The organism is Neobacillus cucumis (assembly GCF_023715505.1).
The window spans coordinates 115,343-230,685 of sequence record NZ_JAMBOH010000005.1; the positions used below are offsets into that span (position 1 = coordinate 115,343).

Genomic DNA, 115,343 nt, shown 5'->3' on the forward strand with positions numbered 1-115,343 from the left:
TTTGCATTTGTATGATCATTATTGGTTCGGAAACCTGCCTGTGCCCCTGTTAAAGCTGTAGCGTTGATTCCGCTCTCTAATAGCATATTTGTAAAGACAATGCTCGAAATAGCCTCTCCACAGGATAGAAGGAGATCATGCTCCCGTTTGGAGATTTTGCTAAGATTACCGCCGATTAAAGATAATAACGTATCTGTTGCATAAGGGTCTCCTTTTCTGCCCATAGCAGAAACCACTACAACCACTTTATAGCCATCACTTAATGCTTTTTCAATATGGCGTTCGGCATGCTTTCTGCTCTCTTCATCTCTCACAGATGTCCCGCCAAATTTTTGAACAATAATTTTCATGTGACACCAAACCCTGCCTTTATGATGTATCCTTATTTAACTAGACCTAGTTCTACTAGCCTTTCAGCAATTTGAACGGAATTCCAAGCTGCTCCTTTAAGTAAGTTATCTGAAACAACCCACATATGGAAACCGCGGTCTTCATCAATGTCTTTTCTAATGCGTCCTACAAATACATCATTCTTTCCTACGCAATTTGCAGGCATCGGATAGACTTGATTTTCTGGATCATCCTGTAAAACAACTCCAGGAGCTTCCTTTAATAATGCCTTGATTTCTTGCGCACTGACGCCTTCTTTTTCCACTTCAAAATAAACTGATTCTGAATGTCCCACAGCAACAGGCAATCTTACACAAGTTGCAGAAACTTGTAAATCCGGTAAATGCATGATTTTTTTGGTTTCATTAATCATTTTCATTTCTTCATAGGTATAGCCGTTTTCTTGAAATTTATCAATTTGCGGGATTGCATTAAAAGCAATTTGATAGTGATTTTTGTCAGCTTTTACTGGTAAAATTTTAGGTTCAACTGTTTCGCCCGCTAAAATAGATTTTGTTTGGTCCATTAATTCTTCAACAGCAGTGGCACCTGCACCGGAAACTGCTTGATACGTAGATACAATGATCTTTTTCAAGCCGAATTTTTGACGGATGGGTTCTAGTGCTACAACCATTTGAATCGTAGAGCAGTTTGGATTGGCAATGATGCCATTGTGCTCCTGCAAATCTGCTTCGTTTACTTCCGGTACAACTAATGGCTTATCAGCATCCATTCTGAATGCACTAGTGTTGTCCACGACGATTGCACCACGTTTAACAGCTTCTGGAGCGAGTTCCTTAGACACATCGCCACCGGCACTAAATAACGCGATTTGGACTCCTTCAAAGCTTTCTGGCTTAGCTTCTTGAATCGTAATTTCCTGACCATTTACATCTACTACTTTCCCAGCCGAACGGGCTGATGATAGTAGAGTGAGTTTGCTAATCGGAAAGTTCTCTTTTAACAAAGTTTGAATCATTTGTTGTCCAACCGCTCCTGTTGCTCCTACCACTGCAACGTGAAAACCTTTTTGCTGACTCATATTCTAGTTCCCCTTTCAAACCTGCACTGTAACATTAGTGGTTATTCTTAAATTCACATCAGAAGGGGGTTGACCCTTCTGATGAAAGATTAATTTATTTTAACATATTCTTATTAAGAAATAACCTTTTTTAGCGAAAGTGGGGGAAATTTAGTCGGAATCCTTATATCTCTCCACTAAAACAGGCTGGAGTTGTTTCCCTTCAAGAGCAGCTTCTACTGTTTGCGTTAGCAGTGTCATTCTCGCAACCATTGAATTTGGCTTTTTCATTGGGTCGTCCTGACCATATGGAATAAAATAAATATTTTTGGTTGCCATCAGCCTCATTAGATTAACTCCATTTAAACCTAAGGCATCATTCGTTGAAATTCCAAGGACAACAGGCTTTAAATTTCTTAACGTTGCCTTGGCAGCCATTAATACTGGGCTATCATTCATAGCATTCGCAAACTTACTCAGCGAAACACCCGTTAAAGGTGCAATGACCATGCAATCAAGAGGGATTTTGGGACCTAATGGCTCTGCTTTGACAATAGAGTCAATAACCTTATTTCCAGTCAAGTCTTCAATTCTTTGAATCCAATCTTCTCCCTTTCCAAAACGGGTATCCGTATTTTGAACGGTAAAGGTTACAATTGGCATTACCTCTGCACCGGCTTGAACTAGTTTTTCTATTTCCGGGAATACAGCATCATACGTACAATGTGAGCCCGTTAGACCAAAGCCAATTCTTTTACCTTTTAAACTCATTTCTCTTTCCCCTTTCGCGTTCTTAAATCTTCCTGAAGCAGTTGGGCTAGGACATTGGCTAGAATTTGGCCTGCCGTTTTTGGAGCTACTATTCCTGGTAATCCGGGAGCAAGCAGTGCTTTTATACCCCTTTTTTCTGCATACCTGAAGTCAGTCCCGCCAGGCTTTGAGGCCAAGTCTATGATCAGAGTATGGGCAGGCAGTTTTGAAATGACCATGGCTGTGACAATTAGATGTGGCGCTGTATTAATTAAAATATCGGTATCTTTAACTTCGTTAACCAAATTACTTAAGTGAAAGGGAGTTATACCCATTTCCGTGATCCTGGCCAAGTGCTCACTTTTTCTTGCCCCAACCTTTACCTTTGCTCCAAGTGCCGCAAAAGTTCTCGCTACACTCATACCAACCCTTCCTAAACCTAGTACGGTTACATTGGAACCATGAATGGTAAAGTCTGTATGTTGAATGGCCATCATAATCGTGCCTTCGACGGTTGGGATGGAATTATAAATGGCAACATCATCCCTTTCAAATAATTGAATCAGGGTTCGTTTTGCCTCTTTTGTTATCCCGTTTAAATAAGAGTTCGTAATACCTGAGTAAATTGAACAATGTTCGGGGGTTTTGCTTAAGATATCACTTGTTAAAATGACCTTTTCGTTTGAAAAGATGGTTTCTACCTGGCCTTCTAAATTTGTTCCGGGCACAGGCAAAATGATGGCATCCATATTGGAAAAATCAACTTCATCGAGCTTTTCTTTGACCGCACCGGTAAAAGCGTGATCCAGCTGTTCAAAGCCAATAAGCGATAATCTCGCATCTAATTCGGTTAACCTACGGATGATTTCCAGCTGTCTGGCATCACCGCCTATTACGGCTATCTGCATCCCTGTCAGCATGAAAACTTTCACCTTCTTTTTTTTATAAATCCAACTTGGAATTCCATTTTCTGTTATCACTTCAACATCTTATGTAAGATTGCTTGATTAGGTGAGTTTTCCATGACAGGAAATAAAAAAAGCCCAAGCAAGTGTAATCTTGCCTAGGCTTTTTTCCTAATCACCAGTATGTTCGGGGACATCAATAATAATCATATCGGAACCGATTTTTTTTATGTGCTGCCATGGCACCCTAATTTCTTCTCCTTGTTTTCGAAAACCAAACCATTTTAGTGAAGGAATCAGCAGTGCTTGAATTTGTCCTGTGTATTCATTTATGTCTAAATCCGTTTGTCCTAATACACCAAGACGCTCAGCCTTTTTCACATCGACAATCTCTTTCCCGCTTAATTCACTTAACCTCATTGCCAACTACCCCCTATGACACACTTTTCTATTAGTTTATATGGGGAGGACAAATTTTAGAATAATAAAGAAGAGGTATTCGCAATAATGTGAATACCTCTTTCGATTATGACATTTTATTTGGGAATTCACCACTCGGACTTATTAGGGTTACTGAATATTTGTCATTAAATATAGCTCTTCCCATTTCATCCACACGGTTTTTCGTAACAGCATCGATCTGCTCGATAATTTCATCAAGTGAACGATGGCGTTTTAAAAGCAGCTCATTTTTCCCATTTCGGCTCATCCGGCTATTGGTACTCTCTAAACTCAACATCAAACTGCCTTTTAATTGTTCTTTACTATTTGTCAGTTCCTTTTCGGTAATTCCATCTTGTTTTAACTTATCTAATGTTTCCTGTATGGTCTCATATAAAAGATCGAGCTGTTTTGCCCCGGTTCCTCCGTAGACTGTCAAAATTCCGCTATCTAAGTAGGCTGAATGATATGAGAAAACGGAATAGGCCAAGCCTCTTTGTTCGCGTACTTCTTGAAATAATCTGGAGCTCATGCTGCCGCCTAAAATATTGTTGAGGGTAATTAAACTATAAACATCCTCATGGCCCACTTTCAAACCTTCAAAACCGATACAAAGGTGAGCTTGTTCTGTTTCTTTCTTTCTGGAAATTCGATTTGAATGAAAAACAGGGATGTTTTCAGGGACTTCTTTTGAATTCCCCTGATAAGAACCAAAATAATTTTCAACTTCTTTAATAAAACTCTCGGATACATTTCCCGCAATTGAAATGACCACATTTTCAGGTGTATACCGTTGATGTATATAATCCTTTAATGAATCACCTGTAAACGTATTTAAAGTATCTTCTGTTCCGAGAATCGGATACCCAAGCGGGTGATCTTCAAATACTGCCCTGCTTAACAAATCATGGACAATATCATCTGGTGTATCCTCATACATTTTGATTTCTTCCAAGACCACATTGCGTTCCTTGTTTAATTCCTCTTCTACAAACGTAGAGTTAAAGAACATGTCGGCTAACACATCTAAAGCAAACTTAGAATGTGTATCAAGTACTTTTGCATAGTAACAAGTATACTCCTTCGATGTAAAAGCATTCACTTGACCGCCAATACTATCAAAAGATTCAGCAATTTCCTTTGCTGATCTAGTGGTTGTCCCTTTGAAAAACATATGCTCAAGGAAATGGGAAACACCATTTGTCTTTGGATCCTCATTCCTAGAACCCGTTCCAATCCATACACCTATCGCAACTGATCGAACGGTAGGGATATTCTCTAGAACAATTCTTACTCCATTTTGGCAAGTATACTTATTAATCATTGACTTCCTCCTGTCTATACAGCGAAACTTCAAAAAGCAAGTGGATACCCCACTCTCAACTAATCGGACTTATACAGGCAGCTGCCCCCCGCCTATAGCATACTTTCCTCTAAGTTTTAAAAAGCTGTTGTCTTCTTGCTTTTGTTTAGTAGGATTAAATTGCAGACGCTACTACTCCAATTATTTATTATACTTTCTTACATGTATTTTCTCCAAATTTCTGAGATAGGTTACCTTTATTATTTTATTATTCTTTCCTCATCCATTAATTCACTAACCGTCCCTATTTGCAAATTCTTTTTTTCAATTAACGTAATTAACCGGTCTAAAGATTTAGCTGTGGATTCAGTTGGGTGCATGAGAACTATTGAGCCTTTGTCTATTTTAGAAATAACTCGATTAATTAAAATCTCTGGAGATGGCTTACGCCAATCAACTGTGTCAACCGTCCACATCACCGTTTTCATGTTTAATTCATCCGCTATTTTGACCGTTTCATCACGGTAGCTCCCACTTGGCGGTGCAAACCATACACATTTTTCACCTGTGGCGGCTTCAATAATTTCATTTGTTTTGATCATTTGTTCTCTTGTCTTTACGGCCGTCAGCTTGCTCATATCTGGATGAGAATAAGAATGATTTCCTACCTCATGACCAGCACTAACAATCATTTTGGCCAGCTCCGGGTTCTTCTTTGTCCAGTTCCCTTCAAGAAAAAAGGTTGCAGACACGTTATGTTTTTTTAATGTTGCAAGCATTTCGGATAAATATTCATTTCCCCAAGCTACATTTATTATGAAGGAAACCATCGGTTTATCCGGATGGCCCTTATAAATCGGAGTGGGCGGCAGGTTTTCAAGATGTACTTGTGGTTTTGTCTGGACGAACACAAGCTTTTGCTCATCAAATTCTCCCTTTTTCTTCATCTTTTTATAGGATGCAGCTATATCAACTTTAAGGCCATTATATCCTGGAATGGCCTTCCAAACAGAATCAATCTTTGCATTGGAAGGCGGAACTTCATATGTATGTGCATTTTTCACTATTTTTTGATACAGAGGATCTGTCTGCTTCACCACCGGAAGTGCAGATTCTGTTAACGATGCTATATAGTTTTCAACAATGGGATTGTTGACGGAAAACCAAGCAGCAAAACAAATGACAATTATAATACCAGCATTCTTCATCTACCATTCCCCCTTACTTATAGATTATGTTTAAGAGGGACAAGGTAGAACTTAAGAAAAGCGCAAGGCGCCCGCCTATCGGCGACAAGCACAAGACGAGCCGGCCGAAAGGTTGTTCTTTAACCTTTTGGACGGATTGGCTTGTGACCTCGAGCCGATGGCGCCTGGAGCTAGACAATTCTCAAAGTTAAAAACTTTTATACTTTCTTATCTCACTTGAAAAACGGTGGTTCAAAATAACTCTGCAAAATGTTTTGCATAGAAAAAGCCAGGGAATTCCCTGGCTTTTTCCCGTAATAAAATTCACTCAATATTACTGTTTCTCTTCTGCCTTCTCACGCTGTTCTTTTAAGACTGCTTTACGTGACAAGTTCACCCGGCCTTGCTTATCAATTTCCGTTACCTTCACTAAAATTTCATCGCCAATTTTCAAGACATCTTCAACTTTTCCTACTCGCTCTTCCGCAAGTTCTGAAATGTGGACAAGTCCGTCTTTTCCAGCAAAGATTTCAACAAAGGCGCCAAACTTTTCAATCCGCTTAACTTTACCAAGATACAGTTCGCCTACTTGAACCTCACGAACGATATCTTCAATGATTTTCTTAGCCTTTTGGTTCATTTCTTGATTAGTTGAGGCAATAAAGACAGTACCATCCTGCTCGATATCAATCTTAACACCAGTTTCTTCAATAATCTTATTGATTTGTTTACCACTAGGTCCAATAACATCACGAATTTTGTCCGGATTAATGCTCATCGTTAAGATTTTTGGTGCGAATTGAGAAAGCTCTGTTCTCGGTTCTGTAATCGTAGCTAGCATGGAATCTAAAATATGCATTCTTCCCACTTTCGCTTGCTGCAGGGCTTCCTCTAAAATTTCACGGGAAAGACCTTCAATCTTAATATCCATTTGAAGAGCTGTTACCCCTTTAGCTGTTCCGGCAACTTTGAAATCCATGTCACCAAGGTGATCTTCCATGCCTTGAATATCAGATAATACTGTATAATGCTCACCTGATTTAACAAGTCCCATTGCAATCCCCGCAACAGGGGCTTTAATTGGAACACCCGCATCCATCATCGCTAATGTACTTGCACAAATACTAGCTTGGGATGTGGAACCATTGGATTCAAGTACCTCAGAAACAAGGCGAATTGTATACGGGAAATCTTTTTCAGATGGAATAACTGGTTCAAGTGCACGCTCACCAAGTGCACCATGTCCAATTTCACGACGGCCTGGACCACGAATTGGACCTGTTTCCCCTACACTAAAGGAAGGGAAGTTATAGTGATGCATAAATCGTTTTTCTTCTTCAATTCCTAAACCATCAAGGATTTGGACATCTCCCATTGCCCCAAGTGTACATATGCTTAAAGCTTGAGTCTGTCCGCGAGTAAATAAGCCGGAACCATGTGTACGAGGCAAAATGCCTACCTGAGATGACAATGGACGAATTTCATCAATTTTACGGCCATCTGGGCGAATCTTTTCAACCGTGATTAAACGGCGGACCTCACCTTTAACAATCTTGTCCAAGATTTGTTTAACCTGCTTCAATTGATCCTCTGTAGCTTCGAGTTCCTCATATCTTGCCATTACTTGGTTTTTAACCTCTTTAATGGCATCCTCACGTGCATGTTTTTCTTGAACCTGAATAGCCTTTACCATGTCAGATTCACAAATTCCTCTAACTTCAGCTTCGAGTTCTTGATCAATTTCATATAAGTTAACTTCTCTTTTTTCTTTACCAATTTCCGCAACAATTTTTTCTTGAAACTCAATTAAACGTTTGATCTCATCATGACCGAACATGATAGCTTCAAGCATGGTTTCTTCCGGTACTTCCAAAGCCCCAGCCTCTACCATGTTAATAGCATCCTTTGTCCCAGCAACAGTTAAGTGGATATCACTTTTTTCCGCCTGTTCAACGTTTGGATTAATAACAAACTCGTTATTAACACGTCCAACTACTACACCAGCAATTGGACCCTCAAATGGAATATCAGAAGTACTCAATGCCAACGAAGAACCAAACATCGCAGCCATTTCTGTTGAACAATCTTGGTCCACACTCATGACAATGCTGATAACTTGTACATCATTTCGGAAACCATCAGCAAAAAGTGGACGAATTGGACGGTCGATCAACCGGCTGGCTAAAATAGCCTTTTCACTTGGTCGTCCTTCACGTTTAATAAAGCCGCCAGGAATTTTACCAACCGCATATAAACGCTCTTCGTAGTTAACGGTTAATGGAAAAAAATCGAGGTTTTTTGGTTCTTTTGATGCAGTAGCCGTACTTAAAACAGCTGTATCTCCATAACGGACTAAAACTGCACCGTTCGCTTGTTTCGCTAATTGGCCAATTTCAACCGTTAATTTTCGGCCGGCCCAATCCATAGAATATTCATGTTTTATTTGTTCCATATTATTACCCCTCTCTAACTAAATCCTTAGAAGGATGATACGAAAGAAAGCCTCTCGGTTAATCACCAACTAATTCTCACTCATATAAAAAAAGCCCTTAAAGCTTATTGTTTAAACCAAATTATTAATAGTATGCACAGAAAAGCTTAGACTTAAAATTATGTATAAAAAAATGTTTTTTTGCTAACAAAAAAGCGGGAAAAATCCCGCTTCTGTGACTAACGACGTAGACCAAGCTTATTGATTAACACACGGTAACGTTGAACATCTTTATTACGTAAGAAAGTTAAAAGATTACGACGTTTACCTACCATTTTCAAAAGACCGCGACGTGAGTGGTGATCTTTCTTGTGTGTACGTAAGTGCTCGTTCAAATTATTGATTGATTCTGTAAGGACAGCGATTTGAACTTCAGCAGATCCAGTGTCGCTTTCATGAGTTTTGTACTCATTGATAAGTTCATTTTTACGTTCTTGAGTGATTGCCATCCGGTTCACCTCCTAAAGTTTTCATATCCCCTGTTACCGAGCAAGCGTCGGAGACTCGACTTGCCAAGTAAAGGTTTGTTTTAATACGTATTTAAGAATACATGGTTTTACGGCAAATTGCAAGTTAAAACCTGAATATATTGTAAGAAATGCTTCTTTATAGCAGCATGCCTAAGAAGATTGTCGATTCTTTTCAAAGTAAGAGAGTGCATTTTGTTTATCTTTTTCAATCTGTGTAACAAGTTCAACAATACCAGCAAATTTTTGCTCTTTACGAAGATAAAGATGCCATTCAATGACAACCTCGCTGCCATAGATGTCCTCATGAAAATCAAACAAGTGAACCTCTACAGAAACCTTTAGTGATTCTTTATTAAATGTAGGCTTATAGCCAACATTACAGACTCCATCAAACCACCTATTATCAACCTTTAATCTAACAGCATAAACACCAGTTGGCGGGATAATATAATCATCAAATAAATCGACATTTGCTGTCGGAAAACCGATAGTTCGCCCTCGTTTATCCCCGTGGACTACAATACCCGATGTAGTATAGAAACGTCCAAGCAGTACGGGAAGCTCTATGGTCTCACCTGCATTAAGCAGGCGGCGGATTCTTGTAGAACTTACCTTTTCATCCGTTTGCACATATTTCGGAACAACCGTATAACTAAATTGATTTCGTGAATGAAATGGCAGGGTTTCCATTGTTCCTTTCCCCATCCGGCCATATGTGAAATCAAATCCGGCCACAACGTGTTGTACATTTAATCCAATAATATATTGATCAATAAATTCTTGTGGCAAAAGATAGGCAAATTCTGCGGTAAACTCGATAATAAATAAATAATCAATCCCTAATTCTTCAATTATCTTCACTTTATCCGATAATGGGGTAATATAGTGAACATGTTGTGTGTTCTTCCCTAACACAACAGATGGATGCGGGTCAAATGTCATAACGGCACTGGATAATGCTTTTTCGTCCGCCTGCCTTTTTGCCTCCAGTATTACTTGTTGATGACCGCAGTGGACCCCGTCAAAATAACCAAGAGCTATTGCTAAGGGAGGAAACTCTGTATTAATTACATTAATTGGGTAACTAAGCCGTATTACTTCCAATGAAACTCACCTTTTCTATTCCGTACCTTTTTATTAAATCTCGTTACGTAATACCTTAACGGGTTTGAGGAGATTCGGCTTGCTGGGGTGCTTAGCATAAATAGCGAGAGCCGTTCCATCATCCGTTTCAGCGATTATTGGTCCGTTAATTATTTTTAAATAATCTGGTGTTTCTAACAGTGCACCATTTTTCACTTTCTCTGCTACTTTATCATTAATACGAAATTTCGGCAAATGAGAAAGTGCAGTTTCTAACGGTCTTAAAACATTTGAAATCGTCCCCTCTTCCATATGCCTTTCAATATCCTCAAAAGTTAAACAATCCTCCAAAGTAAAGCTAGCCGATTGGATTCTTTGCAAATACGACATATGGGCAGGAAAACCAAGAATCTCCCCAATCATCACGGCTAAGGTACGGATATAGGTTCCTTTGCTGCAGGTAACCCTAAAACGAAATGAAATCGTTTCTCCTTCAAATTGCTCCCTTTCATCAAGTAATTCAATGGAGTAAATCGATACCACCCTGGTTGGCCGTTCTACTTCAATCCCTTTTCGGGCATATTCATATAGACGAACACCTCCTACCTTCACGGCAGAATACATTGGAGGAGTTTGTTCAATATCCCCTGTCAATGTTTGTAACACTTGCAGAATTTCGTTCCTTGCAATCACGTGATTAACAGCTTTACGTTCAACTACTTCACCTGAGGCATCTTCGGTAGTTGTTGAGAATCCGATTGTGACTTCCCCTAGGTAGGCTTTTCCTGCATCTGTTATGTATTCCGCTACCTTTGTGGCTTTACCAATACAAATGGGAAGGACGCCAGTGACGTCTGGATCAAGTGTGCCAGTATGACCCACCTTTTTAGTTTTTAATATTTTCCTCAGTCTAAAAACACAATCGTGTGAAGTTAGTCCTGCAGGCTTATATAATGGTAAAATCCCTTCCATTTCGCAGCTCCTTTCATTCATCGTGACGAACCATTATTTTTCACATTAAAAAAAGGGATAGACATAAGTCTATCCTCTATTCTTCCTCATGCTTTTCATACGGTTTATCATCGTCCGTATGCAATTGATGAAGCAGGGTCTCAATTCGATTTCCGTAATCGATTGATTCATCCCATTCAAAAATAATTTCAGGTGTTTTTCGCAGGCGGATACGGTGGCCTATTTCGGTTCTAATAAACCCTTTTGCTTTAGCTAGGCCTTTTAAAGTATTCTCCTTTTGCTCTTCATCACCTAAAACCGATATAAAAACTTTAGCTTGTTGAAGATCTCCAGAAACTTGAACATCGGTTACGGTCACAAAACCGATCCGGGGATCTTTAATTTTACGGCCGATAATGTCACTTAGTTCTTTTTTCATTTGTTCTCCAACACGATTTGCTCTGTGGCTCATTGCATTCACCTCTTAACTTAAAGCCATTCTATCTCGGTGATCGTTCTTTCTATTTCTGGAAATGAGTCGATTAGTTTTAACGCTTTTTGTAATTCCTGCTCCGTGGCTGTCCGAGTGGAGGTAACGACTGCTATGGCTATTTTTGTTCTTTGCCAGACATCTTGAAAATCCACTTCAGCAACGGAAACATTAAATCTCTGTTTTAAGCGCATAAGGATACGTTGCAGCACTGCCCGTTTATCTTTTAAAGAATGGGCATCGTAAATCATGCATTCACATTCGGCTATGCCGACAATCATTTACGCTCGACTTCTTCCATTACATACGCCTCAATGATGTCTCCTTCTTTAACATCATTAAAGTTCTTAATGGTGATTCCACATTCGTATCCTTGTGCAACCTCTTTAGCATCGTCTTTAAATCGTTTCAAAGCATCGATTTGTCCTTCAAAGATCACAACACCATTACGAATTAGGCGGATTCCACTGTCACGAGTAATTTTACCATCGGTTACATACGAACCTGCGATAGTACCAACCTTTGATACCTTAAAGGTTTGACGAATTTCTGCCTGCCCAATAATTTTTTCTTGGAATTCAGGGTCAAGCATTCCTTTCATCGCTGCTTCAATTTCTTCGATAACTTTATAAATAATCCGGTGCAGACGGACATCCACTTTTTCAGCTTCAGCCGCGCGTTTGGCATTCACATCCGGACGAACGTTAAAACCAATAACGATAGCATTTGATGCTGCGGCAAGGGTAATATCGGATTCATTAATAGCACCAACACCATTATGAATGATTTTAATATTAACACCTTCTACATCAATTTTCTGTAAGGAAGCTGCCACAGCTTCTGCGGAACCTTGAACATCCGCTTTTAAGATAATGTTTAGATCCTTCATCTCGCCTTGCTTCAACTGCTCAAATAGATTATCCAAGCTGACAATTGATTTTTCACCACGATGGGCAACTAGTGCTACTTGGGCACGTGCTTCTCCAATTTGACGAGCTGTTTTTTCGTCCTCAAATACGACGAAACGATCGCCTGCTTGCGGTACATCATTCAAGCCTGTGATTTCAACAGGAGTAGATGGTCCAGCTTCTTTCACACGGCGGCCTTTATCATTAACCATCGCACGGACACGGCCATAGGTATTCCCTACAACGATTGGGTCACCTATTTTTAGTGTGCCATTTTGGACTAATAATGTTGCAACAGAACCGCGTCCTTTATCCAATTGAGCTTCGATAACTGTTCCAACTGCATTTCTGTTAGGATTTGCTTTGTATTCTTCTACCTCACTAACGAGGAGAATCATTTCAAGCAGGTTATCGATACCTTCTCCTGTTTTTGCGGATAGTGGTACAAAAATAGTATCCCCACCCCAGGCTTCTGATACTAATCCATGTTCAGTTAATTCCTGCATAACACGATCAGCATTGGCTGCTTCTTTATCCATTTTATTAACAGCGACAATAATTGGCACTTCTGCCGCTTTTGCATGGTTAATCGCTTCAACCGTTTGTGGCATAACGCCATCATCAGCTGCAACAACTAAAATTGTGATGTCGGTAATTTTAGCACCACGGGCACGCATGGTCGTAAAGGCCGCGTGTCCAGGAGTATCTAGGAAGGTAATCTTCTTACCATTTTCAACAACTTGGTATGCTCCAATATGCTGAGTAATCCCTCCTGCTTCGCCTTCGGTCACTTTTGTATTCCGAATCGAATCAAGTAAGGTTGTTTTACCATGGTCAACGTGTCCCATAATGGTTACAACTGAAGGTCTTTCCACTAATTCCTCTGGAGCATCTTCTGTAAAATACACTTCAAGATCAGTGGTATCGATTTTGATTTCTTCTTCTACTTCAACACCATACTCACCGGCAATTAATTCAATAGCATCTTTATCAAGCACCTGATTGATGGTAGCCATAACGCCTAGTAAAAAGAGCTTTTTAATGATTTCTGATGGTTCGCGATAGATCTTTTTCGCTAATTCTCCAACAGTTAAAGATTCACTAAAGGTAATTTTAGCTGGAAGCTCTTTTTCCTTTTTCTTTACAGGTTGAGATTGTTGAACTGGCGTGTGAGCCTTCTTCTTTTTATTATTGTTATTATTGTTATGATTACGATTTTGGTTATTATTATAAGGTCTTGCCTTAGCTTTATCAGCATTATTAAAGACTTTATTTTCTTTTGATTGCGATTCTTGGTTTTGCTTTTTGCCTTCCACCTTTTTTGGTGGTGAGACAACTTTTACCTTGCTAGGAGCTGTATTATTATCAGCAGCTTCCTCAAATGCTTTAGGTGACTTCGCCTGTACTTGAGGTTTTTGACCACCTTGAGCAGGTCTTTGATTTTGGCGATTGTGCGCCCCCGCTGGACGGGAATTGGTACGATTTTGCTGCCCATTGTTGTTTTGTTTGGGCTGTGAACTAGAACCTGCTGCCTGTTTGTTATAAGTGGCATCCAGTTTTTTTACATCTGCATCTTCTATAGTTGCCATATGATTAGAGACCTCGATATTCATTTCTTTTAGTTTATTAATTATTTCTTTACTTGAAATATTGTGTTTTTTTGCGTATTCATAAACACGGATTTTACTCATTTGTTTCACCCCCGCTAGATTTAATCGAGCAACGTTATCAATTTCTTTGCAAATCCATCATCCATAACAGCTACAACAACGCGGGCTTCTTTGCCAATTGCCTGACCAAGAAGATAACGATCTTCCACCATTCTTAAAGGCACATGATAAGAATTACATTTATCTGTAATTTTTTTAGTTGTATTTGCAGATGCATCTGCGGCTAATAAAACGAGTTTTGCCTTATTGTTTCGAATTTCCTTAACGGCAAGCTCCTCACCTGATATGATTCTACGCGCTCGATTGGCTAAGCCAAGCAATGACATCCATTGATTGTCCTTCATTTGGATAGTCAGTTCTCCTTCTCTATTAACTCAAGCAGTTCTTCATAGATGGAATCATTTATTGATACTTCTAAATGGTTAGATAGGGTGTTCTTTTTCTTGGCCAAAAGAACAGCTTCTTTGTTCTTTGAAAGGTATGCACCTCTGCCCGATTTCTTTCCAGTCAAATCGATCGAAACTTCCCCTTCTTTTGAACGAACGATGCGAACGAGTTCTTTTTTCGGTTTCATTTCACCGGTTGCTACACATTTTCGCATAGGAACTTTTTTCTTAGTGTTCACTCGCCATCCACCTCACCTAGTCATCTAACTCTTCTTCAAAATCCATATCAGTATCGACGTGATCGTCAAATAGTCTGATTGTTTCTTCACGTGGATATATTCCTAGCTCACGTGCTTCTGTTTCGGATTTGATATCAATTTTCCAGCCAGTTAATTTCGCGGCAAGACGGGCATTTTGTCCCCGTTTACCAATGGCCAATGAAAGCTGATAGTCAGGTACAACAACTGTTGTTGCTTTATCCGCTTCCTTCACCATAACATCAAGCACCTTAGATGGGCTTAGTGAATTGGCGACAAACACAACTGGGTCATCTGACCACTTTACAATATCAATTTTTTCACCCTTCAATTCGTTCACTACAGCCTGAACGCGAGTTCCTTTTGGACCAACGCAGGATCCAACAGGATCAACTTCTATGTTATCCGAATGCACAGAAATCTTTGAGCGGTCGCCTGCTTCACGAGCGACTGATTTAATCTCCACTGTACCATCATAAATTTCCGGAACTTCAATTTCAAATAATCGTTTTAATAGTCCTGGGTGTGTACGAGATACAAAGATTTGTGGACCTTTTGTCGTTTTTTCTACCTTTGTAATAAACACCTTGATACGATCATGTGGCTTGTATCGTTCATTTGGCATTTGTTCATTTGCAGGTAGTAATGCTTCAATTTTACCAAGGCTGACGTAAATAAATTTGGAGTCCAGTCTTTGGACAATCCCAGTCATGATATCTTCTTCACGGTCGATAAATTCAGAATAAATAATTCCACGTTCCGCTTCTCTTACACGCTGTGTGACCACTTGTTTTGCGGTTTGTGCTGCAATCCTGCCAAAGTCTTTTGGCGTAACTTCCATTTCGACAACATCTTCAACTTGATAATTTGGGTTGATTCGCTGGGCATCTTCTAGCGATATTTCCAGACGTGGATCAAAAACTTGATCAACTACCTCTTTACGTGCAAAAACACGCATAGAACCAGTTCCTAAATTTAAATCGATGCGGACATTTTGAGCTTGATTGAAATTTCGGCGATATGCTGAAATTAGAGCTGCTTCAATGGCGTCAATTAATATCTCCCTGGAAATCCCTTTCTCTCTTTCCAGTATTGTAAGAGCATCTAATAATTCGCTGCTCATTTGCTTGTATCCCCCTAATCCTTAATAAATTTTCTATTTTACGAAAAAGTAACTGCGAGTCGTGCACTTGCTACTTTTTCAAATGGAATTTCAATCGATTTTTTACGAGTTTTAAACTTAACCTCAACGGTAACCTTATCTCCATCAAAGCCCACTAATTTACCCTCAAACTTATTTTCCCCATCGATTGGCTCGTAGGTCTTGATAAAAACATTTTTACCTACAGCTCTTTCAAAGTCTTTTGCCTTCTTTAATGGCCTCTCTGCACCGGGGGATGATACCTCAAGAAAATAGTTATGTGGAATGGGATCCAATTCATCGAGTTTCTCACTCAGCCGTTCGCTCACCAAGCCGCAATCTTCGATATCAACTCCGCTCTCTTTATCGATATATACGCGAAGATACCAGCTTTTTCCTTCTTTCACATACTCAATTTCCACTAATTCTAATCCAAGATCCTGAAAAATTGGTGCAGCCAGCTCTTCAACAACTTCCGTCACTTTGCTCATGCTTTACCTCCTTTTCTTTATTATTTCACCCAAATTCTATGTAGTTCACGGATAGTTTTATCAAGTAACGCTAAAAAAACAAATAGTAAACAAAACCAAGATGCATTTAAAGCAGCTTGGTTACATAACGAAAGAGTGGGTTTCCCCACTCTTGAACTCGAGAGTATTTCTTAGTATTTCCAATAAAACTATACCATAACCGTAGTTTATATGCAAACCCCAAAAGCGGAAGCACCTTGCTCATGGGCGACCAGCATAAGACGAGCTGGTAATAAGGTTGCTTTTTAACCTTATTGCCAGATTGGCTTATGACCCCGAGCCCCTAGGCGCTGCAGCTGGATGCAAACAAAAGCGGAAGCGCCTTGCTCATGGGCTGATGTAATCTGGACTCTGCTAGAACAGCGAAAGCTGGTTTTGTTCAGGCAGTGCTGCAAGACAACCTTGTTTGTCTAAATATTCCAGTATAGTCTTGGATACTTTACCGCGCTGCTGTAAATCTTCTTTCGATAGGAACTCTCCATCTTCCCTCGCCTTAACAATATTAAAAGCCGCATTTGTTCCTAATCCAGGAATGGAATTGAATGGAGGAATTAACGTATTTCCTTCAATAATAAATTCTGAAGCATCTGATTTATATAAATCATAGTTTTGGAAGCTGAAACCTCTTTCCGTCATCTCAAGAGCAAGTTCTAGGACGGTTAATAAGTTTTTCTCTTTATTTGATGCTTCAAGCCCTTTGGCATTAATTTCTCCAAGTTTAGCCCGAATCGCTTCAGAACCCCTTGACATTGCTTCAATATCAAAGTCCTCCGCACGAACTGTGAAGTAGGCAGCATAATAAAGAAGTGGAAGATGAACCTTGAAATAAGCAATCCGAACAGCCATTAATACATAAGCGGCAGCGTGTGCTTTAGGAAACATATACTTTATTTTTTTGCATGAATCAATGTACCATTCCGGTACTTCATTCTTGCGCATTTCTGCTTCCATCTCTTCGGATAACCCTTTCCCTTTACGAACAGACTCCATAATCTTAAAAGCAAACGATGGTTCAAGCCCCTGATAGATCAAATACACCATGATATCATCACGACAACCAATAACTTCACTCAAATTACAGGTTTTATTATGAATTAATTCCTGCGCATTTCCGAGCCATACGTCCGTTCCATGCGATAAGCCGGAAATCTGAACGAGTTCCGAAAAGGTCGTCGGCTTCGTATCTTCAAGCATTTGCCGAACAAATCTGGTACCAAATTCCGGAATACCCAATGTACCGGTTTTACACATGATTTGCTGTTCTGTTACACCTAAAGATTCAGTGCTGCTAAAAATTTTCATAACTTCTGGGTCATCGGTCGGAATCGTTTTTGGATCGATACCACTCAGATCCTGAAGCATCCGGATGACGGTTGGATCATCGTGCCCAAGTATATCGAGCTTTAAGACGTTATCATGAATGGAATGGAAATCAAAATGGGTTGTTTTCCACTCAGAATTTCGGTCATCGGCCGGAAATTGAATCGGTGTAAAGTCATAGACATCCATATAGTCAGGAATAACAATAATACCACCTGGATGCTGACCTGTTGTCCTTTTTACACCCGTACAGCCTGAAGCCAGCCGTTCAATCTCAGCTCCACGGATTTGCATATTATTATCCTGCTGATAGGCTTTTACATAACCAAATGCCGTTTTATCAGCAACCGTACCAATTGTTCCCGCACGATATACATACTCTTCACCGAATAGTACCTTTGTATAGTTGTGTGCACGGGGCTGATATTCTCCGGAAAAGTTCAAATCGATATCGGGTACTTTGTCACCTTTAAAACCAAGGAATGTTTCGAAAGGAATATCATGACCGTCTTTGCGGTATTTGCTCCCGCAATTTGGACAGTCTTTATCAGGCAAGTCAAACCCGGAACCAACGGAACCGTCATTAAAGAACTCAGAATGTTTACAGCTTGGACACACATAGTGTGGCGGCAGTGGATTTACTTCCGTAATCTCTGTCATGGTAGCAACTAAAGATGAACCGACGGATCCACGCGAACCAACGAGATAACCATCATCAAGTGATTTTTTAACAAGTTTATGTGAAATCAAATAAATAACGGCAAATCCATGTCCGATAATACTTTTTAATTCTTTTTCCAGCCTTGCTTCCACTATTTCTGGAAGCGGATCACCATAAATACTGCGTGCCATTGAGTAACTCATCTCACGCATCTCTTCATCTGCACCTTCAATACGAGGTGTATATAAATCATCTTTAATCGGCTTAATGACATCGATCATATCTGCAACTTTATTCGTATTGGTAACAACAATTTCTTTAGCCTTCTCTGCCCCTAAAAACGAGAAGGCATCGAGCATTTCGTTTGTCGTTCTAAAGTGAACATCCGGTAATTCGTGCCTGTTCAATGGGTTTGCTCCGCCTTGTGAGTTAACTAATATTTTTCGGTATATTTTGTCATTCTCATTTAAGTAATGGACATTTCCTGTCGCGACGACTGGAATACCCAACTTATCACCAAGGGCTACAATTTTACTAATGATGTCTTCCATTGCTTTCTCATCACGCACCAATTCCATTTCGATCAGCGGTGCATTCACTTCTTTTGGCATTACTTCAAGATAGTCATAAAAGCCGGCATGTGACTCAACTTCATCAGGAGATTTTTGCATCATCCCTTCAAAAACTTCACCCTTATTACAACCAGATCCTACTAAAATTCCCTCCCGATATTTTTGCAAAACTGATCTTGGAAGTCTTGGTACTCTATAAAAGTACTCAATATGGGAAATGGAAATTAGTTTGAAAAGGTTTTTTAAGCCTGCTTCTGTCTGAGCTAAAAGGGTGCAATGATAAGGACGGGCCCGTTGGTAAGCATTACCTTTCCCCATGTTATTGTTGAATTCATCATGATACTCAATTCCTTTTTCTAGAGCGTCCTTTAGCATTTTCAAGAGCAGATAGCCAGTTGCTTCAGCATCATAAATGGCCCGGTGGTGCTGGGTTAATTCAATATCAAATTTTTTGGTCAATGTATTTAGACGATGATTTTTCATTTCAGGATACAAAAAACGTCCCAATTCTAATGTGTCAATAACAGGATTTTTTGCTTTTTCTAAGCCAATATTTTTATAGCCGACATTTAAAAAGCCCATATCAAAGGAGGCATTATGGGCAACAAGGACGGCGTCTCCGACCCAGTCGTGGAATCTTTGGATTACTTCCCCAACATCTGGGGCGTTTTGAACCATATCATCTGTAATTCCAGTTAAATTAATGGTTGTTGCCGAAAGTCGATGATGCGGGTTTGCAAATGATTCGAACCGGTCGATAATCTCCCCATCCTTCACTTTTACAGCTGCAAGCTCAATGATGGTATCATATACAGCAGAAAGCCCTGTTGTCTCAACGTCAAATACAACAAATGTATCTTCCGAAAGCAGGCGATGGGCATCATTATAGGCAATCGGCACCCCGTCATCGACAAGGTTAACCTCTACACCATATAGGATTTTAATATCATTTTTCTTTCCTGCACCATAGGCTTCAGGGAATGACTGGGCAACAGCATGGTCTGTAACAGCAATCGCTTTATGCCCCCACTTTTTTGCTTGTGCAATAAGCGCACTTACTGGAGTAACGGCATCCATTTGACTCATTGGTGTATGAAGATGCAGTTCAACTCGTTTTTCATCCTCAGGAGCAGTATCTTTTCGTCCAGCAGGTTTTATTTCATTGATATCATTACAAATCATGACTAGATCACGGACAAAGGTATCGTTTTGAACGCTTCCCCGAACCTTTACCCATAAGCCTTTTTTAACCAGCTGAAATAGGGCAGCATCTTCTTTATCACGAGAAAACATTTTTACTATGATCGAACTTGTATAATCTGTAATTTTAAAAGTTAATAGGGAACGTCCGCTGCGTAGCTCTCTTATTTCAGCATCAAAGATATACCCTTGGACTACAACTCGTCTTTCCTCATCAACGATATCAATCAAGCTGCGAAGCTCGCTGTCATCCTTAATAGTTAACCCAATAGAAAGCGGACCTGAAGGGACCTCTCCTCCAGCTTGACCCTTATCAGCTTCTTTCTTTTGCATCTCTACTACGGCCATATGGGCTCGTTCTTGATCTTCTTTCTGTTTAGCCAGTAAGAACTGCTGATATTCATCATTTTTTTCTTCACTTTTTAATTCGGTATCAATCGCTAGCATTGGAAAACCAAATTCCTGATAAATATTTCCAATTACAGGACCATATTTCCGCTTTAAGGCAAGTCCCTCTGCTTCATTTCTAACTGCAACAGTTAGCTTATTCCCACTAACTACAGGGATTTGTTCATTTAGAAGTTTTACAAGCGGTGGAGAAATACCATCAATTTGCTGAATGCAATAATTCCAGTATTCTAATAATAAATCAGGTGTAACAGCTTGATTAGTTACTTGGATATTGTAGGAAATGGCTGCGATATTGGAAAATGTTCGTTCAAGCTGTGTTGTAAACTTGAGATAAACATTAAACGGAAGAATTTTTTCAAATAAAAATTGAAAGTGCCACTTCCTCTCCTTCTTTTCAACAAGAAGCCTTTCAATCTGTGCATTTTCGAAATGTACTACTACAGCATCTTCTACCAATTGCAGCTGCTGGAGCAAGAGTTTGAATCGCTCTTTATTGCCTAAGGCATGTTCGCTCATCGTCTCTCTCCCATCTATAAAAACTATTATTTATCTATATCAAAATTAAATTATACCATATGATAACCTATGATTCGGCTTATTTCGACAGAAAACTTCATCCAAAAAAGGAAAGCTTCAGCGCCATGACCAGGGAAAAAAGTAGTTCATTTTTTCCTTGGGGCTTAAGCTGGACCATTCTGGAAAGTTCAGTTTTTATACTTTTATCACAAAAAATCAGGACCGCATTGGCAATCCTGATTAAGTGACATCTTTATAAAATTTAAAGGAAGAATCGCTGGATATCATTCCAGGTAACCACGAGCATGAGCAGCATAAGGAGAGCAAAGCCGATAAAATGGACCATCCCTTCCTTTTGTCTGTCAATTGGTTTCCCTCTTACCGCTTCAACTGCAAAGAACATTAATCTTCCACCGTCAAGAGCAGGAATAGGTAATAAGTTCATAATCCCCAAGTTAATGCTTAATATGCCAGCCCACTTCATTAGATAATATATTCCTGATTTTGCGACCTCATCTGTGGATTTATAAATTCCAACAGGACCTGATAGGGCATCAATTGAAAATTGTCCCGTAACCAACTTACCAAGCATCACAAATATTTGCTTGGTCCAAAAATAAGTTTCAGTAAATCCTGATTTCACAGCTTGAACTGGTGATTTTTCTACCGGGCTATAAACACCAATAATCCCCATTTTGTCGCCATCCACGGTTTTTTCAAGAGGGGTTACTTGGATTTCTTTCTCTTTACCATTACGAACGATGGAGAAATCAAGTTTTTGATTCGGATTTTTCCGAATTATTTCGACTACGTCTGTCCAACTTGATATTTCTGATCCATTTATACTTTGTACAAGATCCCCTTTTTGGAGTCCCGCCGATTTAGCCGCTCCGTCGGGGGTAATCACACCCAATTTAGGATCATTTGATGGCACACCTTGTAATAAAGCAATAATAATAAACACTACAAATGCTAAAACAAAGTTCATCATCGGACCTGCGAAGATGGCCATAAATCTTTGCGGTAAGGTTTTCGATCCAAATTGACGGTCGATCGGAGCAATTTGTGATTCAATACCATTTTCAACGATAACTGCTTTTGGATCAATGGAGAACGTCTGTAAGCTTTCGTTTTCGTCTTCCGCGTATCCTTTTATGATTAGTTCCTTTTCAATATCAGCAAACTCGACTTCAACAATTCTTGCTTTAGGATATTTCTCTTTATTATTTAAAATAATTTTATTTACCTTTTCTTGCTTATCAAACATAAGACCAATTCGGTAACCAGGCTTAATTTCGACCATTTCCGGATCTTCACCGGCCATTCGGACAAAGCCTCCGATCGGTAAAAGACGAATGGTATAAGTAGTTTCTCCTTTTTTATGAGTAAACACCTTTGGTCCCATCCCAATCGCAAATTCACGGCAGAGAATACCAGCTCTTTTCGCAAAAACAAAATGACCTAATTCATGAAAGAAGACCAGTGCGCCAAAAATTACAATGAAGGCAATAACTGTGCTCAATGATAAAACCACCTTTTATAGAGGATAGGGAAGTATCTTTCCTATAGTAGTGAGTGTACAAATTGTCGAGTCTCTTTGTCAACTTCTTCTATCGTAGCTAGACTTGGATTATCGATGACTTGATGTTTACTTAATGCTTGCTCAATTAATTCCTCTATTTGCAAGAAACGAATTTTGCCTTTTAAAAATGCAGCCACTGCCGCTTCATTGGCAGCATTTAACACTGTTGGCATGGTTCCACCTTTATTACCCGCATGATAGGCAAAATCTAGGCAGCGGAAACGTTGTAAATCCATTTTCTGAAAATGCAACTTACCAACTTCGGCTAAATTCAACCTTTTAGCTGATTTAAGTGGAAGCCGGTCTGGATATGTAAGCGCAAATTGGATTGGCACCCTCATATCTGGTGTTCCCAATTGGGCAATAATGCTGGAGTCATGAAACTCTACCATGGAATGAATAATACTTTCCTTGTGGAGCAATACGTCTATTTTTTCAAACGGAACGTCAAACAACCAGTGAGCTTCAATAACCTCTAATCCTTTATTCATCATTGTCGCTGAATCAATCGTAATTTTTGCACCCATAGACCAGTTTGGATGGTGTAAAGCCTGTTCTACGGTGACATCCTTCAGATCCGCACGGGTTCGATCACGGAAACTGCCACCAGAAGCCGTTAATATTAATCTTTCAATATTTTTATCCATTTCTCCTTGCAACGCTTGGAAAATGGCCGAATGTTCGCTGTCAACAGGGAGGAGCGGTACATTATTTCTTTTAGCCGCTTCTATTACTAAATGACCTGCAGTCACTAACGTTTCTTTATTCGCTATGGCAATTACCTTCCCGCATTCAATTGCTTGTAAAGTGGGATGCAGCCCTACACTGCCAAGGACAGCATTCACAAGGATATCTGATTTTTCGAAAACAGCAACCTCAATTAATCCTTCATTGCCAAAAGTAAACTTCGTCTTGGGGAACTCTGCTCTAAATAGCGTACAATCACTAGATTCCTGTACAGAGACAAGCTTCGGTTTAAATTCAATAATCAATTTACGGGCTAATTCAATATTTTTTCCAACTGAAAATGCAGCAAGTTGAAATTCAGAAGGATGCTCACGGATAATATCAATCGTTTGAATTCCGACTGAACCCGTAGCACCTAATAAACTAATTGTTTTCAAAAGTGTTCAACTCCTAAAAATAGAGCACAGCCATTATGTCCAAAGATGGAAAAGGTTTAATAATGGCAATACAAATAATAAGCTATCAAACCGGTCCAGAATCCCGCCATGTCCTGGCAGAATGTTACCTGAATCCTTTACATTAAAATGACGTTTAAAAGCTGATTGGACAAGGTCGCCAATTTGTCCAAAAACGGAAAGAACAACGGTTATTCCCATTAACGTGACTAGACTGACTGGGATTGACGAGGAAAATAGGGAAAATAATATTCCCACGATTACAGCACAAACGACACCGCCTAATGAACCTTCTACTGTTTTATTGGGACTAATTTCGGGCCAGAGTTTGTTCTTTCCCATCGCTTTGCCGAAAAAATATGCCCCGGAGTCTGTTGCCCAAATAATAAATAGGGAATAAAAAACATAAACAAGTCCTGCCTCACGAGTTTCAATAAAAAAGTAAAATCCAATACCGACATATATCGCCGAAAGAATTGAAAAAGAGACATCTTCAAAGGTAAAACGATTTTTTGTGACCACCGTATAGGCTAATAACAACAAAATAAAAATAATCGCTATCTCCATTTTCGAATAGTAAAAACCCGAGATAACCTGATTATATTGATTAGGAAAAATAATCACCCAAAGAAATAAAAGCGATATTAGTCCGTGAACAGAAAAGATACTTATGTTTTTCATTTTTAAAAGTTCATATAATCCTACTGTAGCAAGAATGTACGTTAACAGAACAAAAGGAAGGCCACCATAAAATACAATTGGTAAAAATAATGCTGCTGCTATCACTGCTGTAATAATTCTTTGCTTCATCGACTAGTTCAACACCTTTTATGTTCTTAAAGAGAGGTATACTTAGATCCCGCCAAACCTGCGCTGGCGTTTTTGATAGGCCTCTATCGCTTCAAGGAAATATTCCTCATTAAAATCAGGCCATAAAACTTCTGTAAACCAGAATTCTGAGTAAGCTAATTGCCAAAGCATAAAGTTACTTAAGCGAATTTCGCCACTTGTTCGAATTAGCAGGTCAGGATCTTGAAAATCAGAACTCATTAAATACGAGGAAAAGACTTTTTCGGTAAGTTCCGTCTCCTTCAGTATTCCTTTTTTGTTATCATTTATAATTTGTTTTACAGCATCGAGTATTTCCGCCCTGCTTCCATAATTCAAGGCAAAATTCAAGACTAATCCAGTATTAGTTTTTGTTTCTTCGACCGCTCTCTCGATAGCATGGAGTGTATGTAGTGGCAGTTGATTTTTATACCCCATCATTTTCACTTGAACATTATTCTCAATTAGTTCAGGAAGAAAAGTACCTAAAAATTCTTCCGGAAGCTTCATAATATATTCCACTTCATTTTTAGGGCGTTTCCAGTTCTCAGTAGAAAAGGCATATAAGGTTAAGGCCTTGATTCCGAGATTATTAGCCAGCATGGTTGTCTTACGAACGACCTTCATGCCTTCGTGATGACCTGCAATACGCGGTAGGGCTCTTTTTTTAGCCCAACGGCCATTACCGTCCATAATAATGGCAACATGTTCAGGAACAGGCGATTCTTTTATTTCTTCTATTTTATCTCGGAGTGTGGAAGAGTTAGCTGGCTTCTTCCAAAGCCCAAATTTATTAAACATAACATTGCTCCTCAATTAATTAATCATTTCCTCCGAAAATAAATCATGGATTCATATATCCAAATATGTAAAAGGATTTTTCAGTTAGATGATACTATCATACCAAAAAACCTAAAAGATATCTCTAATATTAACCTATGTAAAATAACAGGAATTAAGAATAATGTTCAGCAAATATTAAGGGACAATCAAACCACACCAAAAATAGTGAAAAAACCCCCTAATAAAGAGGGTCTTGGTAGAAAAGCGGAAGCACCTTGGCTATCCCCGATAAACGCATCTTGTTCTGAAGGTGAAGCTGTTCTTTGACTTCATTGACAGAATCGAAACGAACTAGGGGTGCTAGGCGCCCTGAGCTAGACATCTGGTTACACTTCTAAAATTTCTTTTTCTTTATCTTTTGTGATTTGATCAATTTTTTGAATGAACTCATCGGTAAGCTTTTGGATATCCTCAGAATAGCCGCGTAGCGCATCTTCTGTAATTTCACCATTTTTCTCGAGCTTTTTCAAATCATCGTTTCCATCACGACGAATATTACGGATCGCTACTTTGGCTTCTTCTGACTCTTTTTTTACTAACTTAACAAGTTCTTTCCGTCGCTCTTCCGTCAATTGTGGAATCGCTATACGAATAACGGTACCATCATTCGTCGGATTCAAACCCAAATCAGATTTCAAGATAGCCTTTTCAATATCACCAAGAATAGATTTGTCATATGGCTGAATCACTAGTAAACGTGCTTCTGGTGTGGTAATCCCCGCCATTTGATTCACTGGAGTTGGCGCCCCATAATAGTCAATCGTAATACGATCTAACAAGGATGCACTTGCGCGGCCGGCACGAATGCTCGCTAGCTCACGAGTATAAGCTTGAATAGCTTTTGTCATACGATCTTTTGTTGAAGCAATGACTTGTTTTGGCATTAGTTTTTCCCCCTAACGATTGTTCCGATTTTTTCACCCATAACGGCTTTTTTGATATTGCCTTGTTCCATAATTGAGAACACAATCAATGGAATATCATTATCCATACATAATGAAGAAGCAGTTGAGTCCATCACTGCTAGGCCTTCCTTAATGACATCCAAGAATGTGAGATCTTCATACTTAGTGGCAGCAGGATCAATTCGAGGGTCTGCAGAATAAACTCCATCAACATTATTTTTAGCCATTAAGATCACTTCCGCATCAATCTCCGCTGCTCTTAATGCTGCAGTTGTATCTGTTGAGAAGTAAGGATTACCTGTACCTGCTGCAAAGATTACAACCCTATTTTTTTCTAGGTGTCTCATCGCCTTGCGTCTGATATATGGTTCAGCAACCTGACGCATTTCAATGGATGTTTGAACACGTGATTGAATTCCTAATTGCTCTAAACTATCCTGAAGTGCCAAAGAATTCATCACGGTTGCAAGCATTCCCATATAATCTGCTGTTGCTCTGTCCATCCCCATCTCACTGCCGATCTTACCGCGCCAAATATTCCCTCCGCCAACAACAACGGCAACTTCGACGCCTAGTTCTGCTACTTCCTTTACCTGTTCGGCAATAGATTTAATTACAGAAGGTTTAATTCCAAAACTGGACTCACCAGCAAGTGCTTCCCCACTCAATTTTAAAACCACTCGTTTGTACTTAGGACCGCTCATATAAACCTCCGTATGTATTATTTTAAAGCGCAAGCGCCTTGAATAGGGGCGATATAGGGCGATTTTGCACTGATAAGTGCTTAGTCGCCCTTAATGCGTACATAAAGCGTTAGCTTTTTGTAGCCTAGCACAAGACGAGCCGTCCAAAAGGCTGTTCTTTACCTTTTGGACGGATTGGCTTGTGACCTCGCGCCCCTAGGCGCTGGAGCTAAATATTATTATATAATTCCCTTTAAAAATAGGGAACACACCGTGTCCCCTTTTTAAAAACTATAATAGTAACATTCCCTTAAAGCATTTGTTTTTAAGCAAGAGAATATTTGACTTATTTTTTATTTACTTGGTTCATAACTTCTTCAGCGAAGTTGTCTTCTTTCTTTTCAATACCTTCGCCTACTTCGTAACGTACAAATTCACGAACAGTTCCGCCTTTAGACTCAACAAACTGGCGAACTTTTTGATCAGGATTTTTAACGAAAGTTTGATCAAGAAGACATACATCTTCAAAGTATTTGCCAAGACGGCCTTCTACCATTTTTGCCACGATGTTTTCTGGCTTGCCTTCGTTTAGTGCTTGTTGTGTTAAAACTTGACGCTCATGCTCAACTTCTTCTGCAGATACTTGGTCACGAGATACAAATTTTGGTCTTAATGCAGCGATATGCATAGAAACATCTTTTGCTGCACTATCATCAGTAGTGCCTTCAAGCACTGTTAAAACGCTGATACGGCCGCCCATGTGAAGGTAAGCACCAAAAGCATCGTTGTCAGTCTTAGAAAGAAGCGCAAAACGGCGAAGTGAAAGCTTTTCTCCAATCTTTGCGATAGCAGCGTTGATGTGGTCAGCAACAGTTGCTCCATTTTCCATTGTTTGAGCAGATGCTTCTTCAACAGTAGCTGGTTTGTTTTTAAGTAAGTGTGCAGCAAGTTCTTGTACTAGAGCTTGGAATGCTTCATTTTTTGCAACGAAATCTGTTTCAGAGTTAACTTCAAGGATAACAGCCTGGTTTCCTTCTGTTACAACTGAAGTCAAACCTTCAGCAGCAATACGGTCTGCTTTATTAGCAGCTTTAGCAATACCTTTTTCACGTAAGAAATCGATTGCTTTTTCCATATCACCATCTGTTGCTGTAAGTGCTTTTTTACAGTCCATCATGCCTGCGCCTGTTTTTTCACGAAGTTCTTTTACCATTTGTGCAGTAACTGCCATTTTAAATTTCCTCCTTTTAATCTATGTACTATTTCCTATCTTTAGCCATTCAAACTAAAGATAAACATTTCTTAAAAAAAGGTGATAAAGGGTCTCCCTTATCACCTTTTTAATAAAGTCACTATCTTAAGCTTCTTGTGCTACTTCTTCGCCTTGTTTCGCTTCAAGAATCGCATCCGCCATTTTACCAGTTAATAGTTTAACAGCACGAATTGCATCATCGTTAGCTGGGATAACAACATCGATTTCATCTGGATCACAGTTAGTATCAACAATACCTACGATAGGAATGTTTAACTTTTTAGCTTCTGCAACTGCGATACGCTCTTTACGAGGGTCGATGATGAAAAGTGCATCAGGAAGTTGTTTCATGTCTTTAATTCCGCCTAGGAATTTTTCAAGACGTTCTTGTTCTTTCTTAAGTTGAACAACTTCTTTCTTAGGTAATACTTCAAAAGTACCGTCTTCTGACATTCTTTCAATATCTTTTAAGCGGCCAATACGCTTTTGAATTGTTTCAAAGTTTGTTAATGTACCACCTAACCAACGTTGGTTAACATAATACATACCAGAACGAGCTGCTTCTTCTTTAACAGAATCTTGAGCTTGTTTCTTTGTACCAACAAAAAGAATAGTTCCACCGTTACCAGCAAGATCTTTTACCCAGTTATAAGCTTCTTCAACCTTTTTAACTGTTTTTTGAAGATCGATGATGTAGATACCGTTACGCTCAGTGAAGATATATTTCTTCATCTTAGGGTTCCAACGGCGAGTTTGGTGTCCGAAATGTACACCAGCTTCAAGCAATTGTTTCATTGAAATAACTGACATGTGTTTTTTCCTCCTAGTGGTTTGTTTTCCTCCGCTCGTCTCATTTTTAAATAGAAACTGATATATTCAGCACCATCTATTTAAATCAACTAGCGTGTGTATTAACACCATGAAATAATATAGCATAAGTAAATATAACAATCAAGAACTACTTTTAAAAAATTAAAAATCCCCAATTCTTGCAAACTGGGGATTGATACTTTTAGTTTGATCTTAATTTATCAAGTTCCACAAGAAACTTGTCATTTAGGACCTTAATATACGTACCTTTCATACCTAGTGAACGCGATTCAATTACCCCTGCACTTTCAAGTTTTCTTAGTGCATTTACAATTACTGAACGTGTAATTCCAACCCGGTCTGCAATTTTTGAAGCAACCAACAAGCCTTCATGGCCATTTAGCTCCTCAAAAATATGTTCAATCGCTTCTAGTTCACTATAAGACAATGAACTAATTGCCATTTGAACAACAGCTTTACTTCTTGCTTCTTCTTCAATTTCTTCAGACTTTTCACGTAAAATCTCCATACCTACAACTGTTGCCCCATATTCAGCTAGAATTAAGTCATCATCATGGAATTTTTCTTGTAGTCTTGCAAGAATTAATGTACCAAGTCGTTCCCCGCCGCCAATAATCGGAACAATTGTTGTTAAACCTTCTTTAAATAAGTCTCTGTTTTCAACTGGAAAGGCGGTATATTGGCTTTCAATATCAAGGTTTGAAGAAGTTTCTTGAATATTAAACAAGCCTTTTGAGTATTCCTCAGGAAATTGACGATCCTCAAACATTTTCTTAATACGTTCATTTTCGATTTGCTGATAAATAGAAAATCCTAAAAGTTTCCCGCGGCGGCTTACAATATATACATTTGCCTCAATTGTCTCACTTAACGTTTCCGACATTTCTTTAAAATTAACAGGCTTGCCTGCTGCCTTCTGTAGTAAAACATTAATACGTCTAGTTTTTGTAAGTAAATCCATCTGTTTCTTCCTCCTAGTAGCTACAACCATTATTAAATTTTGTGTAAAACATTTCATGTATGAGTATTATTTAAGAATGGCATCTCCTGAAAAATTCAAATAGCAACATTCCTATAGAATGAATTGGCTTAGATCTTTATTCTTCGAAATAGCACCAAGCTTATCATCCACATACTGCGGCGTAATAGTAATTTTCTCCATTGTGATATCAGGAGCTTCAAAGGATAAATCCTCTAACAGCTTTTCAAGTATCGTATGAAGACGTCTAGCCCCAATATTATCGGTATTTTGATTCACTTCGAATGCTACTTCAGCGATTCTACGAATAGCATCGTCAGAAAATTCAATTTGTATACCTTCTGTTTCCAATAATGCTTGATATTGTTTAATTAAGGCATTATCTGGTTCAATCAAAATCCTAAAGAAGTCTTCCACTGTTAATTTTGTAAGTTCTACACGAATTGGAAAACGTCCTTGAAGCTCCGGAATTAGGTCAGAAGGTTTCGCAATATGGAAAGCACCAGCGGCAATAAACAATATATGGTCGGTTTTAATCGAGCCGTATTTTGTCACCACTGTGGAACCCTCAACCACTGGCAGGATATCGCGTTGAACCCCTTCCCTTGAGACATCAGCCGATGATCCGCCGGAATTTTTACTCGCAATTTTGTCAATTTCATCAATAAAGATAATGCCTGTTTGTTCTGCGCGGTAGATTGCCTCTGATGAGACTTCATCCATATCAATCAGCTTTGCAGCTTCTTCATTTGTTAATACCTTTCTTGCTTCATGAACAGTTAGTTTTCTCTTCTTGCGCTTTTTCGGCATAAAACTGCTAAGGGCATCCTGCATATTCATGCCCATTTGTTCAATCCCTGAACCCTGGAGCATATCGAACATTGAAGGTGCTTGCTCTTCTACTTCTACAGTTACGATTTCATCTTCTAATTGTCCGAGGGCAAGCTTTTCTTTGACAATCTTCCGTTTTTCCTGGACAGAAAAATCATCCTGCTGTGTGTCCGGTTCTGAAGTAGAATTTCCTCCACCGAATAACATTTCAAGTGGATTTTTATAGTTCGTTGCTTTTTTAGAGGATGGAACAAGCAAATCAACAAGCCTGCTGTTTGCATTTTCTTCAGCTCGTTCCTTCACACTTTGCATTCGCTCCTCTTTCACTAAACGAACAGAGGTTTCAGCAAGGTCGCGAACCATTGATTCTACATCGCGGCCAACATAGCCCACTTCTGTAAATTTAGTCGCTTCCACCTTAATAAACGGAGCACCGACAAGTTTTGCCATCCTTCTGGCAATTTCGGTTTTACCTACCCCTGTTGGACCTATCATCAAGATGTTTTTTGGAATGATTTCTTCACGAAACTTATCATTTAAAAGACCTCTTCTATAACGGTTTCTTAATGCCACAGCAACCGCTTTCTTTGCATCCTTTTGTCCAATAATATATTGATCAAGTCTTTCAACTATTTGGCGGGGAGTTAAATCCGTTGTTTTTACCATTTTTTTCGTCTCCTTCCCGTTACAGCTCTTCAACGATAATGTTGTGGTTGGTATATACACATATTTCCGCAGCTATTTCTAAAGAAGCCTTTGCAATTTCTTTTGCAGATAAATTTTCTCCTGCATATTTCTTTAATGAACGGCCAGCGGCCAAAGCATAATTTCCTCCTGAGCCAATCGCGAGAATCCCGTCGTCAGGTTCAATGACTTCACCAGTTCCGGATACTAGTAACAAGCTTTCACGATTCATAACAATTAACATCGCTTCCAACTTGCGGAGCATCTTATCGTTTCTCCATTCTTTAGCAAGCTCGACTGCAGCTCTTTGAAGATTTCCGTTATATTCCTCTAACTTTCCTTCAAACAATTCAAAAAGAGTAAACGCATCTGCAACAGAACCAGCGAAACCCGCCAATACCTTACCATTAAATATCTTCCTTACTTTCTTGGCAGTGTGTTTCATCACAACTGCATTGCCAAAAGTCACCTGACCGTCACCGGACATGGAGCATTCGCCGTTATGGTGAATTGCAAATATAGTAGTCGCATGAAATTGATTCATTTAATACTTCCTCCTCTTGGAGTAATTTCTGTTTAAAAGACAAGCAGTATGTAATATTTGGGTTCTCAAATCCCTCTTATTAACGAGAAAAACGAAATCACTGAAATCAAGTTATTAATGGTTCAATTGTCATTTTGCGGAATTGCTTACTGTTTGTAAACACCCAGCAAAAATGTTTAATAAAATATTCACAATTAACATACCATTTAAACTGACAAGGGCTAATAAATCGTAACATACTTCTTTAGCCCTTGCAACAAATTTTACAAAACTTTCACAAAGTTCTGAATTGTTTCTAGCGCACGATTAGCGTGCTGTAGATTTCTTTCCTGCTTGCCTTTTATTTTCATTGGCAGTTCCGGAAATAAACCAAAATTCGCATTCATCGGCTGGAAATTATTAGGATTAGCAGTTGTGATATAACGTGCCATACTGCCAATCGCTGTTTCGGCAGGAAACTCAACTGTCTCGTCTCCCATTACAAACCGAGCTGCATTAATCCCGGCAATTAAGCCGCTTGCTGCAGATTCAACATACCCTTCAACACCCGTCATTTGCCCCGCAAAAAATAAATCCTCTCGGTTTCGGAATTGATAAGTTGCCTTTAGAACCTTAGGCGAATTTATAAATGTGTTTCGGTGCATTACTCCATATCGAACAATCTCAGCATTTTCAAGACCAGGGATTAGACGAATAACTTCCTTTTGCGCCCCCCACTTTAAATGTGTCTGAAATCCAACAATATTGAAAAGTGTACCAGCAGCATCATCCTGACGAAGCTGCACTACCGCAAATGGCCTCTTGCCTGTTTTGGGATCTTCTAGACCTACAGGTTTAAGTGGACCAAATAACATCGTTTTCTTCCCTCTAGCCGCCATTACTTCGATTGGCATACAGCCTTCAAAAAAGACTTCTTTTTCAAATTCCTTTGTAGGGGCAGTTTCAGCAGAAATAAGGGCCTCATAGAACGTATTAAATTCCTCTTCTGTCATCGGGCAATTCAAATACGCTGCTTCACCTTTATCATATCTTGATTTTAAATAAACTTTGTCCATATTAATGCTTTCTTTTTCAAGGATCGGTGCTGCTGCATCATAAAAATAAAGATAGTCTTCTCCTGTCAAACTCTGTAGCTGTCCGGATAGTGCTTCACTCGTAAGCGGTCCTGTTGCGATTACCGTTGGACCCCCAGGAATCTCTGTCACTTCTTCATTGATGACCGTTACATTTTCATGGTTTTTGACCATCTCTGTTACTTTTGCTGCGAATTCGTGACGGTCGACCGCCAATGCTCCTCCTGCCGGAACAGAACAAGCATCAGCCGCAGCGATAATGACCGAATCTAGTTTTCGCATTTCTTCTTTTAATACCCCGACAGCATTTGTTAAGGTATTGGCCCTTAGCGAATTACTGCACACTAATTCGGCAAATTTATCAGTATGATGCGCAGGTGTCTGCTTTACCGGGCGCATTTCATAAAGATTTACTTTTACACCGCGTTTAGCTATCTGCCATGCCGCTTCACTCCCGGCTAAACCAGCACCAATCACATTTATTGTTAAATCTTTCAATTAAGTACCTCCTCAATTTCCTTTCAAAATTTATCCTAGTAACCATTTTGGATTAAAAAGTACTATAAATATACCTTGCCCTCAGAATAAGTCCATCTTGCATTGTACTATACGAATCAAGAACAAAAAAGTTTTTTGTTTACTAGAAATGCGGAAGCACCTTGAACAGAGGCGGAAGTCTATAGCCTTCTTGACGGATTGGCTGTAGACCTTCGAGCCTCTAGGCGTTGCAGCTGGACATTTTTAAAGTCGTTTTATATTTTTACTTCACAATAAAAGAGTGGGAGTTACCCCACTCTTAGCTTTGCGGCTCTTCCTTATAATCGCAAGTAACACACTGAACTTGAACGCCCTTTTTTAATTTCTTTTCTACCAGCATGCCTTCACATTTCGGGCATGGTCTTGGCAGCGGCTTATCCCATGAGATAAATTCACAGTTCGGATAATTGGTACAACCATAAAACAATCGTCTCTTTTTACTCTTCCGTTCGATTATTTGTCCCTCTTTACAGGTTGGACAAGTTACACCGATTTCTTTAACTATTGCTTTAGTATTCCGGCAGTCAGGGAAATTACTGCACGCCATGAATTTTCCGTATCGTCCCATTTTGAATACCATTGGGCTGCCACAGTTTTCACAATCTTCACCGGCCGGCTCATCTTTAATTTCGACAGACTGCATTTCTTTTTCTGCCTTTTCTAGATGTTTTTCAAAATCACGGTAAAATTCATCAATAACTTGAACCCAGCTGACCTTTCCTTCTTCAACATTATCTAAACCCTGCTCCATTTTGACCGTGAATTCAACATCAAGAATCTCTGGAAAGAACTCAACCATTAGTTCATGGACAATTTCGCCTAGTTCTGTTGGTACAAAACGTTTATTATCCAATGTCACATAGCCCCGCTTTTGGATTGTATCCAAAGTTGGTGCAAATGTAGACGGGCGTCCAATCCCCAGCTCTTCAAGCGTTTTTACTAGTCTTGCTTCCGTATAACGCGGCGGCGGCTGAGTGAAATGCTGTTTAGGATCGATATCCTTTTTAAACACTTCATCCCCTTCTTTAAGGTCAGGAAGCATTTTATTTGGACCATCCACTTGGTCATCGGTGCCCTCTACATAGACTTTCATAAAGCCTGGAAACTTAATCTTAGAGCCAGTTGCCCGGAATATAACATTGCCATTTTGCAGATCAACGCTCATGGTATCCATGACGGCCTGAGCCATTTGACTGGCAAGGAACCGCTCCCAAATCAGCTTGTATAATCGCAGCTGGTCACGGGACAGAAATTCTTTTAAACTGTTAGGTTCTCTTATTGTACTCGTTGGCCGAATCGCTTCGTGGGCATCCTGAGCATTTGTTTGCTTTTTTTCTTTTCTTTGGTCACTTTTCAAATACTCTTCTCCGTACTCTTCTTTGATATAGCTAGCAGCCTCTCCTTGAGCTACCTCTGAAATCCGAGTGGAGTCGGTTCTCATATATGTGATGAGACCCACCGTACCTTCCTTGCCAAGCTCAATCCCTTCATATAGCTGCTGGGCTAACATCATTGTTTTCTTGGCACGGAAATTCAACTTTCTTGCTGCTTCTTGCTGAAGGGATGAAGTAATAAAAGGCGGAGCCGGATTTCTGCGGCGTTCCTTTTTAGTCACAGAGACTACCTTAAATTTGTTATCCTTCATTTGCTTCAATACTTCTTGAACATCAGCTTCAGACTTTAATTCACTTTTTTCTTGTCCTACTAAGGAAAAGAAAGCCCCGCTAAATTGATCCTTTCCCTTTAAAAACTCGCCTTCAATGGTCCAATATTCTTCAGGGGTAAAATCTTTGATTTCTTTTTCACGGTCGATAATTAAGCGGACAGCCACAGATTGAACTCGACCTGCACTTAACCCTTTTTTCACTTTTTTCCAAAACAGCGGGCTGATGTTGTAGCCGACTAACCGGTCTAAAATCCTTCGGGCTTGCTGAGCATCCACAAGGTCCATATTAATCGGGCGCGGATGTTTAAAGGATTCCTTAATAGCATCCTTGGTAATCTCATTAAAAACCACACGGCAGTCCGAATGGATATCGACATCCAAACTATGAGCTAAATGCCAGGCTATTGCTTCCCCTTCACGATCCGGGTCAGCCGCGAGATAGACTTTCTTAGCCTTTTTGGCCGCTGTTTTTAATTCCTTTAATACAGGGCCCTTCCCACGAATGGTAATATATTTTGGTTCAAAACTATTTTCCACGTTTACTCCCATTTGACTGCGCGGCAAATCTCGTATATGCCCCATAGAAGCTTTTACTTTATACTTATTTCCTAAATAGCGTTCTATTGTTTTCGCTTTTGCAGGCGATTCAACAATTACTAGAAATTCTGCTGCCATTCTATATCCTCCTTAAGAGGGAAAGTGTAAAAGCGCCTTGAATACGGCAAAAGCCTCATTCTAAGTTGCTTACTATTTGAGAAGTTTTCCTAAATTCCAGTTTTAACACATTTAACCGGAGAAAATACTTTACAAAACTGCCTTATCCCAAGATTTTTAACCTATATGATAATTAACATAGTATTTTGATTTTTTTATTCTATTCATTTTTTTATAATTGATGCTTTAGTAAGTATTTTAACATCTGTTGGAAAATGTATAACATATTAGATATTTTTGCAACCTTTTTTAGGTAATTTCTCCATTAATTCAAAAATACCTGCTAAAAGAGTAGATTTTCTTAATCGATATGGGGCATATATTTTAATTCTTCCAAGATGTCCTTTGCACTTGTAACTAGTTTTGCACCTTGCTGGATTAATTCATTCGTACCTCCAGAGCAGGGACTAAAAATGCTGCCCGGCAATGAAAATACGTCTCGTCCTTCATGAACGGCATAATTAGCGGTAATCAGCGACCCACTTTTCCGCTTTGCTTCTATAATAAACGTTCCGGCGGATAATCCGCTAATAATTCGATTGCGGGCTGGAAAGTGCCACCTAAGCGGCTTGGTATCAGGGGGATATTCAGAGAGGACCAGCTGCTTTTGCATCATATTAACAGCGAGGGGAATATTTTCTTTTGGATAGATATGATATAAACCTCCGGCAATAACCGCAATCGTCCTTCCTCCCAATTTTATTGTCTCTTCATGGGCAAGGGCATCAATCCCCATTGCTAGGCCGCTGACAATCAGGATATCATGATTTATTAACTCAGGAAAGATGTGTCGGATTGCATTTTTGCCGTATAGTGTGGCTTGTCGGGAACCAACAACAGCAAGCTTTGGTTCTTTTTCTAAAAGAGATAAGTCCCCTTTTGCATACAAGGCCCATGGAGGTTGATATATTTCTTTTAAAGATTGGGGATACTCTTTATCAAAAATCGTTATGACAGCAATATCATTGGTCTTATATTGACGGATTTGTTCATGAATCATTTCAGTTGGAATAGTAGGATAGGTTAATGATGAAGATATTTGGCGAGTATTCGGTAGAGTTGGATTAGGAGGAATGCTAGATTTTGATGCTTGGTATATTGACTGAAGTGAGGGGTCTTTTTTCAGTATTTGATAGACGGTGTTCCAGGAAATCTCGGGGTAGTGCAGTAAATGAATAAATTTTTCTTTAAACAGATCCATAATTTAAAAAACCTCCATTTTATTAATCTTATGATAAATAGTCCCTCAAAATTTGAGGGACTACCTGTTAATACTTAGTTGTATAAATTATTAGTGTATAGCTCCAGACGCCATAGGCTCTTTGGTCTACAGCTAATCCATCAAAAAGATTAAAGAACAACCTTCTCGCCGGCTCGTCTTATGCTAGGCTACAGAAAGCTACCACTTTCTATACGCATTAAGTTCAACTAAAGTCTCTGGCTGCGCTTTGCTTGCCAATCGGCTAGTCTCCCTATATCGCCGATAAACGGGCGTCTTCCGCTTTTCTAGTGTGTTTTACACTTTTCGTAAAGACCCTGTTCTTTTAATACTTCGATTAAAGTTTCGCCCATAACGGCAGGAGTATCAGCTACTTTAATTCCGCATTCGTTCATGATGCGAATCTTTTCATCAGCTGTACCTTTTCCACCGGAAATGATGGCACCTGCGTGTCCCATTCTTTTTCCTGGAGGTGCAGTACGACCACCTATGAAGCCGACAACAGGCTTGGTCATATTAGCTTTCACCCATTCAGCCGCTTCTTCCTCAGCTGTACCGCCAATTTCACCAATCATGATAACAGCATATGTTTCAGGATCTTCATTAAATGCTTTTAATACATCAATGAAGTTTGTTCCGTTTACCGGGTCTCCGCCGATTCCGACCGCGGTCGTTTGACCGATACCTGCTTGTGTTAATTGATGAACTGCCTCATAGGTTAAGGTTCCAGAACGGGAAACAACGCCCACATGGCCTTTTGTATGAATATATCCAGGCATAATCCCAATTTTACATTCATCTGCCGTAATTACACCAGGGCAGTTTGGACCTACTAAACGAGTCTTTTTGCCTTCCATGTAACGCTTGACTTTTACCATGTCTAATACTGGAATATGTTCAGTAATACAAATAACTAGATCTAGTTCTGCATCAACCGCTTCAATAATAGAGTCGGCTGCAAATGGAGCAGGAACGTAGATTACAGAAGCATTTGCGCCTGTCGATGCAACAGCATCTCTAACTGTATTAAAAACAGGTACTCCTTCAACTTCCTGACCGGCCTTACCTGGTGAAGTTCCGCCGACAATTTTCGTACCGTATTCAAGCATTTGCTTCGTATGGAAACGGGCGGTTCCGCCAGTGATTCCTTGAACAATAACTTTTGTATCTTTATTAATAAAAACGCTCACGTGAATTCCCCTTTCTTTCGATCCTATTTAACTAATGAAACGATTTTTTGTGCACCGTCAGCCATGGATTCAGCAGCAATAATTTCAACGCTTGACTCAGCAAGAATTTTCTTACCTAAGTCAACATTTGTTCCTTCTAAACGAACTACAAGCGGAACAGATAGTCCAACCTGCTTAGCTGCTTCCACAACACCCTCAGCAATGACATCACACTTCATGATTCCACCAAAGATATTAACAAAAATACCTTTTACATTTGGATCTGAAAGGATAATTTTGAATGCTTCTGTAACTTTTTCAGCTGTGGCGCCGCCCCCAACATCAAGGAAGTTAGCCGGATCACCGCCATAATGTTTAACGATATCCATCGTAGCCATCGCAAGGCCCGCACCATTTACCATACAGCCGATATTTCCATCTAAGGCAATATAGCTTAAATCATATTTAGATGCTTCAATTTCTTTGGCATCTTCTTCTTCTAGGTCACGATATGCCAATACATCTTTTTGACGGTATAGTGCATTTGAGTCAAAGTTTAGTTTTGCATCTAATGCAATAACCTGACCGTCACCAGTTACCACCAATGGGTTAATTTCGGCAATTGAACAATCTTTTTCAATATAAGCATTATATAAGCCCATCATGAATTTAACCGCTTGATTCACTAACTCATTTGGAATATTAATATTAAAGGCAATGCGACGTGCTTGGAATGGCTGCAAGCCAATAGCAGGGTCGATTTCTTCTTTAAAAATTTTCTCAGGCGTTTTAGCCGCTACTTCTTCTATTTCCGTACCGCCTTCTTCAGATGCCATTAAAACAACACGTGAAGTCGCACGGTCTAATACTAAACCAACATAGTATTCTTTTTTAATGTCGCAGCCTTCTTCAATTAGGAGGCGTTTTACTTCTTTACCCTCAGGACCAGTTTGGTGGGTAACCAGGGTTTTGCCTAGAATTTCACTTGCATATGTACGAACCTCTTCAAGGTTTTTCGCAACTTTTACACCACCAGCTTTTCCCCGTCCGCCTGCATGGATTTGCGCTTTTACTACACATACTTGTGTTCCTAGTTCTTTAGCAGCTTCTACCGCTTCTTCAACCGTGAATGCCACTTTTCCGTTTGGAACAGTTACCCCGAATTGCTTGAGGATCTCTTTCCCTTGATACTCATGGATATTCATTTCCCATCCTCCTATCAAACTCTTCAAAAAATTGACTCCGTTTTCATTTTATATAATGATGGAAACCTTGTCTACCTTTAAATACTAAAATTATATTCGTCTTTAAAATATTCAGAAAAGTAAATAGGATAGAAAGCGATTTCATTGGGTTTTCAGACCTTTTTATTTTTTCTTACAATAATAAAAAAACAGGAAAAGACCTGTTTTAACTTTCACATTATTATGTTGGTATAGTCCTTAACAGGGGCAAAACTTTTTCGATGGTAAGGTGTTATGCCGTGCATTTTGATCGCTTGAAGGTGCTCTTTGGTTCCATATCCCATGTTTTGCTGAAAACCATAGACAGGGTAGTTAATCGCTAGCTCCTTCATGTACTCATCTCTTTCCACCTTTGCAACGATAGACGCTGCTGCAATCGAGATGCTTTTTGCGTCACCCTTGATGATGGATTCTGTAGGATACGGGGTGTCAAGCTTCATTGCATCAATCAATAAAAAATCAGGCTTTGGATCAAGGGAGACAATTGCTGCTTTCATTGCTTTTTTAGTGGCTTCATAAATATTAATTTCATCAATTTCATCGGCATGAATCATCGCCACATTATAGGCTAGTGCTTCTTGTCTAATAATGGCAGCAAATTCCAGCCGTTTTTTTTCAGTTAATTTTTTTGAATCATCAATCCCCGCTAGGAAAAAATCCTCAGGTAAAATAACGGCAGCCGCTGTAACCGGTCCTGCGAGCGGACCTCTGCCAACTTCGTCTACACCGGCTATGAGATTAAAGCCTTGTGCACGGACTTTTCGTTCAAAATAATTCATCTCAATAAACTTTTCTCGAAGGAGTTTTTCTTGCTCCTTTTGTTTTTTCCACTTGGCCAAGCATTGCTGAACACCTTTTCGCTCATCGGTTTGAAGTTCAACAATAAAAGAATCATTTTCTTCTAAAATAGCAGCGAGTTTTTCTTCTATTTTGGCAATTGAAAGTTTCTTCATATGTAGTCACCTTGTCTTTAAATTAAAAATAAAAAAATCAAGCCCTCCGCAAGGAGAGCTAATTTTATGAGTTATTTTTCAGAGATGCTGGTACATCCTTTGGGCGCTCAAAAGAGAGCGGACCGAATTTTTCCGAGCGCATTTCCTTTATTACTAACTCAGCTACTTTATCGTAGTCAACCATACCTCCGCCCATTAAACAGCCCCTTAGCGTTCCAATATGGTCGAATAATGCTACAACATCCTCAGGTATCTCCGTTAGCTTGTAGCGTTCCTTTAATCGTTCTGGATAGGCCTTATCTAAAAAGCGCAGCGAATACACGGTCAGGTCCTGCAGATTTAATAAAGTATCCTTGATTGCCCCTGTGATCGCCAGTTTCATCCCAACTTCTTGGTCCTCAAATTTAGGCCATAAGATTCCGGGTGTATCGAGCAGTTCCAATTCTTTCCCTACTTTTATCCATTGCTGCGACTTGGTTACACCAGGAGTATTTCCCGTTTTTGCAATGTTTTTCTTTGCCAAACGATTAATAAGTGTAGACTTGCCTGCATTTGGAATTCCTACAATCATGGCGCGGATGGCTCGTGGTTTTACACCTCTTGCCTTTAACCGATCAAACTTTTCTTTTAGAATTTCGTTTGAAGCTTGGACAATATTCTTCATTCCTTCGCCTGCTTGAGAATTGATTGCTAGAGCTTTTATTCCCTTTTCAGCAAAGTAAGCAATCCATTCTCTTGTCACTTCTTTATCGGCCATATCCGCTTTATTTAACAAGACTAGTCTTGGTTTATGCTGGATAATTTCATCTATCATCGGATTCCTTGAGGAATATGGAATTCTCGCATCCACCAATTCAAAAATAATATCAACCAGCTTTAACTTTTCCGTGACCTCTCTGCGAGCCTTGGCCATATGGCCAGGAAACCATTGGATCGTCAAAGTGCCACCTCCTTTTAAAAGCTTAAACTATTCTCCATTTACCGTAACAATGTGAGCATCCTTTAAAGGCCAATAGACAACACTCGTTTTACCGATGACTTTACTCATCGGAACGGTTCCGATATGTCTTGAATCCTTACTAAAGCGGCGGTTATCCCCCATCACAAACAATTCACCTTTTGGAACTGTTTTACGGCCAATTTTTTCTTCTAGTGTGAATGAACCTGTAAGTGGACCATCTTCTACTTGTTTCTTATATTCATCCAAATATGGCTCTTTATACGCTTTTCCATTTATATATAAAACATCATCCTTATACTCAAGCGTATCACCCGGGAGACCAATTACACGTTTTATGTAATCCTTCCCTTCCGGGGCGTGAAAAACGATGATATCAAAACGCTTTGGCTCTCCGATGTTGTAACTAAATTTATTAACAATCATCCTGTCTTGGTCTTTTAAAGTCGGCATCATGGACAGCCCGTCCACTACAATAGGAGCAAAAAGAAAATATCGAATGACAGCAGCTAATGCTACTGCAATCAATAACGCTTTTGTCCATTCCCATAGCTCATTTTTCTTTTTAGTCATACATTCCCCACCATTCACTATTAAAAATGTTTTATAAAGCCTATTTTACATAAGTTAAACTTATTTAACACGATGGGATGATTTTTTTAACCAAACTTTAATATTTTGGTTAAAGTTCAGCAAAATAATGCCATTCACATTTACCATTAATTTTAATGTTATGTATAAAAAAAGAGCCTGCAGAGCAAGCCCTTTTTCTTTTTTCATATTATCGAATCTCTTTAATTCTAGCTTTTTTACCACGAAGGTTACGCAAGTAGTAAAGCTTAGCACGGCGAACTTTACCGCGGCGAATTACTTCAAGCTTCGCAATTTTTGGTGTGTGTACTGGGAAAGTACGCTCAACGCCTACTCCGTAAGAAACTTTACGAACTGTGAAAGTTTCGCTAATTCCACCACCACGACGCTTAATCACTACACCTTCAAATAACTGAATACGCTCACGAGTACCCTCGACAACCTTTACGTGTACACGTACAGTGTCACCAGGACGGAAGCTAGGAAGATCAGTACGAAGTTGTTCTTGTGTGATTTCTTTAATTAATTGTTGCATCGTTTTCAACTCCTTCCAACAGATGCTCTTACAAATCTACTTTCGATTACCTTGCAGCGGAACATCGTTATAAGACCACAATCTGAAAAACCATCAGTTCTGAGTCACAAGAAGTATCATAACATAATAATAACGAGCCTGCAATATTACTCGTAATCTTTTTTTACTTCTTTTAGCCATTTTTCCTGTTCAGCTGTCAGTTCAATTTTATCTAATAAATCAGGTCTTCTTAAAAGCGTCCGGCGTAACGCCTCTTTATTCCGCCATTCTTCGATTAGTTTATGATTACCTGACACCAGGACATCAGGAACCTTTAATCCCCGGAAATCCGCTGGTCTCGTATAGTGGGGATGTTCTAATAATCCTGTACTAAAAGAATCTTTCTGATGAGACTCTTCATTCCCTAATACTTCTGGCAGCAGACGTACAACACTATCTACTACTACCATTGCGCCTAGTTCACCACCAGTTAAAACATAATCGCCAATCGATATTTCATCTGTTACAACATGTTCCCTGATCCTTTCATCATATCCCTCATAATGACCACAAATAAAGATCAAATGCTCTTCTTTAGCTAACTCCTCTGCTTTTCGCTGCTCGTAGCGTTCTCCTTGCGGACAAAGCAAGATAATTCTTGGATTTTTACTATCTGCGTGTTCTCTAAGAGATGCTACAGCGTCAAAAATCGGCTGCGGCTTAAGAACCATACCGGCCCCGCCGCCGTATGGATAATCATCCACAGTGGAGTGTTTGTTGTCTGCAAATTCACGGAAGTTTACGACATTATACTGAACCGCAGATTTCTCTGCGGCTTTTTGTAAAATAGAATGGCCGAAGACTCCAGAAAACATTTCTGGAAATAATGTCAGGATATCGATCTGCATCATGAAAGTAACCCTTCCATTGGATCAATAATGATGACTTGTTCTTTTACATCTACTTTCTTTACTACATCTTGAATATAAGGGATTAGGATTTCTTTGCCGCCTTTTCCTTTAACAACCCAAACGTCATTTGCTCCAGGCGAAAGAATTTCCGTTACTTTACCGATTTCCTCTCCCTTGGTAGTCGCAACCAGGCAGCCGATTATTTCATGATAATAGAATTCGTCTTCTTCTAATTCACCGAGTTGTGATTCAGGTACTTTTAAAATCCCCTCTTTGAATTTCTCTACATCATTAATATTGTTGTATCCCTCAAATGTAAGTAACTCGAAATTCTTATGGGTCCGGTGGCTTTTTACCGTTAGTTCAATCGGTTTTTTCGAGTTTGGCATAAATAAAAAGAGGACATTTCCGACTTTGTAACGTTTTTCGGGGAAATCTGTTTTAGATACCACTCGCACCTCGCCTTTAATACCCTGTGTATTGACGATTTTTCCTACATTAAACCATTTTTCCATCTAACATCACCTTCTATCTTATTTCCTTAATTTTTCCGTCCTCGATAATGATGGTAGATCGTCCAACGCTATCGTCCCATTGGTCTCCAACATTTACTTCTACGAGGGCCTGAACTTCGCTTTCCTGGATTTCACTGCCTAGTGGTAGGTTATGTAATTGTTCCATTTGAAACTCAAGAAGCTTCATTTTTTCTTTGCGCATTCTAATTTCTGTTTCAAATTTTTTCTTTAGTGCCTCAGAGGAAAAGTTTTTTGTTTTTTCCAATCGCTTTTGTTCAAATAAAAGTTGATCGCTTTCCTTTTTTAATTGCAGCATTCTTCCTTGGAACTTTTCGTAAAGCTGTTCCTTGCTTTTCTCCGTTAATACTTGCTTCACCACAACAGTTTGAATCAGCTGCATAAAGACCGCCTGCCTTTGCTCTATATGAACTTTGAGAATTGTCCAGCTTCAGCGCCCCTGGACAACGCGCTTCCGCTTTTCGAGTAGCAAAAAAGGGAGGAATGACTCCCTCCCTTTTATCTAGATGCAAAAAGCTATTCACCAATTTCTAGAAAAATTTTCTTTTGTTGTGATGATCCTGCTGCATAAACAACAGTTCTAATGGCCTTTGCAACGCGTCCCTGTTTACCGATTACTTTTCCCATATCCGTCTTATTTACGGTTAACTGATAAGTAACACGGTTTTCATCCTCTAAGACATCCACATGAACATCTTCGGGAAAATCAACAAGAGGCTTAACAATCGTTTCGATTAATTGTTTCATAATCGTTCAAACAATTACTTGTTTAATTTTGCATTATGGAATTTCTCCATGATGCCTTGGCTTGAGAAAAGGTTACGAACTGTATCAGATGGCTTCGCACCGTCTTTTAACCATTTAAGAGCTAATTCTTCGTTGATGTCAACTTTAGCTGGTTCTGTAACTGGATTGTATGTTCCAACGATTTCAATGTAACGTCCGTCACGTGGTGAACGAGAATCTGCTACTACAATACGATAGAAAGGAGTTTTTTTAGCTCCCATACGCTTTAAACGAATTTTTACTGCCATTTTAAATAAGCACCTCCGAATAGTTTCACACAAGATAGTATAATATCAATTCTTTTATAGTTTGTAAAGTGTTTTTTCTTTACAACCATTATTACCAATTTTTCTCAACTTAAAACTTAAAAGGAAACTTAAATCCACCCTTTTTCTTGCCTTTCATCTGCATTCCGGACATTTGCTTCATCATCTTCTTCATGTCTTCGAACTGCTTTAATAGACGGTTAATTTCGGTTACTGGACGTCCGCTTCCTTTGGAAATTCTCTTCTTACGGCTGGAATTTAGAATTTCCGGATTATTTTTCTCAAGCTTAGTCATCGATTGGATAATCGCTTCTACATGGGCAATTTGCTTTTCATCGATTTGAATATTATTCAAGCCCTTGATTTTATTAGCGCCTGGCATCATCTTTAACAATTCATCCAGTGGTCCTAAGTTTCGAACTTGACCAAGCTGATCTAAAAAGTCCTCTAGCGTAAACGATGCCGTCCGCATTTTTTGCTCTAACTCTTTTGCCTTTTGTTCGTCCACATTGGCTTGTGCCTTTTCAATGAGCGTCAGAACATCGCCCATCCCCAGAATTCTCGAAGCCATTCGTTCAGGATGAAACGGCTCCAATGCATCCATTTTTTCACCAAGACCGACAAATTTAATCGGTGTCTGCGTAACGGCACGAATAGAAAGGGCTGCCCCGCCTCGGGTATCGCCATCAAGTTTCGTTAGAACTACACCTGTTAAGCCAAGCTGTTCATTAAAGCTTTGTGCTACATTGACTGCATCCTGTCCGGTCATCGCATCGACAACAAGGAAGATTTCGTCCGGTTTCGTTAATTCTTTAATATCCTTAAGCTCGTCCATTAAAGCCTCATCCACGTGGAGACGTCCGGCGGTATCAATCAAAACATAGTCATGATGTTCTTCTTTAGCTTTTGCAATAGCTTGCTTGGCAATCTCGACAGGGCTCACCTGATCCCCCAGCGAGAACACGGGCATATCCAATTGTTTACCCAGGGTTTGAAGCTGCTTGATCGCCGCAGGACGATAAATATCAGCTGCGACAAGCAAAGGATTACGGTTATACTTTTTACGAAGTAGCAGTGACAGCTTTCCCGTTGTCGTTGTTTTACCGGCACCTTGCAGACCAACCATCATAATAACCGTCGGCGGACGATTAGAAGCGGCAATCTTGCTTTGTTCGCCCCCCATTAACTCAGTTAGTTCCTCGTTAACGATTTTAACGATCTGCTGCCCCGGAGTTAAACTCTTGAGAACCTCTTGTCCTACAGCCCGCTCACTGACTTTTTTCACAAAGTCTTTGACTACCTTGAAGTTAACGTCTGCTTCTAGTAGAGCAAGACGCACTTCACGCATCATTTCTTTGACGTCCGCTTCAGTGACTTTCCCTTTTCCGCGGATTTTTTGGATTGTATTTTGCAGTCGGTCGGCTAATCCTTCAAATGCCATTTATGCCGCCTCCTAATCTAATTTCTCAAGCTCAGCAATTGTTTTTAACAAAGCTGTTTTTGTTGGATACTCCTCAACAAGCAATTCTTTCATGTCCCTGATAAGTCTCGTACGCTTTTGAAATTTCTGAAGTAGTAACAGCTTTTCCTCATACTCCTCGAGCATTGCTTCTGTCCGTTTTATATTATCATAAACAGCTTGTCTGCTGACGTCATACTCTTCAGCAATCTCTCCCAGAGAGTAATCATCTAAATAATAGAGAGACATATAGCTTTGTTGCTTTGGAGTTAACAGCGAATAGTAGAAATCATATAGATAATTCATTCGCGTTGTCTTTTCAAGCATCATGCCACTATCCCCTCCAATATTAATGTTAAGTGAAAAACCTTTACAAACGTAGTTTACAGGCTTGTGTCATATCTGTCAAGATAATACCTTTACAACCTATTCTGATTTTTCTACTTGATCGGCAAATAACCCATACACATATTTTTCTGCATCAAATTCTTGCAGATCATCCATTTTTTCGCCAAGACCGACAAATTTAACAGGAATTTTTAATTCATTACGAATCGCCAGAACGATCCCGCCCTTTGCCGTACCATCCAATTTTGACAGAACAATTCCACTGACATTAGTTGCTTCTTTAAATGTTTTCGCCTGGATGAGCGCATTCTGACCGGTTGTTGCATCTAGTACAAGAATTACCTCATGTGGAGCACCAGGTATCTCACGTTCGATAACCCGTTTCACCTTCTCTAACTCTTTCATTAAGTTTACTTTATTTTGCAGACGGCCTGCTGTATCACACAATAAAATATCGGCTTTGCGTGATTTAGCCGCTTGAATGGCATCAAACATAACCGCTGCTGGGTCAGATCCTTCTGCCTGTTTAATAACTTCTACTCCAGCTCTTTCACCCCAAACCTCGAGCTGTTCAATGGCACCGGCACGGAAGGTATCACCTGCAGCCATTAATACTTTCTTACCTTCACTCATAAACTTATGACCGAGTTTGCCAATTGTAGTCGTTTTCCCCACTCCATTAACCCCAACAAATAAAATGACGGTCAGCCCATCCTTCTGGATGTTTAATTTCGAGGATTGTTCTTCACCAGCATTATAAATGTCGACAAGCTTTTCAGAGATTACACTCTGCACCTCTTGCGGGTCTTGAATATTACGGCGTTTGACTTCCAGCTTAAGCTCATCAATTAACTGCATAACAGTGTCGAAACCGACATCGGCCTGAATTAAAATTTCCTCTAATTCTTCAAAAAAGTCTTCATCAACTTTACGGTACCTGGCAACTAAATCATTTACTTTCCCTGAAAAACTGTCTCGTGTTTTGGTCAATCCTTCCCTAAACTTTTCGGTTACAGAATCAGTAGATTTTGAAATTTTTTCTTTTAACTTTTTAAAAAAGCTCATGTTTTCACTTCCTTCGATTATGATTCAACTAGTTCTTTTGTTTCCTCCAAACGGACGGATACAAGTTTTGATACACCTGATTCCTGCATGGTTACTCCATACAAGACATCGGCCTCTTCCATCGTACCTTTTCGGTGCGTAATGACAATAAATTGTGTTTCTTTACTATACTTTTTTAAATATTGGCTGAAGCGGTGAACATTGGCCTCATCCAAGGCTGCTTCCACCTCATCAAGAATACAGAATGGAACCGGACGGACTTTTAAAATCGAAAATAACAGGGCAATCGCCGTAAGTGCGCGTTCTCCCCCAGATAAGAGTCCAAGGTTCTGAAGTTTTTTTCCCGGCGGCTGAGCGACAATTTCTACTCCGGTATTTAAGAGATCCTCCGGTTCAGTTAAAACTAAATCAGCCCTTCCGCCGCCAAAAAGAGTTCGGAATGTCGGTTCAAAATGTTCACGAATCCCCTCAAAGGTTTGTTCGAAACGTCTCTTCATTTCTGAATCCATTTCATCAATAACCATATAAAGGGTATCTTTGGCTTCCTGCAAGTCCGTCTTTTGCTCGTTTAAGAATTCATAGCGTTCAGAAACGCGTTCGTATTCTTCAATCGCCCCGAGATTGACATTGCCTAACTCTTCTATCGCCAGCTTGATTAATTTAACCTTTTTTCTCGCTTCCTCGACAGGGATAGTTAATGGGTATTGTTCCTTCGCTCCATCAAATGAAAGGAGGTATTCTTCCCTTAGCTGAGCGAGCCGATTTTCTAGTTCCACATCCAAGCGGTTGATCTTTACCTCTTCATCCTTTAATACGACGATCATCCCTTTATGAAGCCGCTTCAACTCTTTTGCTTCTAATTCCAAATTTTCTAGTGAGTCTTGCATCAACAAGCGTTCTTGTCTTCTTTCCGTGATTAACTTTAAGGTTGCCTCTTTATCCTGTTGCTTTCTTTTGGCAGCTGCTACTAATTGTTCTTCACCTGAGGAACTATTCGACATTTCCGAAGTTAAGAGGTTAAGATCTTCTGTAAAAATGAAATACTTTTGCTCACTCTCTTTTAAATCATCATTTAGCTGCGTCAAGCGTTCTTTTGCATGAGTAAACTGTTCATTCTTTGAGGCAAATACTACCTTCAATTCATTAATTTCATTCGTCAGTGTTTCTTTTGAGCTTAGATCACTTGTTTTTTGTTCTGTTAGTATCGAAATTTGGGCATCTAACTCGGCAATCGTTAGCTTATAAGACTCAAATGCCTCCGCTAACTCCATTTTTCTTTTTAAGAGTGATTCCCTCTCTTCAGTCAACTGCCCTTTTTCAAGGTCATAAAGGGCTAAGCGGTCATTAAGGTTCTTCTCCTGCAGCTCGGACTCACGAAGGTCCCCCTTAACAGATTGCTCCGTTAAGCGTAATGACTCCCCATCTTGCCGGATTTCATCCACTTGCTTTTCAACTTGTTGAACTTTTGCTTTTAACCCCTTAACGGCAGTTTCCAAGCCTGCTGTTTTTTCTTCCATTATGCTGAGCTTGTCTTTTAAAGTTTCAAGCTCCCCTTTTCTCGTTAACAGAGACGTTGATTTTTGCTTAACCGCTCCACCGGTCATCGAACCGCCAGGATTCACGATATCGCCATCTAATGTGACCATTCTGGCGCGGTATTGCAGTATTTTTGCTAATTCATTCGCTCCTTTTAAGTCCCTCGTTATGATGACATTTCCAAGCAGATTATTCATAACCTCAGAATACTTTGGATCAAATTTAACAAGACTTACAGCCGGTCCAATCAAGGAAGGATGGTTTTGAATGGAATAAAGCTGTGTAGATGATAAAGGCCGCCCTTTAATAACACTTAACGGTAAAAATGTAGCCCGTCCATATGAATTTTGTTTCAAATATGCAATGGCCGTCCGGGCATTCTGCTCAGTATCCACCACAATATGTTGAAGTGCGCCGCCAAGGGCTGTTTCTATAGCTGTTTCATAATCCTTTGGAACAGTTACAAGCTCAGCTACCGCTCCTTGAATTCCCTTTAACTTTTGGTCCCGAGCCTTTAAAACCTCTTTTACACCTTGAAAAAAACCTGCAAAGTCTTCTTCCATCTCTTCGAGCATATCTTTTCTAGACTTTGCCTGCTGGAGCAGCTGATAGGCTTGATACAATGTTTTTTCTTGTTTATCGTAATTATTCTTAACATTTTCAAGCTCGCGCTGTCCCTCACGATATGCTACCAACTGACTTGCTAATTTCTTTTGTACTTTTTCTAAGGAAGTAAGAATTTCCCGCTTTTTGCTTTGAGCGGTAAGACGCTCTTCGAGATATTTTTCATTTTCAGCATCAAGACGGGCACCTCTGCGTTCTTGCTGCTCCAATTGCTGATCAATATATTTTATTTCATTTTTTGCACTGGCTTGATCATTTAATAAATCGATATATTCGCTTTTTAGCGCTTCAATTTTTTCTTCGATATTCTCGGAAAATAGAGGCAGCTTCTCTTGCCGCTCTTTTAGTTCGAATTGCAGTTTTTCAACAATAGTTCTTAGTTCCTCTACGGCAACAGCCTGTAATTCCCTATTTTTCTTTAACTGACTAATACGATCTGTTAGCTCTAAAATATTACCTTTTAACTGTTCCTTATTTTGTGCAGCATTCTTTTTCCGTTCCTTGAGGACTTCTTTCCTGCCCTCAAGTTTTTCAAGTTCTTCACTGGCATGTAACAGTACATTCTGCAAGTCAGTGATTGACTCATCCATTGCAGTCATTTTGTCCCTTGTTTCAACAATTGCCGCTTCCTTGACCTGTAATTCCGAGGAAAGCTTTAGTTCTTCCTGTTGGTGCACCTCTAACTGTTTGGAAAGTTGTTCCCAATTTTGGTGAAGGTCTTCGATTTCATAGACCGTTAACGCCACCTCAATCTTTTCAAGCTCTTCTTTTTTCTCTAAAAAGTCTTTTGCCATTGATGCTTGAATTTTTAGCGGCTCAACTTGTCCTTCAAGCTCATGGAGGATATCATTTACACGATTTAAATTATCCTGTGTTTCAAACAGTTTGACTTCTGCCTTTTTCTTGCGGTTCTTATATTTTAAGACTCCTGCAGCTTCTTCAAAGATGGTCCGGCGATCCTCTGCCTTGCTATTTAAAATTTCCTCTACTTTTCCTTGGCTGATAATTGAAAAAGCCTCACGGCCAAGACCGGAATCCATAAATAAATCAATAATATCTTTGAGGCGGCATGACTGTTTATTTATGAAGAAGTCACTATCACCAGAGCGTGAAACCCTTCTAGTCACACTTACCTCATTAAAATCAATCCCTAATCCTTGATCGGTATTGTCTAATGTCAATGTCACTTCTGCAAAATTAAGGGCTTTTCTAGAATCGCTTCCAGCAAAAATAATATCTTCCATCTTGCTGCCTCTTAAAGACTTAGCTGATTGTTCCCCTAATACCCAGCGAATGGCATCGGTAATATTACTTTTGCCGCTCCCATTAGGACCAACTACGGCTGTTACTCCAGGAACAAAATCAACTTCAATGCGTTCAGCAAAAGATTTAAAGCCAATAATGTCCAACCGTTTTAAAAACATTTCGTTATCCTCCCTATGCTGCACGGGGATTTCTCCTGCCAACATTGTCATTTCTAAGTTGTTTTTGTTTTTAATACTTTAAGAGCCATTTCAGCCGCATGCTGTTCTGCTTCTTTCTTGGATTTACCTGATCCCACACCAAGTTCTGCCCCATTAAGGGATACTCGCGATACAAATTCCTTATTATGGGCAGGTCCTTTTTCCTGCAGAACGCGATATTCAATAATTCCAGCTCCATCACGCTGAACGAGCTCTTGTAACTGACTTTTAAAATCCATCACATGAGAAAAAGCACCAGCATTTATTTTAGGAAAAACTACTCTCTCAAGAAATTCGACGACTTTGTCAATTCCTTGATCCAAATATAACGCACCAATGAAGGCTTCAAACACGTCAGCAAGCAGTGCTGGGCGTTCCCTGCCGCCAGTCATCTCTTCCCCTTTACCAAGCAAAATGTATTTACCAAATTCCAGGTCATTTGCAAAGGCTACCAGTGAAGGTTCACAAACGATCGCAGCACGTAGTTTCGTTAATTCTCCTTCAGTCATCGTAGGGTATTTATTAAAAAGGAATTTCGAAACCGTTAATTCGAGGACAGCGTCTCCTAAAAATTCAAGCCTTTCATTATCTTCAAATGGCTTTCTGCGATGCTCATTCACATAGGATGAATGAGTAAATGCTTGTTTTAATAACTTTTCGTTTTCAATCGTCACACCGATTGAAGTTTGAAAATCTTTAAATTGATTTTCTTTTGCGCGATTTGCTTCAATTTCTTTACCGTTCTTGCGCATGAATTTCTCCACCTTGCATCAAATTTACAATCTACTTAATAAGAGTTTAAAAAAGATTTTATGAAAACGCAAAGAAACTTGGCAGATAGTTTGCCAAGTTCTATCATACAGTAAGAAAAGCAAAGGCGCCATGCCCAGGGGCGCAAGGCAAAAACCAGCCGCCCGAAGGTTGCTCTTTAACCTTCTCGGGCGGCTTAGCTTAGACCAAAGAGCCCCTTGGCGCCGTCGCTAGACACAATAAAGCTCCGTTTGAAAACGGAGCTTTTGAATAAATCTAACGGGATTATTTACTGCTATTTATGTAATTAACAGCATCACCAACCGTACTGATTTTTTCAGCATCATCGTCAGAAATTTCCATATCGAACTCATCTTCTAATTCCATTACTAGTTCAACTACATCAAGGGAATCAGCACCAAGATCATCTTTAAATGAAGCTTCAAGCTTAACTTGAGACTCATCAACACCTAAGCGGTCTACGATGATTTTTGTAACACGTTCTAATACCTCTGCCATGCTTGTTCACCTCCCCTCAAGCTATTATAGAGTATTTCCACAAAATAATACATAATCTTTTATAAGAAATTTTTTACCTTGAGAATTGTTCGGCTGCAGTGCCCAGCGACTAGTATACTTCGCCCATCTCCCTACGATAAATCAACACGAAAAATCTGTCGCTCTTCGTGTTGTCTGGCTACAGCGACTAGAGGTTCGGGGTCATAAGCCAATCCGTCAAGAAGGCTCGTCTTATGCCTGTCGCCTCTGGGCAAGACGCTTCCGCTTTTCCTACATAACCATTCCGCCATTAACGTGCAGCGTCTGGCCGGTGATATAGGATGAATCATCTGATGCGATAAAGGCGGTAATTTTTGCGATATCCTTTGGTTCGCCTAACCGAGCGAGAGGAATTTGCTTTAACATTTCTGCCTTTACTTCTTCAGATAATTGGTCTGTCATATCGGTGGTAATAAACCCAGGAGCAATCGCGTTTACAGTAATATTACGTGATGCCAGTTCTTTAGCAGTTGTTTTCGTTAAGCCGATAACACCAGCTTTTGCGGCCACATAGTTGGCCTGACCTGGATTTCCACTTACACCGACAACAGAAGCAATATTAATGATACGACCAACACGCTGCTTCATCATTTGTCTAGTTACGGCTTTTGTACAGAGGAACACACCTTTTAGATTGGTGTTGATGACATCATCCCATTCCTCTTCCTTCATCCTCATTAACAGATTATCTCGGGTAATCCCAGCATTATTAACGAGAATGTCTAGTCTTCCAAAACGGTCTACTGTCTCTTTCACCATTTCTGACACGGCTTCTGTATCGGCTACATTACATTTTACCGCAAAGGCATCTCGGCCAAGGGCCTTAATTTCATCGACTACCTCATTTGCTTTTGCTTCACTGCCTGCAAAATTGACGGCCACATTGGCACCTTGTCTTGCCAGTTCCAAAGCAATTTCTCTGCCGATCCCCCGGGATGCTCCTGTTACAAGAGCAAATTTCCCTGCTAAAGTCATAGTTTTTCCTCCTTTAAAGCGTCCAACACGGTTTGAGCACTCGTTTCATCAGATACCGAATATGTTTTGACTGTCTTGTCAATTTTTTTGATTAAGCCAGAAAGAACCTTCCCAGGTCCAATCTCAATAAATGTATCAACCCCAAGACTGATCATCTTTTCAACGGAGTCTTCCCATAATACCGGGGAGTATAGTTGCTCAATTAACTTATCTTTGATATCTAAACTGGCACTAATCGGTTCGGCCGTAACGTTTGCGATTACAGGGATTTCGGCATTCTTCATTTCAAGACCATCTAACACTTCACGCAATTGATTAGCTGCCGGTTTCATTAAGGTAGAATGGAAAGGTCCGCTTACTTCTAAAGGAAGAACACGTTTTGCCCCTGCTTCTTTCGCTTTCACACCTGCAGCCTCTACACCTTCCCTTGATCCAGAAATAACAATCTGGCCGGGACAGTTTAAGTTGGCTAATGAAACTGGCATACCAGTTGCGCATACTTCTTCTGTTACCTTTTGAAGCGCATCCCGATCCAACCCAAGAACAGCGGCCATGGAACCCTCACCATTTGGTACCGCATGTTCCATAAACTCTCCTCGCTTGCGGACGACGTACACTCCATCTTCAAAAGAAAGCACCCCGGCAGAAACTAAAGCTGTATATTCTCCTAAGCTGTGACCGGCAACAAAATCAGCCTTTACCCCGGATTGTTGAAAGAAGTCTAAGATGGCGATACTGGTTGTAAGCAATGCTGGCTGAGTATTGTACGTCAAAGTCAACTCTTCCTTTGGACCTTCAAAGATTAGATTACTTAAAGGAACGTTCAATCTTTGATCAGCTTTTGAAAAATACTCCATGATTTCCGGATGTTTTTCCGCTAACTCTTTCCCCATTCCTACTGTTTGTGAACCTTGTCCAGGAAAAACAAAGGCTAGTTTACTCATTTTAACACCTCTATTGTTCTAATTTAACAGAATCAGATTCTGCTACTGCTTTTTGAATTAATTGGACTACATTGTTTCCCGCCATTTCCCTTGTCTGTCTGATTGCGCTAAAGATCGCTTGGGCATTGGATGAGCCATGGGCCTTGATAACAGGTGCCTTTAAACCGAATAGGGCAGCACCGCCATACTCTGAATAGTCCATTGTATTTTTTAGCGCCATTAGGTTTGGCTTGAGGACTGCTGCTGCTAGTTTGCTTGTAAAGCTGCTCATCAATGCTGTTTTAAGCATTTTAAACATCGATAGTGCGGTGCCTTCAAGTGTTTTCAACACCATATTACCGGTGAACCCATCGGTTACCACGACGTCTGCAACACCGTCAAGTAAATCACGTGCCTCGACATTGCCGACAAAATTCAAATGCGTATTTTTTAATAAGGTAAAGGTATTTTTTGTGAGCTCATTACCTTTCTTTTCTTCCGTTCCGATATTTAAGAGCCCTACTCTCGGCCGTTCAATACCTCTAACCATTTCACTGTAAATCGAACCCATGATGGCATTTTGAACTAAATGTTCTGGTTTGGCATCGGCATTTGCACCAACATCTAGCAAAAGAAAGCCTTCTCCTCCAATGGTTGGCAATGTAGGTGCAAGGGCTGGTCTGTCAATCCCTTCAATTCGCCCTACAACAAATAGACCGGCTGCCATTAATGCACCCGTATTCCCTGCAGAGATGCAGGCGTCAGCTAACCCATCGGCAACTTGTTTAGCGGTTAATACCATGGAAGAATCCTTTTTTCGGCGAACCGCTCTTACTGGTTCATCCGTTCCAAGTATTATTTCAGTTGTATGTAAACAAGAAATTCTCTCGTGATTTGTTAGTGTTTCTTTGATTTTGTTTTGGTCCCCAACAAGGGTAATATGTATATCCGAAAAGGCCTGAACAGCCTTCATTGCACCTAAAACAATTTCTTTTGGGGCATGATCTCCGCCCATGGCATCGATTGCTATTTTCATGTGTCTCATCCCCTTAATTATTTTTCGAACGGTACATTTCAAATTCTCCGGTAAAAACCAATTCGTTATTCACAAAACTATCTACTTCCACAAACGTTCTCCCCGTATCCTCTATCTTGGTTACCTTTGCTTTGGCAATTACCCGTTCATTTAGATTTACAGAACGTTTAAATTGAATATTCGCTTTGGCCGTTAAGGCCAATTCGTCGTTAATGACAGCAACAGCAAGAGAATTCGCCTGAGCAAAAACGTGATGTCCGCGCGCAATATTATTGCGCTTGAACACATGTTCTTTTTTTACATCAAAAATAGAAATGGCGTTATGGTCTAGTTCCATATGTATAATTTCACCAATTACTTCTTCTAATGGTAAGGAACGGACTTCATCATCAAACCGTTTCTCGGCAACGTTTTTAATTCGTTCACGCAGTTCCGGAATGGATAACTCTAACCGATCAAGACGGATCGTTTGAACACTCACTTGAAATTTTTCAGCTAAATCCTCATCTGTAATAAAAGGATTTTCTTTAATGGTTGTAGTTAATAATTGTTGGCGTTCTTTTTTGCTTCTTCTCATGATTTTTTCACACCGTCCGAGCTCTTATGACTAGGTACTATGAGTAGTATAAAATTTAAAAAGACAGATTGCAAGATTAAATTTAAAAGAATTACGGAAGTGCCCGGTTTACGTCAGGTGAAATACGAGTTGCCGGGCACTGAATAGACGGATTGAAAGTGATGGGGATTTTTACTATTTAATCTAGTTTTTCCCCTTCTAACACGCCTGATTCCTTTATTTTATTTCGCAAATATTGATATTCTGGGTCTGTCCAAAAAAAATCTGAACTGATCAGCATGCTTGCATCACTTCTGGCTGTTTCAAGTGCGCGATAATCATGTACCATATCAGCCACCTTAAACTCTGGAACTCCACTTTGTTTTTTCCCAAAGAAGTCCCCAGGCCCTCTTAGCTCTAAATCCTTTTCACTTAAGACAAACCCATCATTTGTTTCAGTCATAATCCGCATCCTTTCTTGGCCTACTTCAGATTTTGGACTTGCCAAAAGTACGCAATATGACTGAGCACTCCCACGTCCAACACGGCCGCGCAGCTGATGCAACTGCGAAAGACCGAATCGCTCCGCATCATAAATGACCATAATGGTGGCATTAGGAACATTTACTCCCACCTCGACAACAGTTGTGGAAACAAGGACTTGTACTTCATTTTCACTAAATGCCTTCATCACCGAATCTTTTTCCTCTGATGATAAACGGCCATGCATGAGCCCAACTTTAAAGTTGTTTTGAAAAAAGTGACTTAACATCGAATGAACATCAATTGCATTTTGCACATCAAGCTTCTCTGACTCCTCAATTAATGGACATATCACATAGGCCTGATGTCCTTTCGTCAATTCTTTTTCAATAAACCCGAGGACGCGTTCTAGCATTTCCGGTTTTGCCCAATAGGTCTCAATTGATTTTCTTCCCGCCGGCATCTCATCAATGATCGACACATCCATTTCTCCAAAAACTGTAATAGCCAGTGTTCGAGGAATTGGAGTTGCTGTCATAAACAGAACATCTGGATTCTCACCCTTTTCCCGCAAAATCCTTCGCTGCTCCACCCCAAAACGGTGCTGCTCGTCTGTAATGACAAACCCGAGTTTATTAAAGTAAACCTCATCTTGGATGAGTGCATGGGTACCGATTAAGATATCGACCTTGCCTTCCTGTAAATCTTGGAGAATTTCACGTCTCTGTTTGCCTTTAATCGAGCTTGTTAATAGTTCGCATCTGACATGAACAGGTTCTAACATATTTTTTAAGGATCCTGCATGCTGCTCAGCTAAAATCTCTGTTGGTACCATTAAGGCCCCCTGATAGCCCGCTGTTACTGTTGCATAGAGTCCAATGGCAGCAACAACCGTTTTACCGGAACCTACATCACCTTGTAGAAGACGATTCATATGGTAGGGTGATTTTAAATCTGCTAATATCTCATTAACAACCTTCTTTTGGGCATTGGTTAATGGGAATGGAAGACTATTAATTAGCTCCATTAATTTATCCAAGTCATATTTTTGCTTGATCCCTGGCGAATGCTCTCGTTCAAATTTCCGTAGTGCTTGCATTTTCAATTGAAACAATAGAAATTCTTCATATACAAAGCGCCTTCTTGCTTGCTTAACTTCTTCTGGACTATTTGGAAAGTGCATGATTTTAAGTGCATCCCGTTTGCCCATCAGACGATATCTTTTCAAGAAAGTTTCCGGAAGAGTTTCTTCTATCTCCTGCCCATATTGTTGAAAGGCAAGGTGAATAAATTTCCTCATCCCTTTTGTTGTGACCTTACCTCTTAAGGAGTAGACAGGTTCATAGTCGGTTGACTTCGTGTTATATCCCATTTGCATTTCATTTGCAGTAATGGTTTGCCGATGTGCATCCCATTTGCCAGTGACAGTAATAGTTTCATTCATATGGATCTTACTTTTTAAATAGGGCTGATTAAAGAAAACTACCTTTATCAGGTAAGACCCAACAAAAAGCCTAAAGGTCAACTTTGACTTCTTCTTGCCAAAATAGTTAAGAGAAGGCTCACTATGAACCTTCCCTTCCACTGTCACTTTCTCATCATGCTGCACTTCGGCTAGGTCTTTAAGCGAATAATCTTCATATCGGTACGGAAAGTATTCTAATAAATCACGGATTGTATAAATCCTCATTTCCGCAAAGGATTCTGCCGTTTCTTCCCCAATTCCTTTTAACGCGGTTATTGATTGATTAAGTTCTGAACTCACTTTACTTTGAGCGGTATACCGAAGATCTTAGCCTCTAGTTCACGACCTGTCGGTGTAGCCGCCAACCCTCCCTGCGCTGTTTCTTTTAAGGCAGTCGGCATTGATTGGCCGATTCTATACATAGCATCAATTACTTCATCACATGGAATACGGCTTGTAATTCCAGCTAACGCCATATCCGCTGCTACCATGGCATTGGCTGCACCCATCGCATTCCGTTTCACACAAGGAACTTCCACAAGACCGGCAACAGGATCACAGACCAATCCAAGCATGTTCTTTAAGGTAATGGCCATTGCCTCTGCACACTGATTTGGTGATCCGCCCGCCATTTCTACAATTGCTGCAGCTGCCATTCCTGCTGCGGAACCAACCTCTGCTTGACAACCCCCAGCTGCTCCTGAAATCGACGCATTATTAGCGACAACAAATCCAAATGCACCTGCGGTAAATAAAAATGCAATCATTTGCTCTCTAGTTGGATTGAGTTTCCTTTTCACAGCGAATAAGGTACCCGGTACAACTCCTGCTGAACCAGCAGTTGGAGTTGCACAAATGGTTCCCATTGCTGCATTTACTTCATTTGTCGCAACCGCTTTACTTACTGCATCAAGAATAGTTTCACCAGACAAAAAATTTCCTTTTTCAATATATTTTTGAAGAAGGACAGCATCACCGCCGGTTAAACCTGAGTGTGAGGTTACTCCTTTTAAGCCTCTCTCCACTGCTTGCTCCATGACGGTTAAGTTCCGATCCATAAAAGAAAGGACCTCTTCTCTTGTTTTGCCTGTAACCTTCACTTCTTGCTCAATCATGATTTCGGATATTTTTTTATTTTGGCTAATGGCCAATTCTACTAATTCAGCGACATTACGAAACACAAACCTTCCCCCCTCTTAATGTTCTAGCTGCTGTGCCTGTGGGTTCAGGGCAATAAGCCCCCGTTCAAGGCACTCCCTATTTCGTATCATTCCACAATTTTTGTTACTTTTAATATGTTCGGAAGCTGTTCTAGCTCTGTAAGAATCTTGTTATCAATATTTTGATCTACTTCGATCGTCATTAGGGCCATCTTGCCAACATCTTTACGGGCGACTTCCATATGGCCGATATTCAGTTCATATTTGGCAAGGATTTGAGCCACACTTGCTATCGCTCCAAAACGGTCATTATGAACAACTAAAATAGCTGGATGATTTCCTGAAAGCTTTAATTCAAATCCATTTAGCTCAATAATTTCAATTTTCCCGCCACCGATTGATATCCCTACCAATTCCAACTCACCATGTTGATCCCCAATAATGATTCTTGCTGTGTTTGGGTGATCTGTCACTGCCTCTTCTTCTATAAAACGAAGTTTCATCCCTTTTTGTTTTGCGAGATCGATCGCATGAATAATTCTTGTATCATCTGTATCAAAATCAAGTAAGCCACCTACTATGGCTACATCTGTACCATGTCCTTTATAGGTTTTAGCAAATGAGCCGTATAAAGAAATGTTAGCCCATTTGGGTTCTCTGCCAAATAAGCTTCTAGCCACTCTTCCGATTCTGGCTGCCCCAGCTGTATGAGAACTAGATGGTCCAATCATAACTGGACCAATGATATCGAACACACTTCTATATTTCATTAGGTTTCTCTCCTTAGTGTAGTTCTATCTTTATATTACGGTATCCAGAGGAATTTGTTTGAAAATTTTTAAACATAAAAAAGAAGGGAAAGACAAAGTCCCCCTTCTATTTTAGCTGTTTCTTATTCAATTGAAAAGATATATGAATATAATGGTTGTCCACCATCATGAATTTCAATTTCCACATCTTCATAGTTTTCTTCAACGAAAGAAGTTAGTTTCGCTACTTCTTCCTCTGTCACATCTTCACCGTAGATAATGGTAAGAATTTCAGAGTCCTCATCAAGCATCTCAGCTAATAGGTCTTGAGACACTTTCCCTTTATCTTTGTTTTTGACGACAATTTTCCCCTCTGAGATTCCCATGAAATCGTCTTTTTCAATTTCTAAGCCATCAATAGAGGTATCACGAACAGCAAATGTGATTTGCCCGGATTTGACATGATTTAACGCTTCCTTCATGGCCGCTTCATTGTCATCAACGGCTGCAGAAGGATTAAAGGCTAAGAGAGCTGATAACCCTTGCGGTACTGTCTTAGAAGGAATGACAAAGATTTCTTCATCGGCAACATCCTTTGCTTGTTCAGCCGCCATGATGATGTTTTTGTTGTTTGGTAAAATGAATACCTTTTTCGCATGGACATCTTTAACCGCTTTCACGATATCCTCTGTACTTGGGTTCATCGTCTGCCCGCCTTCGATGACAGCATGTGCTCCAATACTCCGGAACAACTCAGCAATTCCTGAACCCATTGATACAGTAACAATCCCATATTCCTGGATTTCTTTTGTTGCCTGGCTAGCTGCAGATTTCGCTGCCACATGTGTGTCACCAACAATATTTGTATGCTGCTGACGCATGTTTTCAATTTTCATGTTAATCAAATTACCATACCGCTGACCATAGGTTAATACTTCACCTGGCTGTTCCGAATGGATGTGGACTTTTACAACATCTTCATCGGCAATTACCAATAAGGAGTCACCATATTTACTTAAATCATCGCGGAAAATACCTTCGTCAAACGGATGTTTAGCCACCTTCTCCTGCTCAAAACGAACCATGAATTCAGTACAATAACCAAACACAATATCTTCTGTGTTAATGTGTCCTTGAATACTTTTATGGTGTTCTGCACTAACTAACTCCGACATGGAAGGAATCAAGTCCGATGATTCCGGCAGACTTTCGCCCTTTAATTGTGCTAAGAAGCCTTCATATACAAAAACAAGTCCTTGTCCGCCACTATCAACAACGCCTACTTGTTTTAAGACAGGAAGCAAATCTGGTGTGCGCTTAAGGGATGCTTTTGCTTCTTTTAACACTTCTTCCATAATATAGATAATATCTTCTGACTTTTGAGCTGCCGTAACGGCACTCTTAGCCGAATCCTTTGCAACCGTTAAAATGGTCCCCTCGACAGGCTTCATGACAGCCTTATAAGCTGTTTCCACACCTGATTCTAAGGCATGAGCAAAATCACTTCCAGAAATGACGGCTTTAGACTCCACTGCCTTTGAGAAGCCACGGAATAATTGCGAGAGAATAACCCCGGAATTTCCACGTGCTCCCATTAACAAACCTTTTGAAAGAGCTGCTCCTACTTTACCAATATGGTCGTGGCTATTATTTTTTACTTCCTTGGCCCCAGAGGTCATCGATAAATTCATATTAGTACCAGTATCACCATCGGGGACAGGAAAAACGTTTAATGCATCAACCATTTTGGCGTTTGCAGACAAATGATTGGCACCCTGGATCACCATCTCGGCGAAACGTTTTCCATCTAATGCAGTTATTGACACAAACTTTCCTCCTCACTACGGGTTCGTCACACGAACTCCCTGAACGTAAATATTAACCGAGTCAACGGCAAGTCCAACTGTCTGATCGAGGGTGTATTTAACCTTTGATTGCACGTTGTGGGCAATTTCGGAAATTTTCGTTCCATAGCTGACAATAATGTACATATCAATATGTAATGCCTCGTTTTCTTGGCGTACAATCACACCACGAGTAAAGTTTTCTTTACGTAGTATTTCCGTGATTCCATCTTTAATTTGGTTTTTAGAGGCCATTCCGACGATTCCATAGCATTCAATTGCTGCTCCTCCGGCAATTGTTGCAATTACTTCATTTGAAATATCAATTTGTCCGTACTTTGTTTTTAATTCAATGGACATGAATCGTTCCCCCTTTGGATAATTGCTCTTTGACTACAGTCATTTTACTATAGTCACTGAAATAATGAAAGCCATACTTGGATGATACAAGAACAGCCTTTTACAGATACCTATGTCAAGGATTTTTTCTTGAAAGGTTTGTACACAACTATTGCAATCAATTTGGTTGTGTGATAAATTATTAAGGTATCTCAAGTCTAGAAAATTTTTATACAATTTTCTATATCCAAATGAACATCTAATAGATGCTGTTCTAAGCTTTTGGTAGTTAAGGAGGGAAATCATAATGCCACGTAAATGTGTAGTAACTGGAAAGAAAACAACAACTGGTAACACACGTTCACACGCTATGAACGCTAACAAGCGTACATGGGGTGCTAACCTACAAAAAGTACGTATTCTTGTTGACGGAAAGCCTAAGCGTGTTTGGGTTTCTGCAAGAGCGTTAAGATCTGGTAAAGTAGAACGCGTATAAAACATGCGAGCATCCATTTATTGGATGCTTTTTGTTTTTGGCAAAATTGTACTTTATTATTTATGAACAAAAAAGAACAATTTAAAACGATGCTTTTTAGTATTACCTGAAATACAAATAAAAAGCACCCAATCTGAAGGGTGCCCATAATTTGAAGGTCTGTATCTATTCGCCTTTTTTAAATGCCCCAATCATTGCCCGGACAAGTCCGCCTAAGAATTTCGGCAGTTTAATTGTATAAAATTTCATACTGTCCCTCCTCACAAATCTACCACAGCTTATTTTAAAGCCACTTTTTCCGCACGCCCCTACATAGTATTCAAACGAACGAAAACAGTACCATATTGAAGTGCATATTAATCGTTACTTCTTATCACTATTAATATGCCTTTGGAAAATGAAAAAGTACCATAATCACTAATAAGTTCATTACTAATACATAGTGTGGAACCAAGGTAGATATGACGGTTTTTAAGTGGAAATTTAAAGCCTTCCAGCGTGAGATCAGTAACATCAAGGGTTAGAGGGACAAACGAAATATATTTTTTTGAAGCCATTTTTTTAATTTTATAGTGTCCGGCCTCTTTTAAAAAAACAATATTCTTTTCATCAACTATGTAAACGTTGACAGGGTTATTTGTTTTAATCGGATTCAGCAGCAATTGGACATTGGCAAGCAAATGATCAAGCCTTCCGCCCGTTGCACCAAACAGATGGATACGTTCGGGCTTTTGTTCAAGTGCCCAATTGAGGGCAAGTTCCATATCGGTTTCATCTTTTTCCGGTTTATATCTTTTTATGCCGGTTACTTGATGTTCAATTACTGATAATTCTTCTTCACTAACAGAATCAAAATCTCCAAATGCCTTTTCCGGGATAATGTTTCGGTTAAGCAGGTGAAAAACCCCCCTGTCAACCCCTACCCAGATTGTCTCATCTCCTTGATAACTGCTTAAATCAGGGAGTAACTCTTCCGGTCCCCCTGCAAGTATATTGATAATCATCAAACATTCCCCTTTACATAAGAAAAGTACAAGCGCCTTGGTCAGCCCCGATATAGGGCGACTTGTTGACTGGCCGTCGAAAGCAGGGTCAAAGACTAGCCGCCCTTAATGCGTACAGAAAGCGATAGCTTTGACTGTAGCCAAGCATAAGACGAGCCGGCCGAAAGGTTGTTTTTTAACCTTTTGGACGGATTGACCTAAATGTGGAGGCGACTGCCCTGGGACTCTAGGCTAAGACGGCCCCTGCAAGAAGGCGTTTTTTCCTTCTTCAGGGGATGGCTAGACTTGCGTCCCAAGGAGCCGCAACTGGATAAGCTGTAGACCATCGAGGGGCTAGGCGCTGGAGCTAGACAATTTTCAAAGTCAATTACCTTATCTATTTATAAGAAAAAGCCAGCTTTGTAAGCCTGGCTTTACCCTCTTAGTTGTGAAATGGCCTGCTTATAGTCCTTTTGATTGTAGACAGCAGAACCGGCCACAAGAACAGTGGCACCCGCTTCGATGCATTGTCTTGCCGTTTCTGGATTGACACCGCCATCAATCTCAATCTCAACTGACAGCCCTTTTTGCTCCGCCATTTCCTTAACCTTTCTTATTTTCGGAAGTACTTCAGGTATAAAGGTTTGCCCCCCAAAGCCTGGATTAACTGACATTAATAACACCATATCAATGTCCCCGATAATATGTTGTATTGACTCGACAGGAGTGGCTGGGTTTAGGACGACACCAGCCTTAACCCCAAATGATTTGATATTTTGAATTGTCCGGTGCAGATGGCGGCACGCCTCGACATGCACAGTAATATAATTTGCTCCTGCCTTAGCAAAAGTCTCAATATAGTGATCGGGATTTTCGATCATCAGATGGACATCCAGCGGCAGCTTGGTAACTGGTCGGACAGCCTCTACAATAAGTGGGCCAATCGTTATATTTGGTACAAAGTGGCCATCCATCACATCAATATGGATATAATCCGCTCCTGCTTGATCAACAGCAATAATTTCTTCCCCCAACTTTGAAAAATCGGCTGAAAGTATAGAAGGTGCTATTTTCACCATGTTAATACCTCGGCTTTCTATCTTTAATTTCCTGCAAAAAATCCTCATAATGCTTATACCGGTAGGACGGAATTTCACCTGATTCAACAGCTGCCTTTACCCCGCATTTAGGCTCAGTCACATGCAGGCAGCCACGGAATTTACAATTTTCACTCGCTCTTTGAATCTCTGGAAAGCAAGAGGCTAAGTCTTCCACTTCAATATTATTGAACTCTAAGGAACTAAAGCCTGGAGTATCAGCAATGAGTCCATTTCCAACCTTAATAAGCTCAACATGTCTAGTCGTATGTTTTCCTCTGCCAAGGTGTGAAGAAATATCATTTGTTTTTAATTCTAGATCAGGCCTTAACACGTTCAACAATGATGATTTCCCGACACCTGATTGCCCGGCAAAAACTGAAATCTTGTTTTCGATATGCGGATTTAGCAGTTCAATTCCTACTTCTGTTTCAGATGAGGTTAGAATTACCTCATATCCTGCAGCCCTATATTGGTCTGCATATTCAACAATCTTCTCATTTTCTTCTTTATTGGTGAGGTCCATCTTGGTAATACAGATTAATGGTTCTATGGCGTTAAACTCCACCAAGACAAGAAAACGATCTAAAAGCACGGTGCTAAAATCTGGTTCGACCGCTGAAAAGACAAGGATTGCTTGTTCCACATTGGCAATCGGCGGACGAACCAATTCATTTTTACGTTCTTTTACTTCTAAAATATAACCTTCTAAGTCATTTTCAGCTTGAAAAACAACTTCATCACCAACTAGCGGGGTGATCTTGTTCTTCCTAAAAACGCCACGGCCGCGGCATTGAATTAGTTTGTCATCATGAAGAACATAATAAAAACCGCTTAAAGCTTTGACAATTTTCCCTTCAGGCATAGCTACACTCCTTGCCCCTTTACTTACCAAATAATTAATTTCTTCCTTTAAAATCTACACGAATTTTATCCATCTTATTCAGGATCAGCGTAATACTAATTATTCTGCCGTTGTGTCAGTCGCTGTGTCCGTAGTTGTACCAGTATTGGTTTCTGAAGTTGTTTCTGAAGTTGTTTCTGATGTTGATTCTGTTGTAGTTTCTGAATCTACATCTGAATAGTTTTTATTTTCATCGATAATCACCTTGTTATCACGAATGACTTTGTAACCGGCCTTCTTGCCATATGGAATCATTAATTTAATTTGCCTTTTCGTATTTTCCGTAATATAAAAGGTATCAGCAGGTTCAGTCATACTGTGGTTCATATCCTCAATATAAATGTTCACAAGTTGTTTCTGACCTAGCTCCCCTGGTACAACTGGCTCATAAGGAATGGTTAATTCAATAATCACTTCTTTAGGCGGTTTATCTTCTTTCCCCTTTGAAATGACTACCTTAACCTTGTCACCTTTTTCTAATTCAGTCCCTGCAGCTGGATTCTGAGAAATTACCATTCCAGCAGGAACTTTTTCATCGTATTTTTCCTCAGCTGCATCTAAGGATAGACCTACCAAGGAGGCGTAGTCTTGTGCCATTTTTAAATTGTATTGAGTTAAATCTTTCAAGACAATTTTTTCCGGCCCTTTACTGACTTCAAATTCAAGGATTGTTTCTTCTGGAATAACCTTTTCTCCGCCGGATGGATCTTGACTAAGAATTGTCCCAGGTTCGCTGTCATCCGTTTGTTCCATTTTTTTTATATCTTTAAATCCTTGCTCTTCAAGTAAACGAATAACATCCTCATACTGCCTTCCAACATAATCGGATAATTCATATTTCTCTTTACCTGTACTGACATAAATGGTTATCTTTGAATTTTCTTTTACAGCACTTCCACTTTCAGGGACAGTCTTTATTATATTCCCCGCTTTTACATTTTCATCCGTAATTTCAACTTGATTACCGGCTGCTAATCCGTTTAACTTAAGTTTGGAAATCCCATCATCTAAGGTCATCCCGCTTATGTCTGGTACTTTTACATCTTTAGGAGCTAACAAACTTGGTAAAAAGGTAAAAGTTAATATAGCAAGAATGACTAGAACAAAAAAAGTAGATATTAAAACAATCGGCCACTTTTTCCGCTTTTTTGTGTTTGTTTTTCCTTTATTCGACGTATCTTTCTGGTTATTCGCTGTTTTTTCATTACTATGGACCATTGTTTCATCCAAATTTTTTAAGGGTTGGTGATTTGTGATAACTGGAATTGCTTTTGTAGCATCATCATCGACTGGAATGGTAAACTTCAATTCATCCATTCGCTCTGGATTAAGGGCCGTACGCAGATCGTCCTCCATTTCATCTACACTATTATAACGATGAAAGGGGTCCTTTGCGGTAGCCTTTAAGACAATATTCTCAACACTTTGCGGGATGTTTGGATTCCATCTTCTGACAGAAGGGGTTTCCGACTGAAGGTGCTTTAGAGCAATCGACACCGCTGACTCCCCAGAAAATGGAAGCCTGCCTGTCAATAGTTCAAACATGACGATCCCTAGTGAATAAATATCGGACTTTCCGTTAGCCATGCCACCTCGTGCTTGTTCAGGTGATAAGTAATGCACGGAACCTAAGACTGAATTAGTCTGCGTGATACTTGTTGCACTAAGTGCCATTGCAATACCAAAATCCGTGATTTTCACGTTACCTTCGTGGTCAACCAAAATATTATGCGGTTTTATATCACGATGGATAATATGGTTTTGATGGGCATGCGAGATAGCTGACGTAAGCTGTCTCATAATTCCAATGGTATCTTCCACTCGAAGTGGTGAATTTTGCTGTATGTATTGTTTCAACGTCTGACCATCTACAAATTCCATCACAATATAATAAAGATCATTTTCTTCGCCAACGTCATAAATACTTACAATATTTGGATGTGCAAGACTTGTTGCTGATTGTGCCTCTCGGCGGAATCGGCGAATAAATTCTTCATCATTGGCAAAATCCAGTCGAAGCATTTTCACCGCAACATCTCGGTCAAGGATCATATCATGGGCCAAGTAGACATTGGCCATGCCTCCTCCGCCAATCATATCCAATATTTTATAGCGGCCACTTAATCTTTTTCCAATCAACATCTAAACATCATCCTCGCGTGTTTCAGAAAACTCAACAATAGCCAGTGTAATGTTATCCTCTCCGCCATTTTCATTTGCAAGTAAGATAAGGGTGTCTGCTTTTTGCTGTAAATTCCCATCATTTTGCAATAGTTCCATCATCTCTGCTTCATTGACTTTATTGGATAAACCATCGGAACAAAGTAAAAGGATGTCTCCTTCTTCAAAAATAATTGTCTTGATATCTATTTCGACTGTTTTTTCCGTCCCTAATGCCCGTAATAAAACATTCTTCCGTGGATGATGTTCGGCATCCTCTTTTGATATTTGTCCGGATCTAACTAGTTCATTAACAAGGGAATGGTCTTCGGTAATCTGTTTAAAGCCGGATTCGTTGAGCAAATAACCTCTGCTGTCACCAATATTGGCAATGGTAGCAAAAGTGTCCGTGGTAATGGCAGCAACAATCGTTGTCCCCATCCCGTCACATTCAGAGTTATTGGTTGCATGGTCTAATAATAATAGATTGACCTTCTTAATTTGCTCCTTAAGCCAGCTCTCAGCATCACCGGCCGTATTAATCCCACTTGCTGCTTCCCATTTTGTTTTTAAAGCACTGATTGTCATCTCACTTGCTACGTCACCAGCACGGTGACCGCCCATCCCATCGGCTACAATGGCGAGGCGGAAACCGTCCCTATTTCTAAATATACCACCTGCATCTTCATTATGAAGACGCACTCTCCCTCTATCTGTCTGGAATACGGCTTTCATCCCTTCACCTCGTCTCTTCCTTCCGCTCCTTTGCACGAAGTTGTCCACATGCTGCAGCAATATCTGACCCCTGCTCCCGGCGGATAGTTACATTAACACCTAAGTTTTTCAATGTTTTTTCAAAAGCAAATATTTTATCCCTTGGTGTACGAACATAATCCCTTTCTGGTACATAGTTAACAGGAATTAAATTTACGTGACATTTTAGCCCTTTTAAGAGGGCTGCTAATTCTTCAGCATGTTCTGTTGAATCATTTACACCACCAAAAAGGCCGTATTCAAAACTAATACGTCGACCTGTCTTATCGATATAATACCGTACTGCTTTCATTAAGTCATCAAGATTATATGCCTTATTAATTGGCATTAATCTAGAACGAAGTTCAGTATTTGGTGCATGCAGTGAAATGGCAAAATTAATTTGCGTATTTTCATCTGCAAATTGATAGATTTTTGGAACGATTCCACTGGTCGAAACCGTAATATGGCGTGCTCCAATATTCAATGCTTTATCGTGATTGATAATTTTTAAAAAGGCTAACATGTTGTCGTAATTATCAAACGGCTCGCCAATCCCCATGATGACCACAGAGTCTACCCGCTCCTCAGTTTCATCCAAGGCTTGTTGTACCTTGACAACTTGAGCAACAATTTCTCCTGCTTCAAGATGTCTTTTTAACCCACCGAGAGTCGAGGCACAAAAAGTACAGCCGATTCGGCAGCCTACCTGTGTCGTGACGCAAACCGAATTCCCATAATCATGTCTCATAAGCACCGTTTCAATTGAGTAGCCATCATGAAGCTCAAATAAGAATTTAATGGTCCCATCTGTAGAAGTTTGCTGGATAATCGTATTCAATGTAGTAATCTGAAAATGTTCATCAAGCTTTTCCCGCAGGCCCTTTGATAAATTGTTCATATCCTCAAAAGAGGTGATTCTTTTTTTATAGAGCCAATCGAAAATTTGCTCGGCACGGAATGACTTTTCACCATTCTCTGATAACCAGTTTTTTAATTCTTCCAGCTGAAGGGAGTAAATTGATTTTTTCTTAATGTCCATTGTTGTTTTTGTCTCAGTTGTATTTAATTGTTCCAACTGTTACACCTTCTTTCTATTGTCTAGCTCGAGCGCCCAGGCGCTTACGATTTTCTTAAAACAGCAATATAAAAACCATCGGAGCCAATATCCTGTGGAAAAATTTGCAAGTCAAAACCTGTAATTAATGGTTGAATTGCTTCAGGCATCCTGTTTTTAAAAGTGGTATCACCCTCGAACTCCGGATGATTCTCTAAAAACGTCTTAACTGTCTGTTCATTTTCTGCTTTATCTACTGTACAAGTACTATAGACAAGAATACCGCCTTTTTTTAGGAGCGGGGTAACCGACTCTAATAGGTCTTGCTGAATACTGCTTAAACGTTCTATGTCTTGTTCAGTTTTGGTATATTTCATGTCAGGCTTTCTTCTCATTACCCCAAGTCCAGAACAAGGCGCATCGAGAAGTATTCGGTCGAATGATTCAAACTTGAACTTTTCCTGTAAATGTCTAGAATCTGCAACACTTGTAATGATATTTGATAACCCTAATCGCTTGGCATTATCATTGATAAATCTTACTTTGTGCTGATGAAGGTCAACCGATATCACTTCACCCGTATTTTTCATTTTTTCAGCAATATGGGTACTTTTCCCGCCCGGCGCTGCACATGCATCGAGAATATATTCATCTTCCATTGCACCCAATGCATAGGCAGCCAGCATTGAACTTTCGTCTTGGATGGTGAACATTCCATAATTAAAGGATATCGTCGAAGCTAGATTCCCTTTTAATGACCTGATTGCTTCTGGGATAATAGGACTTTTCTCAATTTGAAATCCATCCTCTTCTAATAGGGAGACACACTCATCTCTAGAAATTTTGGTAAGATTGACTCTCGCCGTTTGCATTGGTGCAGTTAAATTAATTTCACACATTTCTTTCGTTTTATCATACCCAAATTGGTTAACCCATCTTGTAACAAGCCATACCGGGTGGCTGGTTTCAAGTGCTAATCTTTCAATTGGGTCGGCCACATCATTTAAGGATGGGAGCCCCTGCCGCTGGATATTTCTTAGCACGCCATTCACCAAACTGGCAATCCCTTTATGCCCGCGTTCTTTGGCAATTTCTACGGCTTCAAAAATAGCAGCCCGATCTGGTATTCGATCGAGATAAACCATTTGATAGAGAGTTACTCTAAGTAAATGATGGATCCAATTGGCTAATTTTTTATTGTCTTTGATGAAAGGATGTAAGTAGAAGTCTAGGGCCATTCGTCTTTGCAATGTTCCATACGTTAGTTCTGTTAGTAATCCAATATCTACTGCGGATAATTGGTTTTTTTCAATGGTGCTGTTAAGAAGTAAATTGCTATAGGATTGGTTTTTTTCAATGGTCACTAAAAGATCCATTGCGATTGCACGTACATTTTTTTTCGTAGAGGTCATTTTATTCTCCTAGCTTACTGCCCAATGTAATTTTTGAACCAGCACCTCTTAAAAATTGTTCACTTTGCATTTTTGTTTTACCTGAAGGCTGTAGTTCAATAATTTTAATTGCTGTTTCATTTCCAGTTCCAACCGTGAAGCCATCTGATTCTATTTTTAAAATTGTCCCGGGATCACCCCTTAAACCAGCAACTTTTTCGGACTGCCAAATCTTTAAAACCTGACCATCCATGGTCGTAAACGCAACTGGCCATGGGTTTAACCCGCGGATATGGTTATAAATTTCCTCTCCCGCTTTTTCCCAATCAATCTTTTCCTGTTCGCGTTTAATGTTGGTGGCAAATGTCGCTTCTGCCTCGTTTTGGGGCTTAGGGGTAAGACGACCTGCCAATAAAAGAGGCAGGGTTTCCGATAACAGGTCAGCCCCAGCTTTACTTAACTTTTTAAAAAGAGTCCCAACATTATCATCATCGCTAATTGGTACTTCTACACTCGTTAAGATATCACCAGCATCCAATTTCTCGACCATATACATAATGGTGACGCCAGTCTTCTTTTTCCCTTGCATAATCGCATAATGGATTGGCGCACCGCCGCGAAGTTCAGGTAACAAGGAAGCATGAACATTAATGCAGCCGAATTTTGGAGCATCTAACAGTTTCTTAGGTAAAATTTGCCCAAAAGCAGCTGTTATAATTAAATCTGGCTTTAATGCTAAAATTTTGGCGAGCTCCCCTTCTTGGCGAATCTTTTCTGGTTGGTAGACCGGGATACCGTGTTTGACCGCTTCAACTTTTACAGGGGGAGCAGTTAACACTTTCTTTCTCCCGACAGGCCGGTCAGGCTGAGTTACTACTCCTATCACCTCATAACCATCTTTAATGATTTGCTGTAAAACAGGCACTGAAAAATCTGGGGTACCCATAAAAACTATTTTGGTCATTCACTTTCTACTCCTTTTAACTCTTCATCCTCAAGATATCTTGAAACTTTTGTGGTAAATAGAATACCGTCGAGATGGTCAATCTCATGTTGAACAGCTCTGGCTAAGAAACCTTCGGCCTCAAACGTATACTCTCTTCCTTTTCGGTCAAAAGCTCGAATCTTCACATAATTAGGTCGTGTAACCTCGCCATATAGTCCGGGAAAGCTGAGACAGCCTTCCGGGTCCGTTTGTTCTCCAGATGTTTCGATAACGCGCGGGTTAATCATTTCAATCGTGCCGTGTTCATCCTCTATATCCACAATCGCTATCCTGGCATCCAGTCCAATTTGCGGGGCAGCAAGTCCAACCCCATCAAATTCAATCATCGTATCATACATATCATCTAAGATACGTGCTAATTTCTTATCAAAACTCACTACTGCTTTGCAAGCTTTTTCTAGTATTTCAGCAGGGTGAATCACTATTTTTCTAATTGCCAATTTTGTTCCTCCAATATGCCCAAGCTTTTAGCTGTATATTTTATATTAATAATCTTTGAGAAATTTCCTTAAGCAGCGTCAAAGGCGCTTCCGCTTTTCTAGTTTGTTTAGCTGCAACGCTTAGGGGCTCAGAGGTCTACGGCCAATACGTCAAGAAAGTAAAATGCAACTTTCTCGCCTGCTCGTCTTATGCCTGTCGCCCCTAGTCAAGGCGCCTCTGCTTTTCTTATCATTTTCACCCAAAAACGAAAAACATAACCTTTTTCCAAATGTAATTTAAGTTAAGCCTACATTAAAATTACAGGATTTACATCGATAGAAACCTGAAGACCGCTTTTCGTATCCTTCTGATATTGATCAAGAATCGTTTTAAGGGTTTGAGTAAGGTTCGGTTCCCGCTTGTATTTTATCAAACATTGATAGCGATATCTATTATTTATCCTAGGGATGGATGAGGCTGCTGGTCCCAAAACAACAGCTTTATCTGAAACTTGTGAACGAATGTAGTTGACCATTTTCTCGGTTGCCGATACGACGTTGATCAGGTTTTCATGACTCACTGTAATTAGGGCTAAGTAATAGAATGGGGGATAATGATGCAGCTTGCGAATTAACATTTCCCGCTGATAAAATAAATCAAAGTCTTGACGCCCGGCAAGCTCAATACTATAGTGCTCCGGTGTATAAGTTTGAATAACGACCTCACCTGGCAGTTGATGTCTTCCGGCTCGTCCGCTGACTTGTGTTAATAATTGAAACGTTTTTTCTGAAGCTCGGAAATCCGGTAAATGGAGCATCGTATCTGCTGAAAGGACGCCAACTAAGGTGATGTTTGGAAAATCCAGGCCTTTTGCAATCATTTGAGTCCCTAGTAAAATATCGGCTTTTCCATCTTTAAACTCACTGAGAAGCCTTTCATGTGCCCCTTTTCTTCCCGTCGTATCAACATCCATTCGAATGACCCTTGCCTCCGGGAGAATCTTCCCTAATTCTTCCTCCACTTTTTGTGTTCCGGTGCCAAAATAACGGATGTATTCACTATTACATTCAGGACAATTCTTCGGCACATTGCTCTCATAGCCGCAATAATGACATTTCATCTGTTCGTTCACACGGTGATAGGTAAGGGAAATATCGCAATTTGGACAGTTTACCACATAACCGCAATCTCTGCACATCACAAATGAGGAATGTCCCCGCTTATTTAAAAATAAAACCGTTTGCTGTTTTTTTTCGAGCCGATCCTGTAGCAATTCGAAAAGCTTCCGGGAGAACATGGAACGATTACCGTCACGAAGTTCTTCACGCATATCAATAATTTCGACAGCAGGAAGGTCCTGATTGTTCATTCGGTTAGGTAAAGATAAAAGCTGATATACCTTCTTTTGTGCTCTTGCAAAGGACTCAAGCGAAGGGGTAGCACTTCCAAGCACAACTGGACAGTTATATGTCTTAGCTCTTTCAATCGCAACATCTCTGGCGTGATAACGCGGCATCTCTTCCTGCTTATAACTGGTTTCGTGCTCTTCATCAATAATAATGATGCCAATGTTCTCAAAGGGTGCAAAAATAGCTGACCGAGCACCGACCACAACTTTTACTTCCTTACGCTGGATCTTGCGCCATTCATCATATTTTTCCCCTGCCGATAAACCGCTGTGTAAAACGGCTACTAAATCACCAAATCTTCCTTTAAAGCGATGGACCATTTGTGGAGTGAGTGCAATTTCCGGTACGAGAACAATCGCTTCTTGACCTTTTTCGATGACTTCCTGAATGGACTGTAAGTAGATTTCAGTTTTGCCGCTCCCCGTAACACCATAAAGCAAAAACACCTCATGAAGGCCCTTATCAATTGATTGAAGAATCGGCCCAATCGCCTGCGCTTGCGCATCTGTTAACGGCAGCGGCTTAGTTCGCTCAAATTTTCGATGTTCAAAGGGATCTCTATATACTTCTTTATCAAACTCTATCAATAATCTTTTTTCTACAAGGGCTTTTATCGTCGACCCTGAAGTTTTTAGCTCATCAATCAGGGTTTTTAATTCCACTTCATCATAATGCCTCAGAAAATACTGCAAAACTTGCCGTTGCTTTTCTGCCTTGGCCGGGATGGATTGGAGTGCTTCTTCTAATTCGTACTGGCTGACAGTTGGCCGAACAAACTTCCGGTGTTTTTTCCTTACACGTTCTTTTACAACATATACGACTTCTAAATGGCCGTTTGCAGCCTCACGCTGCAACATAGGACCAATCCCCAATTTTAATGCTTCTTCCCAGTCGAGTTCACCATCATTCTCAAAGAAAGCCTGCAACTTTGAGGGTAATTCAATGGCAGCCCTCCTGTTTGCAAGCCTTACTTTTTTTTCATATTTTGCTTTTAATGCTGCCGGCAGCATTACCTGAAAGGCAAAAATTTTAAAACAAAGCGTATTTTCAGTTAACCAGTTACCAAGTTCTAATAACTCCTGATTCAAGACCGGCTTTAAATCCATCGGCTCAATAATCTCTCTGAGCTTAGTCACTTCTGATTCTGTTTTTAACCCCACCACAAAGCCCTGGATATGTCTAGGGCCAAACGGGACAATGACCCTCATCCCTGGCTGAATGGTGCCCCTCCACTGTTCAGGAATTAAATAATCGAAAGCCCGGTCCGTTTGTTTTGTCGGTACATCGACTATTACACTAGCTATTTCCATGTGTTTTCATATCCTTCAATAGTGAAGTAATTTCTTCAATAATTTTAACGGCGACTTCGTTTTTTGACATCAGCGGCAAGCGGATGACCTCCCCGTACCGTTTAAATAGAGTGACAATGTTAGTATCGGTGCCAAAGCCAGCACCTTCCGTCTTTACATTGTTCGCGACAATCATATCTGCATTTTTATTGAGTAATTTTTTTTTCGCATATTCTTCAAGATGATCCGTCTCTGCTGCAAAACCAACTAGAAGCTGATTTGCTTTTCGCTTTCCTAGTTCAAAAAGGATATCATTTGTTCTTTCCAACTCAATGTTTGTGTCGCCTGCCTGCTTTTTCACCTTATGGTCAAAAGTAACCTTCGGACGATAATCGGCCACCGCCGCGGTCTTTATAACCACATCCGCTGTGTCGAAGTATTTCAAGACTGCTTGATACATATCCTCTGCACTTTCAACCTTTACAAGTTCTACCCCTTGAGGAGCGGATAGTGAAACAGGACCTGAAACCAATATGACTCGGGCTCCTTGTTTAACTGACTCTTCCGCTAATGCGTACCCCATTTTGCCAGATGAATGATTGGAAATAAATCGAACTGGATCTATTTTTTCACGGGTAGGCCCAGCCGTAATAATAACGGTTTTTCCCTTTAATTTTTTATTTTCTAGGTGATTAAAATAGTTTTGAATTAACATGACAATTTTTTCGGGTTCTTCAAGGCGGCCTTTTCCAACATAACCGCAGGCAAGGTATCCTTCACTAGGCTCAATAAATTGACAGCCAAACTCTGCTAATACCGCAAGGTTCTTTTTTACAGCTGGGTGGTCATACATATGTACATTCATGGCAGGGGCAATCCACACAGGTGTCGTGGCTGCAAGCAATGTGGTGGTAATCATATTATCGGCGATTCCACAGGCCAATTTGCCAATTGTATTAGCGGTAGCAGGGGCAACCAGAATTAAATCAGCCCAATCTGCTAAATCAATATGTGCAATCACATGCGGATTTTTCTCATCAAATGTGTCGATATACACATCATTTCGCGATAAGGCCTGAAAGGTTAAGGAGGTAACAAATTTTTCCGCTGATTCACTTAAGATGACTTTAACGTTAAACCCTGCTTGTACAAGCTTACTAGTAAGCGCTGCAGCTTTATAAACAGCGATTCCTCCTGTGACACATAATAGGATGTTCTGTTCCTTACTCATTTTTTTAGCCCCCACTCTTGTCCATTACTTTTTACTTTTTACTTTTATTATGCTAGAAAAAATTCTTTTTTTCATCTATTTCCACATGAAAAATCACGCAATATGCTTAAAGCAAAATAAAAAGGCTGACATACAGGTGATTTCCCTTTTGTCAGACCTTCTTTCATTTTATATTGTGACTTTGGGCCGTGTCATTAATCAGTAGCGGATTCTGCCTTTTTTGAAATCCGATAGGTTAGTTCACCACTATAAATTTCTTCTAATGCTTTTCCTACATATTTATAAGAAACATATTTAGGAAGTCTTTCATCTTTTACCTGAGACATGACGCGGGCGCGCTTAGCAGCAACAGATACAAGTGAATATTTCGAATCGATTTTTTCTAATAAGGAGTCAATAGACGGATATAACATATTATTCAACCTCCAGCAGTTTTTTATAGCGATATTCGACTCTTTCTCTACGGCAGTGCTCTGCCGTTACAATGGCTTTGACACGTTTGCAGGCGAGCTCCACCTGATCATTTTCCACTACATAATCATATAATTCCATCATTTCGATTTCCTCACGTGCAGTTAACATCCGATTTTGAATGATATCCTCGGTCTCGGTTCCTCTCGTAACAATTCTGTTCTTGAGTTCAGTTAAACTTGGCGGCATAAGGAAAATAAATAATCCCTCTGGAAACTTCTCGCGTACCTGACGGGCACCCTTCACTTCGATTTCTAAGAAAACATCTTTTCCAGCATCTAATGTTTGACGAACATAATCTACAGGCGTTCCATAATAGTTGCCAACAAATTCGGCATACTCCAATAACTTACCTTGCTCAATTAACTGTTCAAATTCCTCACGTGTTTTAAAGAAATAATCTACACCGTTGACTTCCCCTTCACGTGGAAGACGGGTGGTCATCGAAATGGAATATTCAAAATCGGTATCTGGATGTGAAAAAATCTCTTTTCGGACTGTTCCTTTCCCAACACCGGATGGTCCAGACAAAACAATCAGCAACCCTTTTTCCTGCATATTATGAAAATCCTACCCTTCATCAATAATATCATCACGGTCAGTTAAGCGATTGGCAACCGTCTCCGGCTGTACAGCTGATAGAATGACATGGTCACTATCCATTACAATAACAGCACGTGTCCGTCTGCCATAAGTAGCGTCAATTAACGATCCCCGATCCCTGGCATCTTGAATTATTCGTTTAATTGGCGCAGATTCCGGGCTGACAATGGAAATAATGCGATTGGCAGAAACGATATTACCAAATCCAATATTGATTAATTTAATCGACATGGTTACTCATCCAATCATTAATAATATATTTTGACCGTGTTAAACAGTTTCTAAACAAATCTATTCGATATTCTGAACCTGTTCCTTCAGCTTTTCAAGTAAACTTTTGATCTCAACGACTTTTTTAGCAATATTAGAATCATTTGCTTTTGAGCCGATGGTATTGGCCTCTCTGTTCATTTCCTGGACAAGAAAGTCCAACTTCCTGCCAATTGGCTCGTACTCATTTAAAGTTTGCAAGAATTGCTGAATATGGCTTCTTAGCCGAGTAATTTCTTCATTAATATCGGCTTTATCAGCAAAAACTGCTACTTCTGTTAAAATTCTCGTTTCATCTAATTGTCCATTAACAAACTCTTGCATTCTCTTGGTCAAACGCTCCTTAAAGGCTTGAACAACCAGAGGAGCAAATTTCTGAAGCTCTGTTACATTTGTTTCAATTTGAGCAGTGATCGCAAGTAAATCTTTTTTTAATTCATCCCCTTCTGCTATCCGCATTTGCTTTAACAGCAGCACAGCCTCCTCAGTGGCTGTAAGGACAAGCTTTTCGATTTCTTCATTACCCGCTTCACTTTCTTCAATATGTAAAAGTTCGGTTCGATTGAGCAAATCTTGAAGGGTGATGTCCCCTTCAATTCCGTATTTACTTTTGGCTTCATTAATAAACACAAAATATTCTTCAATCAGCTTCCAATCCACCTGTATCTTCCTTGAAACAATCCCTTCACCATCAACACTCACATACACTTCCACCCGTCCGCGGCGAATATGCTGGCTTAAGATCTTTTTGAGTTTATCTTCTATTTTTAAAAGTTGTCGTGGCATGCGGATATTCATTTCAGAAAATCGGTGGTTTACAGTTTTTATTTCGACATTCACCGAAAATGCCGCTGACTCTGTTTTGCCTCTGCCAAAGCCTGTCATACTAATAACCATCACGTACACATCCAATCTTAGATAATGATCGGCTCTTTATTTTTCAGGCTGTTAAACTAGGATGTTGATTTCCGTTCCAGACGCTCGCCTTCCGCTCCAATCAACATCGTTATAATAAAATCAACAATAGGATTTACACAGCCATTTTTTTAAAATAACAAAAGGTAATAGAATGAGTTCTATCACCTTTTGGATTATATCATACTTTATTTTGTTTTTCTTAACAAAAATGATCCTGCTAGTAAAAAAGTTGGTACAGATGATAATCCTAAAATTAACAGCCAATCTTTTGCTGCAATAGGAAGTGTGTGAAAAATTGGCTGTAAAGGCGGATAATAAATAGCTACTAGCATTAATAATAAAGATGAAATGACCGCCCAGACTAGATATTGATTCCCAAACGGGTTTCTTGAAAGGACTGATCTTTCACTGCGGCAGTCAAAAACATGGATCAGCTGAGCCATAACAAGCGTTGCGAATGCAACGGTCTGTGCGTATGGCAGTTGACTTGGATCATTATGATACACAATCATGAACGCCAAAAGTGTAACTAGCCCGATTAGGAATCCACGCGAGACAACTTTCCAGCCAAGACCGCGCGAGAATACCCCCTCATTAGGACTGCGTGGACCACGTTTCATTACATTTTCCTCGGGTTGATCCAGTCCCAATGCCATCGCTGGCAGACCGTCAGTTACTAAGTTCACCCAAAGGATCTGAATTGGTACAAGTGGCAGCGGCAATGCCAATAGCATCGCAAATAGCATGACTAAAATCTCACCGACATTAGAAGCAAGTAAGTAGCGGACAAATTTACGAATATTTTCGTAAATATTTCTTCCTTCCTTAATAGCTACTTTAATGGTAGCAAAATTATCATCCAATAATACTAGTGCAGAAGCTTCTTTTGCAACATCAGTACCTGTGATCCCCATAGCAACACCGATATCAGCAGCCTTAATAGCAGGAGCATCATTGACTCCATCACCTGTCATGGCAACAATATGTCCTCTATTCTGCAGTGCTTTAACGATTTTTAACTTATGTTCCGGAGACACCCTCGCAAACACCGAGACATCTTCCACAACGTCTTCAAGTTCTTCTACAGACATTTCAGCTAGTGTTTTTCCTTCGAGCACTTTACTCTTCTTAGTCAAAATCCCAAGTTGAGATGCAATTGCTTTGGCAGTAATCACGTGGTCGCCTGTAATCATTACTGTTTTTATGCCGGCCTCTTTACATTCTTTTACAGCTGCTCTAACTTCAGGTCTTGGCGGATCAATCATGCCTTGGACGCCAATGAAGGTTAATTTTTTTTCTGCCTCATGGTCACTTAAGATGATGGTACCGGCCGGAATTGGCTTATAAGCTATCGCAATGGTTCTTAATGCCTGTGAAGCAAGTCCATTAATTGCATCCTGTACCTTGCTTTGCGTTTCCTTACTTAAGTATTGTGTTCTCTCATCCCATAATATCGACTCACAGATCCCTAGCACGACATCCGGTGCACCCTTGGTGACAATAAAGTGCCGTTCCTGTTTGTCTTTGACGTGAATACTCATCATTTTCCTGGTGGAGTCAAACGGGAATTCATTAACGATTGTAAAATCTTCTAATAGTTTGGTCCGGTCAAAGCCAGCTTTCATCGCACTAACCAGCAATGCCCCTTCAGTTGGATCTCCGTCAAGGATATAATCGTCATCTTTCACGGCCAGTTCTGAATGGTTGCACAACATACCAAAGATTAGCATTTGCTGTAACGACTTCTCATCCCTAGGATGGACATTTTGTTCATCTCGATAAAAATTCCCTTGTGGCTGGTAGCCGACGCCGTCGACCGTCCACGTGTTCCCACCGCTCCACAAATGGGTAACGGTCATTTTATTTTGCGTCATTGTTCCAGTTTTGTCCGAACAAATCACCGACGCACACCCCAGCGTTTCAACAGCCGGAAGTTTCCTGACGATGGCATTTTTCTTAATCATTTTTTGAACACCTAATGATAAAGCGACGGTCACAATTGCCGGAAGCCCTTCTGGTATCGCTGCGACCGCTAATGAGACACCTGCCAAGAACATCTCATATAATTCATGTCCCTGTAATACTCCGACAATTACTACTAAAACCGTTAGTAACAAAGCCACGGTAATTAATATTTTGCCAAGCTGCTCTAGACGCCGCTGCAGTGGTGTATCCTGGGACTCAGCATTTTGCAGTAAATCAGCAATCTGGCCCATCGCTGTTTTCATACCAGTTGCGATGACAACACCTAACCCGCTTCCCCTCGTAATCATCGTCCCCATAAAAGCGATATTTTCCATATCACCGATGCCTGGATTTGGGTTGCTTAATGGTTCGATATGTTTAGCAACGGGAACTGACTCACCCGTCAGCGCTGATTCTTCAATTTCTAAGCTCTTTGATTCAATAATTCGGACATCTGCACCAATTCGATCTCCGCTTGCAAACTTGATGATATCGCCAATGACAATTTCTTTTGATGGAATCTTAATCCATTGTCCATCACGTAGTACGGATACCTGTGGGGCCGATAACTCTTTTAAAGCCTGGAGTGATCTTTCCGCCCTCCGTTCCTGGTAGAAGCCCAGACATCCGTTAATAATGACAATCGCAATAATCGCAATGGCATCGATATACTCGCCCAGCAAGCCTGAAATCAAGGTTGCAGCTAACAGCACTAATACCATAAAATCTTTAAATTGGCTGAAAAATAAGAGTAAAGCCGATTGCTTTTCTCCCTCTTCTAATTCATTTAATCCGTGCTGTTTTACTCTTTTCTTTACTTCTTCCTGTGATAATCCAGAAGAAAAGTCGGTTTCTAGAGCCTTTTCTACTTGATCTAGCTTCATTTCATGGAATTTCATCCGACCATCTCACTTCCCCCTTTTATAGACTTGCTCTAAGGAAAGCTTATTCAGGGTCGTCCAAAAAAATGCTAGATGAAAATGTGATTGATGGGTAAATTAAGACAGATTTTAGCCAGATAGGATATAATTGAAACATAGCTTCTAGAAAAGGATGTTTTCCATGTCATTTGATGGTTTATTTACAAAAGCAATGGTTGATGAATTGGTTCGTTCCCTCAAGGGAGGACGGATTAACAAAGTCCATCAGCCTTATAAAAATGAAGTAATTCTGACGATTCGCGCAAACGGAGTCAATAAAAAATTATTATTATCAGCTCACCCAAGCTATGCAAGGGTCCAATTCACCAATGAAGCCTACGATAATCCAAGTGAACCGCCAATGTTCTGTATGCTGCTTAGAAAGCATATTGAAGGACATATATTAGAGGATTTGTATCAGGTTGATAATGACCGGATCATTGTGTTTGAAATTAAAGGCCGAAATGAAATTGGTGATATCAGCTACAAACAATTAATTATCGAAATTATGGGACGCCATAGCAATATTGTTTTAGTTGATAAGACACGCAATATCATTCTCGATAGCATTAAGCACGTTTCTTTTGCTGTAAACAGCCATAGAGCCATTCTCCCTGGCCAGCCTTATATTAACCCGCCAGAACAACATAAGGTCAATCCATTTACTGCTGTTGAAGAGGATGTGTTAAAAAAGATAGATTTTATGGGTGGTAAACTGGACCGCCAGCTCGTTGAACACTTCGGAGGTATTTCACCGCTTTTGGCAAAGGAAGTTATCTTTGAGAGCGGGTTAGCCAATCGTTCAACAGTGCCAGCAACATTTGTAAGACTAATGAAAAAAATAAGCTCTGGTGATATTGCTCCCTCTATCATGAATTCCAATGGAAAAGAATTATTTTATTTATTCCCGCTTGAACATATAAAAGGAGAAGTAAAAACTTTTTCAACCCTTAGTGAAATGCTCGACCGATTTTATTTCGGCAAAGCAGAACGTGACCGTGTGAAACAGCAGGGAAATGATATTGAGAGATTTATCACCAATGAAAAGGAAAAGAATGAGAAGAAAATTGACAAACTCCAACGTACATTGGAAGATGCAGAGAAAGCAGACAAGTTTCAACTTTACGGAGAGTTGTTAACTGCAAATCTATATGCGGCAAAAAAAGGGATGAAAGAAATCGAGGTTCTTAATTATTATGATGAAAACAGTGGAATGCTTGTTATTCCACTCGACCCTAGAAAGACACCATCTGAAAATGCCCAAAAGTATTTTTCCAAATATCAAAAAGCGAAAAATTCCATCTCGATAGTGGTTGAGCAGATTGACAAGGCCCGAGAGGAAGCAGCCTATTTTGATAATTTGCTCCAACAGGTCCAAACAGCCTCTCCTAAAGATCTTCAAGAAATCCGAGAGGAACTAGTTGAGGGCGGATATATCCGTGAACGGCAAAAAAGGAACGGGAAAAAACTTCAGAATAGCAAGCCGGTACTGGATCATTTTGTTGCGTCTGATGGAACAGAAATCATTGTAGGGAAAAATAATAAACAAAACGATTACCTAACTAATAAACTCGCAGCGCGTGATGAAATTTGGCTTCATACAAAGGATATTCCAGGGTCACACGTAGTTATCCGCAGTAAGGATCCTTCAGATGAAACGATTCTTGAAGCTGCAAATTTAGCGGCCTATTATAGTAAAGCTCGTGATTCCGGTTCTGTGCCTGTCGACTACACAAAAGTCCGTCATGTGAAAAAACCGAGTGGAGCAAAGCCTGGATTCGTCATTTATGATAATCAACAAACGGTTTATGTGACTCCAGATGAGGAAATGGTTTTAAAATTAAAGAAATAATAAGAAAAGCGGAAGCGCCTTGGTCAGCCCCGACAAGCATAAGACAAGCCGGCCGAAAGGTTGCTTTTTAACCTTTTGGACGGATTGGCTTATGACCTCGAGGGGCTAGGCGCTGGAGCTAGACAATTCTAAAAGTAAAAATCTTTTATACTTTCTAAACAAATAAAAGTGGGGAGCCATCATACGATTTGGCTCCCCTCATTGGTTTATCAGCGGTATTTTGTAACTTTTCGGCGAATTCCTATACTTTATCAGCGAAAAATTTATTATATTAGTGATTCTGCTTCCTCGAACTTTTGGCTCCATACAGCTGGGTCCTTGCTCCATAATAACAGGCTTTCTTGATTTTCCGAACTCACATACCCCTTCGAAATAGCCACTTCAATTAAGGTTGAAAAATCGGTTAATGAAAAACTCTTAATATTTTCTTCTTCAAATACTTGTTTTCCTTTTTCAAGGCCGTATGTAAAGATGGACACGACCCCCAGCACGTCACAGCCTGCTTCTTTTAACGCATTAACTGCGGTGATCACACTGCCTCCAGTAGAAATCAAATCTTCGACTACGACTACCTTTTGGCCTGCCTCGGCTTTTCCTTCAATCTGATTCCCTTTACCGTGTCCTTTTGCTTTCGAACGAACGTAGCACATAGGCAGCTCCATTAGATCGCTGACCCATGCGGCATGAGGGATACCTGCCGTTGCAGTTCCTGCAATGACCTCCGTCCCTGGAAAATTTTCTTCAATCAGCTGCTTCAGTCCTGCTGCAATGGCTTTTCTTACCTCAGGGTATGATAGTGTCAGGCGATTATCACAATAGATTGGGGAACGAAGTCCTGATGCCCACGTAAATGGCTCCTCGGGCTTCAAGGCAACCGCATTGATGTCTAGTAATTTTTCTGCAATTAATTTTTTCATTGTGTTACTCCCTTCCATGCTTCCATCCATTGTTGATAACTTGTGAGCGGGTCTTGTGAGCGGGTAATAGAGCGGCCTACGACAATTGCACTTACCCCCATTGTCCGTGCTGATTCAGGGGTGGTTACACGTTTTTGGTCCCCAACCTGATCAGACGCCATCCTAATCCCTGGGCATACCGTCATGAACGATTGCCCGGTTTTCTCCTTAATTAAAGCGGCTTCCCATGCTGAACAAACCACACCATCTAAGCCTGCTTGCGCTGTTAAAGCGGCATAATGAAGCACCGATTCCTTTAAGGAGACCGGAATAAGTTGTTCTTTTTGCATTTGTTCCTCAGACGTACTTGTTAATTGCGTTACTGCGATACAGTTAGGTCGTTTCCGTCCTGCAGGGGTACCTGCTTCTAAACCTTCAAGTGCCGCTCTCATCATATCAATTCCACCGGCAGCATGTACATTAACCAAATCACACTCTAAACGGGCAAGACCCTTCATTGCACTTTTCACTGTGTTTGGAATGTCATGAAGCTTTAAATCCAGGAAAATACGGTGACCTTGTTCTTTTAGCTGATGTATAATCGAGGGGCCTTCCTGGTAGAACAATTCCATCCCTACTTTTACAAAAAGCTCTTTGCCAGCAAACGGCTTAAGAAATTGATTAACTTCGTTTATGCCGGGAAAGTCAAGCGCGATGATAAGCGAGTTGTCCATGTTCCTTCCAGCTCCTTCCTGTACAATCACTGATGTGTTCAAATCCTAATTTCCCAAGCAGTTCAGGGAGTTCCTCAATGATAGTCGGACAAACAAACGGGTCAACGAAATTGGCAGTTCCGACTGCCACTGCACTCGCCCCTGCATAAAAATACTCGATCACGTCTTGAGCCGTCTCAACACCGCCCATTCCGATAATTGGAATTCCAACCGCCTGGCTGACTTCGTAAATCATCCGAATCGCCACTGGCTTTATGGCTGGGCCGGACAATCCACCGGTTCGATTGGCAAGAATCGGTTTGCCTGTTTTTAAATCAAGTCTCATCCCAACAAGTGTATTAATCATGGTCAACCCATCCGCACCACCTGCTTCAACAGCCTTTGCCATTTCTACAATGTTTGTTACATTGGGCGACAGCTTCACATATACAGGTACCTCTGATACCTCTTTAACCTTACGGGTTAATTGTTTCGCTGTTTCCGGAATGGTTCCAAAAGCAATCCCGCCTGTTTTTACGTTAGGGCAGGAGATATTCAGTTCAAGAGCATGAACATTCGGAGCCTTAGAAATTTGACGGGCTACTTCCACGTAATCCTCTTCAAGCGAGCCAGCTACATTTGCAATAATTGGTACATCGTACTGAGATAAAAAAGGAAGCTCTTCTCCAAGGACTTTTTCTAGTCCTGGATTTTGCAAGCCAATTGCATTTAACATGCCTGCAGAAGTTTCTGCGACACGTGGTGTTGCATTTCCGAACCTTGGTTCTACTGTTGTAGCTTTAATCATAATCGCGCCGAGTACACTCAGATCATAGAACTGACTGTATTCTCTGCCGAACCCAAAGCAGCCGGATGCAGGCATGATTGGGTTTTTTAAGTTTAAGCCTGGTAATTCAATGTTTAATCGCCTCATATCAATACCTCCCCGGCTCGAAATACAGGACCATCACTGCAGACCTTTTTATAAGAAACTCCTGTTGGATCATCCTTCTTTTTACATACACAAGCAAAGCAGGCACCGATGCCGCAGCCCATCCGCTCTTCAAGCGATAAGAATACTTTTTTATCTTGATAATTCTGCTCAATTGCTCTTAACATTGGAGTTGGTCCGCATGTATAGATACAATCAAACTGCAATTCTTTCATCACATCCGTCACAAAGCCCCTTCTACCATAAGAACCATCAACAGTCGCTACATAGGTTTCCCCATTTTTCAAAAACTCCTCTTCGTAAAAGACAGCTGATACAGTCTGGAAGCCAAGCACATGGATGACTTTAACACCTTTTGCGACTAACTGATTTGATAATTCATATAATGGAGGAACGCCAATTCCGCCGCCGACAAGTAAGGCAGTATCTCCTGTGCTGACTTCCTCAACAGGAAAACCATTACCTAGTGGACCAAGGATATCGACATGCATCCCTGGTCGTAATTCTGCAAGCATGGAGGTTCCTTTCCCTTCCTTGCGGTAAATCATGGTCAAACTATTTTGTTCGGTATCATAGGAAGATATACTAATCGGTCTGCGCAATAATGGATCCAAACCATTTGAAACTTTAAGATGCACAAACTGCCCAGGTGCATTGATCTTGCTGACCAAATCTCCATGAATGGTGAGCTCAAAAATATCTGAAGCAATTTCTTTTTGGCTGAGTACTTTGCATAACTCTTTTTGGATCATGCAAACACGGCCTCCTTTTTCATCGCTGTCATTGGTTCTGCTGAAAAGTTCATTGATTCAATTACTTTTAAGATCGCATCCGCCGTGTCAAGTGAAGTTAAGCATGGAACTCCATTTTCAACAGCTTCCCGGCGAATTCTAAACCCGTCACGTTCAGGCTGTTTCCCTTTTGTTAATGTATTGATAATGAACTGTGCCTCACCATGATGTATGACATCTAATAAAGTTTTTCCTTCTGAGCCAATTTTGCCGACAACCTTCACTCTAAGGCCTGCTTCTTCTAATGTAGCGGCTGTTCCACTTGTTGCCATTAAACGATAGCCGTTTGCAGAGAAACGTTTCGCAAGTTTTAAGGCTTCCTGCTTATCCTTATCTGCTACCGTAAACAATACGGTACCAAACTGCTGAATTTTCATACCAGAAGCAACTAAGCCTTTGTATAGGGCTTTTTCGAGTGTAACATCCTTACCCATTACTTCTCCAGTCGACTTCATTTCAGGTCCGAGCGTAATATCGACACTCTTCAATTTAGCAAAGGAGAAAACCGGAACTTTGACATATACTCCTTCTTTCTCGGTAACTAGTCCTGGGATGAAGCCTTGGTCGAGAATCGATACCCCAAGAATCGCTTTTGTTGCGATTTTTGCCATTGGGATATTCGTAATTTTACTTAAGAATGGAACGGTACGGCTCGATCTTGGGTTTACCTCTAGTACATATACTTGATCTCCCGCGAGTACATATTGAATGTTTAGTAATCCAATAATATTTAGGCCCTTCGCTAATTTCTCGGTGTACTCAACAAGTGTTTGTTTCACTTTTTCACTAAGAGTTTGCGGAGGATAGACTGCAATTGAGTCACCTGAATGGACCCCTGCTCGTTCGATATGTTCCATAATACCCGGGATTAAAACATCAGTACCGTCACAAATAGCATCAACTTCAATTTCTTTTCCTGTTAAGTAACGGTCAATCAATACTGGATGCTCTGGATTCACTTTTACTGCGTTTTTCATATAGTGAAGAAGCTCTTCTTCATGGTAGACAATTTCCATAGCTCTTCCACCAAGCACATATGAAGGACGGACAAGGACCGGATAACCGATATCTCTGGCGATAACAAGAGCTTGTTCCACTGACATGGCCGTTTTCCCTAATGGCTGTGGAATGTTTAACTTTTCTAGCGCCTGTTCAAATTTATCACGATTTTCAGCACGGTCTAAGTCCTCTAAGCTTGTTCCAAGTATTTTCACGCCGTTTTCTTCCATTTTTGCAGCCAAGTTGATCGCGGTTTGTCCACCAAACTGAACGACTACCCCCATTGGTTTCTCTAGATTGATAATACTCATAACATCTTCGATCGTCAGTGGTTCGAAGTAAAGCTTGTCGGAAATACTGAAGTCGGTAGATACTGTTTCAGGATTGTTGTTAATGATTATCGCTTCATAGCCTGCCTCTTTAATTGCTTTTACAGAGTGTACGGTCGCATAATCAAATTCAATTCCCTGTCCGATTCGAATTGGACCAGACCCTAGTACAATGACACTATTTTTCGCTGTTACAATTGACTCGTTTTCGTCTTCATATGTGCCATAGTAGTATGGTGTTGCCGATTCAAATTCGGCTGCACAAGTATCAACCATTTTATAAACTGGGATAATACCGAGATTTTTTCTTGTTTTATAAATTTCTGTTTCGGATGTATTCCAAGCTTGAGCGATTTTTTTATCGGTAAAGCCTTTTTGTTTTGCTTCTAGGAGGATTTCAGTATCAAAAGGGTTGGCTGCAAGAACCGATTCCATTTTAATGATACCTTCCATCTTCTTTAAGAAGAATAAGTCTATTTTACTCCATTGGTGAATCGTCTCTATCGTTAATCCACGTTTTAACCCTTCTGCGATGTAAAAAAGGCGTTCGTCCCCTGCTTTGCGAATCCGCTTTTCGAGTAATTCATCATCGATTTCTGCAGCGTCGTTTAATTCGAAATGGTAAACCCCTGCCTCAAGAGATCGGATCGCTTTCAATAAGGATTCTTCAAACGTCCGGCCAATCGCCATAATCTCTCCCGTTGCTTTCATTTGCGTTCCAAGTGAACGGTTGCCCGATTCAAATTTGTCAAACGGCCATCTCGGAATTTTGGTTACGATATAATCTAGCGCCGGTTCAAAGCTTGCATACGTTTTTCCTGTAACAGGGTTTAACATTTCATCAAGTGTTAAACCGACTGCAATCTTAGCAGCAAGCTTAGCAATTGGATAACCGGTTGCTTTAGACGCTAGTGCCGAAGAACGGCTAACACGTGGATTTACTTCAATAATGTAGTAATTAAAGCTATCTGGATCAAGAGCAAGCTGAACATTACAGCCACCTTCAATTCCTAAGGCACGGATTATTTTTAACGAAACATTTCGAAGCAGCTGGTATTCACGATCACTTAATGTCTGACTTGGAGCAACGACGATGGAATCTCCGGTATGGACCCCGACCGGGTCGATGTTTTCCATATTACAAACAACAATTGCATTGTCATTTCTATCTCGCATTACTTCGTATTCGATTTCCTTGAAGCCAGCGATACTTTTTTCTAACAGACATTGATTTACTGGGCTGTGCTTTAGTCCGCTTGTGACAATTTCCTCGAGCTCTTCGTTGTTATGACAGATACCGCCGCCTGTTCCTCCTAATGTAAACGCTGGACGAACAATCACTGGAAAACCAATTTTTTCAACGAATGATTTCGCTTCAGCTAATTCATGGATAATTTCACTATCTGGAACTGGTTCGTTTAATTCATTCATAAGGCTGCGGAAAAGGTCACGGTCCTCTGCTTGGTTAATCGCTGAAAGTTTCGTACCAAGAATTTCGACTTCGCATTCAGCTAAGACGCCTGAATTTGTTAGTTCGACAGCTAGGTTAAGACCGGTTTGTCCGCCAAGAGTCGCGAGAAGTGCGTCTGGACGTTCTTTGCGAATGATTCTGCTAACGAATTCCACAGTCAAGGGCTCGATATAAACGGCATCTGCCATCTCTGTATCCGTCATGATGGTGGCCGGATTGGAGTTAACTAGAATAACGCGGTAGCCTTCTTCTTTCAGTGCGATACATGCTTGGGCACCGGCATAGTCAAATTCTGCAGCCTGCCCGATAACAATTGGCCCTGAACCGATTACTAAAATGGAGTTGATATCTGTACGTTTAGGCATTTGCTGTAACCTCCTGTTTGTTCTTTTCCATCAAGTCAATAAATTGATTGAATAAGCCGTTTGCGTCTTCTGGTCCCGGAGATGCTTCGGGATGGTACTGAACTGTAAATGCAGGGTGATCCAGGTGTGTCAGTCCTTCGACTGTGCCGTCATTTACTGCAATGTGAGTAATTTCTAATCTAGTATTCTTAATAGAGTCTTCTTCTACTGTATAGCCGTGATTTTGCGAGGTAATTGCTATTTTTCCTGTTGAAAGATCTCTGACCGGATGGTTCGAACCGCGATGACCGAACTTCATTTTTTCTGTATTAGCTCCGCAAGCTAGTGCAAATAACTGATGACCTAAGCAAATCCCAAACAACGGCACTCTGCCTAATACACCTTTTAGCATATCAATCGCTTCTGGAACATCTTTTGGATCCCCAGGTCCATTAGAAAGCATAATCCCGTCTGGACGTAATTGGAGGATTTCGTCTGCAGTTGTATGGTATGGGACGACAACGACGTCACAATCCCGCTGATTCAGTTCACGTAAGATTCCGTGCTTCATACCAAAATCCACAAGGACTACACGCTTGCCGCGCCCTGGACTTGGATAAGCATTTTTTGTGGAAACTTGTTTGACTTGATTCGTTTGCAACGGTGCTTTTCGTAACTGATTTAATACCTCGTTTGGATCTTTTTCAATGCTGCAAATAGCCCCTTTAAGTGTTCCGTATTGACGGATAATCCTCGTCAATTTACGTGTATCAATCCCAGCAATTCCCGGGATTTTTTTCATATCAAAGTATTCATCCAAGGTGTATTCGTTTCTCCAGTTGGAAGGGAAGTCCGCTGCTTCTTTCACAATTAATCCTTTTATAGCTGGATTGATTGATTCGAAATCGTCACGGTTGATTCCGTAATTCCCGATCAATGGATAGGTAAGGGTTACAATCTGTCCGCAATAGGATGGGTCAGAAATGATTTCTTGGTAACCGGTCATCCCTGTATTAAAAACGACTTCACCAATGGTTTCCGTATCACTGCCAAAGCCTTTACCGATAAATATGGTTCCATCTTCTAAAATTAGCTGTTTTTTCATGCCAATACACTTCCTTTTTCCCAAGCAATTTCTCCTCTAGCGATTGTCATCTCAGGCCATCCCTTACATTTCCAACCGCCAAATGGTGTATTTTTTCCTTTTGATAAGAATTCTTCTGGGTTAATTGCACGTTCTTCATCAAGATTCAACAGAACTAAATCTGCAGGTGCCCCTACTTCGATTTTTCCGTAAGGTAGGCCAAACGCTTCCGCTGGTTTGACTGTCAGATACTCAATTAATTGTTGGAGCGTCATTATATTGTTTAAAACAAAGTGTGTATATAGTAACGGGAACGCAGTTTCTAGCCCTACAATACCGAACGGTGCAAGCGTCATTCCCTCAAGCTTCTCTTCTGCTGTGTGTGGTGCATGATCGGTGGCAATGAAATCAATTGTGCCGTCTAAAAGCCCTTCTATTAAGGCTTTGCGGTCTTCAGCATCCCGGAGCGGCGGATTCATTTTGAAGTTTGTATCAAGACCTGGAATATCATCTTGAGATAACAATAGGTGATGCGGTGTTACCTCTGCCGTTACCTTAATCCCTGCTCGTTTAGCATCTCTGACAACTCGCACTGATTCCTTTGTACTGATATGGCAGACGTGATAATGACAATCTGCTGCTTCTGCTAAGAGCACATCTCTGGCAATTTGAACTGATTCACAGACAGATGGGATCCCATTCAATCCATGTTGCTTTGCAAATGATCCATCATGGACTGATCCCTTATTAATTAACGTGTTTTCTTCACAGTGAGCAACAATCGCCATATCAAGTGCGGCTGCTTTACGCATAGCTTCAAGCATCATCGCAGCTGACTGCACGCCTACCCCGTCATCTGTAAAGGCAAATGCACCCAGAGCTTTCAGTCCTTCAAAATCTGTTAACTCTTGACCTAACTGACGGATTGTAATCGAAGCATATGGGAGAACCCTAACATTCGCCGTATCCTTTATCCGCTTTTGTAAGTCTTCCATGTTATTAATGGTGTCAGGCACCGGTCTTGTGTTTGGCATGTTGGCAATAGTGGTAAATCCGCCTCTTGCTGCTGCTGCTGTTCCGGTTGCGATGGTTTCCTTCTTTTCTCCGCCTGGTTCACGAAGGTGTACGTGTAGGTCGATAAATCCAGGTGAAACTAATTTACCTTCCGCGTTAATTGTGCGATCCACGATTGCGTCGATTTGTGTTTCAATCTTTGTAATTATGCCATCTTCTATTAATATATCAGCTTGTTTCTTTTCTCCATTAGATGCTGTGTAGCACGCGTTCTGAATAAGTAGTTTCATATTGATTTCCTCCTTCAAGACTTTCAATTGATCTTTTAATTGCTGCCATTCTGACGTATACTCCATTTTCCATTTGCTTGAATATCCTTGATCGCTTGCACTCGACTAGACTATCAGCTATTTCCACATTTCTATTAACTGGTGCAGGATGCATAATTATGCTGTCCTGTTTCATCATCTTTTCTCTTTCTAATGTAAGACCATATTGTCTGTGATACTCATTTGCGGTAAAGCTGCTTTTTTGCTGATGCCGTTCATGTTGTACCCGCAGAAGCATCACAACGTCTGCATCTTGGATCGCTTGGTCAATCGGTCTGTACTTAGACATATCTGCACTGCGAGAATCAAACCAATCTTCAGGACCTGAAAAAATCACTTCAGCACCCAGCCTTGTCAATACATCGGCATTTGAACGGGCCACCCGGCTATGACGAATGTCTCCGATAATGGCAATTTTCAATCCGGTAAATTGGCCAAACTCTTGATGAATCGTCATTAAATCTAGCAGTGACTGTGTAGGATGATGACCGCATCCGTCACCGCCATTGATGATTGGTATATTGACTTTTCCAACTAACTCATCAAAGTAGCGGTCCTGATCGTGACGAATCACAACTGTTTTAACACCAATCGACTCTAATGTTTTAACGGTATCATATAGTGTTTCCCCTTTTTGAACGCTTGATGTCAGCACTTCAAAGTGAATCACATCAAGCCCTAATCTTTTTTCAGCTACTTCAAAGCTGCTTTTTGTTCTTGTACTAGGTTCAAAAAATAGGTTGGCAGCGAATATTTTTCCTTCTGGATGCCACTCCATTCCTTTTTTAAAGTTGTGAGCATCGCTTAAGATTTGATAAATCTCTTCTACCTTTAATTCATTCGTGGTTAATAAATGTTGTAACATCCAATTCCCCTCTTCCAATGATAATAAAAACACCCTGACTAGTGATCAGGGTGTAATAAACTTACTTTCACATTGACACGAGACTGTATCCCGCCTCATTGCGAAAGTTTTACACCCTTATAAGCCTCACTGGACTTCCGTTAAAAGGTATCCTATATTTATGCAGTTTTCTTATTTTTTTCGTCACCTTCGAACATATTCTCATCTGCCTTTTGTCTTCCCGGCAGAATTAGATTTAACAGTACTCCGATAATGGCTGCTAATGCCATCCCTTGGATTTGAATATTATAAGGAAGTTTCACAATTGCTCCGCCGATTCCCAGTACCAAAATTACAGATGAGATGACAAGGTTTCGTTTATCACCGAAGTCAATTTTACTATCTACAAGCATTCTTAACCCTGATGAAGCGATAATACCGAAGAGAAGGATTGATACACCACCCATAACAGGTGTTGGAATTGTTTGAATTAAAGCTGTTATTTTTCCAATAAACCCGAAGATAATCGCGAACACCGCTGCACCTGCAATAACGTATACACTGTAAACTCGAGTAATTGCTAAGACCCCAATGTTTTCCCCATAAGTAGTTTTTGGCGGTCCGCCAATTAAAGCTGAAATGATTGTTGCCGTTCCATCACCTAAAATGGAGCGATGTAAACCTGGATTTTTTATATAGTCACGTCCTACAACCTTACTAAGAACAAGCTGGTGACCGATATGTTCCGATAAAGTAACAATCGCAATTGGGACAACCAAAGCGACAATGTCCCATGAAAACTTCAGTTTATAAGTGACAAACGGGATAACAAATTCCGGCATTTCAAACCAGTTTGCATCTAGGACTGGTTTGAAATCGACAATCCCGACCATTAACGCATAGATATATCCGATGACAATCCCAGCCAAGATTGGGATTACACTTAAAATCTTTTTAGCGAAGATCGAGAAAATGATGGTGGCAGACAAGGTTACAAGGGCAACTGAGAAATGAAGCATGCTATATTTTCCTGCAGCGTTGTTCATCGCGTTTCCAACGGCATTTCCAGAAAGAGCAAGACCGATTACCATAATGACAGGACCCACTACAATTGGCGGCAGTAAATTCATGATCCAACGGTGACCGGACTTGCTTATCACTATTGCGACAATCCCATAAACTAATCCGGCAATGAAGGTTCCAACCATCGCTGCACCAGCTCCGCCTGTTTCATATAGAATTTTAATTGGAGCTATATAAGCGAAAGATGAACCCAGGTATGCAGGTACTTTTCCTTTAGTAATTAAGATAAAAGCTAGCGTCCCTAATCCGCTTGAGATTAAGGCAAGCGCCGGACTTAGGCCTATAAGATAGGGTACAAGTATAGTCGCTCCAAACATGGAGAATAGGTGTTGTAAACTTAAGGTAAACCACTGAGCTGGTTTTGGTATGTCCTCTACATTTAAAATTGGTTTGTTCAATGTTTCTCCCCCATTTATATATGGTTTATCTATATTGTCTTCTTTTCGCCATAAAAAAACCCTCTTTGTATACATGAGGGTACAAAGAGGGTATAGAAATGCCAATAATATAATGGCCTTTCCCCTTTGTCAGCCTCACAGGACTGCCTTTTAAAAGGGCTGATATTTATTTGTCATAGATACTTACTTGATCAATTTTATCAACTTCTGCTAGTTGGACCACAATTTTTTCATCACTGGATGTTGGTACATTTTTACCTACATAATCAGCTCTCACTGGTAATTCACGATGCCCTCTGTCAACAAGGACTGCCAGCTGAATCGCAGCCGGACGGCCTAGATCCATCAGCGCATCGAGCCCTGCTCTAACTGTTCTGCCTGTATAAAGTACATCATCAACAAGTATTACTATTTTATCACTGATTTCAACCGGTATATCTGAACCCTTGACAAGCGGTTCTAGAGTTTCCGTTTTTTTCGTTAAATCATCCCGATAAAGAGTGATATCAATCTCACCCACGGGAATTGGATTTCCTTCAATTTCTTCAATTCTTGACGCTAGGCGTTTTGCCAAATAGATACCCCTTGTACGAATACCTACAAGTACACATTCCTCAATACCTTTATTTTTTTCAATTATCTGATGAGCAATCCTTGTAAGTGCCCGATTGATGGCTTGTTCATCAAGGACCAGAGCTTTTTGGGTCATGTTACACCTACTTTATTATCTTAAAATAAAAAACCTCTCACCGGTTTTGGCGAGAGGTAAACAAGTTAATTTTAGTTACAGGACTAGAGCCGCCTATAACATAACCGTTTCCTTCTCAGCCTCACAGGACCGAATTAAAGGCTTATTAAACTATAGTCATCTTACTTCAAATTTGGGCTTACGTCAATCATTATTTACGAAGTTGTTCAAGAAGTCGTTCAAAATCTTCCGGAAGCGGTGCCTCAAATTCTACATATTCCTTTGTTCTTGGATGAGTAAAACCCAGTATCCCTGCATGCAACGCTTGCCCGTTAATGTCTAATGTTTTTCTCGGACCATACTTTGGATCTCCAGCAAGCGGATAGCCAATATATTTCATGTGGACACGGATTTGATGGGTCCTGCCCGTCTCTAATTGACATTCAACAAAGGTGAAATCCTTAAACCGCTCGATCACATGAAAATGAGTAACTGCATGTTTACCATTATCGACAACCGCCATACTTTGTCTATCCTTCGTATCCCTGGCAAGCGGCGCATCAATCGTACCGAAATCATGAGGGATGACCCCGTGAACAATGGCTTTATATTTACGTGTAACTGTCTTCTCAACCAATTGATTTACAAGGCTTTCATGCGCCATATCATTTTTTGCAACCATTAAGAGACCAGATGTGTCTTTATCAATCCTGTGAACAATCCCAGGTCTTAATACTCCATTTATACCAGATAAATCCTTACAGTGTGCCATTAGACCATTAACAAGTGTCCCAGTTAAATGTCCTGGAGCTGGATGAACCACCATCCCGCGCGGCTTATTAACTACTAATACATCTTTATCTTCATAATAGATATCTAAATCCATCTCTTCTGGAATGACATCTAGTTCTTCAGGTTCAGGGATACTTATTTCAATGAGATCATTTAAGCTGCATTTATAGTTAGTTTTAACAGGTTGTCCGTTTACCACAACATTCCCATCTTTAATCCATTGCTGAACCTGTGTACGTGACCATTCTTCTTCTAACCCTGAGATAACCTTATCGATTCGGTCCCCTTTTTGATCTTCAAGAATGGTGTGTTCCATTTTCTCCATATGATTTCTCCTTTGATTTCCGCTCATCTAGGAGCATTTGAATCATTAACAAAATGACACCGATTACTAATGAAGAATCGGCAATATTAAACACTGGAAAATTATAGCTGAAAATATACGTATGGATAAAATCAACTACTTCTTTTCTCAAGACACGATCAATAAAATTTCCAATCGCACCTCCAAGCATTAATGCTAAAGAAACTCCCAATAGCATTTTACCTCGTGCAGCTTTGTGCAAATAAAATATAATTCCTACAATAACCACAATGGTAATAACATAAAAAAGCCACATCTGGCCTTGGAGAATTCCCCATGCAGCGCCACGGTTGCGGTGAGAAGTAATATACAAAACACGATCAATGATTGTTATACTCTCCCCTAAAAACATGTTGTTTACGATTAACCATTTTGTAAATTGATCTAATAAAATTACAAAAATTGCGATTAAGTAATAAAACACTTAAAAATACCTCCACATTATGCTGACTAGATCTAGCGTTCGCTACTCTAATCTCCTTTGCATTTTAGCATACTTAATCGCAAAACGACAATGATTATAAAAAAGCAGATGAAAGGGGCTTTTTGTAATAGTATTCTAAATTCTCAGTATCCTTAAGAGACTTGATCGTTGGAATCATTTTTAGTAAGTCTTCCGGGATAAATTCACCCGAAATCTCGCATTGGCCAAATTTCCCTTCCTCAAACTTTTGAATAGCGGAATTAATGTCTGCAAGTTCTGCCTTCAAAATAGAAGTGAGCCAAGATTGCTTTCGTTTCTTCTGAAGAGAGTTCTCTATTTCTTCCTTCGTTTGACGGAGTTCTAAAAACAGCTTTTCCTGCATGGCATTCATAGTTGTTACCTCCGTAATTTGTCATTTGTACTATTATCTCCGTACATTCATTCCTGACACGGTAAAACAATTGACAACGACAACAACTATTAGTTAAAAAGGTAAATTTTAATAATGGGGATTTTTTTGACTACAGTATAACTATACATAGAAAAGCCCCCTGCCTGTTTGCAAGGGGCTAAACATTATGCTAAATGTGAATAGTTTTCTTTTACCACTTTGGCACAGCGAGGGCAAAGGGCACTATGCTCTGGATCTTGACCAACCTCAGGTGTAACAGTCCAGCAGCGGTCACATGTTTCACCTTCTGCTTTTGTCACAACTATCGCGGCAGTCTCTAATTTAACGGCATGATCAGGTGCCTGATCAAAAGATCCCGCAACTTCAAATCCGGAAACAATAAACAACTGTTTCAAGTCTTCACTGATGGAATCTAACAGCGCTTTGGATTTGTCATTAACATATAACGTCACTTTAGCCGTTAAAGATTTACCAATTACCTTTTGATTACGGGCTTCTTCAAGTGCTTTTAAAACATCATCACGGAGTGTCATAAAGGAGGACCATTTCTCTTCCAGAGCTTCTGCTCCGTCTAATTCTTGATACTCCGGAAGATCCGTTAATTGTACACTCTCCTCTTTAACAGCCGGGATAAACTTCCAAACTTCATCAGCAGTATGAGAAAGAATTGGCGAAACCAATTTAGTTAAGGCTACCAATGATTCATAAAGTACGGTTTGAATGGCACGACGCTCATGGTTATCAGCAGCCTCAATATAAAGAACATCTTTTGCAAAATCAAGATAGAATGCACTTAGATCAAGCGTACAGAAGTTATTGACAGCATGATAAATGCCGGCAAACTCGTAGTTCTCATAAGCATTACGCACATATTTGATTAATTTATTCAGCTTCACCAGCATAAATTGATCCACTTCACGTAAGTTTCCATAATCAACCTTGTTTACAGCTGGATCAAAGTCCGCTAAGTTCCCTAACAAGAAACGGAAAGTATTTCGAATTTTCCGGTAAACCTCTGCTACTTGTTTTAAGATGGCATCAGATACACGAACGTCAGCCTGGTAGTCAACAGAAGCAACCCAAAGGCGTAAAATATCCGCACCTAATTGATTCATAACCTTAGCCGGTACGACCACATTTCCAATTGATTTACTCATTTTTCTGCCTTCACCATCGAGCGCAAAGCCATGGCTTAATACACCTTTGTATGGTGCCTTGCCAGTTACAGCAACAGCTGTAGATAACGATGAATTAAACCAGCCGCGATATTGGTCTGAACCTTCAAGGTAAAGGTCTGCTGGTCTAACTAAATCCTCTCTCTCAAGCAATACTGCCTGGTGAGATGAGCCTGAATCAAACCATACATCCATGATATCCGTTTCTTTCGTAAACGTACCATTAGGGCTGCCAGGATGTGTAAAGCCTTCTGGCAGTAAATCATTTACTTCTCGTTCAAACCAAACATTTGAACCATGTTCACGGAAAAGGTTTGAAACATGATTAATGGTTTCATCTGTAATAATTTCTTCGCCATTTTCAGCGTAGAATACAGGGATTGGAACACCCCAGACTCGCTGACGGGAGATACACCAGTCGCCACGGTCGCGAACCATATTAAATAATCTTGTTTCTCCCCAGGCAGGTACCCATTTTGTTTCCTTTACTGCCTCTAAGAGTTCTTCACGGAAATCTTTAATCGATGCAAACCATTGCGCAGTTGCACGGTAAATAACGGGCTTCTTTGTTCTCCAGTCATGCGGATAAGAGTGAGTTATAAACGATAACTTTAACAACGCGCCAGCATCTTCTAACGCTTGGACAATTGGTTTATTGGCAGTATCATAAAATAAACCTTCAAAACCTGTTGCCTCAGCTGTCATAACACCCTTATCATCGACGGGACATAACACGTCTAAGCCGTATTTTTGGCCGACATAGAAGTCATCTTCACCATGTCCAGGAGCAGTATGAACACATCCTGTACCAGCATCAGTGGTAACGTGTTCTCCTAACATCACTAAGGAATCCCGATTATATAATGGATGTGATGCAATGATATATTCTAATTCCGAGCCTTTAACTTTTTGAACCACTTCTGTTTCTTCCCAGCCCGCTTCTTTTGTGACTGATTCTAATAACGCTTCAGCAACCAGGTACTTTTTACCATTAACAGAAACAACCACATAGGTTAAGTCAGGATGGACAGAAATCCCGAGGTTAGCTGGAATTGTCCATGGAGTTGTTGTCCAGATCACAATTTGTGTATCAGTATCTAGGACGCCCTTTCCATCTTTCACTTTAAAGCCGACATAAATAGATGCCGATTTTTTATCTTGATATTCAATTTCTGCCTCAGCTAAGGCAGATTCACTGGATGGAGACCAATAAACCGGCTTAAGACCTTTATAGATGTAGCCTTTTTTCGCCATCTCGCCAAACACTTTAATTTGTTGTGCTTCATATTCAGGTTTTAGAGTAATGTATGGATTTTCCCAATCTCCCCTAACTCCAAGACGCTTAAATTGTGTACGCTGACTATCAATTTGTTCAAGAGCATACTTAGCACAAAGCTGACGGAATTCTGCCACTGTCATTTCTTTCCGTTTAACTCCCTTGTTGGTTAATGCCTGTTCAATCGGTAAACCATGTGTATCCCAGCCAGGGACATACGGTGCATGAAAGCCGCTCATTGATTTATAACGAACAATCATATCTTTTAAAATCTTATTAAGGGCATGCCCCATATGGATATCTCCGTTAGCGTAAGGAGGTCCATCATGCAGGACAAACATTGGCCGTCCCTTTGTCCGTTCCTGTACTTTTTGATAAATATTCATTTCTTCCCATTTTTCCTGAATTTCAGGTTCTCTTTGTGGAAGGTTGCCACGCATCGGAAATTCGGTTTTTGGCATTAAAAGCGTGTCTTTATATTCCATTTTCTCTTTCCTCCTGTAATCATACATATAAAATCAGAATAGCCAATAGACAATAAAAAAAACCTTCTCATCCCAAATAGGGACGAGAAGGTTTTTTTCCCGCGGTACCACCCTGATAAATAATACCTAGGTATTGGTATTATCCTCTTTACCATTCGTAACGTGAATAACACGCCTAAGTCTACTACCCGTGTTGGGGTTCAACCTGGAACTCGAGGGTGATCTTCCAATTTTTCAACTTTATCGGGCTTTCACCGTCCCCGATTCGCTAGAAAAGCTTTAGAAAAATTGTACTGTCCCTTTCATCGTCAATTTTCATTCTATTTACTCTGTTTAAAAATTATATGCTAAAAAATTGTATTTCGTCAAGCTAATGAATCTTCTTCTTCATGAATCTTTAATTCTGTAGCATCTACCTCATACTCTAATAAATGTTCCCAATCATCTGTATTCAGCATGTCGAGTTGTGCTTCAATCAACATCTTAAACCGTGTACGGAATACTTTTGATTGTTTCTTTAAATCTTCGATTTCAAGGGCTATTTTTCGAGCTTTTGAAAGGGATTCATTTATAATCCGATCAGCATTTTTTTCTGCTTCTTTTACTATTAGTTTAGCTTCCTTTTGAGCATTGCGTTTTACTTCTTCGCCTGCTTCCTGGGCGATAACAATTGATTTGTTAAGTGTTTCTTCAATATTAACAAAATGGCCTAGACGATCATTCATCTCATTAAGGCGCTCTTCTAATTCTCTTTTTTCTCTAAGTACTAGTTCATAATCCTTGATTACTTGATCAAGAAATTCATTTACTTCATCTTCATCATATCCACGAAAACCCTTATTAAATTCTTTATTATGAATATCTAACGGCGTTAACGGCATTAATGCCACCTCCATGCAATCTGTGCTTCTGTATGTATAAGCAAATATTCGACAGTTTCTTCATAACTCCTGCTTGATTTGCGATTATTTTTGTTTTCCTACTGTAATTCGCCATTTTTCTTTTTTTGTTTTTCCATCCAATCCGATAATCTTTGCTCGTCCATGTCCTCTTACAGAGAGCATATCTCCCTCTTCACATGAAAAGGAGGGATTTTCGATTAATGTCCAGTTCACCTTGACCAGTCCATGCTGAATTAAGGCAAGGGATTTCTGCCTGGAAAGATGATAAATTCCTGAAATAACCGTATCGAGCCGTAAAGATGATAATGTTAATTCATTCTCATCCCATAATTCTGCAGCAGCAACCGCATTTTCAATACCTGATTCGACCAATTTTACTCCTGCCCTGCCAATTGATTCGACATTGTTCTTTATATAGTGACTTATTTCTTCAGCAGCAAAAAATTGAACACGCCCCTCACTAATCAGAATGTCACCAAACTTACCTCGTTTCAGACCTAAAGACATAAGGGTTCCTAAAACTTGGCGGTGTTCAATCGTAACAAACTTTCGGGGATATTGTATTTCAAATAAACTAATTTGAAAGTCTCTTTCAGAAGGAACTAAATAATCTGGATAAATGAGAGCCCTGTTCCTTTCTAAACCGGAAATCCCCCCAAAAAACTGATAATTCACTTCTCCATGCTCACCAATTAATATTTTTAGGATATGCTGCTCCCTAGGGTCAAGAAAATCAGTTAGTTTAGGGGCGTATTGTTGCTCAACGTTGCTTTTCCATTGTAATACTTGATCAATAAATTCCCGTTCCTCAGGCCGGAAATGCTGATAAAGATTCATCTGATAACACAACCTATTTTTATCATTCTTAAGTAAGCCACCTATAGACACTAGATAAACCGGTACTTGCAAAATTTAAAACAAGGAATGCCACTATTGGTGAAATGTCCATCATTCCGATAGGAGGTATAATTTTTCTAAACGGCTCTAAATAGGGTTCACAAATCCTAGCCAATATTTGACCAATGGAAGATTCCCTTGCATTAGGAAACCATGACATCAATATAAATATAATTAACGCCCATGAATAAATTTCAATTAAATGCTGTAATAGACTAAAAACAATGGCCATTCAGATTACCACCTTGTATTTGGGTTATTGTGCTCAGGTAGAAGTTCAGAAATGTTTCCATCCACTTCCACATTATCAGGAGTACATAAAAAAATACTTGAGCCGATTTTTTGAATGTCTCCCCCAATGGCGTAGACCGCACCGCTTAAAAAATCAACGATCTGTCGTCCTTGCTCACGATCAATACTTTGCAGGTTTACGACAACAGCCCGGCGATTTTTTAAATGATCAGCAATATCAGTTGATTCAGAATAGGTTATCGGCTCCACCAAAATAACCTTTGAAGCTTTAGCTGTATTAGACGAAGTGGCTGGCTTTGGTACGCTTTGAAAATTAACAACATTTTGACTTTTCACAGATTGCTGTTTTGGCTTCACCGGAACAGTCTTCTCTACAACCTCATCATTGGTATCATCATATTCATCATCTAAAAAGAAAAATGTTTTTAATTTTGATTTAATCGTCATTTTCTTACCTCTCCTTAACCTTCTTCACCAACAAGTGCTGTGCCTATTCTAATCATTGTGGCCCCTTCTTCAATGGCAATGGCAAAATCGTTAGACATGCCCATCGAAAGGTTAGTACATGGTGCAAACTCCAACTTCAAATTCTGTACTTGTTCACGAAGTTCTTTTAATTTCCGAAAACAATCCCGTAGAATTTGTTCATCATCTGTTAATGGGGCCATTGTCATAAGGCCATCAATGATTATATGTTCAAAGTTTGAAAGCTTTTTAATAAAAGGGATGGTTTCTTCAGCCGAAATGCCATGTTTAGACTCTTCACCCGAAACATTAACTTGAACAAGGCATTTTAATTTATGGTTTGCACGCTTATTAATTTCTTCCGCAAGTGAAAGACGGTCCAACGAATGAATATATTCAACCTTATCAATGATATTTTTCACTTTGCGTGTTTGCAATGTCCCGATATAATGCCATGCAGGCTTGTCCTGTAATACGTCCCACTTTTCTAAGAGACTGTCATCACGGTTTTCACCGAGATTATTAATACCTGCATCAAGTGCTTCTTGAGCTCGCTCAATACTGACATATTTTGTGACTGCTATCAACGTCACTTCATCACTGCTCCGACCTGCTTTTTGGCACGCTTCAATTATTTGTTGATTAATTCGCTTTAAATTTTCAATTACCTTCATGGTGACCTACTTCTCCTTCCAGCCAATAAAACTCATCATTCTTCCTGTTTTGCCTTTATCACGGCGGTGAGAGAAAAATTCTTCATCATCGCAGCTTGAACATAAACTTGTTTGAAGAATATTTTGCTCCGGAACACCGGATGCAAGAAGAATTTGTCGATTCAATTCCTGTAAATTAAGGGAATATTGCCCTTCTGTAATTAAATTATAGGTTAATGCTCCGCCTTCTTCTAGTGCTTTTTCTACAAAGTTAATAACATGTTTATCGACAATATAACATTTTTCGCATATGGATGGTCCAATGGCGACAAAAATCTCCTCTGGTCTAATATTCTCTTGACGCCAAGCTTCTATCATTTTCTTGGCTATTTGACCAACGCTCCCTTTCCAGCCGGCGTGAGCGACTCCAATCATCCTTTTCTCAGGGGAAATAAAAAAAAGAGGGACACAGTCAGCAAAACAAAGTGTTAATAGGATTCCCTCTTCATCCGTATAAAAACCATCTGTCCCTTTAAAGGAATTTTCGTATGAATCGGATCCAGTTCCACGATCTGCTTTTGTTATTTTCCTGAGAACGGTTTCGTGTGTTTGTTCAGCTCCAACCCAGCTGGATAACGGGAACTGCAGCAATTCAGCTACTTTTTCTCTATTTGAACAAACAGTGGTTACATCATCACCAACATGAAATCCAAGGTTAAGGGTTTTAAAGTATCCCTTGCTCGTCCCTCCATTTTTGGTTGTGAAGCCTGCCTCCAATTTCGGGTTGTGTCTCATCCAGCTATCAATTGATAAAAAGGATTGATTTTTTTTAACAAAGGGTTCCATAAAATTACCTCATTTGTTTTTCTATAGTTTACCATGAAAAGAAAATTTGGTCACCGCAAATGGAAAATATCAAACTTCTGTCTGTTCCCCTATCAGTTCATTGGTGCCTTTATACCTAACTAAAATGACATCTTGGCCAATTTTAATGATATTTTTCCAAGGAATGATAATTTCGTCATCTTTACCAAAAAAACCAAGAACCCTTCCGTTGCCTGATATGATAACAGCCTCAATCTTCCCGGTTGTTAGGTTAATCTCGATATCCCCAATATTTCCAAGCCGTTTTCCATCCGATACATTTACAACGTCTTTTATTTGGAATTCTGAAATTTTCACCACATCACCACTCCCATAACATACTATTATCACTATATGTGGGCACAGGCTATTTTATCTATAAAAAAAAAAGCTGTCCGGCTGGACAGCTTTAACTTTGAATATTTTTATTCATTTGTCTAATGGCTGCTTTTTCAAGACGAGAGACTTGTGCTTGTGAAATACCAATTTCATCTGCCACTTCCATTTGCGTCTTCCCTTGAAAAAACCGCTTTCTAAGTATCAGCTTTTCTCGTTCGTTTAGTCTTCGCATGCCTTCTTTAAGGGCAATTTCTTCAATCCAGTGAATATCTTTATTTTTTTCATCACTTAGCTGGTCCATAACATAAATTGGGTCACCGCCATCATTATAGATGGGTTCAAATAAGGACACCGGGTCTTGGATTGCATCCAAGGCAAAGACGATTTCCTCATGTGGTACCTCTAAGACCTTGGCGATTTCCTCAGCAGTTGGTTCACGTGACGTCTCGCTCATCAAACGCTCCCTAACTTGAAGAGCCTTATACGCAATATCTCTTAACGAACGCGACACACGAATTGGATTATTATCACGCAAGTACCTTCGAATTTCTCCTATGATCATTGGTACGGCATAAGTGGAAAACTTTACGTTTTGACCTAAATCGAAGTTATCAATTGATTTCATGAGTCCAATACAGCCAACCTGAAATAAGTCATCAACAAACTCGCCACGATTGTTAAACCGCTGAATGACACTTAGGACAAGACGTAAATTACCGTTGACAAGCTTTTCACGAGCACTTATATCGCCCTCTTGCATTTGCTTGAAGAGTATTCTCATTTCTTCGTTCTTTAAAACAGGAAGTTTTGATGTGTCTACACCGCAAATCTCAACTTTATTTCGAGTCAATCCTTTTCCCTCCTCACAGGAGCTGCTGTACAAAAAACAGTATCTCCCCGAGAAGGAAAAATATGCACCTGCCCTCGGTGAGGGAAAGGTGCATAAATGTCGAAAAATGCGATGAAATCATGAATTGAATAGGTTTTTAAGGTGAGAAAATTTTTCTTTTATTCTAATCACTACAACGCTCAATGACGAAATTGAGCTGTTTTTACCATAGCTTAACTGAACTAAGCTTTACACCATTTTATTGAATTCTTTCCGCAGCCTTTTAATAATCCGTTTTTCTAGTCTGGAAATATAGGATTGGGAAATCCCAAGCATGTCTGCAACATCCTTTTGGGTTTTTTCTTCTCCATTTGTAAGGCCGAATCTTAGCTCCATAATTTGCTTTTCACGCTCCGTAAGCTGATGCAATGCTTTTGTCAGCAGCTTACGATCCACACTGGCCTCTAAATCTTTTGTAATAATATCATCGTCAGTTCCCAAAACATCTGATAATAACAGTTCATTACCATCCCAATCAATGTTCAGCGGTTCATCAAACGATACTTCTGACCTTATTTTATTATTACGTCTTAAGTACATAAGAATTTCATTTTCAATACATCTTGATGCATATGTAGCTAGTTTTATTTTCTTTTCTGGATTAAATGTATTTACGGCTTTGATTAACCCAATGGTTCCAATACTAATCAGATCCTCAATATTGATGCCTGTATTTTCAAATTTTCTGGCGATGTACACTACAAGGCGAAGATTTCGTTCAATTAGAATCGATCTTGCTGCTTTATCACCTCCGGGAAGCTTTTTTAATAAAACCTCTTCTTCATCCTTACTCAAGGGAGGCGGTAATGCTTCACTCCCGCCAATGTAATAAACTTCATCGGTTTTCAGCCCTAGTTTAATTAGTAATTTATACCAAAGGTAAGTTAAGCGAAATCTCCATTTTTTCATGTATGTTCCTCCTTCTAAAATACGTTTTAATGAGTATAGTATTAGTATTATTAACTTACCTTCACAGCCCCTCCTTGCCGCTTAGGTCCCGTCAGCATTTTAGGATGAACAATACATTGAAACGCATCTTCTGCCGAGAGCTGCTGCATTGTAAACGAGACCAAACCCTTTTCACATAAATATTGGACACCATTATGCTCAATTAAAATTAAATCTGGTTTAATGGCAACAATCAGCTGATGATTCTGCCCAACCACCTTATATGGAATGATTCTCAACCTATGCTGCCATTCATGGCAGCTATCTTGACTTCCCATAATGAACTGTTCAGGATCAGCTGCTGCGAGCTTGCTAACGGACTCAGGGACTGCATCAACTTGGTCTTTAACAGAGACAAACATAACAGGGAGTTTAGACAACGGATCATACAGTTGATTCCCACTGTCGACCAGGCCCTTAAAATGCAATGTTTCATTATCGATAAGAAGTTCAACATCCACAATTTGCTCAAATTGTATTTTGGTCATCTCCATACTTTCTATATTTTTTCTTGCAAAGTGCCAGGCTAATGGAAAACCGATAAGAACGAATAGCCAGCTAATCGGGTCGCCATACCCCTTTACACTTGACGCTAAAACCTTTACGGACATTTTCAAATCAGATTGAATGAAGTAATGAGCCCCCATAATTGCCCCGCCAATTAAAAAAGTAGAAACATATAGCGTCATTAATGCTTTAAAGAAAAAAGTTAACCTCTTAAACCCAAAAGCTATTAATACCATAAACATTGAACAAATTAATTTTGAGATGGGATGGCTTGTATAGGCATTTAGTGGTGTAAACGAAAATAAAATGATCAATGAACCTATAAATCCACCAGTAATTATTCTCCAGATCTGTATACTTCTTTTAAGAAATATTGCCGTTAAGTATAGGAGAAGACTATCGAATAACAAATTAAGAGCCCAAATCACATCAAGATACACCGTCAATCAAGCGTCCTCCTTAATTAGCTATTGGCTACTTAAGTTTCTATTCTTCTGTTTACGAAAAAGTATAACGTACTTTCCTAGCGGAAGTGTGTCACTTTCTGTAATCAAAAAAACAGAAATTTTCACTATACTCAACGGAATTTGTCATATTTATATAGTTGAAAATATTAAAAAGGCGCTGTCCCTAGTGGACAGCGCCTTTTTAATATTATTTAAATTTTTATCTTTCAACTTTTTCTATAGTCTAGCTTCAGCGCCTAGTCACTAGTGTACTTCGTTAAACAGGCGCTTTTAACATCCTTATTATCGTCTACGATTTCTGTTTCGCAGGAATGTTGGAATATCTAATGCATCTTCTTGTGATACATTTGTATTGCGGACTGGTTCTTGTGGGGCTTCTTCACGTTTGTGTTCCCGCTTAACAGGATTAGCAGAAGATTTCACTTGTCCAAATGATGGACGTGTCACTTTTGGCTGAGTTACCTCTTCATTAAAGCCAGTTGCAATTACCGTCACAATAATTTCATCTTTTAAGGTCTCATTGATAACTGAACCAAAAATCATATTGACTTCTTGGTCTGTTGCAGTTGCCACGATATCAGCTGCTTCTTGAACTTCGTAAAGGCTCAAGTTAGATCCGCCCGTAATATTCATTAAAACACCTTGAGCACCATCAATTGATGTCTCAAGTAAAGGTGAATTGATTGCCTTTTTAGCAGCTTCAGTAGCCCGGTTTTCACCTGCGGCAACCCCGATACCCATTAATGCGGAACCTTTATTGGACATAATCGTTTTTACATCAGCAAAGTCCAAGTTAATTAATCCTGGGGTAGCAATTAAATCAGAAATACCCTGAACACCTTGACGTAAGACATTATCAGCTTCGCGGAATGCCTCAAGCATTGGCGTACTTTTATCAACAATTTCAAGCAGTCGGTCGTTTGGAATAACAATGAGTGTATCAACCGCTTCTTTCATTGAACCAATACCGCCCGATGCCTGGTTCGAACGCTTTTTACCTTCAAAGGTAAATGGCCGTGTGACAACACCAACAGTTAAGGCGCCTAAATCGCGTGCGATTTGTGCAATAACCGGAGCAGCACCTGTACCGGTTCCTCCGCCCATTCCTGCCGTCACAAAGACCATATCAGCACCTCTAAGTGCCTCTTCAATTTGCTCTTTACTTTCCTCTGCAGCCTTTTTACCTACTTCAGGATTAGCACCTGCCCCAAGCCCGCGGGTAAGTTTAGCACCAATCTGCATTTTAACTTCAGCTTTTGATAGATTTAAGGCTTGTGCATCTGTATTAACGGCGATAAATTCTACGCCTTGAACTCCATGCTCAATCATTCGGTTTACTGCGTTATTGCCTCCGCCGCCAACTCCGATTACCTTTATTGTTGCAAGAGAATCTAAATTTGTATCAAATTCTAACATGACAAATCCTCCTAATTCGTCGATTTACTTTTCCTTATTCGAAAAAGTAACCAAGGAATTTTTTTACTTTTGATGACATTTTTTCTTCCGGATGTTTTTCTACCTTAGGTTTAGGCTGATGTTGTTTTGGTATTCTTTTTTCGATTGGCTCAGAAACCGAAACGGCTTGGGTCGAACCATTGGTTCCCCCTGGTAATCTAGCATTCTTGTAAGCGTACTTAATTAAGCCAACCGCTGTCGTATATTGAGGTTCTCTTACACCTATATAATCAGGTGAGGCAATACGAACTGGATTTTGGAACATATCTTGGGCAAGTTCCAATAAACCTTGCATTTTTGCTGATCCACCTGTTAAGACAAAACCACCAGGTAAATCCATTACACCCAAGCGTTTCAATTCATTTGCGATCAATTCAAAAATTTCTTCCATTCTAGCTTCAATAATTTCAGACACATAGAGTTGGTTAAATTGCTGATGCTGGTCACTTCCAATGATTGGTACGCTGAAGAACTCATCTTCTGAGGCATTATCATAAAAGGCATGTCCATATTTTATCTTAATATTTTCAGCATCCTCTGTTGAGGTATGCAAAACTTTAGAAAGATCATTTGTAAGAAGATCACCGCCAACGGGAATCACACTGGTTGCTTTTAAGAACCCTTCTTCAAACACAGCAATCGTAGTGGATCCGCCGCCGATATCGATCATGGCTACACCTAGATTTTTCTCATCCTTTGATAAGGCAAAATCTCCTGCTGCCAATGGCTGCAGGATAATATCTAAAATTTCTAAACCTGCACGTTCCACACAGCGTAATGTGTTAATGATAATCGATTTTGAACCAGTAATAAGAGTTCCTTCCATTTCTAAGCGAACACCAATCATCCCGCGCGGATCATTGATTTCATCCTTACCATCGAGAATAAATTGTTTTCGAATGACACCAATATTTTCTCTTTCTGGTGATATAGAACCCACATGTGATGCTTCAATGACACGAATGACGTCCTCATTCGTTATTTCCCGGTTTTGACTTGAAACCGCTACTATACCATGACAATTATGGAGCATAATATCTCTTCCAGATATACCGACCACTACTTCGCGGATTTCCATTCCGATCATTCTTTCTGCCTGTTCAATTGCCCGCTTAATAGAATGAACGGTATCATCCATATCAACGATGGACCCTTTTCGTAAACCTTCTGATTTTACATTGCCAACACCAATTATATTTAACGTGTCTTTTCCAGAGTCATTGACCATTTCACCAATGATTACTTTTACACTGGATGTACCGATGTCAAGACTAACATATATTTCATTGCTGTTCATTCTATGGCACCTCCTTTTAATCTCCTTGGATAGAACAACAATTTCTTTTTTTGTTCAGTACTAGTTTCATAGTCATATCTTATAAAATTATTCGTCACAACTACATATTTCCCTTTAAAAATTTCAACTTTTTTCTATTTTTTCTTTGTTTGTTGACCATTTTGTCAATAATATTCTACGTATGACGGCAATATTTTGAAACAATCTGACACCAAACGCAAAAACCGCTGCTAAATACAAGTCTACACCAAGATGAACACCGAGAAAAGCTAAACTTGCTGCAAGGACAATATTAAAAAAGAATCCTGATACAAACACCTTTTCATCATAAATATTTTGCAAGTATGCCCTAATCCCTCCGAAAAGTGTGTCAAAAGCTGCCAGAATAGCAATCGACAAATAATTGGAATACTCCTCAGGAATTCGAATTTCAGTTAGTAATCCAAGGATGATCCCAATTATCAGTCCTATAAACGGAAGCCACATCAGGAACCTCCTCCCTCTTTAATCGGGTCCATATACTTAACCCGTATGGAGTTATCATAGGCAGGTATCGTAATGTCGGGATTTGATGTCGAAACGGATAGTCTTAAGCTTTCAGTGAAAAATTCATCCCTGGCTTTTGAAACCTTCATCCGATTTGATAATTTTTCTGCAATATTCATATCATCCACGCCTACTTTAATCTCAATTGGCAGCCCTCTTAAGGTATGTCCATCAATTTTTGTTTCTCCATTTATATCCCTGATAACCGTGGTATTAATGATCCTTTGACCATCTATTGCCACGTATTTAGCCTCATACATATTCAATTCATTTATTAACCTTTTTAATAGTTCCGGTGAAACAGAATCATTAACTGAAGTTCCCAGTTGAACATCCTCAATCACCGGCTCAATCAAAAGGGTTATCCCAGGACCGGTTATGTTGGTCAATCCTGCTTCAATTTTCAACTCTTGTAATGTATCCTTTAACGCTTGTTCCTTACTTTGTACTCGTTTAGATTCATAGGCTGATAGTTTTTCTTCGTTAGAACGTATCTCACTTAATAAATTAGTTTGAAATTCTTTTTCTTTTAGCAAAGCCTCACGAAGCTGCCAAATATCTCGTGTATCACGTTCTACTGGTTTTTTCACGGTTTGAAATTGAATGGCTATCATAAATCCAACTAAAGTTGCTATTAAGGTAAGACTTAAATTTAATTTTGGCTTGTCCACTTTTTTCACCTGACCTTCTCCATTCTTTTCATTGTGGACATTAATTAGCTACCCAAAATTGGATCTAGAACCAATTCATCTTCCGTTTCCAGTGTAAAAACGACATTATCATTGACCAATTGGTCCTTAACGCCTCCTGTAAGGTTTAGCGATGAAGACAGGACCTCTGGATTACCTATCGCCGTAATGACAAATGGGGCAGGATATGGCACCCCATCCACAGTAATAACAGGCCCGTTACACACAATATAGGAGTGGCTCGTAAGCCTTTGACCGTTTATGGCTATAGCTGCTGCACCTGAGATATACAGTTCGTTCACTACTTTAAAAACATGCTGTTCATGAACAAGGTAATTGTTCACATTGTCTTCTTTCGGGTCATAGGCTCCATCAGACAGGGTCACCTTTACACCCTTCCCCTTTACCTTAACTTTTCCGAGGAACATTCGATATTTTTCGGCATCCTGCGCCAGATTAAGGAAAACTTGGGTCTCTTTCGAAAGACTTTTTTCATTTTTTAGGACTTTTTCCTGCGTTTGATTTAATTCCTTTTGCAACTTACGATTTGTTTCCTCTTGAGCAATTAATTGGTTTCTTAATCCTAAGGTTTTTTCGTATTGTGTACCTGAAAGATTCCTTTTTTCATTTTGGTGCTTAATTTGTGTAAGGTGAAATGAGAATGCAACCATAAACCCCAGAACTAAGCAGACAAGGGACAGGATGAAATGCTTCCCCCTCACCTTTATCTTATTCACCGTCTTTTTCCTCCACCACTGGTTCAAAAGCCTTAAAATACGAACCTACTTCTAAGTCGATTAATCCCTTTTTATTAGGATCTAACTGGCTAATGATTGAAGGATAATGAACCATCTTTTCTGAAAAACTTCTAAGTGTTGCACTAACTTCAAAGCCATCATTCATAAATAAGGAAATATGATAATGATCAGTTTTTTTCGGAGAATAATGTATTTCAGAAATGGAGTTTGTAATTTCAATCGGAAGTTTTTCTAATTCTTTAACCATTAGGTTAAGAACTGAACCTTCCTTAAATTCGAAAAGAATCGGAGAATTAACTGGGATTATTTCCGTTTTTCTATCCTTTAAAATCTTACCGTTTTCCATAATTGGCAGGTAGCTTTTCCCTCTTTTTAAGTATGCTACTCTCTTATGTTCTTTTACTTGGATTTGAATCGAATTAGGCCACTGTATTTGAACATTTACCTCGTTAATTTCTGATAAATGATCTAGTTTTGAAGCAATATTACTCTTTTTTATCTTCCAAATATTCGTGTCCTCGGTAATACCACTCGCCTTAATTATTTGAGAATCTTCATATACTTCATTCCCAGTTACATGAATATGTTTTACATGACTTAATGGAGATTGAGAATAGGCCACAACAACTATCATTGTAAAAAACAAAATTAGCAGGAGAACAAGGCGTCTATTTGCCTTTTTTCGTCTTTGCTCCTTAAGTTTTGGAATACGATCTTCAAGAGCAACGATTTTATCATTTTCCATCCATAACTCTCCTCCAAAAGAAAAGCGTGAGCGCTCAATGCGCGCTTAAATTATAGTTGACAAAATATGTATGAAACTTAAAAACTATAAGCAGTTGCCCCAAAGCTTGTCTATGTTACATATAAAGAGAAACAACGGCACGAAAATTCATGCCGTCACTGATTTTCTTGCTAGAATCTACGTATTATATTAACTGTAATTATAACACAATAATTGTCATTCGTAAGGAATTTCTTACAGGGAAAGTAAGGTTATCGCCCGATTATCTCCACCTCTGTCTCCATCTTAACTTGATAAAGATTAAAAATGGTGTCCTTTACATACTGTATTAAGGATAGAACATCCGCAGCTGTAGCATTACCGGCGTTAACAATAAAATTCCCGTGCATTTCTGAAATTTTCGCCCCGCCAATGCTGTAACCCTTTAAACCTGCATCCTCGATTAATTTTCCTGCATAATTCGGCAGAGGGTTCCGGAATATACTACCTGCACAAGGGAAATTCCATGGTTGTGTTTCTTTCCGATAATCCTTGTTTTTTTGCATTTGGGCTACTATCGCTGTCCGATCACCTTGAGAAAGCTTAAAAACTGCTTCTATGACAATCCCTGGGCGTTTCTTTTGAAGAATGGATGTTCGATAAGAAAACTCCATTTCTTGATTCGTCAGCCATTCCATCGATCCGTCCTCAAATAGAATATGAGCTTTTGTTAAAATTTTGCTAATATCTGATCCATGTGCACCAGCATTCATGTATACAGCCCCGCCGACCGAACCAGGAATACCGCTGGCGAATTCTAAGCCCGAAAGCCCTTTTTTACTGATGGAAGTAGCTAGACTAACAAGGGAATAACCACCGCCGACAGTGATTTCAGTTTCGCTAATTTCGAGGTGGTCTAAGCCCGAACCAAGCTTAATGACCACCCCTTCAATCCCCTTATCTGAGACTAACAAATTGGATCCTCTGCCAATTGCCCGCCAGTTCATAGCGTTCTTTTCAATTACCTCCATAACCTTTTTTAAATTATCGACTGATGAAGGTTCTATAAAAAGGTCTGCAGGACCGCCAATTTTAATTGTTGTATGATTTAACAAAAGTTCGCTTTGTTTCACTTTTCCAATATTAAGGTTTTGCAATTCTGATACAATTGCGTCCATCAATACCACCTAACTTTCCTAGATGCGTTTTTTTCAGTTTATGCATGAAAATAATTTGGGCTACTTTCGATTTGTTTTGACAAGTTGCTTCATTACGGCATACAGCCGCATTGCCGAATCTGGAACGCCCATTTTTTTTGCCTTTGCCTTCATATCCTTTAAATGCTCGCTATTTAATAGGATTTGATCGATGTGGCTGACTAGACTTTTATTATTTAGATCCTTTTCTAATAGCAATTGGGCGGCACCATGGTCACTTAAAGACCTTGCATTTTTTTCTTGATGGTTATTCGTCACGTACGGACTGGGAACCAAGATACTTGGAATTCCTAACGAGGTTAATTCGGCAAGTGTAGTGGCTCCTGCTCTTGATACGACCAGATCAATCCCTGCCAGTACTTCTGGCATGTTATGAATAAATGGCTTAATCACCACATTTTTTGGATTACCTACTAGCTCTACTTCCTTTTGGACAGCCTCATAATGTACATCACCCGTTATATAGAGCACCTGGTATGGTTTTTCAGCTAATTCGGCGAGTGCCTTTACAACTGCTTCATTAATCGGCCTTGCCCCTCGGCTTCCTCCAAAGATTAGCACGGCTGGTTTTGTGGCACTAAGGCCTGCTGAAAGTCTTCCTTTAATCCCATCCTTACCAAGAACCTCTGAAGCTCGAGGATTCCCCGTAAAAACAACTTTCTCACTTGGAAAATATTCTTTTGCTTCTTCAAAACAAATTGCGATTTTATTCACATATCTGCTTAAGAATTTATTAGTTAAACCGGGGACACTATTTTGTTCGTGAATAATCGTTGGAATTCCAACTCCTT

111 protein-coding genes and 1 other annotated feature (2 of these 112 running past the window's edge) are annotated in these 115,343 nt (G+C 39.9%); of the genes, 2 read left to right on the forward strand and 109 right to left on the reverse strand.

Annotated features, from left to right (window positions below):
- The 60 genes from dapG to M3226_RS09875 form a co-directional block, all read right to left on the reverse strand.
- Nucleotides 1–350 carry the beginning of an aspartate kinase gene (gene dapG / locus M3226_RS09580; RefSeq protein ID WP_251564750.1) on the reverse strand. Its footprint begins 886 nt before the window's first position, so 350 of the gene's 1,236 nt are visible here — the first part of the coding sequence; the start codon lies at nucleotides 348–350; its stop codon lies off the left edge, out of view.
- Nucleotides 351–382: 32 nt separating this feature from the next.
- A complete protein-coding gene (gene asd / locus M3226_RS09585) occupies nucleotides 383–1,432 on the reverse strand; it encodes an aspartate-semialdehyde dehydrogenase (RefSeq protein ID WP_251564752.1) in 1,050 nt (349 codons plus the stop codon).
- Nucleotides 1,433–1,582: 150 nt separating this feature from the next.
- Nucleotides 1,583–2,182: a dipicolinate synthase subunit B gene (gene dpaB, locus M3226_RS09590; RefSeq protein WP_251564754.1), complete on the reverse strand. Its 600-nt coding sequence runs from the start codon at nucleotides 2,180–2,182 to the stop codon at nucleotides 1,583–1,585.
- Nucleotides 2,179–3,081, reverse strand: coding sequence for a dipicolinic acid synthetase subunit A (gene dpaA, locus M3226_RS09595; protein WP_251564756.1), 903 nt, complete (start codon nucleotides 3,079–3,081; stop codon nucleotides 2,179–2,181). Before dpaA ends, dpaB begins: the two co-directional genes overlap by 4 nt.
- A gap of 156 nt (nucleotides 3,082–3,237) precedes the next feature.
- Nucleotides 3,238–3,486, reverse strand: coding sequence for a YlmC/YmxH family sporulation protein (locus tag M3226_RS09600; RefSeq protein WP_251564759.1), 249 nt, complete (start codon nucleotides 3,484–3,486; stop codon nucleotides 3,238–3,240).
- Between the two features lie 106 nt (nucleotides 3,487–3,592).
- Nucleotides 3,593–4,831: a M16 family metallopeptidase gene (locus M3226_RS09605; protein WP_251564762.1), complete on the reverse strand. Its 1,239-nt coding sequence runs from the start codon at nucleotides 4,829–4,831 to the stop codon at nucleotides 3,593–3,595.
- Between the two features lie 239 nt (nucleotides 4,832–5,070).
- Nucleotides 5,071–6,018, reverse strand: a complete 948-nt coding sequence (locus M3226_RS09610) for a polysaccharide deacetylase family protein (protein WP_251564764.1) — start codon at nucleotides 6,016–6,018, stop codon at nucleotides 5,071–5,073.
- Between the two features lie 313 nt (nucleotides 6,019–6,331).
- Entirely contained in the window at nucleotides 6,332–8,449 is a 2,118-nt protein-coding gene (gene pnp / locus M3226_RS09615) for a polyribonucleotide nucleotidyltransferase (RefSeq protein ID WP_251564767.1), read from the reverse strand.
- A gap of 218 nt (nucleotides 8,450–8,667) precedes the next feature.
- On the reverse strand, nucleotides 8,668–8,937 hold the full coding sequence (gene rpsO, locus M3226_RS09620; RefSeq protein WP_024026799.1) for a 30S ribosomal protein S15: 270 nt from the start codon (nucleotides 8,935–8,937) through the stop codon (nucleotides 8,668–8,670).
- Between the two features lie 171 nt (nucleotides 8,938–9,108).
- A complete protein-coding gene (ribF, locus tag M3226_RS09625; protein ID WP_251564770.1) occupies nucleotides 9,109–10,062 on the reverse strand; it encodes a bifunctional riboflavin kinase/FAD synthetase in 954 nt (317 codons plus the stop codon).
- 33 nt (nucleotides 10,063–10,095) lie between these two features.
- Entirely contained in the window at nucleotides 10,096–11,013 is a 918-nt protein-coding gene (gene truB / locus M3226_RS09630) for a tRNA pseudouridine(55) synthase TruB (RefSeq protein WP_251564772.1), read from the reverse strand.
- A gap of 76 nt (nucleotides 11,014–11,089) precedes the next feature.
- Nucleotides 11,090–11,464 carry a 30S ribosome-binding factor RbfA gene (gene rbfA, locus M3226_RS09635; RefSeq protein ID WP_098528683.1) on the reverse strand — a complete coding sequence of 125 codons (375 nt, stop codon included), beginning with the start codon at nucleotides 11,462–11,464 and terminating at the stop codon, nucleotides 11,090–11,092.
- Nucleotides 11,465–11,481: 17 nt separating this feature from the next.
- A complete protein-coding gene (locus M3226_RS09640; protein WP_251564775.1) occupies nucleotides 11,482–11,763 on the reverse strand; it encodes a DUF503 domain-containing protein in 282 nt (93 codons plus the stop codon).
- Nucleotides 11,760–14,081 (reverse strand): translation initiation factor IF-2, encoded by a 2,322-nt coding sequence (gene infB / locus M3226_RS09645; RefSeq protein WP_251564778.1) that lies wholly within the window; start codon nucleotides 14,079–14,081, stop codon nucleotides 11,760–11,762. Before infB ends, M3226_RS09640 begins: the two co-directional genes overlap by 4 nt.
- Nucleotides 14,082–14,101: 20 nt before the next feature.
- The gene (locus M3226_RS09650) at nucleotides 14,102–14,404 is read right to left on the reverse strand and encodes a YlxQ family RNA-binding protein (RefSeq protein WP_251564782.1); all 303 of its coding nucleotides are present in this window, start codon (nucleotides 14,402–14,404) and stop codon (nucleotides 14,102–14,104) included.
- A gap of 8 nt (nucleotides 14,405–14,412) precedes the next feature.
- A complete protein-coding gene (gene rnpM, locus M3226_RS09655) occupies nucleotides 14,413–14,685 on the reverse strand; it encodes an RNase P modulator RnpM (RefSeq protein WP_098528687.1) in 273 nt (90 codons plus the stop codon).
- Nucleotides 14,686–14,701: 16 nt separating this feature from the next.
- Nucleotides 14,702–15,826, reverse strand: coding sequence for a transcription termination factor NusA (gene nusA, locus M3226_RS09660; RefSeq protein WP_251564785.1), 1,125 nt, complete (start codon nucleotides 15,824–15,826; stop codon nucleotides 14,702–14,704).
- Between the two features lie 38 nt (nucleotides 15,827–15,864).
- Nucleotides 15,865–16,335, reverse strand: coding sequence for a ribosome maturation factor RimP (gene rimP, locus M3226_RS09665; protein ID WP_251564787.1), 471 nt, complete (start codon nucleotides 16,333–16,335; stop codon nucleotides 15,865–15,867).
- 393 nt (nucleotides 16,336–16,728) lie between these two features.
- On the reverse strand, nucleotides 16,729–21,054 hold the full coding sequence (locus M3226_RS09670; protein WP_251564790.1) for a PolC-type DNA polymerase III: 4,326 nt from the start codon (nucleotides 21,052–21,054) through the stop codon (nucleotides 16,729–16,731).
- A 262-nt stretch (nucleotides 21,055–21,316) separates the two neighbouring features.
- A complete protein-coding gene (gene rseP, locus M3226_RS09675) occupies nucleotides 21,317–22,576 on the reverse strand; it encodes an RIP metalloprotease RseP (protein WP_251564792.1) in 1,260 nt (419 codons plus the stop codon).
- A gap of 41 nt (nucleotides 22,577–22,617) precedes the next feature.
- Complete coding sequence (dxr, locus tag M3226_RS09680) at nucleotides 22,618–23,760, reverse strand: 1-deoxy-D-xylulose-5-phosphate reductoisomerase (protein WP_251564795.1); 1,143 nt, start codon at nucleotides 23,758–23,760, stop codon at nucleotides 22,618–22,620.
- A gap of 33 nt (nucleotides 23,761–23,793) precedes the next feature.
- On the reverse strand, nucleotides 23,794–24,588 hold the full coding sequence (locus M3226_RS09685) for a phosphatidate cytidylyltransferase (RefSeq protein WP_251564798.1): 795 nt from the start codon (nucleotides 24,586–24,588) through the stop codon (nucleotides 23,794–23,796).
- A 42-nt stretch (nucleotides 24,589–24,630) separates the two neighbouring features.
- Nucleotides 24,631–25,407, reverse strand: coding sequence for an isoprenyl transferase (locus tag M3226_RS09690; RefSeq protein WP_251564800.1), 777 nt, complete (start codon nucleotides 25,405–25,407; stop codon nucleotides 24,631–24,633).
- A 368-nt stretch (nucleotides 25,408–25,775) separates the two neighbouring features.
- Nucleotides 25,776–26,333, reverse strand: coding sequence for a ribosome recycling factor (gene frr, locus M3226_RS09695; protein ID WP_251564802.1), 558 nt, complete (start codon nucleotides 26,331–26,333; stop codon nucleotides 25,776–25,778).
- Nucleotides 26,333–27,058, reverse strand: coding sequence for a UMP kinase (gene pyrH / locus M3226_RS09700; RefSeq protein ID WP_098528706.1), 726 nt, complete (start codon nucleotides 27,056–27,058; stop codon nucleotides 26,333–26,335). Before pyrH ends, frr begins: the two co-directional genes overlap by 1 nt.
- A gap of 325 nt (nucleotides 27,059–27,383) precedes the next feature.
- The gene (gene tsf, locus M3226_RS09705) at nucleotides 27,384–28,268 is read right to left on the reverse strand and encodes a translation elongation factor Ts (RefSeq protein ID WP_251564803.1); all 885 of its coding nucleotides are present in this window, start codon (nucleotides 28,266–28,268) and stop codon (nucleotides 27,384–27,386) included.
- Nucleotides 28,269–28,394: 126 nt separating this feature from the next.
- Entirely contained in the window at nucleotides 28,395–29,099 is a 705-nt protein-coding gene (gene rpsB / locus M3226_RS09710; RefSeq protein ID WP_098528709.1) for a 30S ribosomal protein S2, read from the reverse strand.
- 202 nt (nucleotides 29,100–29,301) lie between these two features.
- Nucleotides 29,302–30,081, reverse strand: coding sequence for a GTP-sensing pleiotropic transcriptional regulator CodY (gene codY, locus M3226_RS09715; RefSeq protein ID WP_098528710.1), 780 nt, complete (start codon nucleotides 30,079–30,081; stop codon nucleotides 29,302–29,304).
- A gap of 111 nt (nucleotides 30,082–30,192) precedes the next feature.
- A complete protein-coding gene (gene hslU / locus M3226_RS09720; protein ID WP_251564805.1) occupies nucleotides 30,193–31,596 on the reverse strand; it encodes an HslU--HslV peptidase ATPase subunit in 1,404 nt (467 codons plus the stop codon).
- A 19-nt stretch (nucleotides 31,597–31,615) separates the two neighbouring features.
- A complete protein-coding gene (gene hslV / locus M3226_RS09725) occupies nucleotides 31,616–32,158 on the reverse strand; it encodes an ATP-dependent protease subunit HslV (RefSeq protein WP_098528714.1) in 543 nt (180 codons plus the stop codon).
- Between the two features lie 263 nt (nucleotides 32,159–32,421).
- Nucleotides 32,422–33,729 carry an FADH(2)-oxidizing methylenetetrahydrofolate--tRNA-(uracil(54)-C(5))-methyltransferase TrmFO gene (gene trmFO, locus M3226_RS09730; RefSeq protein ID WP_251564807.1) on the reverse strand — a complete coding sequence of 436 codons (1,308 nt, stop codon included), beginning with the start codon at nucleotides 33,727–33,729 and terminating at the stop codon, nucleotides 32,422–32,424.
- A 298-nt stretch (nucleotides 33,730–34,027) separates the two neighbouring features.
- The gene (gene topA, locus M3226_RS09735; RefSeq protein WP_251564808.1) at nucleotides 34,028–36,109 is read right to left on the reverse strand and encodes a type I DNA topoisomerase; all 2,082 of its coding nucleotides are present in this window, start codon (nucleotides 36,107–36,109) and stop codon (nucleotides 34,028–34,030) included.
- Between the two features lie 340 nt (nucleotides 36,110–36,449).
- Nucleotides 36,450–37,349, reverse strand: coding sequence for a DNA-processing protein DprA (gene dprA, locus M3226_RS09740; RefSeq protein WP_251564810.1), 900 nt, complete (start codon nucleotides 37,347–37,349; stop codon nucleotides 36,450–36,452).
- Between the two features lie 305 nt (nucleotides 37,350–37,654).
- Nucleotides 37,655–38,557, reverse strand: a complete 903-nt coding sequence (gene sucD / locus M3226_RS09745) for a succinate--CoA ligase subunit alpha (protein ID WP_251564812.1) — start codon at nucleotides 38,555–38,557, stop codon at nucleotides 37,655–37,657.
- A 23-nt stretch (nucleotides 38,558–38,580) separates the two neighbouring features.
- Entirely contained in the window at nucleotides 38,581–39,741 is a 1,161-nt protein-coding gene (sucC, locus tag M3226_RS09750; protein ID WP_251564814.1) for an ADP-forming succinate--CoA ligase subunit beta, read from the reverse strand.
- Between the two features lie 212 nt (nucleotides 39,742–39,953).
- Complete coding sequence (locus M3226_RS09755) at nucleotides 39,954–40,733, reverse strand: ribonuclease HII (RefSeq protein WP_251564816.1); 780 nt, start codon at nucleotides 40,731–40,733, stop codon at nucleotides 39,954–39,956.
- Nucleotides 40,734–40,797: 64 nt separating this feature from the next.
- Nucleotides 40,798–41,673, reverse strand: a complete 876-nt coding sequence (gene ylqF, locus M3226_RS09760; RefSeq protein WP_251564818.1) for a ribosome biogenesis GTPase YlqF — start codon at nucleotides 41,671–41,673, stop codon at nucleotides 40,798–40,800.
- A 27-nt stretch (nucleotides 41,674–41,700) separates the two neighbouring features.
- Nucleotides 41,701–42,264, reverse strand: a complete 564-nt coding sequence (gene lepB, locus M3226_RS09765) for a signal peptidase I (protein WP_098528728.1) — start codon at nucleotides 42,262–42,264, stop codon at nucleotides 41,701–41,703.
- A gap of 60 nt (nucleotides 42,265–42,324) precedes the next feature.
- Nucleotides 42,325–42,471 (reverse strand): hypothetical protein, encoded by a 147-nt coding sequence (locus M3226_RS09770; RefSeq protein ID WP_251564819.1) that lies wholly within the window; start codon nucleotides 42,469–42,471, stop codon nucleotides 42,325–42,327.
- A 1-nt stretch (nucleotide 42,472) separates the two neighbouring features.
- Nucleotides 42,473–42,817: a 50S ribosomal protein L19 gene (rplS, locus tag M3226_RS09775; protein WP_098528730.1), complete on the reverse strand. Its 345-nt coding sequence runs from the start codon at nucleotides 42,815–42,817 to the stop codon at nucleotides 42,473–42,475.
- A gap of 146 nt (nucleotides 42,818–42,963) precedes the next feature.
- Nucleotides 42,964–43,707 carry a tRNA (guanosine(37)-N1)-methyltransferase TrmD gene (gene trmD, locus M3226_RS09780; protein WP_251564821.1) on the reverse strand — a complete coding sequence of 248 codons (744 nt, stop codon included), beginning with the start codon at nucleotides 43,705–43,707 and terminating at the stop codon, nucleotides 42,964–42,966.
- The gene (gene rimM, locus M3226_RS09785; protein WP_251564823.1) at nucleotides 43,704–44,222 is read right to left on the reverse strand and encodes a ribosome maturation factor RimM; all 519 of its coding nucleotides are present in this window, start codon (nucleotides 44,220–44,222) and stop codon (nucleotides 43,704–43,706) included. The genes trmD and rimM overlap by 4 nt, the downstream gene beginning before the upstream one ends.
- 13 nt (nucleotides 44,223–44,235) lie before the next feature.
- Nucleotides 44,236–44,622: a YlqD family protein gene (locus M3226_RS09790; protein WP_251564824.1), complete on the reverse strand. Its 387-nt coding sequence runs from the start codon at nucleotides 44,620–44,622 to the stop codon at nucleotides 44,236–44,238.
- Nucleotides 44,623–44,756: 134 nt separating this feature from the next.
- Complete coding sequence (locus M3226_RS09795) at nucleotides 44,757–44,987, reverse strand: KH domain-containing protein (protein ID WP_251564826.1); 231 nt, start codon at nucleotides 44,985–44,987, stop codon at nucleotides 44,757–44,759.
- 14 nt (nucleotides 44,988–45,001) lie between these two features.
- Nucleotides 45,002–45,274: a 30S ribosomal protein S16 gene (rpsP, locus tag M3226_RS09800; protein WP_251564827.1), complete on the reverse strand. Its 273-nt coding sequence runs from the start codon at nucleotides 45,272–45,274 to the stop codon at nucleotides 45,002–45,004.
- A 109-nt stretch (nucleotides 45,275–45,383) separates the two neighbouring features.
- Nucleotides 45,384–46,733 (reverse strand): signal recognition particle protein, encoded by a 1,350-nt coding sequence (gene ffh / locus M3226_RS09805; protein ID WP_251564829.1) that lies wholly within the window; start codon nucleotides 46,731–46,733, stop codon nucleotides 45,384–45,386.
- Between the two features lie 12 nt (nucleotides 46,734–46,745).
- Complete coding sequence (locus M3226_RS09810) at nucleotides 46,746–47,078, reverse strand: putative DNA-binding protein (RefSeq protein WP_251565132.1); 333 nt, start codon at nucleotides 47,076–47,078, stop codon at nucleotides 46,746–46,748.
- Nucleotides 47,079–47,177: 99 nt separating this feature from the next.
- The gene (gene ftsY / locus M3226_RS09815) at nucleotides 47,178–48,164 is read right to left on the reverse strand and encodes a signal recognition particle-docking protein FtsY (protein WP_251564831.1); all 987 of its coding nucleotides are present in this window, start codon (nucleotides 48,162–48,164) and stop codon (nucleotides 47,178–47,180) included.
- Nucleotides 48,165–48,181: 17 nt separating this feature from the next.
- Nucleotides 48,182–51,748, reverse strand: a complete 3,567-nt coding sequence (gene smc / locus M3226_RS09820; RefSeq protein WP_251564833.1) for a chromosome segregation protein SMC — start codon at nucleotides 51,746–51,748, stop codon at nucleotides 48,182–48,184.
- A gap of 53 nt (nucleotides 51,749–51,801) precedes the next feature.
- Nucleotides 51,802–52,539: a ribonuclease III gene (gene rnc, locus M3226_RS09825; protein WP_251564835.1), complete on the reverse strand. Its 738-nt coding sequence runs from the start codon at nucleotides 52,537–52,539 to the stop codon at nucleotides 51,802–51,804.
- A gap of 283 nt (nucleotides 52,540–52,822) precedes the next feature.
- Nucleotides 52,823–53,056, reverse strand: a complete 234-nt coding sequence (gene acpP / locus M3226_RS09830; RefSeq protein WP_098528750.1) for an acyl carrier protein — start codon at nucleotides 53,054–53,056, stop codon at nucleotides 52,823–52,825.
- A 270-nt stretch (nucleotides 53,057–53,326) separates the two neighbouring features.
- Nucleotides 53,327–54,070 carry a 3-oxoacyl-[acyl-carrier-protein] reductase gene (gene fabG / locus M3226_RS09835; protein WP_251564837.1) on the reverse strand — a complete coding sequence of 248 codons (744 nt, stop codon included), beginning with the start codon at nucleotides 54,068–54,070 and terminating at the stop codon, nucleotides 53,327–53,329.
- A complete protein-coding gene (gene fabD / locus M3226_RS09840; RefSeq protein WP_251564839.1) occupies nucleotides 54,067–55,014 on the reverse strand; it encodes an ACP S-malonyltransferase in 948 nt (315 codons plus the stop codon). The genes fabG and fabD overlap by 4 nt, the downstream gene beginning before the upstream one ends.
- 10 nt (nucleotides 55,015–55,024) lie before the next feature.
- A complete protein-coding gene (gene plsX / locus M3226_RS09845; RefSeq protein ID WP_251564841.1) occupies nucleotides 55,025–56,029 on the reverse strand; it encodes a phosphate acyltransferase PlsX in 1,005 nt (334 codons plus the stop codon).
- 13 nt (nucleotides 56,030–56,042) lie between these two features.
- The gene (gene fapR / locus M3226_RS09850; protein ID WP_251564843.1) at nucleotides 56,043–56,606 is read right to left on the reverse strand and encodes a transcription factor FapR; all 564 of its coding nucleotides are present in this window, start codon (nucleotides 56,604–56,606) and stop codon (nucleotides 56,043–56,045) included.
- Nucleotides 56,607–56,784: 178 nt separating this feature from the next.
- Nucleotides 56,785–58,833, reverse strand: a complete 2,049-nt coding sequence (gene recG / locus M3226_RS09855; RefSeq protein ID WP_251564845.1) for an ATP-dependent DNA helicase RecG — start codon at nucleotides 58,831–58,833, stop codon at nucleotides 56,785–56,787.
- A complete protein-coding gene (gene sdaAA, locus M3226_RS09860; RefSeq protein ID WP_251564847.1) occupies nucleotides 58,830–59,714 on the reverse strand; it encodes an L-serine ammonia-lyase, iron-sulfur-dependent, subunit alpha in 885 nt (294 codons plus the stop codon). Before sdaAA ends, recG begins: the two co-directional genes overlap by 4 nt.
- A gap of 86 nt (nucleotides 59,715–59,800) precedes the next feature.
- Nucleotides 59,801–60,463: an L-serine ammonia-lyase, iron-sulfur-dependent subunit beta gene (gene sdaAB, locus M3226_RS09865; protein ID WP_251564849.1), complete on the reverse strand. Its 663-nt coding sequence runs from the start codon at nucleotides 60,461–60,463 to the stop codon at nucleotides 59,801–59,803.
- A gap of 122 nt (nucleotides 60,464–60,585) precedes the next feature.
- The gene (locus M3226_RS09870) at nucleotides 60,586–62,268 is read right to left on the reverse strand and encodes a DAK2 domain-containing protein (RefSeq protein ID WP_251564851.1); all 1,683 of its coding nucleotides are present in this window, start codon (nucleotides 62,266–62,268) and stop codon (nucleotides 60,586–60,588) included.
- Nucleotides 62,269–62,283: 15 nt separating this feature from the next.
- A complete protein-coding gene (locus M3226_RS09875; protein ID WP_098528767.1) occupies nucleotides 62,284–62,646 on the reverse strand; it encodes an Asp23/Gls24 family envelope stress response protein in 363 nt (120 codons plus the stop codon).
- 286 nt (nucleotides 62,647–62,932) lie between these two features.
- Here M3226_RS09875 and rpmB point away from each other — a divergent pair, with 286 nt between their 5' ends.
- Nucleotides 62,933–63,121 carry a 50S ribosomal protein L28 gene (rpmB, locus tag M3226_RS09880; RefSeq protein WP_251564853.1) on the forward strand — a complete coding sequence of 63 codons (189 nt, stop codon included), beginning with the start codon at nucleotides 62,933–62,935 and terminating at the stop codon, nucleotides 63,119–63,121.
- 165 nt (nucleotides 63,122–63,286) lie between these two features.
- Here rpmB and spoVM read toward each other — a convergent pair whose 3' ends face one another.
- The 17 genes from spoVM to M3226_RS09965 form a co-directional block, all read right to left on the reverse strand.
- Nucleotides 63,287–63,370: a stage V sporulation protein SpoVM gene (spoVM, locus tag M3226_RS09885; RefSeq protein ID WP_098528769.1), complete on the reverse strand. Its 84-nt coding sequence runs from the start codon at nucleotides 63,368–63,370 to the stop codon at nucleotides 63,287–63,289.
- A gap of 107 nt (nucleotides 63,371–63,477) precedes the next feature.
- Nucleotides 63,478–64,125, reverse strand: a complete 648-nt coding sequence (locus tag M3226_RS09890; protein WP_251564855.1) for a thiamine diphosphokinase — start codon at nucleotides 64,123–64,125, stop codon at nucleotides 63,478–63,480.
- Between the two features lie 413 nt (nucleotides 64,126–64,538).
- Complete coding sequence (gene rpe / locus M3226_RS09895; protein WP_251564856.1) at nucleotides 64,539–65,183, reverse strand: ribulose-phosphate 3-epimerase; 645 nt, start codon at nucleotides 65,181–65,183, stop codon at nucleotides 64,539–64,541.
- A gap of 1 nt (nucleotide 65,184) precedes the next feature.
- Entirely contained in the window at nucleotides 65,185–66,066 is an 882-nt protein-coding gene (rsgA, locus tag M3226_RS09900; RefSeq protein WP_251564858.1) for a ribosome small subunit-dependent GTPase A, read from the reverse strand.
- A gap of 99 nt (nucleotides 66,067–66,165) precedes the next feature.
- Nucleotides 66,166–68,247, reverse strand: a complete 2,082-nt coding sequence (pknB, locus tag M3226_RS09905; RefSeq protein ID WP_285857790.1) for a Stk1 family PASTA domain-containing Ser/Thr kinase — start codon at nucleotides 68,245–68,247, stop codon at nucleotides 66,166–66,168.
- Entirely contained in the window at nucleotides 68,248–69,000 is a 753-nt protein-coding gene (locus M3226_RS09910) for a Stp1/IreP family PP2C-type Ser/Thr phosphatase (RefSeq protein WP_251564861.1), read from the reverse strand.
- A 4-nt stretch (nucleotides 69,001–69,004) separates the two neighbouring features.
- Entirely contained in the window at nucleotides 69,005–70,096 is a 1,092-nt protein-coding gene (rlmN, locus tag M3226_RS09915) for a 23S rRNA (adenine(2503)-C(2))-methyltransferase RlmN (RefSeq protein ID WP_251564863.1), read from the reverse strand.
- A 44-nt stretch (nucleotides 70,097–70,140) separates the two neighbouring features.
- Nucleotides 70,141–71,487, reverse strand: a complete 1,347-nt coding sequence (gene rsmB / locus M3226_RS09920) for a 16S rRNA (cytosine(967)-C(5))-methyltransferase RsmB (protein WP_251564865.1) — start codon at nucleotides 71,485–71,487, stop codon at nucleotides 70,141–70,143.
- Nucleotide 71,488: 1 nt separating this feature from the next.
- Nucleotides 71,489–72,430 carry a methionyl-tRNA formyltransferase gene (fmt, locus tag M3226_RS09925; protein ID WP_251564867.1) on the reverse strand — a complete coding sequence of 314 codons (942 nt, stop codon included), beginning with the start codon at nucleotides 72,428–72,430 and terminating at the stop codon, nucleotides 71,489–71,491.
- Nucleotides 72,427–72,912, reverse strand: coding sequence for a peptide deformylase (gene def, locus M3226_RS09930; protein ID WP_251564869.1), 486 nt, complete (start codon nucleotides 72,910–72,912; stop codon nucleotides 72,427–72,429). Before def ends, fmt begins: the two co-directional genes overlap by 4 nt.
- A 287-nt stretch (nucleotides 72,913–73,199) precedes the next feature.
- Entirely contained in the window at nucleotides 73,200–75,611 is a 2,412-nt protein-coding gene (priA, locus tag M3226_RS09935; protein WP_251564871.1) for a primosomal protein N', read from the reverse strand.
- Complete coding sequence (gene coaBC, locus M3226_RS09940; RefSeq protein ID WP_251564873.1) at nucleotides 75,598–76,821, reverse strand: bifunctional phosphopantothenoylcysteine decarboxylase/phosphopantothenate--cysteine ligase CoaBC; 1,224 nt, start codon at nucleotides 76,819–76,821, stop codon at nucleotides 75,598–75,600. Before coaBC ends, priA begins: the two co-directional genes overlap by 14 nt.
- Nucleotides 76,822–77,015: 194 nt before the next feature.
- A complete protein-coding gene (gene rpoZ, locus M3226_RS09945) occupies nucleotides 77,016–77,234 on the reverse strand; it encodes a DNA-directed RNA polymerase subunit omega (RefSeq protein WP_098528793.1) in 219 nt (72 codons plus the stop codon).
- A gap of 1 nt (nucleotide 77,235) precedes the next feature.
- Complete coding sequence (gene gmk, locus M3226_RS09950) at nucleotides 77,236–77,850, reverse strand: guanylate kinase (protein WP_251564875.1); 615 nt, start codon at nucleotides 77,848–77,850, stop codon at nucleotides 77,236–77,238.
- Between the two features lie 12 nt (nucleotides 77,851–77,862).
- Nucleotides 77,863–78,126, reverse strand: coding sequence for an extracellular matrix/biofilm regulator RemA (remA, locus tag M3226_RS09955; protein ID WP_098528797.1), 264 nt, complete (start codon nucleotides 78,124–78,126; stop codon nucleotides 77,863–77,865).
- Between the two features lie 60 nt (nucleotides 78,127–78,186).
- On the reverse strand, nucleotides 78,187–79,062 hold the full coding sequence (locus tag M3226_RS09960) for a YicC/YloC family endoribonuclease (RefSeq protein ID WP_251564877.1): 876 nt from the start codon (nucleotides 79,060–79,062) through the stop codon (nucleotides 78,187–78,189).
- A gap of 206 nt (nucleotides 79,063–79,268) precedes the next feature.
- Nucleotides 79,269–81,947 (reverse strand): calcium-translocating P-type ATPase, SERCA-type, encoded by a 2,679-nt coding sequence (locus M3226_RS09965; protein WP_251564879.1) that lies wholly within the window; start codon nucleotides 81,945–81,947, stop codon nucleotides 79,269–79,271.
- Nucleotides 81,948–82,110: 163 nt separating this feature from the next.
- On the opposite strand from M3226_RS09965, the gene M3226_RS09970 reads away from it, so the two are divergent.
- Entirely contained in the window at nucleotides 82,111–83,820 is a 1,710-nt protein-coding gene (locus M3226_RS09970) for an Rqc2 family fibronectin-binding protein (protein WP_251564881.1), read from the forward strand.
- A gap of 266 nt (nucleotides 83,821–84,086) precedes the next feature.
- On the opposite strand, the gene pyrE is transcribed toward M3226_RS09970, so the two are convergent.
- From pyrE to murG, 32 genes are all read right to left on the reverse strand, one after another.
- Entirely contained in the window at nucleotides 84,087–84,737 is a 651-nt protein-coding gene (gene pyrE, locus M3226_RS09975) for an orotate phosphoribosyltransferase (RefSeq protein ID WP_251564883.1), read from the reverse strand.
- A complete protein-coding gene (pyrF, locus tag M3226_RS09980) occupies nucleotides 84,734–85,450 on the reverse strand; it encodes an orotidine-5'-phosphate decarboxylase (protein ID WP_251564885.1) in 717 nt (238 codons plus the stop codon). Before pyrF ends, pyrE begins: the two co-directional genes overlap by 4 nt.
- Entirely contained in the window at nucleotides 85,422–86,363 is a 942-nt protein-coding gene (locus tag M3226_RS09985; RefSeq protein WP_251564887.1) for a dihydroorotate dehydrogenase, read from the reverse strand. The genes pyrF and M3226_RS09985 overlap by 29 nt, the downstream gene beginning before the upstream one ends.
- Nucleotides 86,360–87,133 carry a dihydroorotate dehydrogenase electron transfer subunit gene (locus M3226_RS09990; protein WP_251564889.1) on the reverse strand — a complete coding sequence of 258 codons (774 nt, stop codon included), beginning with the start codon at nucleotides 87,131–87,133 and terminating at the stop codon, nucleotides 86,360–86,362. Before M3226_RS09990 ends, M3226_RS09985 begins: the two co-directional genes overlap by 4 nt.
- Entirely contained in the window at nucleotides 87,130–90,336 is a 3,207-nt protein-coding gene (gene carB / locus M3226_RS09995; RefSeq protein WP_251564891.1) for a carbamoyl-phosphate synthase large subunit, read from the reverse strand. The genes M3226_RS09990 and carB overlap by 4 nt, the downstream gene beginning before the upstream one ends.
- Nucleotides 90,329–91,420 carry a carbamoyl phosphate synthase small subunit gene (locus tag M3226_RS10000; RefSeq protein ID WP_251564893.1) on the reverse strand — a complete coding sequence of 364 codons (1,092 nt, stop codon included), beginning with the start codon at nucleotides 91,418–91,420 and terminating at the stop codon, nucleotides 90,329–90,331. Before M3226_RS10000 ends, carB begins: the two co-directional genes overlap by 8 nt.
- Complete coding sequence (locus M3226_RS10005; RefSeq protein WP_251564895.1) at nucleotides 91,417–92,703, reverse strand: dihydroorotase; 1,287 nt, start codon at nucleotides 92,701–92,703, stop codon at nucleotides 91,417–91,419. The genes M3226_RS10000 and M3226_RS10005 overlap by 4 nt, the downstream gene beginning before the upstream one ends.
- Complete coding sequence (locus M3226_RS10010) at nucleotides 92,663–93,607, reverse strand: aspartate carbamoyltransferase catalytic subunit (RefSeq protein ID WP_251564897.1); 945 nt, start codon at nucleotides 93,605–93,607, stop codon at nucleotides 92,663–92,665. Before M3226_RS10010 ends, M3226_RS10005 begins: the two co-directional genes overlap by 41 nt.
- Before the next feature lie 158 nt (nucleotides 93,608–93,765).
- Nucleotides 93,766–95,067, reverse strand: coding sequence for a solute carrier family 23 protein (locus M3226_RS10015; protein WP_251564899.1), 1,302 nt, complete (start codon nucleotides 95,065–95,067; stop codon nucleotides 93,766–93,768).
- Between the two features lie 166 nt (nucleotides 95,068–95,233).
- On the reverse strand, nucleotides 95,234–95,776 hold the full coding sequence (gene pyrR, locus M3226_RS10020) for a bifunctional pyr operon transcriptional regulator/uracil phosphoribosyltransferase PyrR (protein ID WP_098528823.1): 543 nt from the start codon (nucleotides 95,774–95,776) through the stop codon (nucleotides 95,234–95,236).
- A gap of 190 nt (nucleotides 95,777–95,966) precedes the next feature.
- Nucleotides 95,967–96,872 (reverse strand): RluA family pseudouridine synthase, encoded by a 906-nt coding sequence (locus M3226_RS10025; protein ID WP_144562544.1) that lies wholly within the window; start codon nucleotides 96,870–96,872, stop codon nucleotides 95,967–95,969.
- The gene (gene lspA / locus M3226_RS10030) at nucleotides 96,844–97,335 is read right to left on the reverse strand and encodes a signal peptidase II (RefSeq protein WP_251564901.1); all 492 of its coding nucleotides are present in this window, start codon (nucleotides 97,333–97,335) and stop codon (nucleotides 96,844–96,846) included. Before lspA ends, M3226_RS10025 begins: the two co-directional genes overlap by 29 nt.
- A gap of 94 nt (nucleotides 97,336–97,429) precedes the next feature.
- Entirely contained in the window at nucleotides 97,430–97,726 is a 297-nt protein-coding gene (locus M3226_RS10035; protein WP_251564903.1) for a hypothetical protein, read from the reverse strand.
- A gap of 185 nt (nucleotides 97,727–97,911) precedes the next feature.
- Nucleotides 97,912–100,683 (reverse strand): isoleucine--tRNA ligase, encoded by a 2,772-nt coding sequence (gene ileS / locus M3226_RS10040; RefSeq protein ID WP_251564905.1) that lies wholly within the window; start codon nucleotides 100,681–100,683, stop codon nucleotides 97,912–97,914.
- A 75-nt stretch (nucleotides 100,684–100,758) separates the two neighbouring features.
- Nucleotides 100,759–100,998 (reverse strand) — a binding site (T-box leader).
- A gap of 50 nt (nucleotides 100,999–101,048) precedes the next feature.
- Entirely contained in the window at nucleotides 101,049–101,564 is a 516-nt protein-coding gene (locus tag M3226_RS10045; RefSeq protein ID WP_251564907.1) for a DivIVA domain-containing protein, read from the reverse strand.
- Nucleotides 101,565–101,648: 84 nt separating this feature from the next.
- On the reverse strand, nucleotides 101,649–102,422 hold the full coding sequence (locus M3226_RS10050; protein ID WP_251564909.1) for a YlmH family RNA-binding protein: 774 nt from the start codon (nucleotides 102,420–102,422) through the stop codon (nucleotides 101,649–101,651).
- Between the two features lie 28 nt (nucleotides 102,423–102,450).
- Nucleotides 102,451–102,714, reverse strand: coding sequence for a YggT family protein (locus M3226_RS10055; RefSeq protein WP_251564911.1), 264 nt, complete (start codon nucleotides 102,712–102,714; stop codon nucleotides 102,451–102,453).
- 5 nt (nucleotides 102,715–102,719) lie between these two features.
- A complete protein-coding gene (locus tag M3226_RS10060; RefSeq protein WP_251564912.1) occupies nucleotides 102,720–103,181 on the reverse strand; it encodes a cell division protein SepF in 462 nt (153 codons plus the stop codon).
- Between the two features lie 14 nt (nucleotides 103,182–103,195).
- Complete coding sequence (locus tag M3226_RS10065) at nucleotides 103,196–103,873, reverse strand: YggS family pyridoxal phosphate-dependent enzyme (protein WP_251564915.1); 678 nt, start codon at nucleotides 103,871–103,873, stop codon at nucleotides 103,196–103,198.
- A gap of 6 nt (nucleotides 103,874–103,879) precedes the next feature.
- Nucleotides 103,880–104,698, reverse strand: coding sequence for a peptidoglycan editing factor PgeF (pgeF, locus tag M3226_RS10070; RefSeq protein WP_251564916.1), 819 nt, complete (start codon nucleotides 104,696–104,698; stop codon nucleotides 103,880–103,882).
- Between the two features lie 69 nt (nucleotides 104,699–104,767).
- On the reverse strand, nucleotides 104,768–105,037 hold the full coding sequence (locus M3226_RS10075) for a YlmC/YmxH family sporulation protein (protein ID WP_251564917.1): 270 nt from the start codon (nucleotides 105,035–105,037) through the stop codon (nucleotides 104,768–104,770).
- An 88-nt stretch (nucleotides 105,038–105,125) separates the two neighbouring features.
- Nucleotides 105,126–105,905 carry an RNA polymerase sporulation sigma factor SigG gene (gene sigG / locus M3226_RS10080; RefSeq protein ID WP_040204876.1) on the reverse strand — a complete coding sequence of 260 codons (780 nt, stop codon included), beginning with the start codon at nucleotides 105,903–105,905 and terminating at the stop codon, nucleotides 105,126–105,128.
- Nucleotides 105,906–106,133: 228 nt separating this feature from the next.
- Nucleotides 106,134–106,853, reverse strand: a complete 720-nt coding sequence (sigE, locus tag M3226_RS10085; protein ID WP_251564919.1) for an RNA polymerase sporulation sigma factor SigE — start codon at nucleotides 106,851–106,853, stop codon at nucleotides 106,134–106,136.
- A 50-nt stretch (nucleotides 106,854–106,903) separates the two neighbouring features.
- Nucleotides 106,904–107,839, reverse strand: coding sequence for a sigma-E processing peptidase SpoIIGA (gene spoIIGA / locus M3226_RS10090; protein ID WP_308211939.1), 936 nt, complete (start codon nucleotides 107,837–107,839; stop codon nucleotides 106,904–106,906).
- A gap of 309 nt (nucleotides 107,840–108,148) precedes the next feature.
- Nucleotides 108,149–109,282 carry a cell division protein FtsZ gene (ftsZ, locus tag M3226_RS10095; protein WP_251564922.1) on the reverse strand — a complete coding sequence of 378 codons (1,134 nt, stop codon included), beginning with the start codon at nucleotides 109,280–109,282 and terminating at the stop codon, nucleotides 108,149–108,151.
- Nucleotides 109,283–109,316: 34 nt separating this feature from the next.
- The gene (ftsA, locus tag M3226_RS10100; RefSeq protein ID WP_251564923.1) at nucleotides 109,317–110,618 is read right to left on the reverse strand and encodes a cell division protein FtsA; all 1,302 of its coding nucleotides are present in this window, start codon (nucleotides 110,616–110,618) and stop codon (nucleotides 109,317–109,319) included.
- Between the two features lie 123 nt (nucleotides 110,619–110,741).
- Nucleotides 110,742–111,104: a small basic family protein gene (locus M3226_RS10105; protein ID WP_098527034.1), complete on the reverse strand. Its 363-nt coding sequence runs from the start codon at nucleotides 111,102–111,104 to the stop codon at nucleotides 110,742–110,744.
- Complete coding sequence (locus M3226_RS10110) at nucleotides 111,104–111,835, reverse strand: DUF881 domain-containing protein (protein ID WP_251565133.1); 732 nt, start codon at nucleotides 111,833–111,835, stop codon at nucleotides 111,104–111,106. The genes M3226_RS10105 and M3226_RS10110 overlap by 1 nt, the downstream gene beginning before the upstream one ends.
- Before the next feature lie 44 nt (nucleotides 111,836–111,879).
- The gene (locus M3226_RS10115; RefSeq protein WP_251564926.1) at nucleotides 111,880–112,590 is read right to left on the reverse strand and encodes a DUF881 domain-containing protein; all 711 of its coding nucleotides are present in this window, start codon (nucleotides 112,588–112,590) and stop codon (nucleotides 111,880–111,882) included.
- Entirely contained in the window at nucleotides 112,583–113,356 is a 774-nt protein-coding gene (locus M3226_RS10120) for a cell division protein FtsQ/DivIB (RefSeq protein WP_251564928.1), read from the reverse strand. The genes M3226_RS10115 and M3226_RS10120 overlap by 8 nt, the downstream gene beginning before the upstream one ends.
- A 251-nt stretch (nucleotides 113,357–113,607) precedes the next feature.
- Complete coding sequence (murB, locus tag M3226_RS10125; protein ID WP_251564930.1) at nucleotides 113,608–114,513, reverse strand: UDP-N-acetylmuramate dehydrogenase; 906 nt, start codon at nucleotides 114,511–114,513, stop codon at nucleotides 113,608–113,610.
- Nucleotides 114,514–114,573: 60 nt separating this feature from the next.
- A protein-coding gene (murG, locus tag M3226_RS10130; RefSeq protein WP_251564931.1) for an undecaprenyldiphospho-muramoylpentapeptide beta-N-acetylglucosaminyltransferase crosses the window boundary here: on the reverse strand, nucleotides 114,574–115,343 show its 3' portion. Its footprint extends 334 nt past the window's final position; 770 of the gene's 1,104 nt are visible here — the last part of the coding sequence; its start codon lies off the right edge, out of view — the gene reads right to left on this strand; its stop codon occupies nucleotides 114,574–114,576.

What these genes read in the sequence shown, in the direction of transcription:
- M3226_RS10010 (WP_251564897.1), bottom strand. Translation starts at nt 93,607, where the DNA reads ATGTTACAACATTTATTAACCACGAATGAATTAAAGGTAGAAGAGATT.
- pyrE (WP_251564883.1), bottom strand. Translation starts at nt 84,737, where the DNA reads ATGAAAAAATTAATTGCAGAAAAATTACTAGACATCAATGCGGTTGCC.
- M3226_RS10000 (WP_251564893.1), bottom strand. Translation starts at nt 91,420, where the DNA reads ATGAAAAAACAGCTAATTTTAGAAGATGGAACCATATTTATCGGTAAA.
- rimM (WP_251564823.1), bottom strand. Translation starts at nt 44,222, where the DNA reads ATGGAAAAATGGTTTAATGTAGGAAAAATCGTCAATACACAGGGTATT.
- lepB (WP_098528728.1), bottom strand. Translation starts at nt 42,264, where the DNA reads ATGACTAAAAAGAAAAATGAGCTATGGGAATGGACAAAAGCGTTATTG.
- fmt (WP_251564867.1), bottom strand. Translation starts at nt 72,430, where the DNA reads ATGACCAAAATAGTTTTTATGGGTACCCCAGATTTTTCAGTGCCTGTT.
- M3226_RS09810 (WP_251565132.1), bottom strand. Translation starts at nt 47,078, where the DNA reads ATGCTTGAAAAGACAACGCGAATGAATTATCTATATGATTTCTACTAT.
- M3226_RS09600 (WP_251564759.1), bottom strand. Translation starts at nt 3,486, where the DNA reads ATGAGGTTAAGTGAATTAAGCGGGAAAGAGATTGTCGATGTGAAAAAG.
- rsgA (WP_251564858.1), bottom strand. Translation starts at nt 66,066, where the DNA reads ATGCCTGAAGGGAAAATTGTCAAAGCTTTAAGCGGTTTTTATTATGTT.
- M3226_RS09960 (WP_251564877.1), bottom strand. Translation starts at nt 79,062, where the DNA reads ATGGTTATTAGTATGACAGGCTTTGGCAGAGGCAAAACAGAGTCAGCG.
- codY (WP_098528710.1), bottom strand. Translation starts at nt 30,081, where the DNA reads ATGGATTTACTTACAAAAACTAGACGTATTAATGTTTTACTACAGAAG.
- rpsB (WP_098528709.1), bottom strand. Translation starts at nt 29,099, where the DNA reads ATGTCAGTTATTTCAATGAAACAATTGCTTGAAGCTGGTGTACATTTC.
- rplS (WP_098528730.1), bottom strand. Translation starts at nt 42,817, where the DNA reads ATGCAACAATTAATTAAAGAAATCACACAAGAACAACTTCGTACTGAT.
- M3226_RS09985 (WP_251564887.1), bottom strand. Translation starts at nt 86,363, where the DNA reads ATGAGGCGATTAAACATTGAATTACCAGGCTTAAACTTAAAAAACCCA.
- infB (WP_251564778.1), bottom strand. Translation starts at nt 14,081, where the DNA reads ATGAGTAAAATCCGTGTTTATGAATACGCAAAAAAACACAATATTTCA.
- frr (WP_251564802.1), bottom strand. Translation starts at nt 26,333, where the DNA reads ATGCCAAAACAAGTCATTGCTTCAACAAAAGATCGTATGACAAAAGCT.
- M3226_RS09690 (WP_251564800.1), bottom strand. Translation starts at nt 25,407, where the DNA reads ATGTTTAATAAATTTGGGCTTTGGAAGAAGCCAGCTAACTCTTCCACA.
- acpP (WP_098528750.1), bottom strand. Translation starts at nt 53,056, where the DNA reads ATGGCAGAGGTATTAGAACGTGTTACAAAAATCATCGTAGACCGCTTA.
- M3226_RS09610 (WP_251564764.1), bottom strand. Translation starts at nt 6,018, where the DNA reads ATGAAGAATGCTGGTATTATAATTGTCATTTGTTTTGCTGCTTGGTTT.
- M3226_RS09670 (WP_251564790.1), bottom strand. Translation starts at nt 21,054, where the DNA reads ATGAGCGAACATGCCTTAGGCAATAAAGAGCGATTCAAACTCTTGCTC.
- M3226_RS10005 (WP_251564895.1), bottom strand. Translation starts at nt 92,703, where the DNA reads ATGAAACTACTTATTCAGAACGCGTGCTACACAGCATCTAATGGAGAA.
- fapR (WP_251564843.1), bottom strand. Translation starts at nt 56,606, where the DNA reads ATGAGAAGAAGCAAAAAAGAACGCCAACAATTATTAACTACAACCATT.
- M3226_RS10120 (WP_251564928.1), bottom strand. Translation starts at nt 113,356, where the DNA reads ATGGAAAATGATAAAATCGTTGCTCTTGAAGATCGTATTCCAAAACTT.
- M3226_RS09875 (WP_098528767.1), bottom strand. Translation starts at nt 62,646, where the DNA reads ATGTCCATTGAATTAAAAACAAAGTACGGACAAATTGATATTTCAAAT.
- rsmB (WP_251564865.1), bottom strand. Translation starts at nt 71,487, where the DNA reads ATGACCTCTACGAAAAAAAATGTACGTGCAATCGCAATGGATCTTTTA.
- M3226_RS10025 (WP_144562544.1), bottom strand. Translation starts at nt 96,872, where the DNA reads ATGGAGAAAATGGAACACACCATTCTTGAAGATCAAAAAGGGGACCGA.
- M3226_RS09640 (WP_251564775.1), bottom strand. Translation starts at nt 11,763, where the DNA reads ATGATTGTCGGCATAGCCGAATGTGAATGCATGATTTACGATGCCCAT.
- rpsO (WP_024026799.1), bottom strand. Translation starts at nt 8,937, where the DNA reads ATGGCAATCACTCAAGAACGTAAAAATGAACTTATCAATGAGTACAAA.
- M3226_RS09970 (WP_251564881.1), top strand. Translation starts at nt 82,111, where the DNA reads ATGTCATTTGATGGTTTATTTACAAAAGCAATGGTTGATGAATTGGTT.
- M3226_RS09910 (WP_251564861.1), bottom strand. Translation starts at nt 69,000, where the DNA reads ATGAAAGCCGTATTCCAGACAGATAGAGGGAGAGTGCGTCTTCATAAT.
- nusA (WP_251564785.1), bottom strand. Translation starts at nt 15,826, where the DNA reads ATGAGCAGCGAATTATTAGATGCTCTTACAATACTGGAAAGAGAGAAA.
- M3226_RS09990 (WP_251564889.1), bottom strand. Translation starts at nt 87,133, where the DNA reads ATGATCCAAAAAGAGTTATGCAAAGTACTCAGCCAAAAAGAAATTGCT.
- M3226_RS09965 (WP_251564879.1), bottom strand. Translation starts at nt 81,947, where the DNA reads ATGAAATTCCATGAAATGAAGCTAGATCAAGTAGAAAAGGCTCTAGAA.
- M3226_RS09605 (WP_251564762.1), bottom strand. Translation starts at nt 4,831, where the DNA reads ATGATTAATAAGTATACTTGCCAAAATGGAGTAAGAATTGTTCTAGAG.
- remA (WP_098528797.1), bottom strand. Translation starts at nt 78,126, where the DNA reads ATGTCGATTAAATTAATCAATATTGGATTTGGTAATATCGTTTCTGCC.
- fabD (WP_251564839.1), bottom strand. Translation starts at nt 55,014, where the DNA reads ATGAGTAAACTAGCCTTTGTTTTTCCTGGACAAGGTTCACAAACAGTA.
- rpsP (WP_251564827.1), bottom strand. Translation starts at nt 45,274, where the DNA reads ATGGCAGTAAAAATTCGTTTAAAGCGTATGGGAGCTAAAAAAACTCCT.
- dprA (WP_251564810.1), bottom strand. Translation starts at nt 37,349, where the DNA reads ATGGATCTGTTTAAAGAAAAATTTATTCATTTACTGCACTACCCCGAG.
- plsX (WP_251564841.1), bottom strand. Translation starts at nt 56,029, where the DNA reads ATGAAAATAGCAATCGATGCCATGGGCGGAGATCATGCCCCAAAAGAA.
- dpaA (WP_251564756.1), bottom strand. Translation starts at nt 3,081, where the DNA reads ATGCTGACAGGGATGCAGATAGCCGTAATAGGCGGTGATGCCAGACAG.
- smc (WP_251564833.1), bottom strand. Translation starts at nt 51,748, where the DNA reads ATGTTTTTAAAACGGTTGGACATTATTGGCTTTAAATCTTTTGCTGAA.
- carB (WP_251564891.1), bottom strand. Translation starts at nt 90,336, where the DNA reads ATGCCTAAACGTACAGATATCAACTCCATTTTAGTAATCGGTTCAGGG.
- ftsZ (WP_251564922.1), bottom strand. Translation starts at nt 109,282, where the DNA reads ATGTTAGAATTTGATACAAATTTAGATTCTCTTGCAACAATAAAGGTA.
- priA (WP_251564871.1), bottom strand. Translation starts at nt 75,611, where the DNA reads ATGGAAATAGCTAGTGTAATAGTCGATGTACCGACAAAACAAACGGAC.
- ftsY (WP_251564831.1), bottom strand. Translation starts at nt 48,164, where the DNA reads ATGAGCTTTTTTAAAAAGTTAAAAGAAAAAATTTCAAAATCTACTGAT.
- ftsA (WP_251564923.1), bottom strand. Translation starts at nt 110,618, where the DNA reads ATGAACAGCAATGAAATATATGTTAGTCTTGACATCGGTACATCCAGT.
- pnp (WP_251564767.1), bottom strand. Translation starts at nt 8,449, where the DNA reads ATGGAACAAATAAAACATGAATATTCTATGGATTGGGCCGGCCGAAAA.
- M3226_RS09755 (WP_251564816.1), bottom strand. Translation starts at nt 40,733, where the DNA reads ATGAAGAAACTTTCAATTGCCAAAATAGAAGAAAAACTCGCTGCTATT.
- fabG (WP_251564837.1), bottom strand. Translation starts at nt 54,070, where the DNA reads ATGACTTTAGCAGGGAAATTTGCTCTTGTAACAGGAGCATCCCGGGGG.
- M3226_RS10105 (WP_098527034.1), bottom strand. Translation starts at nt 111,104, where the DNA reads ATGTGGCTTCCGTTTATAGGACTGATAATTGGGATCATCCTTGGATTA.
- truB (WP_251564772.1), bottom strand. Translation starts at nt 11,013, where the DNA reads ATGGAAGGGATTTTACCATTATATAAGCCTGCAGGACTAACTTCACAC.
- M3226_RS10060 (WP_251564912.1), bottom strand. Translation starts at nt 103,181, where the DNA reads ATGACGATTAAATCAAAATTAAAAACATTTTTCTTTTTAGATGATGAA.
- rpoZ (WP_098528793.1), bottom strand. Translation starts at nt 77,234, where the DNA reads ATGTTATATCCGTCTATTGACTCCTTATTAGAAAAAATCGATTCGAAA.
- spoVM (WP_098528769.1), bottom strand. Translation starts at nt 63,370, where the DNA reads ATGAAATTTTATACAATTAAACTGCCGAAATTCTTAGGCGGACTTGTC.
- topA (WP_251564808.1), bottom strand. Translation starts at nt 36,109, where the DNA reads ATGGCAGCAGAATTTCTAGTAATTGTTGAATCGCCTGCAAAAGCGAAA.
- rpe (WP_251564856.1), bottom strand. Translation starts at nt 65,183, where the DNA reads ATGGTGAAAATAGCACCTTCTATACTTTCAGCCGATTTTTCAAAGTTG.
- sucC (WP_251564814.1), bottom strand. Translation starts at nt 39,741, where the DNA reads ATGAATATCCATGAGTATCAAGGGAAAGAGATCCTCAAGCAATTCGGG.
- M3226_RS10055 (WP_251564911.1), bottom strand. Translation starts at nt 102,714, where the DNA reads ATGGCCATTGTTTTTAGTCTATTACAGCATTTAATTGAAATTTATTCA.
- M3226_RS10065 (WP_251564915.1), bottom strand. Translation starts at nt 103,873, where the DNA reads ATGAAGGTAATTGAAAATTTAAAGCGAATTAATCAACAAATAATTGAA.
- M3226_RS09790 (WP_251564824.1), bottom strand. Translation starts at nt 44,622, where the DNA reads ATGCAGCTGATTCAAACTGTTGTGGTGAAGCAAGTATTAACGGAGAAA.
- M3226_RS09650 (WP_251564782.1), bottom strand. Translation starts at nt 14,404, where the DNA reads ATGAAGGACAATCAATGGATGTCATTGCTTGGCTTAGCCAATCGAGCG.
- dpaB (WP_251564754.1), bottom strand. Translation starts at nt 2,182, where the DNA reads ATGAGTTTAAAAGGTAAAAGAATTGGCTTTGGTCTAACGGGCTCACAT.
- M3226_RS10035 (WP_251564903.1), bottom strand. Translation starts at nt 97,726, where the DNA reads ATGAATGCCATGCAGGAAAAGCTGTTTTTAGAACTCCGTCAAACGAAG.
- coaBC (WP_251564873.1), bottom strand. Translation starts at nt 76,821, where the DNA reads ATGAGTAAGGAACAGAACATCCTATTATGTGTCACAGGAGGAATCGCT.
- hslV (WP_098528714.1), bottom strand. Translation starts at nt 32,158, where the DNA reads ATGAATCAATTTCATGCGACTACTATATTTGCAATTCACCATAACGGC.
- murB (WP_251564930.1), bottom strand. Translation starts at nt 114,513, where the DNA reads ATGGACGCAATTGTATCAGAATTGCAAAACCTTAATATTGGAAAAGTG.
- sdaAB (WP_251564849.1), bottom strand. Translation starts at nt 60,463, where the DNA reads ATGAAATATAGAAGTGTGTTCGATATCATTGGTCCAGTTATGATTGGA.
- trmD (WP_251564821.1), bottom strand. Translation starts at nt 43,707, where the DNA reads ATGATGCAGATCGATATCCTGACATTATTTCCAGAAATGTTTTCTGGA.
- pgeF (WP_251564916.1), bottom strand. Translation starts at nt 104,698, where the DNA reads ATGGAACCCTTTGTTAAAAAAAATCAATCCTTTTTATCAATTGATAGC.
- pknB (WP_285857790.1), bottom strand. Translation starts at nt 68,247, where the DNA reads ATGTTGATTGGAAAAAGATTAAGTGGCCGCTATAAAATATTGGATATG.
- tsf (WP_251564803.1), bottom strand. Translation starts at nt 28,268, where the DNA reads ATGGCAGTTACTGCACAAATGGTAAAAGAACTTCGTGAAAAAACAGGC.
- M3226_RS09685 (WP_251564798.1), bottom strand. Translation starts at nt 24,588, where the DNA reads ATGAAGCAAAGAATTATTACAGCAGTGATAGCAGCAGCATTATTTTTA.
- asd (WP_251564752.1), bottom strand. Translation starts at nt 1,432, where the DNA reads ATGAGTCAGCAAAAAGGTTTTCACGTTGCAGTGGTAGGAGCAACAGGA.
- M3226_RS09770 (WP_251564819.1), bottom strand. Translation starts at nt 42,471, where the DNA reads ATGAAAAAAGAAAAAGGGCTTGCTCTGCAGGCTCTTTTTTTATACATA.
- rbfA (WP_098528683.1), bottom strand. Translation starts at nt 11,464, where the DNA reads ATGAGCCACAGAGCAAATCGTGTTGGAGAACAAATGAAAAAAGAACTA.
- M3226_RS10050 (WP_251564909.1), bottom strand. Translation starts at nt 102,422, where the DNA reads ATGAATCTTTATCAGCATTTCCGGCCTGAGGAACGGGAATTTATTGAT.
- rnc (WP_251564835.1), bottom strand. Translation starts at nt 52,539, where the DNA reads ATGCGCAAGAACGGTAAAGAAATTGAAGCAAATCGCGCAAAAGAAAAT.
- pyrR (WP_098528823.1), bottom strand. Translation starts at nt 95,776, where the DNA reads ATGACCCAAAAAGCTCTGGTCCTTGATGAACAAGCCATCAATCGGGCA.
- rpmB (WP_251564853.1), top strand. Translation starts at nt 62,933, where the DNA reads ATGCCACGTAAATGTGTAGTAACTGGAAAGAAAACAACAACTGGTAAC.
- ileS (WP_251564905.1), bottom strand. Translation starts at nt 100,683, where the DNA reads ATGGAATATAAAGACACGCTTTTAATGCCAAAAACCGAATTTCCGATG.
- M3226_RS10045 (WP_251564907.1), bottom strand. Translation starts at nt 101,564, where the DNA reads ATGCCGTTAACGCCGTTAGATATTCATAATAAAGAATTTAATAAGGGT.
- gmk (WP_251564875.1), bottom strand. Translation starts at nt 77,850, where the DNA reads ATGCAGGAAAAAGGGTTGCTGATTGTTTTGTCTGGACCATCCGGTGTT.
- M3226_RS09795 (WP_251564826.1), bottom strand. Translation starts at nt 44,987, where the DNA reads ATGAAACAATTAATCGAAACGATTGTTAAGCCTCTTGTTGATTTTCCC.
- M3226_RS09890 (WP_251564855.1), bottom strand. Translation starts at nt 64,125, where the DNA reads ATGATTATCAATATACTTGCAGGGGGACCGGAAGAGTTACTCCCTGAT.
- pyrH (WP_098528706.1), bottom strand. Translation starts at nt 27,058, where the DNA reads ATGAGCGGTCCTAAGTACAAACGAGTGGTTTTAAAATTGAGTGGGGAA.
- ffh (WP_251564829.1), bottom strand. Translation starts at nt 46,733, where the DNA reads ATGGCATTTGAAGGATTAGCCGACCGACTGCAAAATACAATCCAAAAA.
- hslU (WP_251564805.1), bottom strand. Translation starts at nt 31,596, where the DNA reads ATGGTAAAAACAACGGATTTAACTCCCCGCCAAATAGTTGAAAGACTT.
- sigE (WP_251564919.1), bottom strand. Translation starts at nt 106,853, where the DNA reads ATGAAAAAATGGAGATTTCGCTTAACTTACCTTTGGTATAAATTACTA.
- pyrF (WP_251564885.1), bottom strand. Translation starts at nt 85,450, where the DNA reads ATGGACAACTCGCTTATCATCGCGCTTGACTTTCCCGGCATAAACGAA.
- rimP (WP_251564787.1), bottom strand. Translation starts at nt 16,335, where the DNA reads ATGAGCAAAGTGACGGAAGTTGTTGAAGAGCTGGCTGCACCAATTTTT.